The organism is Mesorhizobium sp. LNJC394B00 (assembly GCF_000502555.1).
GTDB lineage: Bacteria > Pseudomonadota > Alphaproteobacteria > Rhizobiales > Rhizobiaceae > Mesorhizobium.
Window position 1 is genome coordinate 346,745 of the sequence record NZ_AYWH01000002.1, and the last position, 112,718, is coordinate 459,462.

A 112,718-nucleotide genomic window follows, 5' to 3' on the forward strand; every position below is an offset into this window, starting at 1 on the left:
CGCCTGCGGGCTGTCCAGCACCGGCTTGCCGTCCTTGACCAGGTCGCCGCCATTGGACACCAGCAGCGAGGCGAAGGGGTGGACGACGCCGGCGGCCCATGAATTGATCATGCCGAAGCCTTGCTGTCCCGCATCCTTATTGGTCAGCTTCTTGGCCGCATCCTTGAATTCGTCCCAGGTCTTGGGTGGCGCCGCGATGCCGGCCTGCTTGAACAGCGCCTTGTTATAGTTCAGCGCATAGACATCGATCTCGTTGGGGATGCCGTAGAGCGTGCCGCCGACCGAGGCGGCGCTGGTGACGCCCGCCGGCCAGGCGGCCATGACCTCGCTGGCCACCGCATCGGGAGCGGGCGCGACCAGCTTGTCGCGCGCCAGTTCCGGCAACCAGAGATCGTAGATGCCGCCGATCGTCGGGCCGTCCGCGCCGCCGCCTTGCGAGCGCAGCGTGGTCAGGAGGTCGCCAAAGGGGACGGCACGCACGGTGACGCTGACATCCGGATTGGTCTTGGCATAATCCTTGGCCGCCGCTTCCAGCAGCGCCACCGTCTCCGGCGACCAGTGGGTGAGATAGGAGATGTCGACCGATTGCGCCCAGGCCGTGGCGGGCAGGATGGCGAGGCCTGCGGCCAGTGCCAGTTTCGACGTCCAGGCAAACGACATTCCTCATCCTCCCTATCGGTTCACATGAGGTTATGACAAGTCAGCGCGGCGACGCAAGGGCTTGCTGGCGAAAAAGTCTCACATGGTACGGTCACAGATTTCTTTGCGGCGCTGGAATGTGGATATTTATCGTTAGGTAACAAACGGATGCAGGTACTGCAATGTCGTGAGGGGGCCAACGCCGCCATTCCTGAGGCGCAGCAGACCTCTTGCGAATACCGCTATGTCGTTATAATGACTTTTGCTGAACCAATGACTTCTCACGGCACGGGAACGCCGCGGGACGCCAAGGACAGAGAACAATGGGAGACTGGCAATGAGCATGCTTTCACTTCACCGGCGCGCAGCACTTGGGCTGATCGGCGGCCTTGCCGCCGCCTGCGCCGGCGTCTTCGCCTCATTGCCGGCGCGAGCCGCCGACAGCACGGTGACGCTGTGGAGCTGGCGCACCGAGGACGAGGCCGCGATGCGCCGCATCTTCGATGCCTTCGAGGCGAAGAGCCCCGGCATCAAGGTCGCCATCCAGTTCACGCCCGATGCCGACTACCAGAACCGGCTGAGTACGGCGCTGCGCGGCGGGCGCGGGCCCGACATCGCCCAGCTCAAGGCCTATGGCGAATTGCAGCCCTTCGTCGAGGCGGGCTATCTCGACGCGCTGGACGACAGCGTGCCGGAGCTGAAGAACATGGAGGACGCAGCGCTTGGCGGCGCGCGTGGCCGCGCTGACGGCAAGCTCTACGGCGTGCCCTACTCGGTGCCGATGATGGGCGTCTTCTACAACCAGGATATCTTCGCCGCCCAGGGCATCGAGATCCCCAAGACCTACAAGGATTTCACCGCCGTCTGCGAGAAGCTGAAGGCGGCCGGCATCACCCCGATCGCCACCGGTGGCGCCAACGGCTCGGCCTGGGAACTGGAGATCGCCGTCGGCGTCGTCGGCCCGACCGTCTATGGTCCCGGCTTCTACGACGAGATGATGAGCGGCAAGGCGACCTTCGAGGATCAGCGCTATGTGGCGGCGCTGAAGCGCTTCGCCGAGCTGAAGCCGTATTTCCCCGACGGCTTCGCCGGCATCGACTACACCACCGCCACGCAGCAGTTCATCGGCGGCAAGGCGGCGATGTTCCTCGGCGGTTCGTTCGAGAACGGCAGCTTCAAGGCGCAGAACCCGAAGCTGAAATTCTCGATCTTCCCGTTCCCCGCCGACGATGCCGGTGCAAAACTCTACACCTCGGCCTTCTCCGACGGCTCCTATGGCCTGGTCTCCGAGAGCCAGAACAAGGAGGCCGCGACCAAGGTGCTGGGCTTCATCGCTTCGGCAGAGTTCGCGCAGATGTTCGCCGACGAGCTCGGCTGGCCGCCGGCCCGCACGGATGTGACGGTGAAGGATCCAGTGCTGGCCTCGATGATGGAGATGGCGAAGAATTCGACGCCCTATCTGACGCTGGTCGGCTTCCGCTGGCAGTCGCCGACGGCGTCTTCGGTGCTGCAGTCGGAGATCATCGACATGGTCGAAGGCAACATCGCGCCGGAGAAGCTGGCGGCCGACATGCAGGCCGCGGTCGCCACCTGGTTCAAGCCGAAGCAGTAGGCGCGGCCGGTCGCAAAAGCGGCCGGCCTCTCACGGACCAGAAAAGCGCATGAGCACCCTTCGCCGCACCAGCAGCCTTCGCCGCACGCAGCAGCGCATGGCCGTGCTGTTCATCCTGCCGGCGCTGGCAGTCTATGCGCTGTTCGTCCTCTATCCCCTGGGGATGTCGCTGTGGGGCAGCTTCTTCGTCTGGAAGGGGCTGCGCATGGTCGAGTTCGCCGGCCTGTCGAATTTCGCAAGGCTGTTCGCTTTCCCGAGCGGCGCGCGGATCTACGGCGCGCTGTGGCACAACACCGCCTGGTTCTTCGGCATCATGGTCTTCCAAAATGGCCTCGGCCTGTTGTTTGCCTGGCTGCTGTTCCTGCGCGACAAGGGTGCGGCCTTCTTCCAGTCGGTGTTCTTCTTTCCGGCGGTGCTGAGCCCGGTGATCGTCGGCGCGCTGTGGCGGTTGCTTTTGGCACCGGGCGGCGTCGTCGAATGGGCGCTGAACGGGCTTGGCCTGCACCAGGGCAGCCTGACCGTGCTCGGCAACAGCCACACCGCGCTCGCCATGCTGATCGCCGTCGATGCCTGGAACTGGATGGGCCTGCCGGTGCTGATCTACACGGCAGGTCTGCGGCAGATTTCCGGCCAGATTTTCGAGGCGGCAAAACTTGACGGCGCCGGCAATGCGCGCATGCTGTTCTCGATCGCGCTGCCGCTGCTGATGCCGGCGCTGGGCACGCTGACGACGCTGTCGTTCATCAACACCTTCAACCAGTTCGACATCGTCTATGTCACGCAGGGCGTGCAGGGCAATCCGAGCTATTCGACCGACACGCTGGTGACCTACTTCTACCGGCTGGCCTTCGGCGCGGAAGGCGCTGTCGGCATCACCGATATCGGTCTGGCGCTGGCGCTCGGCACCGTGCTGTTTTTGATCCTCAGCATCGGCACGCTCATGATGCTGCGCTTCTTCGACCGCCGCACGGTGCAGCTATGAGCGCGCTGGCGATTGCGCAGAGGCCAGACATCTCTCGGCAGCTGGCGCGGCTGCCCGGCTGGACGGTGCTGGTCGTTTGGACGGCGGCTGTGCTGTTGCCGCTCTACATCCTTGTCGTCTCCTGTTTCAAGACCACGGCCGAGATCTACGACAACAGGCTCGGCCTGCCGCAAAGCTTTGCCTTCGACAATTTCATCAACGCCTGGACGCGCGCCGATCTCGGCCAGAATTTCATCAACAGCCTGATCGTCACGGGCGGCGCCGTCATCCTCACCATCGTCGTCTCGGCGATGGCCGCCTATCCGCTCAGCCGCTACAAGCTTGGCTGGAATGCCATCATGCTCGGCCTGTTCCTGTCCGGCATCATGCTGCCCATCCGGTTGGCCTCGGTCGAACTGTTCACGCTGATGCGCAATCTCGGCCTGCTGGATTCGCTGACCGGGCTGATCCTGGTCTATTCGGCGATCCGCATTCCCTTCGCCGTCTTCATCTTCGCCAATTTCATGCGCGTCTTGCCCTCCGAGTTGGACGAGGCCGCGCGCATGGACGGCGCCGGCGAGGTCCGCATCCTGTTCCAGATCATCCTGCCGATGGTCAAGCCGGCGGTGTCGATCGTGGCCATCTTCACCGCGATCGCGGTGTGGAACGATTTCTTCTTCCCGCTGATCTTCATCTTCGACGACCGCTACAAGACGGTGCCGCTGGCGATCAGCATCTTCGTCGGCCAGTTCCGCACCGACTGGGGCCTGGTGTTCGCCTCGCTGGCGATATCCATGGCGCCCATCCTGATCATGTATTGTCTGCTGGCGCGCCAGATTCGCGAAGGCGTGGGCACCGGAGGAGGCATGAAATGATCGAAGACAGAATTTATGCGGCGAAATCCATCCTGGTGGTCGGCGCGCACGCCTTCGATGCCGAGGTGATGGCCGGGCCGCTGGCGGCCGCTGCCGTCAAGCGCGGCGCCACGGTGACCTTCCTGCATCTGACCATGGGTGAGCAGGGCCATCCGTACCTGGTTCCCGCGCATTATTGCGTGCAGAAGGAAGAGGAAGCGGGCAGCGCGGCGGAGCGGCTCGGCGTCACCATGCGTGGCTTTGGCCTGCGCGACGGCTTCCTGCCCACAGACGATCAGACGGCGCTCGAAGTGGGCGACATCATTCGCGAGCTGAAACCCGAGATCGTCATCACCCATTGGCATGGCAGTTGGCACAAGGACCATCGCGCCGCCGCCCATTTGACGAAGACCGGTATCTTCTTCGCCGGACTGCCGACCGTTGCCAGCGACCATCCGGCGCACACGCCGCAACTGCTGCTGTTCGGCGAGAACTGGGAGGACGATGACGGCTTCCGGCCCGAGCATCTCGTCGATGTCAGCGACGGGTTCGAGGCCTGGCGCGACGCGGTCATGGAGTATGAGCTGGCGCGCGGCCTGAGCAGCTTCCCCTATGTCGACTATTACAGTTCGCTCTACCGGCTGCGCGGCTGCCTGCGCGGCACGCGCCATGCGCAGGCCTTCGCGGCGGCGTCGCATTCGTGGAATGCCGGCAGCGGTCTGTTCTCGCTCCCCTTCGGCAAAGGGTCGGGTCGATGACGCGGGTACTCGCCATCGATCTCGGCGCCACCAATCTGCGCGCTGCCGTATCTACGGGCGATGTCGGTGCGTTGGAGGCGCTGGGCAGCGAGCCGGCGCCGGCAACCCTTGATGCCTTCATTGCGCGCATCGACGCGCTGTGCACTGAGGCCGGGTCGGTCTCAGCGCTTGGCATCGCGGTGCCGGGTCTGGTCGAGGGCTCAATCTGCCGCTGGATCCCCAACTTGCCGTTCCTCGACGGCGTCGATATCCAGCCGCTGTTTCCCAAAGTGCGCGTAGCGCTCGGCAATGACGCACAGATCGCGCTGCTGGGAGAGGCTGTCGAAGGCAGTGCGAAAAACATGCCGGATGCGATCCTGCTCGCCATCGGCACCGGTATCGGTTCGGCGGTGCTGGCCAATGGCCGCATCGTTGCCGGCGCGCATGGCGGCGCCTGCTCGTTCGGCTGGGCCTGCGCCGACGTGAGGGATCATGGTGAAGAGCGCAGCGGCTGGCTGGAGCGCGTTGCGTCGGGCCGGGCGCTCGATGCCCTTGCCGGCCAGATCGGCCTTGCCGACGGCCGCCAACTGATCGCCGCTGCCCAGGCCGGCGAGCTGGCTGCACTCACCTTGCTTGAACTGCCGGCGCGACAGCTCGGCACCGCGCTGGCAGGCGCTGTCGCGCTGCTCGATCCGCAAGCGGTGCTGATTTCGGGTGGTTTGGCGGAGGCGCTGGATGTGATCCGGCCGCCGCTGCTTGCGGCGCTGCGACGTCAACTGCCGCCACATCTGCGCGGCATCGACGTCAAGGCTGGAAAGTTCGGTCCCCGCGCCGGTCTGGTCGGCGCGGCGCTGGCCGGCGCCGTTGGGCAAGGGTGGAGGCAGGTGCGATGAGCGAAGCAAGCTTTCAGCAACCGGACCGCAGACGGCCGGAGCCGCTCTGGTACCAGGTCGAAGAGGCGATCCGAGCCATCGTCAAGAGCGGCGAATGGGCAACGGGCGACCAGATCCCGGCGGAGGACAGGCTGTGCGCCCTGTTCGGCGTCAGCCGCATCACGCTGCGCCACGCCTTGCGCAATCTCGAGGAGGCAGGACTGCTCAGGCGCGAACATGGCCGCGGCACGTTCGTGCGCTCGACCACGCTGGTCGCCGGCACGCGCGAGCTGACCAGCTTTACCCAGGAGATGGGCAATATGGGCGTGGTCGCGGGCTCGCGCCTGCTCGACTGCAGCCTGACCACCGCCAATGCGGCGGCTGCCGGCGCGCTGGAGATCGAGGAGGGCGATCCGGTGGTGCGCATTCGCAGGCTGCGGCTCGGCAACAACGAGCCGATCGGCATCCAGACGGCGCAGCTGTCGGCGGTGCGCGTGCCGGGCTTCCTCGATGCCGGCCTGCTGCAGGGCTCGCTCTACGAGGCGCTGGAGCGCCATTACGGCATCGTGCCGGTGGCCGCGCGGGAGAACTACCGGGTCGGCGCGGTCGGCGCGGCGGACGCCGAACTGCTCGACCTCGCTGTCGGCAGCCCGGCCTTCGTCGTCGAACGCATCACCACCGACGAGCGCGGCCCGTTCGAATTCACCGTCTCGATCATGCGCGGCGACCGCTACGAAATCCGCTCGACGCTGCGCGCCGGACGCGTGCCGCTGAACCCGAGAAGCTGATCCATTCCAGACCGACACAGCAAACAGGAGTACCCACGTGTCCGATCTCTACATCCACCGTCTCGCCGCCCTCATCGACCAGGCTGCGAAAGCCAATGAAGAGGCCTTTGGCCAGGCCGCCAGCCGCTTTGCCGACTCCCTCGAGGGCGGCGGGCTGGTGCATCTCTATGGCTCCGGCCATTCGGTGCTGCCGGTACAGGAAGTGTTTCCGCGCTATGGCAGCTATGTCGGTTTCAACCCGCTGACCGACCCGCGCGTGATGTGGCACAATGTGCTCGGCGCCGGCGGCGTGCGCGAGCTTTTGTGGCTGGAGCGAACTGAAAAATACGCCGAAAAATTCCTCGACCACCAGCCGCTCAACAAGGGCGATTCGATCATCATCTTCGGCCATAGCGGCCGCAACTCGTCGGGCATCGACACCGCGCTCTACGCCAGGAAGCGCGGCATCTTCGTCGTCGCTGTCACCAGCAAGAACAATCTGGACAAACCGGCGACGCACTCGTCCGGCAAGCGGCTGGCGGATGCCGCCGACCTCGTCATCGACACCTGCTCGCCGATCGAGGACGCCATCGTGCCGGTCGAGGGCTGGAGCCGGCCGGTGTCGGGCTCATCGACGGTGCTTGCCATGATCCTGGCGCATGAGCTGATCGCGCGCACGGCCGAGCAGCTCGCCAAGCGCGGCATCGAACTGCCGGTCTTCGCCTCGCCGACCATTGCCGGCGTGACGCTGCACGACACCGACGTCATCTACGGCGTCTACCGCGAGCGCATGCTGGAGGCGCAGCAGAAGCACCTGCCGACCTTCCAGGCGACGATGCGGGGAGAGTGAAAGCACGGAGGCCCGGCACATGGCCAGGCCTCCAATTTCTCTCGCTGGAATTTTCCGGATGTTCAACGCCGCTTCGGGCGCCCGGCAGGCGATTTGTTGCCGCGCGGGCCGCTCTGAACCGGCGTGTTGCCCTGGTTTTCCTCCGACAGCTTGCGCCAGCGGGCAAGGCGCTCAGGGTCGAGCGTACCCGCCTTCAACGCAGCCTGCACCGCGCAGCCCGGTTCGTGGACATGGGTGCAGTCGCGGAACTTGCACAGCGGTGCGAGCTCGGTGATTTCGGCAAACAGCGTGTCGATGCCGGATGCGACGTCGCTGACATGCAGCGTGCGCATGCCCGGCGTGTCGATTACCCAGCCGCCACCGGCGATGGGGTGCAGCGACCGCGCCGTGGTGGTGTGGCGACCCTTGGCATCGTGTTCGCGGATGCCCGCAGTCTGTTGCGGCGATTGCTGCGCCGCTCCGGCCAGCGTGTTGACCAGCGTCGATTTGCCGACGCCGGAGGAGCCGACCAGCGCCACCGTCTGCCCTGCGCCACACCAGCGAGCAAGCGCCGCTGCGGCATCGGCGACGCGCGGGTTCAGCGTCACTACGGGCAAACCACGCTGAAGGGCGGCAGCCTGGCTTTGGTATCTCTCGGCATCGTCAGCGGTGTCGGCCTTGGTCAGCAGGATCACCGGCGTCGTTCCGGCCTCGTTGGCCAGCGCGAGATAGCGCTCGAGCCGGGCGATGTTGAAATCGGCATTGCAGGACGTCACGATGAACAGCGTGTCGACATTGGCCGCGGCCAGCTGCGGCACCCTGCCGCCCTGTGTGCGGCGCTCCAGCACCGTCTTGCGGGTCAGGCGGCGGCGCAGCAGATGCGTGTGAGGCTCGACCAGCACCCAGTCGCCGACGGCATAGTCGCCGGTGTTGGCATTGGCCGGCAGCGTCAGATCCACTGGCCCTGACAGAGACAGACCGGCCAGACGGTCGCGGTGCACCGAAGCGATGCGTGCCGGTACGAGGTCTGCTTCATCGGCTTCAAGCTGGTCGCCGAAGAAATCCGTCCAGCCCAGGCTTGCGAGGGAAGCCGTCACGGCTTTGACCAGGGGGACGGCGTCACAGACATCGGAGAGTATCCTTTGGCAAAATGGGCGCGGACCCTCGGGGCGGTTGTTCAAGCCGTGTATGGGCGGCGTGGCGGAATTTGGCAAGCCGAACCGCGCCGATGGCCGAGCCGTTTCGCGCACCACGTTGGAACGCATCGCGGCGGTGGTTCGCTGATGCGCTTACGCGTCGTTACTCTCAATGTCTGCAACACGGAAGGCGAACCGGAGCGCCTGGCGGCCATCAACCGGGAGCTGAGGCGGCTCGACCCCCATCTGTCGCTCTCCAGGACGTCGTCCAGACAGCCGATGTGAAATCCCTCGATACGCTGCCCGATGGTTTGGATTTGCATGCAACGCATCAGGCCTCGTCGTCGACCTCGAAGTTGGCAAGGACGGCTGAGGATGGCAGGTCGGGAAGCCTGGTAGAAGGGAGGGGGATGGCCGGCGCCACAGGGGGCGGGGGGTTGGGATGGGGTTGCCTGAAGCACCGGCCAAAGCGGGACAAGTCCCACGTCCACAAGCTAGCAGAGGTTGGATCGGTTCATATGGTGTGATCGCGGAACTGGCGCCAAAGCGCTTTCACATCCCCGCGCAGGCGTCGGCAACGGGCCCGCAACCGGGGGTTTCCGGTCGGTTGGTGGGTTGCGCAAGCGCCGGTTGAAGGCGCTGCGGGAGGCTGTCGTTTTTAGTGGGGTTCGAGTGCTATGCGCTCAGCGACAGGTGCTCAAGGCAAGGCAATCGCATGGCGCCACCACATGCCATTGTCCTGCTTACGCCACCGGCAGCATCCGCCCCGCAATCAGATCCGCCGCCTTCTCCGCAATCATGACCACGGCGGCGTTGGTGTTCGACGACACGATGCTCGGCATGACCGAGCTGTCGCAGACGCGCAGGCCTTGCAGCCCGCGCACGCGAAGCTCGGGGTCGACGACGCTGTCGGCATCGCCGCCCATCCGGCAGGTGCCGACTGGGTGATAGGCGCTGCGGCCATGTTCTCGGGCGAAGGCTTCGAGTGCTGAGCGCCCCTGCATCGCCTTGCCGGGCAGATGCTCGCGGCTGATGTATCTGGCGAAGGCTGGCTGCGACAGGATTTCGCGGCTGATCTCGATGCCGTCGATGGCGCGTTCGAGATCATAGCGCTCGGCGAACGGGTTGGGGTCGATGATGGGCGCATCGCGCAGGTCCGCGGACTTGAGCGTGACGCTGCCGCGCGAACGCGGGCGCACATGGTAGGAGTTCAGCGTGCAGCCATTGCCGCCGGGAACCGAGCCGATGCCTTCCTCGACGCCGGCGCCGGGCAGGAAATGGAACTGGATGTCCGGCGTCTTCTCCGCGCGGTCGCCCCACCAGAAGCCGCCGGCCTCGACGATGTTGGAGGCCACCGGCCCCTTGCCGAACAGCGCATATTCAAGACCGGCGACCGCTTGCCAGCGCTTCTTCTTGTAACGGTCGATGCCGTGCGGTCCGTTGAGCTCGGCGACGACATCGACGTCCATGTGATCGTGCAGATTCTGGCCGACGTTTTTGGAATCGTGGACCACCTTGATGCCGTGCTCGCCGAGATGCACGGCCGGGCCGATGCCGGACAGCATCAGCAATTTCGGCGAGCCGATGGCGCCGGCGGCGACGATGACTTCGCGCTCGGCGCGGAGCAGTTCGGTGCGGCCATTGACGATGATCTCGACACCGATGGCGCGGCCGTTCTCGACCACGATGCGGCTGACGGAGGCGTCGGTGCGTAGCGTCAGATTCTTGCGGCCGAGCGCCGGCTTCAGATAGGCGACCGCCGTGCTCGAGCGTTTCCCCCGGCGCGTCGTCGTCTGGTAGAAGCCGGCGCCCGCCTGCTTACCGGCGTTGAAGTCGGCGCGGAAAGGAAGGCCCGCCTGCTGCGCCGCCTTGACGAAGATGCGGGTCAGCGGATGCGGCGCGCCGCTGGAGACGCCGAGCGGGCCGTCAGTGCCGTGCTGCGCATCGGCAAAAGTGTCGTTGCCCTCGGAGCGGACGAAGTAGGGCAGCACGTCGGCATAGCTCCAGCCGGCACAGCCATTCTCAGTCGCCCAGCCGTCATAATCCTCAGGGCAACCGCGGGTGAACACCTGGGCGTTGATCGAGGAGCCGCCGCCCAGCACGCGGGCCTGCGGATAGACCATGGTGCGGCCGTCGATCTCCTTGCCGGGCGCGGTGTCATAACCCCAGATCAGCGGCCCCGACGTCATCTTGAAGAAGCCGACCGGCAAATGGATGTAGCGGTCGGTGTCGGGCGGACCGGCCTCGAGCAGCACGACGGACACGTCCGGGTCCTCGCTCAGCCGGGCGGCCAGAATGCAGCCAGCCGAACCGCCGCCGACAATGATGTAATCCGTCATTTCCACTCCCGGGTTCTCTTTGTTGGAGCATGATCTCCGGACAAAACGGTTTCCCGATTTGTCCGAGAAAACCGGTTCCCACTTCTAGGGATCATGCTCCGGCGGGCGATGAAAATCACCGCCCCTTCCTCTTGCGCGCGACGATCTCAAGTCGCTTGTGCCACGTCAAGAGAAAGGGTATGGTTATCGTGTTGAAGGGTTGTCGTACAAGTGGAGGAGCTTGACGATCCTCACCACGAGGTCCCGGCCGCGCTCCCTGCGCAAGATGCCGGGCGGAACAGAATTCAATCGGGAGGTTTCGAGGTATGAACGACACGAAGAATTTTGCGGTCAACCGGCGCACGCTGATGATGGGCGCCACCGCCGGCGTGGCGGCACTCGCCATGCCGAGCGTGCTGCGCGCGCAGGAAAAGCCGACGCTGGTGACGTCGATCCGCTCGCTGTCCAACCCCTATCACGCGGTGTGGAAGACCGGCGCGGAAGCGTATGCCAAATGGGCCGGGCTGGAACACGTCACGCTGGTTTCGGAAGGCAACAGCGAGAAGGGCATTGCCGACATCAAGGCGATGCTGGCCAAGACCGGCGGCAACATGGTGCTGAATTCCGATCCCAACGACACGCCCGATGCGCGCCCGATCGTCGAGGCCTGCGCCAAGGCCGGCGCCTATGTGGTGACCCAGTGGAACAAGCCTGGGGATCTGCACCCGAAGGATTTCAACCCGAACTATGTCTCGCATATCGAGTTCGACGGCATCGACAGCGGCAAGACCATCGCCGAGATCCTGTTCAAGACCATTGGCGGCAAGGGCGGCATCGTCGCACTCGGCGGCCTGATCTCGACCACGGCGGCGATCGAACGCAAGAAGGGCCTCGATGCGGCGCTCGCCGCCAACCCGGACATCAAGCTGCTCGACTTCCAGGTCGCCAACTGGAAGTCGACCGAAGCCTTCGACCTGATGGGCAATCTGCTCACCCGCTTCGGCGACGACATCAAGGGCATCTGGGCGGCCAATGACGATATGGGCTCCGGCGCACTGGAAGCGCTGCGTGCCGAAAATCTCGCCGGCAAGGTGCCGATCGTCGGCGTCGACGGCATCAAGACGGCGGTCGATGCGGTGCGCACCGGCGAGTTCGCCTGCACCGTCACTTCGGATCCGTTCTGGCAGGGTGGCATGGGTCTAGCCATCGGCTACAACGCCAAGATCGGCAAGTTCGACCCTACCAAGGAGCCCCCGGAGCACCGTGAGTTCTACGGCAAGGCGGTGCTGATCTCGCACGACAATGTCGAGGAATATTACAAGACCAATGTCGATGCGAAGCCCGAGATCGACTGGAACGATCTGTGGGGCCGGGTCACCGGAGCAATCCGCACCTGATCCATCGGAGTGGGCTGCAACTCCCTGGCGGCCCGCTTCCTCCCGCAGCCGTCGCGATCCCCTTGTCGCGACGGCTGTCACCAGCAGACGGGAAGCGGTTTCTTGACAATCCATACAGAACCCCTGAAGTCCGTTTCGGACATCGAGCGGACGACGCCCATGACATCGTTCCCCGGCCGCATCGCGACATTCCTGGGCGGCAGGCGCTGGCGCAGCCTGGCGCCGCTGGCGGTGCTGATTGTACTCTGCGTACTCATCGCCATTGCCAACCCCAATTTCATCGAGCTGCGCAATCTGGTGCGGCTTGCGAATTCCGCCGCCGTGCCGCTGACGCTGGCGATGGGGCTGACCTTCATCATCCTGATGGGCAGCATCGACCTCGCAGTCGAAGGCACGCTTTCGGTGGCGGCGATGGTGCTTGTGCTGCTCGCCGCCAATGACGGCAACGGCAACGACTATGGCTGGTGGGCGGTGCTCGCTGCCATCGCCGCCGGCACCGCCATGGGCTTCGTCAGCGGTCTCATCCAGACCATGCTGCGCATCCCGTCCTTCATGGGCACGCTCGGCATGTGGTTCATCGGCCTCGGCCTGTCGGTCTATATGCTGGGCGGCACGGCCATCAAGCTGAACGACGCCTCGATCCGCGACCTGGCCTTGCACCGTTTCCTCGGCCTGCCGGTGGCGGTCTGGGTCGCGTTCGGCGCCTTCCTGCTCGCCACTGTCATCCAGTATCACACCAAGCTCGGCCGCCACATATTGGCGATCGGCGGTGATGAGGATGTCGCCAAGCTCTCCGGCGTCAATGTCGTGCGCGTGCGCATCACCGCTTTTGCGCTGGCCGGGTTCTTCTTCGGCATTGCCGGCGTGCTGGCCGCGGCACAGCTCGGCCAGTCGCACGCCGTCATCGGCGACGGCAGGCTGTTTGCAGCGGTCACCGCAGTGGTCGTCGGCGGCACCGCTTTGACCGGCGGCGAGGGCGGCGTCGTCAACACGCTGATCGGTGTGCTGATCGTCACCGTGCTTGCCAATGGCATGATCCTGCTCGGCATCTCGCCCTACATCCAGCAGACGGTGCAGGGTCTGATGATCATCGCCGCGGTGGCGCTGTCGCTCGACCGTGTCCGCCTGAAAATCGTCAAGTGAACGCCATGCTGCAGGCGTCCAGCATCATCAAGAATTTCCCCGGCGTCCAGGCGCTGCGCGACGTCTCAATCGAGGTGCGGCCCAATGAAGTTGTCGGGCTGATCGGCGAGAACGGCGCCGGCAAGTCGACGCTGATGCGGGTGCTGGCCGGCGGCTACCGGCCGGATAGCGGCTCGCTGACGCTGGATGGCGAACAGCTGCGCATGCGCAACGCCCGTGATGCGGCCAGGCATGGCATCGGCATGTTGTTCCAGGAGCAGTCGCTGGTGCTGAACCTGACGGTTGCCGAAAACATCTATCTCGGCGAAGAGGACCGCTTCACCCGCTTCGGCCTCGTCAATTGGCGCGCCATGAACGCGGCGGCGCGGCGGCAACTGGCCAAGATCGGCATCGACATCGACGTCACCGCGCGCACCTCCGAACTCACCTTCGCCGCACGCCAGATGGTCGAGCTCGCCAAGGCGCTGACCTTGGAGGAAGTGGTCGAGCGGCAGTTGCTCATCCTGCTCGACGAGCCGACCTCGGTGCTCAACGCCGCTGATATCGAGGTGCTGTTCGCGCGGGTGCGCTCGCTTAAATCCCGCGCCAGTTTTGTGTTCGTCTCGCACCGCCTCGACGAGGTGCTCAACATCTCCGACCGTGTCTACACGATGAAGGACGGCGCGGTCGTCGCCGAGCACCGCGCAGCTGAAGTCACCGCGCCGGAGCTGCACGAGATCATGGTCGGGCGCGGCCTGCAGGCCGAATATTACCGCGAGGCCCGCCAGCTCGCGCCGCGCGATACAGTGATGGTCGAGGCCAAGGGCCTTGGCGCCAACGGTTACTATCACGGCGTCGATCTCTCGATCCGGGCGGGCGAGATCGTCGGCATTGCCGGCGTCGTCGGCTCCGGCCGCGAGGAGGTGACGCGCACCGTTGGCGGCTTCGTCCAGCATGATGCGGGCGAGATGAAAATCGCCGGCGATGCCGTGCGCTTCTCCTCGCCGGAACCGGCGGTGCGCAAGGGCATTGGCTATGTCCCGCGCGAGCGCCGGCTCGAAGGGCTGGTGATGTTCCTGTCGATCGCGGAGAACATTTCGCTGGCCGATCTCTCCAGCGTCATGCGCCATGGCGCCATCGATTATGGCAAGGAGCGCCGGCTTGCCGCCGACTGGATCAAGCGGCTGCGCATCAAGGCGCCCGGTCCCGATGCCGCCTGCCGCAAGCTCAGCGGCGGCAACCAGCAGAAGGTGGTGCTGGCGCGCTGGATGACGGCGGGCTCGCGCATCCTGGTGCTCGACCATCCCACACGCGGCCTCGATGTCGGCGCCAAGGAGGAGGTCTACGAATTGGTACGCGATCTCTCGGCGCAAGGCGTGGCGATCCTTTTGATTTCCGACACGCTGGAGGAAACGATCGGTCTGTCGCACCAGGTGCTGGTGATGCGCGACGGTGCAATCACCGCGCGCTTCGATGCCAGTCCGGGCAACAAGCCGAACCAGGTCGATCTTCTCAGGGCAATGGTGTGAACCGATGAATGAGGCGTTCTCCATCAGGCAGGTTTTCGAGGGCAAGTGGACGCAAGGCGCCATTCCGCTGATCCTGCTGGTCGGCCTGCTGCTGATCATCGAGATCGCCGCGCCCGGCTTCCTCACCGGCGAAACCGTGGCGCTTTTGTTTGCCAACACCGCCGTGCTGTTCATCCTGGCGACCGGCGTCACCTTCGCCATTCTGCTCGGCGGCATCGATTTGTCGATCCAGGCGGTGGCGTCACTAGCCAGCGTCATCCTGGCGCAATTGCTGCCGTCGCTCGGCCTCGCCGCCTTTCCGGTGGCGATCCTGTCGGGGCTCGCCTTCGGCGTGTTGAGCGGTGTCGTCCACGTCAAGCTGCGCGTGCCGTCCTTCGTCGCGACACTCGCCACCGGCGGCGTGGTCACCGGCCTGGCGCTCTGGGTCTCCAATGGCCGCGCCATCACCATCGAGGAGGCTGGTCGCGAAAACACCGCCTGGATCAACGCCACTGTCGCCGGCATTCCCGTGGTGGTGCTGATTTCGGCGGTCATCGGCATCGCCGCCTTTCTGGCGCTGCGCTACACGCGCTTCGGCCGGCAAGCGATCGCGGTCGGCGCCGGCGAACCGGCGGCGTGGGCGGCGGGCATCAATGTCGACCGCACCAAGATCATCGCCTTTGCCGCGTCGGGTATGCTCGCGGCCATCGCCGGCGTCGTGCTGGCGGCCAGGCTGTCGAGCGGCTCGCCAGTGCTGGCCAACCAGCTGCTGCTGCCGGCCATCGCCGCCGTCATCGTCGGCGGCACGGCGATCACCGGCGGGCTCGGCGGCGTTGCCCGCACGGCGGTCGGCGCGCTGATCATCTCGATCGTGCGCATCGGCATGACCTTTGTCGGCGTCAACATTTTCCTGGAAAATATGGTGTTCGGCGCGGTGCTGATCGCTGCCGTCGCCATTACCATCGACCGCAGCAAGATCGCGGTCATCAAGTGATCCCGCCTCCCAGGCAAGCGCGGACAGGACGGGACCGCATCGGCGCGAGGCCGATGCGGTCCGGCCCGATCGGATCACATTGTGTCGAGGCCGATCAGCTCGATCTTGTAGCCGTCGGGGTCTTCGACGAAAGCGATGTGGGTGGTGCCGTGCTGCATCGGGCCGGGCTTGCGCGGGATCTTGGCGCCGCGCTTTTCCAGTTCGGCGCAGACGGCGTAGATGTCGTTGACGCCGAGCGCCAGATGGCCGAAGCCGGTGCCGATCTCGTAGGGCTCCTCGCGGCCCCAGTTCAGCGTCAGCTCGACGACGGAATCCTTGTCCTCGGGGCCGTAGCCGACAAAGGCGTTGGTGAACTTGCCGCCGGGGTAGTCGTCGCGGCGCAGCAGGGTCATGCCGAGCACCTCGGTGTAGAAGGCGATCGACTTGTCGAGGTCGAGCACCCTGATCATGGTGTGCATATAGCGAAATCCCGGGGCGTCGCTCATTGGGGAAGTCCTCCGAATTCTGTGATTTGCGGGTCTGATCATCCACATCGCACGCTTGGCGGCAAGCCTCGCTTGATGTTCTCAATCAGGGTTGTATGATAACACGACAACGTCGGTATTTGTCCAGTCGTTTTGCCGAGGGGCACAGAGCCAATCCATGAATGCCGTGCTGCCAACCTCCGCATCGCAGATCGCAGCCCTGGTCGGCGTGCTGCCGAATGGCGGGCTGCTGACCGACGAAGAGGATCTGGCGCGCTACAGCCGCGATTGGTCGGGCGATCATTTCGGCCGGCCGCTGGCCGTGGCGCGGCCCTCTTCGGTGGAGGAAATGTCGGCGCTGATGCGGTTCTGCCATGCCGAGCGCATTCCGGTCGTGCCGCAAGGCGGCCTGACCGGGCTCGTCGGCGCCGCAGTGGCGGCGGATGGCGGCGAGGTCGTCATCTCGCTGGAGCGGATGACCAGGATTCGCTCGATCAGCCCGATCGACTTTGCCATGGTGGTCGAGGCCGGCTGCATTCTCGAGGACGCCAAGCGCGCCGCCGAAGCGAGCGACTGCCTGCTGCCGATCACTTTCGGCGCGCAGGGCAGCTGCCGCATCGGCGGCAATGTCGCCACCAATGCCGGCGGCTTCAACGTGCTGCGCTACGGCATGACGCGCGACCTGGTGCTTGGCCTCGAAGTGGTGCTGGCCGACGGCCGCATCTGGAACGGGCTGAAAGTGCTGCGCAAGGACAATCGCGGCTATGATCTGAAGCAGATCTTCATCGGCTCGGAGGGCACGCTGGGCATCGTCACCGCGGCGGCGCTGAAACTATTCCCCAAGCCGACGCAGATCGAAACCGCGCTGGTTGGCCTGCGCTCCGTCGAGGACGCGATGGCACTCTATGCAAGGGCGCGGCGCGATTGCAGCGATTTGCTCACCGCCTTCGAACTGATCCTGCGCGGCGGCATCGAGATCACCATGCGCGAAGGCCAGGATTTTCCCGATCCGCTCAGCCAGCCCTATCCCGTCTATGTGCTGATCGAGGTGTCGTCGGGCGGGCTGATCGACCTCTCCAATTTGCTTCTGGGGTTTCTCGGCAGCGTCGAGGACATCGTCGAGGACGGCGTCATCGCTTCGACGCGGGCGCAAGCCGAGCGGCTGTGGCTTTATCGCGAGATCATGGTCGAGCGGCAAGGCAGGGGCGGCCGCTACCTGCGCACCGATGTGTCGGTGCCGATCTCCAGGCTTGCCGATTTCGTCACCGATGCGCTGGCCGCCTTGGAGAAAGCCCGGCCCGACGCCCTGGCCGTCACCTATGGCCATGTCGGCGACGGCAACATCCACCTCAACGTCGTGCCGCCGGAAGGCATGGGCACCGAGGCGATGGAACATCTGTTCGAGCAGGCGGAAGCCGAGATCTTCACCGTCGTCGATCGTTATGGCGGCTCTATCAGCGCCGAGCACGGCATCGGCCGGGTCAAGCAGAAGGCGTTCCTCGAACGCATCGATCCGGTGACGCTCGACCTCGCCGCCGGCATCAAGGACGCATTCGACCCGCGCCACATTCTCAGCAACGGCCGCATTCTGGCGTCCGCACCCGCCGTCGACTATAGGTGAGCGATGACGCTGAAACTCGACAAGGTCAATCGCGGCCCACACCTCTCCACTCTGGTGGCCAGTTCCATCTCGCGCGAGATCGCGCAAGGCCGGCTGAAGCCGGGTGACCAGCTGCCGACCGAGGCGGCGCTGGCAACCACTTTCGGGGTCAGCCGCAACGTGGTGCGCGAGGCGATCGCGCGGCTGCGCTCGGAAGGCCGAATCTGGTCGCAGCAGGGGCGCGGCGCCTTCGTGGTCGAGAGCAACAACCCGACGGTGCTGACCATCGACCATGAGACGCTGCAGCGCGCCGACTCGTTTCGCAATCTGTTCGAACTGCGTGGCATCCTCGAAGTGCAGGCGGCGGCCCTTGCCGCAAAACGGCGCAGCGACGCCGATCTCAAAGCCATGGGCGATGCGCTGTCCGGCATGCGCGCCGCGCCCTATGGCAGCGTCGCCTGGCTGCGCAGCGACCTCGAATTCCACCGCACCGTCGCCGAGGCGACGCGCAATTCCTACATCGGCCAATTCCTGGTCTTCGTGTCCGAGCGGGTGCGCGAAAGCATTCTCGCCGCCGGCAACCAGCAAAAGTCGGACGACATGGCCCGCATCACGCTCGGCGAACATGAGCGCATCCTGAGAGCGATCCGTGCCGGCGACGCCGAAGGAGCGCACGCGGCGATGCGCGACCATCTGGCGGGCGCGGCGCTGCGGGTGGGGTTGCATGAGGGGGAAGCTGCGGAGATAGCGCCGGGGCCCGAGGCAGCGTCTCCGGTACGGCATTCGCGGTTGCGGAAGGCTGTGCGCGGGCAGGCTTAGGGATAGCCTTGCCTTATCCGCGCGCTGGGCCAATCGCCTATGGCGGCGCTGACCCCCACTCCGTCTCGGCTTCGCCGAGCCACCTTGCCGGGGCGAGCCACGGGTCTCGCCCGTCCTTCGGACCCCCCATTTCATGGGGGATGAGGAAATGTCAATCTCCGACATCGCAGCCCTTCAAAAGCTTGGGTTTCCTCTCCCCCACGAATGTGGGGGTAGAGGTGGCTCGGCGAAGCCGAGACGGAGTGGGGGAGCGCCATATCAGATTTCACTCGGTCGTCGGCTCACCAGCTCAGGGCCGGAGATAGGCCGCCACCCACCGCGCTATTTCAGCGGCAAAAACAGCTCAAGCACCACCTCGCGCACCGGTCCGTTCGACGAAAAGTGTCGCTGGCAATAGATCGGAAAGTCGCGCGCCTCCTCGCCGCTGGCCGGAAGCCATTCGCGGTAGAGGTAGAGCGCTGCCGGCTCGAGATTGTTGGTGTTGCCGGGATAGCGCAGCACCGCGCAGCGTCCGCCGGGGATCACGCCGGCCTTCATCTGCGCGTCCTCGATCGGCCCGCCTTCTATCGGCAGGTCGGTTCCGGCACAGATATCCATGCTGTAATCGGCCGGGTTCGCCGGCTCCCTTTCGGAACGGAACATGTTGAAGGTCGGGCTTGTCTCGGGCGAGAGGCCGGCCGCCTTGCGCCAGGCGATGAAGCGCTGGATGGTGTCCTGGAGCGTCGCCCGGTCGCCGCGATGCTCCATGATCGCCACCGGCGTCGGCGGCACTTCGCGGATCATCACGTCGTCGGGTTCGAAGATTATCTGCATGAGCGTGGTCCTTGCTTTGTCGAGCGGCCCGAAGGCCATGAGCCACGCCCCCCAGTCGGGAGACTTCCGGAACGACGAAGGCGATTGTCCGAACCGTTGCCGAAAGGCGCGGGCGAAGGCATCCGGCGCGTCGTAGCCGGCATCCATCGCTATGTCGGTCACGCTTTGGGCGTCGCTCTCGGCAAGCCGGTACGAAGCGCGTTTCAGGCGGGCGAGCTGGACATAGCGATGCACGGACAAGCCGAAGGTTGACGTGAACTGCCGGTGGAAATGGTATTTCGAGAACGCCGCGACGCCGCTCAACGCTTCCAGGCCCAGATCTCCGTCCAGATGCTGGTCTATGTGGTCCAGCACCCGCTGCATCCGGGCTTGGTAGTTTTCAAGTGGCGTCATCAACGTCTCGTCCTGTGTGGCGACACCAGATAGGCGCGTCAGGGCATTTCGCGCTCGACCGATATTGCGGTTTGACACGGATGGATGGCTGTTCGCTAGGCGGGTGCTTGGAGGTGCGCCAGGTCTGCTCGAGAGCGATGCGGCTGCGGAGTCGGCATCACGGGCGCGAGGGGCAGCGTCTCCGCTGCGGCATTCGAGATTGCGGAAGGCTGTGCTCGGGCGGGCTGACGGTCGAATTTCCGCCTTTGAATGTCCGGCGTTGAATGCCATATTCGTCGGATGGAAATGGATGCCTGCGAAATGAAGGTAGTCGATGGTTGGTCGTACCTCACGATCGACCAAGCGCTTGGTCTAAATCCCAAAATTCCGAAGCGTTGCCCAGAGTGCCATGGCGCTGTCCGTGCACACCGCGAAAGCAACAATGGGATGCGCGCTCATTTCGAACACATCGACGGCCATGATGGATGCTCACTGAAACCGCGAACCTTCTCAGGCAAACGGTCCATGCATCCTCACGCATTATCATGACCGATAAGCACCCGCACTGGCGACAGGTGAGACTGAGGATAAGAAGCTACTCGCCATACGCAACGCGCCGAAGCAGCTATCATAGACGCGACTGGCCAATGCCCGACCTATCAACAAACTAACCAAAACAAAGCAGTATGCTATACTTCGTACCCAAGACTCGATTCCGTTCGGGATGCGATGTATGCAATCCGAATTGGGATGGGTGGAGCATCATGGCTCTTGCATGTGGGGCGGTATGTCAGCCGGCGGAGGTGCGTCGGGAAATAGAGTCGTTTGGTTCAAGCACCAGCCCGATCCGGGTGGACACAGATTCAGGCGAGGGATTTCTCAAATCGATGGGAAATCCGATGGGTTCTGCGATACTTGTGTCGGAATTGGTGTCTGGAGAATTGGCTTCTTGGCTTGGCCTCAAGGTGCCGCCGTTTGCCATAGTCCACGACTGTCAAATAGACCTGACTATGGAAAGGAATGGGGCGCGCATGGTGCCGCCCATGTTCTTTTCACGCGCCGTTGATGGAACCCCACACGACGGAGGAGACACTTTTTTGTCTCGTCTCCGAGAGCCTGGTGACGTGGCGTTGCTGGTTGTTTTCGATACGTGGGTCCGCAATTGGGACCGGTTTTTTGATGGACAAGACAACGCCGACAACCTACTTTATGTGAAGGCTGAGGGGCGTCGTAAATACGATCTTGTCCCCATCGATCATTCAAGCTGTTTTATTGGGAATGACGTTGATTTTCCTATGGGGCCTGCCCCTGAGGCATGGGTCCTAGACCCAAATGTATATGGTAAGTTTCCGGCCTTCGATCCATATATCGACGCGAAGTCAGTCAAGCGCGCCGTCGAGAAGCTGTCTCAATTAAAGCGCGATTTCGTGGTTGAAGTCGTTAATTCTATTCCTGCACAATGGGGCTTTGGCCCCAACGCCGCGCTCTCGCTGGTCGATTTGATTTGTGAGCGCGGCCAATATGTGGTGAACACGATCTCAGGGCGATTGGTGGATGAACCGGAAATCCCGGGGTTGGTAAAATGATCCGAGAGTCACAAGGCTATTTTTCGCTCGTTCAATACTCAGAGTTCCCGGAGCGGGCTGAGTTTGTGAACATTGGCGTCATTGTGTTCGCTCATGCTTCGGTTTTTGTGAAGTTTAGCCATAGCCCGCGCCGCGCCGAGCAGGCGTTCAAAATCCATCTCGGTAACCATTTTCAGCACCTGAAAGAATCGATGGAAGGTCGATTGCGGTATGAATTTGGTAACGGCTGGGACAGGGAAAAGATCGAGAAATTTATAGGGCTTAGGTCTGGGAAGGTTCGCCTGTCCCCGGTTCGATCTGTGTTGGTTAAAGACCCCGAGAAGCTTGTCAGCGAACTGTTCGAAAAGCTGGTTGGTGAGGTACCCAGCTCGCCGCGCGGCCAAAGGCTGTCGACAAAACTGGCGCAAGCTTTTCGTTCTAATGGCGTCGAAGACTTCCTCGTGAAGCCTGACCCCGTCCATCTTTCCGGAGGCGTAAAGATCGAGGTTCCCTTTGCCTATCAGAATGGAGCCTTCAATCTGATTGACGCCGTGTCGCTTGCGGGTGACCCGGATAAGGCGCTCAACCGCGTCAGCCCGCATATGATAGAAGGCGAACTTCTTTACCAAGAAACCGCCCTTGATCGACCTGCTCGCTTAGTGGTGGTCGGGGACGATGCGCAGGCACAGGATGCGGAATTCGTAAACATGATTGCGGAGCAAATGGACCGCCACCATGTCCGATTCTATACCCTAAATGAGATCGAGCCGTTGGTTAGGGACATTCGCCAGAATTACGTCCTCCATCGCTAGTTCCGCGTTCGACGCCTTGCAATTTGTCAATCGCGGTTTCAAACCCCTTTCGCCTTCATATGCTTTAAGCTTCCGGGCGGCTCCGTTGAGCCGCTCGGATTTCACGCCAAGGGCTACAGGATGTAGGGACCGTTGGCTTGCGCCCGAATCCACCCGTTTTCTATTGGCCCGGTGATGTCGCCTCCACCAGCGACACCCCGTTCAACCCCGCAACAATATCCGACAGCGCCGGCACGAATTTCTCGCCGTGGCCGGTGGTGACCGCCGTGGCAAAGCCATTGCGCACCGCAGCGCCGATCGGGTTGGCCACGCCGGCTGATTGCGCGAAGGAGGCGAGCTAGGTCATGTCTTTCAGCGCGTTGACGATTGCGAAGCGTTGGGCGTTTTCGTTGCGGTTGAGGATGAAATCGAAGAAGGCCTGGTAGAAGCCGCAATCCATGCGGCTGCCGGAGATGACGCTGTTGAAGACCTGCGGCGTCAGGCCGGCTTTGGCGCCCAGCGTCAGCGCTTCGGAATAGATGGCGGAATAGCCCATCGAGACGAAATTGTTGAGCAGCTTCATGGTGTGGCCGCTGCCGGTCGGGCCGGTGGGAACGACGCGCGCGGCAAAGGCTTCGAGCACCGGGCGTGCGCGGGCGACCACTTCGGCCGCACCGCCGACCATGACGTCGAGTTTGCCTTCGGCGGCTTCCTTGGGCGTGCGCGCCAGCGGCGCGTCGATCAGCGTTATGTCTTGCTCCGCGAGGTCGGCGGCAAGCGCTGTCGTCGATGACGGGTTGGAGGTCGAGCAGTCGATGATCAGCAGCGGCGTCTTGGCCGCAGCAAGCCCGTCCGCGCCCTTGACCAGCGCTTCGACCTCGCGCGAACCGGTGACGCACAGGATCACGATGTCGCAGGCGGCGGCGAGTTCGCGCGGGCTTGGCGCTTCGGTGGCGCCGGCGGCGATCAGCCGGTCTGCGGCCGTGCGGCTGCGGTGGACATGGACCGTCAGCGGCCAGCCCTTGCGCAACAGATTGTCGGCCATGCCGGCGCCCATGCTGCCCAGGCCGATGAAGCCGATGCGTTCTTTCATGCAATCCTCCCATGGCTCGTGCCAGCGGGCCGAACTTTCGTCACCTTGCGGCGGGCACCCGTCGATGCAATTCTTTGAATAAGATTCGGCCTTCGAACAAGAAACGAACCGGAGTCGCGCTGATGGCGGAGCCCATGACTTTCGACGCCATACCGCAGGCGCCCAACCTGCGGACGGGTCTGGTCAACACGCTGATTGCGCAGATCGAATCCGGTGACCTTGCGCCGGGGCAGCGGCTGCCGACCGAGCAGGAGATTGTTGCTGCCACAGGCGTCAGCCGCACCGTGGTGCGCGAGGCGCTGGCGGCGCTGCGCGCGCGCGGGCTGATTACCACGCGCCAGGGGCTCGGCGCCTTCGTCGCCAAGGATCCGCCGCCGAAGACGTTTTCCGTGCTGCCCGACGATCTCGAATCGATCGACGAGGTGCTGCGCGTGCTCGAACTGCGCATGGGCATCGAGGTCGAAGCGACAGGCCTCGCTGCCCAACGGCGCAGCGAGGCGGCGCTTCAACAGATGAGCGCTCGGCTCGACGCGCTGGAGGCGGCGGTGCGTGCCGGCGGCTCCGGCTCGGAAGAGGATTTCGGCTTCCACCGCGCCATTCTCGCTGCGACGCAGAACCCGAATTTCACCCGGTTGTTCGACACGTTCGGCAGCGCCATGGTCCCGCGCCATTGGACGCGGCTCGACCGCATGACCGAGGATGAGCGGGAAAAATATCTCGACCGCATGCAGCGCGAGCATCGCGCCATTCTCGGGGCCATCGAGGCCAGGGACGTCAACGCCGCGCGCCGCGCCATGCGCAGCCATCTGACCAAAAGCTATGCCCGCTTCGAGGATCTGCGCGACAAGGCTGTTCACGATTAGGGAGCCAACCACGGTTGACCGACTGCTCATCCGGCGACCCCGCCGAGATAAAGTTGGCGCATCAGCGACATGTTCCTCCCGGCTCCAAATTGTTGCAATCTTGCCGGGTTGTCATACAACCCTGTAGTCTGGTAAATCCCAGGAAGAGGGATGTCAATCGCGTTGCCATGCGGTATGAGGCTCCCGAAATCAGAACCGTCATCAAAGCCGCAAGTCAGGAAGCAAAATGCAGTCACGGAAATTTGGCCGTACCGGCAGATCAGTCAGCGAGATCGGCTTCGGCGCCTGGGCGATCGGCGCCGCCTGGGGCGAGGTCAATGACGACGATGCGGTCGCCGCCCTGCATGCCGCGCTCGATGCCGGCGTCAGCTTCCTCGACACCGCCGACGTCTATGGCGACGGCCGTTCGGAAAAGCTGATCGCACGGGTGATGAAGGAACGCGGTGGCGCGCGCCCGTTCATCGCCACCAAGGCCGGACGGCGGCTGCCGAAGCAGACGGTCGAGGGCTACAGCGTCGAGAACCTCACCGGCTGGATCGACCGCAGCCTGAAATACCTCGAGACCGACACGCTCGACCTGGTGCAGCTGCATTGCCCGCCGACCGATCTCTACTATCATCCGGAGGTGTTCGAGCGTCTCGACAAGCTCACCGAGCAGGGCAAGATCCGCAATTACGGCGTCAGCGTCGAGCGTGTCGAAGAGGCGCTGAAGGCGATGCAATATCCCGGCGTCGTCAGCGTGCAGATCATCTTCAACGCCTTCCGCCAGCGCCCGGCCGAGCTGTTCTTCGACCAGGCGAAAAAGAACGATGTCGCCGTCATCGCCCGCGTGCCGCTGGCCAGCGGCCTGTTGTCCGGCAAGTTCAGGGCGGACACCAAGTTCGAGACCACCGACCATCGCCTGTTCAACAGGAAAGGCGAAGCCTTCGATGCCGGCGAGACGTTTTCGGGCGTGCCCTATGAGGTCGGCCTAGCGGCGGTCGAGAAGGTGCGGCCGCTGGTGTCAGGCGACACCGCGATGGCGAAATTCGCTCTGCGCTGGATCCTGATGTTCGACGCTGTGACGGTTGTCATTCCCGGCGCCCGCAATCCGGCGCAGGCGGTTTCCAATGCGGAAGCGGCGGAGCTTGCGCCGTTGTCCTCCGAGTCGATGGCCAAGGTGAAGGCGGTCTACGACGAGAACATCAAGCCCTACGTGCATCAGCGCTGGTAACCCGGCGCCTGCCGGCCTCGATCGGCTGACTGACCAGAGGTCAGCCGGGCCAAATTGCGTTCGTCCGTCACAGCCGTGCAGCGGATTCTATGATCCATCGGTCATTTAATCGGCCGCGCCGCTTGTTATTGTGCAGTGCAGCAACGATATTGCTGCGTGTGCGTTGTGTGCACGAGTCTGCCCATTCCGGCGCGCAAGGATACCGATTTGCGAGACATATCCGATACGATCGCTCGGCTGAGCGCGATGCGCGGCCGGCCAGCCGGTGCAGGACAGAGCAAGGACGATCACCTGTCCGAGATGACAGGGTTCGGGTCCAATCCCGGCGCCTTGCGCGCGCGGTTTTATCTCCCTGAAAACCTGCCGAAGCAGGCAGCGCTGGTCGTGGTGCTGCATGGCTGTACCCAGAATGCAGCCGCTTACGATCATGGTTCCGGCTGGACCGAACTTGCTGCCGAGCAGGGTTTTGCCGTGCTTCTCCCCGAGCAGCAGCGCGCCAACAACGCCAATCTTTGCTTCAACTGGTTCGTGCCGGGCGATGTAAGCCGCGACAGCGGCGAGGCACTGTCCATCCGCCAGATGATCGAGGCGGCGGTGGTCACCCACGGTCTCGACCGCAAGCGGATATTCGTCACCGGTCTTTCCGCCGGCGGCGCCATGGCGGCGGTGATGCTGGCGACCTACCCGGACGTGTTTGCCGGTGGCGCGATCATTGCCGGGCTTGCCTATGGCAGCGCCTCGACCATCCCCGAAGCCTTCGACCGCATGCGTGGCCATGGCGGACCGTCCAGAAGCGACCTGCAGCGTCTGTTGCGGGAAGCTTCGCCGCACAAGGGGCCGTGGCCGAGGATTTCGGTCTGGCAGGGCTCGGCCGATACGACCGTGGTGCCTTCCAATGCCGGCGCGGTGCTGGCGCAATGGCAGGGCGTGCACGGCCTCGCTCAAGCGCCGACACGCACGGAAAAGGTCGACGGTCAGAGCCGAAAAGTCTGGTGCGATGGCAAAGGCCGCGACGTGGTCGAGGCATACAGCATTGCCGGCATGGGCCATGGCACGCCATTGCAGGCGAGCGGCGACAATGCTCTCGGCAAAGCAGGGCCGTTCATGCTGGATGTCGGGATTTCCTCGACGCGCCACATCGCCCGTTTCTGGGGGCTGACGAAGCCAGACGTACGACGCGCGGCGAAAGCCGAGGCCGCTTCAGGCACTGCATTGCAGCCTTTCTCGCCGAAGGAAAAACCGCGAGCTGTCCGTGTCGATCCGGCCCCGGAGCCTGTCAATCCGCCAGGCGGTCCGGCGGGCGGGATTACCAAGGTCATCGAGGACGCGCTCCGGGCAGCGGGATTGATGCGCTGAGGCTGAGGCTCGCCCCGCACAAAGGACAAGGGCAAGCGCCAGCATCATTATCGCAGCAGGCCTTCGTCCTCGAACGCATCCCAGCCCTTCAGTCCGGGCGGCGGGCCATCCGTGTCCCGGGCGTTCCTCGCAGTGCGAGCCTGGCCGGTGCCCTTTCCCGCGCGCGTCAGCGCGGCCTTGCCCGCGCCGCGCCGCCTGTTCTCGGCGACCTCCTGGACATCCTGCTCTCTCCAGACGGTTGCCAGATCGCGATCCAGGACGTCCTCGATGTGGCGCGGGTCGAAAACGTGGAAGGTGACAGACTTTGATCGCCCACGCATCTTGACGGTGCGTGTGCCGGTGCTTTGCAGCCGACCGTCCTTGAGCCATTTGTGGCGCTCGCGCGAAGAGATCGTAAGGATATCCTCGACCTCGCGTGGAAGCACAGGCAGCGCTTCCACTCCCTCCAGTGTTTTGGAGATATTGGCAGAGGCGGCCTTGAACGCTTCCGCTTCGGATCTCGACATTCGCAATGCGATGCGGCCCGTCTCGGCCTTGACGTGCTTCCTGACTGCCCATGGCAGTCGGGCTCTGACTTCACGTTCGATCCCCTTGGAGCGCACGGCGGACCCGAGTGTCGCTGACGGCGACAACGGCCATTCGGCAATCAGTTGCGGGGACGGGCACATGCTTTCCTGGGCCTGGGTTCGTTGGTTCGACGTTAACACGGCGAGAGCCGGTAAAGCCAAGGCAACAGCGAAAAGGGGCAGGTCCGATGAGAACCCGCCCCTTATGGCCGAATCTGAACGTCGCTTGCAGTGCGCCGACAGCACCCTTGGCCCCGCCGCCGTACGGCGACGGGGCTCGATGATCAGAGTGGGCTGGCGTTGCGCGTTCTGTCGCGCTCGGCCTCGATGTCGGTGTAGGGGTCGGCATTGGCATCGAAGCCGGTCCAGCCACCGGCTTCATAGGCGCGTCGGCGGTCTTGCAGATCGACCGAGTTGGACTCGCCAAGAATACGCTCGGCCTCGTCGGCGAGTTCGTCACTGACCCTGGCGGTCACCATCGTGCCACCGCGGCGAACGCCCTCCGCATAGACATGCGCATCCCTTTCGGGGACGCCTGACTCGGTCAGCGCCCCGACGATGCCGCCGGCAGCGCCCCCGACGACCGCGCCGCCAACGGCGCCGACCGCGGTGGCGGCCAGCCATCCTGCGGCCACGACCGGACCGACGCCCGGAATGGCCATGATGCCGAGCCCTGTCAGAAGCCCGCCGGCGCCGCCAATGACGGCTCCGAGACCGGCGCCGCCGGCTGCATCCTCGGCGGCGTTGGAGGTGTCGCCATCGTCGTACCAGTCGTCCGAATTGTTGGCGACGATGCTGATGTCGGCCTGCGGCACGCCGATTGCCTCCAGTTCGCCGACGGCATCGGAGGCATCATCGTAGTTGTCGAAAAGTCCGGTTACGGTTTTCATGGTCTTGATCTCCTCGATCTGGTTCAGAGGTTCAGTTGGCGCCGGCAACGACGTTGCCCTGATAATCGAGCGCCACGGTCGTGGTCTTGCCATCCTTGGTGGCCTGACCGCGCCAGATGCCCTGGTCGTCTTTGGTCAGCTTGGACACGCCGGAGAAGCCGGCATCCTGAATGCGGCTCTTCGCCTGATCCTCGGTGAAGCTGTTGGCACCCGGGACCGGGGCGGCCGGATTGGTGGTGTCGGTCGTGCTCACGGCCGGGGTGGTGGAGCTGGTGGTCGACGATGCATTGTCGGCGGAAGCGATCTTCTCGACCATTTCCTGATGCATTTTGAGCGTCGGCAAGGTCTCGGAGGCGAAGGTCTTCAGCTGCGCGTTGTCGCCGTCCTTGGCGTAGCTCTCGAACAGCGTGACCGCCTCCGAATGCGCATCGCGCTGCATCTGGACATAGGGCTTGTCGACGGCATCGTTGGCATTCTGCAGAGCCTCCAGATCGGCCTTGTGCTTGGCGTCCAGCTCCGTCGGCACTTTCAGCTTCTGTTCGCCGGCGATGGTCGCAAGCTTGGCGTTGGCGGCGCCGTGATCGTCGATCATCTTCTTGGCGAAATCCTTGACGCCTTGATCCTGGGCCTTGCCTTCTGCGATCTTGCTGGAGTCCACTTCGAACAGGCCGCCGATGGCAGCCTTGTCGACAAAGTCCTGAGCACTGTCGGCGGCGAAGGCGGGCAGGGCGAAGACCATGGCTGTGGCGGTGGCCAGCGAAGCTAGAAGAACACGTGTTTTCATGGACAGAAATCCTCGTTGGGGCACACATCGTGCTGTGAGCCTAACCAGTGCGGCCAAGCTTTGTTCCGCCGCCCAAGCGTTATAACAGGGAGGGTCGATGCCGCGATGATGGTCCCTCATCCTCGGCTTCTGCGCCTTTGCAATGTCGACGCTGAGGACGGCGACCCGCTCGATGGGCGCCTTGCAAGTCGATCAAAAAGGGAAACGAGGCCCTTCGCCGCCGGCAAGTGAACACCGCCCGCGGTGAACTATCGAGGTTCAGCGATCGTTGCGTTCGAGGCGGCGCGCAACCTCTGTCTGGGCGACCTGCAGCAGCGTGTCTATTTCGAACATCGCCGCCGCATGGCCGCCGTCGCGAATGACACGGCGGGCGCGGTGTAGCAGATCGGAGACCGTCCGCAGCGTTTCAGCATGGCTCGATCGATTCGACAAATGCGTGCCCTCCATCAGCCACAACCGTTGGATCGGGAGAGTGTTCCCAAAGTTGGCGGCCGGCCGGGTGAATGACTGTGAGCGCAGGCAGCGGAACCATCCTTGTCCGTTGGCCGTTCCCCCTGCCTCAACGAAAGGAACAGCCATGGCCGAGAACGACACCCCGAAGGACACCGCGAAGGACACCCCCAAGGACACCCCGAAGATTTCCGCCCGAGAGGCCCAGGAGGCCCTGGAGAAGCAGGTCGCATCGCTGAGGCGCGAGATCAGCAAGATCAACCGGACGCTTGCCGAGCGCGCAGAAGATGCCGTCGGCGAAGCCGGCGGCTGGTACGGCAGCGCGACCGAGCGCGCGGCACGGGCAACGCAGCAGCTGAGATCGCAGGCGCAGACGGTGTCCGAAGCCGTCCAGCAAAATCCCGGCACCATCAGCAGCGCTTTCGTGCTTGGCGGCATTGCCGGGCTGTTGATCGGCATGCTGCTCGGGCAAAGCCAGGAACGCGACCGAGGCTGGTTCTAGCGAGGTATCTTACGAATATTGCGCCCGCCGGCTTTGCTGGCGGGCTTTGTATGGACGCCAGATCACTGTGGCTTTGAGTGAAAAACTCCCCGCTCGGGTAAACGGGATTTGTGGTCGCCGCCGCCTGCGTGGCGCCCTCGACAGGTGAGTTGAGTTTCCCTGCCGCGGTCGTATGTTGTTGACCGCAGTGGAGGATCACAAATGCCCATTCGACGCAAAGCCACCGAGGCCGGCGTTTTGCAGCCATCCGAACTCGAGCTGTTGGGCCGTGTATTCGAGCAGCTTAAGCGCGACGGTCAATCGCCGGAAGCACGCGACGCCATCGCATCCCGGATTATCGCGAACTATATGGCCGGCGTGGTCGACGAAGCCGAGCTCGTCAGTCTTTCGAGGCAACCGCTGGGCCGGTAGTGCGCTTTCCATTCCGGGTTCAGAAGAGTTTCAGGTCGTCAAATCAGAGGGATAAGGCAATGCCGGCTGACCCACCGATAGAGCGACGGTCACATATCCGTGATCTTGTTCTGAAGGAAGCGACAATCCGCGTTGGCGACGCCAGTATCAATTGTCTGGTTTGCAACCAGCACGCTCACGGTGCGGAGCTGCGGGTGAAGGCCGATATCGCAATCCCCGACCGTTTCGTCCTTCACGTGCCTGTCGATCATACCAGCTATCGCGCCGTGGTGCGGTGGAGACGGAACGAGCGACTTGGGGTGCAGCTTGATTCGGGAAGGCAGGCGTAGAGGGCGATAGCCGGGACGGATGCAGGGTTGATGGGACAAGGCAGAGCTCGTTTGCGGCACGAACGCTTCCTTCCATGCTGCTTGCGATTTGCAATCAGTTGCTATAGTGTCTGACTGCTTGCAAATTACAAGCGGTTAATCCGTGAACCGACCATGTGAAGGCGCTGCTTTTGGGCAAACTTATCTTGGGAATGAACGTTTCCATCGATGGCTATGTCGATGACCTTGCCGGAAATCTGGTCATGGGCGCACCAAGCCAGAAGCACTTCGAGTACTGGATCGAGACGATTCGCAACCATGCCGGCGCTGTGTATGGCCGCCGGATGTACGAGGTCATGCGCTATTGGGACGATGATCACGCGGAATGGGATGCTTCGCTTCGCCAGTTCGCGACACTCTGGCGCAAGCTGCCCAAATGGGTCGTTTCGCGCACACTTTCACGGGTCGGCCCGAACGCCACCCTCATCTCCGGCGATATTGAAGCGCAGATTCGCGAGATCGCGGCCCGCACGGAGGGTATCCTGAGCGTTTCCGGTCCGGAACTGGCCGGTCTTATGACCGGGCTGGGCCTGATCGAGGAATATCACCTGCACGTGAGGCCGTTCGTGCTCGGCAAGGGCAAGCCTTTCTTCCACGAGGCAAGGCCTCCGCTGCAACTGGTGTCGAGCACATTGATCGATGACGATACGGTTCATATGATCTATGTGCCGCGAGGCTGAACGATAAGGCGCTTCAGCGCCAACATGCGAACCAACACGTACGTTCGCAGTGGGTCTGGTCCCTGCCTTCGCACCGAGGTCTCACATGTCAGCTTGCGTGCTGGGTACCCAAGCAGCAGAGGGTCTGCTGTCGGCCGAAAATCTGCCGGTCAGCAATGCGCCCCATGCCGGTCAAAGAGGCCTTGCCGCCGTTCCTCGCCCGAAGCGCCGCTTCGGTTGGTCCTTCAGTGACCTGGCGGCCCAAGGGCGTCGTCCTCCACCGCCCGACCTCGTCCGCAACTCATCGTTGCCGCCAGCGGCTCTGCTCCTGGCCTTCCCGCGATGACCGAGCGGGTAGTGAAACATCATGGTCAAGCCTGAAAAGCAAGGTCCAACCTAGCCGCCTTTCCAGGCCTGCGTCATCATCGTCCAGCAGTTCAGGATCCTGCGTGCGCCAGCCGGGTCCGTCGGGTCGGCCGGCCGCACAGTTTTTTTCATCCCGCTGGAACATTGGCGAAGGAATGCAGTTGGGGTCGCTGCAGATGCCGCCGCGTGGTGCCTGTGGGCGATTGGTGGCAACACCTGATCGGCCGCCGCTCCTTTACGAGGCGGCTTAGCGTGTGAGCCAATCCTGCAGCAAAGGCCTTGGGATTGGAACGACCAACAGGAGGCAGTCATGAAGCACCAGACACTCGATCAACTCCAGTCAGTCGCGGACATCAGTCCACTATCGCCGGCTCTGCTGGCTACAAGGACGCAACGGATAGAGCGGTGGGCGGAACTGCTCTATCGAAATCCGACGCGCTCCCTTGTGGCTCTCACCGGGACTGAGCATCTGCATCCCTCTGTCCGCGGAGAAGCGCGCGCGGTCGGATCGGCGATCAGTGTCGCCTTTGACGATCCACTGCTGCGTGCATCGGGCATGCAATCGGATACCTACGGGGAAGCCAGACGCTTCTTCGAACTCTCCGATTGGCAGTTGCATGAGATCGTCTGCAGTTGCCACACCGGCGCCACCATGCAGGCTGGCTGGGCCGCCGGACGTGTCCGCAGGGTCCTCAATGGGAGCAAGATATTGGCTTGGCTGAGAAAAGGATTCATGCCGCACTGAGACACAGCGCTTGCGCCTGAAGAAGCATGCAGGCTCCAGCAGAGATTGCGTCGGCTCCGCGAAGGCATGGCTGACCTCAATGGAGTAGGGTGGCCGAGTTGCTTGCGACTTCAGAAATGACGTTCACCATTGCTTAGTGGACCTCGTCAGGGTGATCGGCAATTTCGTGAATAGCGAGTACCAGCGCCAGTTTCGACCAACCGGTCGGCAGCGCCCTCGTGACCAAGCGGGGTTACTTATCCTCGGTGCGTCACATGTGCGCTTCGTCAGCGGTATAGCCTGCCAATCCCTCCACAGCCGTTTTGACGCTGCGAAAAGCTCGAGGCGTGAGGGGGCAATTTAACCCAGGAATCCCGAAAACGGCACTTCCGCTTTCGGCCCCGAAATTGAAATTCGAGGCCCGCCCCATCACCCCGGAAAAATCGTAAACCCGCCATCCACCCGCAGCACCTGCCCGTTGATAAACCGCGCCCGCGGGCCAGCCAGAAACGCCACCGCCTCGGCGATCTCCTCCGGCTCGGCATAGCGGTTCAGCGACTTCTTGCTGGAATCCATGCGCTCCGGATCGACCACGCGGGTCGCCTGGAAGCGTGCCGTCTTGGTGGCGCCGGGGCTGACCGCGTTGATGCGCACGCCGTCGTCGATCAGTTCCTTGGCGAGACAGCGCGTGTAATGCACGACCGCGGCCTTCAAGGTGGAGTAAACGACCTCGGGCGAGCAGCCGAGATGTGCCGCCGCGGAGGCGATGTTGATGACGGAGCCGCCGCCGCGCTGCTTCATCGGCGGCACGAAGGCCTGGCAGACCAGCATCGTGCCGATCAGATTGTTCTCGGTGAGCACGCGGATGTCGTCGAGTTCGATGTCGAGGGCGTTGTTCGGGTTCGGCTTGCCGCCCCTGGCGCCGATGTCGCCGCCGGCACAATTGACCAGCACATGGACGTCGCCGAGATCGGCCTCGATCTTGCGCTTCATCGCGGCCACCGCCTTCTGGTCGCCAATGTTGCCGGTCACCGACGTCACCTTCGTGCCGTGCCGCTTCAGGCGCTCGACCACTTCGCTCAGATTGGCGAACTCGCCATATTTGGCCGGCGCTTCCTCGTCCATGTCGTGAATCGCGACATTGGCGCCGAGTTCGGCCAGGCGCTCGGCCATCACGCGGCCGAGGCCGCGGCCGGAGCCGGTTACGAAGGCGGTCAATCCATCGAGTTCACGTGCCGTCATCGGATATTCTCCATCAAACCAAATTTGCGCATGTTGGCGGCGCTGCGCCGGATCATGTCGAGCTCATAGGAAACCAGTGAGACGTCGGCTTCGCGCTCCCAAGGCGTGCGGTAGTCGGCATCGTCGGGCAGCCGGTTGCGCTGCGCGGCCGCCAGGCAGGCGGCAAATTCGCGTGCCGTCTTCGGGGGATAGCCGCGCCACCAGTCGTCGCTGAGATAGCGGACATGCCGCGCCTCCAATGCGCCCGGTTCGAGGACGGCGGTCAGGCGATCATGGTGCTGGGCAAGAATTGCAAACAGCTCGGCGAACGGCACAGCACCGTCACCGATGGCGCAGCGGATCAGCCGGTAACCTTCGGTCGTGAACTGCACGCGGTAATCCTTGAGGTGGACATGGCGGACATGGGGGGCGATCGCGCGCGTGAAATCGAGCGGCGCTTCGCCGACCGGGAACGTGTTGCCGGTGTCGAAGGTGACGCCCACACTGTCACCACCGAGGGCGCAGAAATCGACGAGTTCCCGGCTGGTAAAGTCCTGGTGGTTTTCGATCGCAAGGACATACCCGTCGGCATTCGCGCGGGGACCCCACTCCACCAATCGCCCCCGAATGATGCCGGCGTACTCGCTCCATTTTTCGCCGGCGGCGTTGCGGTCGCCGCAGAGAATGGGCGTCAGCGCCGTGCGGATGATTTTGGCCTTGAGCAGGCGCGCGGCCCGAAAGGCATCGTCGAGCGGTTCGCCCACCAGCAGGCCGCCGCTGACGACCGGCGTGATGCCAAGGCCGGCGAGCCGTTCGCGTAGCGCGATCACCGCGTCGTCGGAAAGCTCGCTCAGCCATGGCACCCAGATCTCCAGCACGCGCGCGCCGAGTTCGGTCGCCAGCGCGATGAAACCTTCGAGCCCCGCAGGCCTAGGATTGGCGCGTGGCGTGCCGCGACCCTGCAGGCCGAGATGATAGGTCAGGCCGTAGGGGTTCAGGCCGACCTCGAGCATGAAACGATCCTTTGAGTCAGGTGGGGTCATCGCAGGCCGGCGTCCACGGTGATCGACTGCTTGGTGATCATGCGGCTGTCGTCGGCGGCGAGGAACAGTACCGTGCGCGCGATCTCCTCGCCGAGCAGAATCTTGCGGATCACCTGGCGCTGCACGACCTGATCGACCGAACCTTGGGTCTTGTACCAAAGCTCCCGCTGCCGGTCGGTGATGACGGCGCCCGGCTCGATGGCGTTGACGCGGATGTTGTCGGGGCCAAACGCCCGCGCCAGCGCGAAGGTCAGCCCGACCACCGCAGCCTTGGCCGCCGCATAGGGGGCCATCTCTGATGCGCCGAAACGCCAGGCGATCGAGGAAAAATTGACGATCGAACCAAAGCCCAATTCCTGCATGTGCGGATGCACGGCCTGGGCGGCAAAGAAATGGTGCCTGAGGTTCACATCCTGGGCGTGGTCCCAGTATTCCTGCGTCACGTCGGCGACCGAGAGGCGATTGTCGTCGGCGGCGTTGTTGACCAGCACTGCGACAGGCCCGAGGCGGTCGCGCACCGTGCCGATCGCGGCCTGGAGGGCGGGGATATCGGTCACATCGCAGCGCAGGAACAGGGGCGCGTGCGCTGCCGCGGCGGCGAGTTCCCGCGCGAGCGCCTCGCCGGCCTCCTGCTGCAGATCAAGAAACGCCACTCGTGCGCCATTGGCGGCGAAGGCGCGGACCGTGTCGGCGCCGATGCCCGACGCACCGCCGGTGATCAGCACGACGCGCTCGGACAGGCTCGGATAGGTGGCGAAGGACAAGGCGGAACTCTTTTCAAATCAAGCTTTGGTCAGATCGGGTCAGATCAGGCGTTGGGTCGTCGGGTCGAACAGGCACGCACGCGCCATGTCGATGCCGAGCGTCACCGTCTCACCCATAAGCGGCGTGCCGTCGGGGTCGAAACGACCGGTGATCTCCTTGCCGCCCAGGCGCAGGACGGCCATGGTCTCCGCGCCTGTCGGCTCGACCAACTCGACCACGGCATCGATCTGCGCGATGCCCGGCTTGCGGCGCGCAAGATCGGGATCGAAGCGGTAGATGTGCTCGGGACGGATGCCGAGCACGAGCTGTTGCGGCGTGTCGGATGGGAGCGCCTGGACGATCGGCAGGCTGGCCGTCTTGCCGTCGGCGGTCTGCAGGACAACAGTGCGGCGACCGCCTTCCTGGCTCAGTTCGGCGGCCAAAAAATTCATCGCCGGCGACCCCATGAAGCCGGCGACGAACATGTTGGCCGGACGGTTGTAGATCGTGGCGGGATCGTCGAATTGCTGGACCTCGCCCTGATGCATCACGGCGATGCGCGACGCCAGCGTCATCGCCTCGACCTGGTCGTGGGTGACGTAGACGGTGGTCTTGCCGACGCGGTGATGCAGCTTCTTGATTTCGGTGCGCATGTCGACGCGCAGCTTGGCATCGAGATTGGAGAGCGGCTCGTCGAACAGGAACAGTTTGGGATCGCGCACCAGCGCCCGGCCCATGGCGACGCGCTGGCGCTGGCCGCCCGAAAGCTGTCCGGGCTTGCGCCCTAGCAGCGGTTCGATCTGCAGGAAGGCGGCAACCCGCTTGACGGCCTCGTCCTGCTGCGGCTTCGGGACGCGGCGGCTTTCCATGCCGAAGGTGATGTTCTCGCGCACCGTCATCGTCGGGTACAGGGCATAGGACTGGAACACCATGGCGATGTCGCGGTCCTTCGGCGCCACCGAATTGACCAGCCGCCCGTCGATGCGGATCTCGCCGGAGGTAACGGATTCGAGCCCGGCGATCATCGCCAGCAGAGTGGACTTGCCGCAGCCGGACGGTCCGACCAGCGCGATGAACTCGCCGTTCCGCGCTTCGAGATCGATGCCCTTCAGCACCTCGACCGCGCCGAAGTTCTTGCGCAGCGATCGGATGATCAATGTCGACATGCAATGCCCTTCACTTGATCGCGCCTCATTTGATGGCACCTTGCGTCAGGCCGCGCACAAAATACTTGCCGCCGAAGAGATAGATCAGCAGCGGCGGCAGCGCGCCGATCAGCACGGCGGCGCTCATGACATCGTAGGCGCGCACATTGGTGCCGCTTGCCGTCAGCGCGACGAGCGCTGCCGTGATCGGCTGTTGCTGCCCGGAGGTGAAGACGACGCCGAACAGATATTCGTTCCAGATGCCGGTGAACTGCCAGATCACCGTGACGATCAGGATCGGTGAGGAGAGCGGCAGAATGATCTTGCGGAAGATGCGCCAGAAGCCGGCGCCGTCGATGCGCGCCGCCTTGATCAGGTCGTCGGGGATGCTGACGTAGTAGTTGCGGCAAAACAAAGTGGTGAACGAAATGCCCTGGATGACGTGGATGAGGACGAGCCCGTAGACCGAATTGCTAAGGCCGAGATTGCCGAGGATGAACGCCCACGGCATCAATGAAATCTGGCCCGGAATGAAGACGCCGAGCAGCATGCAGGTGAACAAAGCTTCCGAACCTCTGAAGCGCCATTTCGACAGGATGTAACCGTTCATCGCGCCGACCGCCGTCGAGATGATCGTGGCCGGGATCGTCATCTTCAGGGAGTTGTAGAAGTTGCGCTGCATGCCCTCGCAGGTGCCGCCGATGCAATAGGTGCTCCAGGCCTGGCCCCAGGCATCGAGGCGGAAGCTGCGCGGCAGCGAGATCAACCCGTTGCGTGCGATCTCCTGCTGGTCGCGGAATGAATTCAGCACCACGACCAGCAACGGGACCAGGTAGATCGCCGCGAAGACGACCAGCAGCCCATAGATGGCGAAGCGGGTGAGAAAATGCCGGCGCGACGCGACTGCGGCAGCGCGACGGTCGAGCGACTGGTCCAGGGAGACGTCAGCCACGGCCGGCTTCCTTGCGCCGGCGCCAGACCACCCAGAATGAATAGGGCACCAGCACCACGGCAACAGCGGCAAGCATCATGATGGCGGCGGCCGCACCTTCGCCGATCTGGCCGCGTTGGAACATCAGGTCATAGACGTAGATGGCGGGGAAGGTGGTCGAGATCCCCGGGCCGCCTTTGGTCAGGGCCGCCACGAGGTCGAAGGTCTTGATGGCGAACTGGATCTGGATGACGGCGACCGCCAGGAAGATCGGCGCAATGGTTGGCAGAAGCACCTTGCGATAGATGCGGAACGTCGATGCGCCGTCGATCTGCGCGGCCTTGACGAGGTCCTGATCCACCGAGCGCAGGCCGGCCAGGAACAGCGCCATGGCAAAGCCCGAGGCCTGCCAGACACCGGTGATGATCACCGCGTAGATCGCATAGTGCCGGTCGCTGGCGAGTGCGAAACTGAAGCTCGCCCAGCCGAAACCGCGCACCATGGCCTGGATGCCGTCGGTCGGATTGTAGAGCCAGCTCCAGACCGTGCCGGTGACGATGAAGGAGACGGCCAGCGGATAGAGAAAGATCGTGCGCCAGGCCGCTTCGCCGCGCACGCGCTGGTCGATCAGGATCGCCAGCAGCAGTCCCACCGCCACCGAGCCGACGATGTAGAAAGCGCTGAAGAAAAACAGGTTGTTGTAGGCGATGTTCCAGCGCCGGTTCGCCCACAGCGACGCGTAGTTCTCCAGGCCGACGAAGCCGTAGGTCGGCAGCAGCGAGGAGTTGGACAGGGAGATATAGAGCGTCCAGCCGGTGAACACGAAGACGTAGACGAAGCTCGCCACAAGCGAGGGGCCGAGCACCAGCAAGGGCATCGCGGAGCCCAGCCGCTCGCGCCAGGGGCGGGCGGGCGCCGGTACCGACAGGATCGGGTCGTGATTTGACATTCAGAGCACGGAGATTGGCAGAGCACAGGACTGGCGGAGCGCGGGACCGGGATGGCGGATGGCCGGGTGCGGATGGCGCCCGGCCATTGCCATCTATTTCTGTGCTTCCGCCGCGTCGGCCATCGCATTGGCGCCATCCTCGGGCGACATGTCCGGCGTCGCCACGAACTCGGTAATGGAGTCCATGATCGCGCCGCGCATCTTCTGCGGGATGGTCATGTTGTGCGCCATCGAGCGGACCAGCGTGCCGTCCTTGATCGAAGCCTGCAGATCCTTCTGCGAGAGCTGCTGGCACGGATTGAAGCCCTTCGACAGATCGATATCCAGGCGTGCAGGGATCGAGCCCTTGGCCTGGTTGAAGACCGTCTGGAAGTCGGGCGACAGGATCAGGCTGGCCAGCAGCTTCTGGCCGTCGATGTAATCCTGGTCCTTCTGCTTGAAGAACACGACCGAGTCCGAGTTGAGGATGAAGCCGGGTTTGCCCCAATCGGTCGGCGCCTGGGCGCAGACATAGTCGGTGCCTTCCTTGAAGCCGGCGGCGGTCAAAAGGCCGATCGTCCAGTCGCCCATGATGTGGAACGCCGCGTCGCCCTTGCCGACGAGCGCCGACATCGAATCCCAGTCGCGGCCGACCATGCCCGGATCCATGTACCTGCTCGTCATCAGGCGCATCTGCGTGAAGGCCTTGACCATCCCCGGGCTGCGCATGGACTCGACATCGCCTTCGACGAAGGCCTTGCGGTAGAGATCGATGTCCTGGCCGTAGAGCACGACCTCGAACACCGTCGAATCCGTCCAGTCGGCGGTCGAATGCGAGATGCAGATCTTGCCTGTGGCGACGATCTTGTCGCAGGCCGCATTGAACTCGGCCCAGGTCTTCGGCATTTCCGCCACGCCGGCCGTCTGCATGACCTTGGGCGAGGCCCAGAGCCAGTTGATGCGGTGGATGTTCATGGGCGCGGCGACCCATTTGCCGGTCGGCTTCATCACCGGAAGCAATTCCGGCGCCACCACTTTCTCCCACCCTTCCGAGGCCGCCAACTCGTCGAGATCGGCGGTCATGCCGGTCTCGTTCCATTCGGCGATCTCAGGGCCTTTGAGCTGCACGGCAGGCGGGGCATTGCCGGCGATCACGTCGGCGCGCAGCTTCGCCAGCGTATTGGCGGTGTGGCCGGCAATCGAGGTCTGTTCCCATTTGCCGCCCTTGGCGGTGAACATCTCGCCGAGCTTGGCGATCGCCTGGGCGTCCGATCCGGTCGCCCATTGGTGCAAAAGGTTGGTCTTGGGCTCGGCGAAGGCTGTTCCGGCGAAAAATGTGCACGCAGCAGCGGCCGCAAGCGCGGTCATGACGGACTTCATCGTTTCACTCCCATATCGTGTTGCACGGTTCGTCTCGACCGCTTATGGCCGCGGTTTGAAGCCGCCGCCGGCGAGATGCGTCAATCTCGAGTTCTTTCCAAGATGACATATTGGAGCTATCAGTCAACGATGTTTATGTTGAGCCATGACAAAACCTTCGCTTAGAACCTGGCTGATCGACAGACCCTCCGCGTCGCCGGAGAGCATGATCGTGCGCTGCCTGAGCGAGCGCGGCGCACTCTCCGCGTTGCAGATCGCACGCGCCACCGGTCTGGCGCGCTCGACGGTGTCAACCGCGCTTAACGGCTTGAAAAGGTCTGGAATGGTGATCGAAGCCCCGGCCAGCCGCGGCATCAGAGGCATCGGCAGGCCAGCCGCGGCGGTGACGCTCAATCCGACAGCGGGCACCTGCGTCGGCATTCACCTAGCTCTTCAGCAGATACGGCTCATCGTCGCCGATGTCTCGCATTCCGTCATTGCCGAACAAAATATTCCAATGGCGCTGGACTACCAGCCGCAACAGGCGGCCCAGGCGGTCAAATCGGCGATTGCCCAATCCTACAGGGAAAATGGTCTGCCGATGGCGGGGCTCCTGGGGGTTGGTGTCTCCGTCTCCGGCCCTGTCAGCCGCGATGGAGTGGTGCTGCGCGCAAGCATGGTTCCAACATGGGCCGGCGTCAACATACGAGATGTGTTCGGACCCGTTCTGGAACAGCCGATCTTCGCCGACAACGAGAGCAACTGCGCGGCCATTGCCGAGCTGATGTGGGGTGCGGCCGTCGGCCAGGACGATTTCGTGCTGTTCAAGATCGATCTGGGTGTCGGCGGGGCCATTGTCCAGCATGGCCGGCTGGTGACGGGCGTCGCCGGCGGCGCCGGCGAATTCGGGCACATCAGCATCGATCCCGGCGGCGACCTTTGCCGCTGCGGCAATCGCGGATGCCTGGAGCTCTACGCGAGTTTTACCCGGCCGCTGGAACAGATTTCGCGTGTCGTTGGGCGGCAAGTCACCATGGACGATGTCATCGCCATGGCCGAGCAGGGCGACGTCAGGGCGTTGCGGATGATCGAGGATACCGCCGAGATCGCCGGCCGGGGTCTCGGCCTGATCGGCTCGGTGCTCAATCCGCCGCTTATCATCATCGGCGGCCACATGGCTTTGGCAGGGGACATTCTGTTGACGCCGCTGATCGCGTCCTATGAACGCCACACGCTGATCAAGTCCCGGGATGTCGCTCCCGCGCTGCGCACGCGCATCATCGTTGGCAGGCACACCGAGAACGATGCCTTGCTGGGCGCGGTCGGCCTCGTTTTGAGACACCAAACGAAGGAACTGTCGCCGGGGTGATCGTCAGGACCAGCCTGTGCTTGTTCAAGTCAATTGCATGTGCCCGCAGCCTTGAGCGCTTCGGCGCGGGACGATTTGGGCAAATCCGCGATCCGCCGGACAGAAGCGTAAAACCTTGGATAGTCGCCCGAACACAGGTCGAACAAGCGAAGAAAGGCCGGAACCTGTTCACCGTAGACGGCAGTCGCGGCGAGCTTTGCGTTGTTGATCGGGGCATCGAACCAGGCGTCGTATCCCCGGTATCCCGCCCAGTGCCTGTCGCGCATCCGCCGATAGCGCGCCCGCGTCCTCTCGATCGCGGCTGCCTTGGCAGTCGCCATCTGCTCCGGGGTACGGGGACTACCATAGACCTGCCTTAACTCGTCGCGCGTCCTCGCCACCAGTCCGAGAAAATCGGCGCCGCGTTTGCGGTCGGCTTCGTAGCGGCGCAATCCGGCCCGGTCGCCGGCGGCGCGGAGCCATTTCCTGACGCCGCTGGTTTCGACGGCAACGGCGAACGCCTCGTTGAATGCGGAATCGCCATCCACATAAAGCCGCTGATGCGCCAGTTCATGAAAAACAAGGCTTGCGAGATAGGTGTCGTCCTGACGCAGCATGGTGCTCAGCAGCGGGTCACTCGACCAGCCAAGCGTGGAATAGGCGGTGACGCCCGAGACATAGACGTCCAGCCCCTGTCTTTGAAGCTCGACAGCGCTTTCAGCCGCGGATTTCCGGGAGAAATAACCCCGGTATGGAACGCAGCCGAAAACCGGAAAGCACCATGTTCGTGGCGCCAGCGAGAATTGCGGCGCGGCAAAAACGGCCCAGGTCACGGCGTTGCGATGGATGTCGACATAGCTGCGGTAGCTGCTGTTCTCGGGCAATGCCAGTTCATCCGTCGCAAACCGTCTTATGGCGCTGGCCGACGTCAATTTGGCGCGCAATGCCTCAGGCGTCGAAGGATCACGGATGAGTTTTGTAATATTTTTGCGGGCGGCCATGATCTGCGCGTGACCCTGCAACGACTGCGCGTAGTAGGAAATGCTCGTGCAGCCGGTCGCCCCGGACGCGATGATCGCCGCGGCAAGCATCCGAAGAACGCGCTTCACTGTTTGCCCACCCTTGCCCATCTCCCCATGCAGCAAACGTCCTGGTCCACCTCAAATAGGAGGCACCGGTTTCCGTCAAGAGCTGCAGGGGCAGGGGGCGACACCGACCTGGGCAGGGCAATGCGGGCATTCGATCTAGGATTGACGAAAGTCCACCGCAGGGCGGAGCGGGCGAGATACGGACCGTCCGTCGAGACGCGGTTTCTCCGAAGCTGCCGCGCGCTACTGGTCCGAAAACTTCACGCTCACGCCGCGCTGGCGAAAATAAGCCTGCATCAACTTACGGCCCGAGCGGTTGTTCTGGGCCAATTTTGCCGGATCGAACACCGCCTGTTTTGCGCCCTCTCGTGTCAGCGCAGCCTTGAGCGTCGCGATATGGGCGTCGATGTCGGCATTGTCCGCCCGCAGCGAGGCATAGATACTTTCGGTCGCTTCGGCCACAGTCGGTTCGCTCACAGATGTCGTCCTTTGGTTGGTTGGGCGGCGGCTTTACCACAGATTTGCGGCTCCGACGATATCGACTGAACCGTCAGAGCACAGCGCCCAGGGCGCAAAACCGCAAAACGTATGTATTCGGCCCTGCTAAACATTGCCCGGCAGGCGAATGGGTCTAACTATCGGTAGGAAACGGGGGGAATCACGTGGCTGCCAATCGTCGAAACGACATCTCATCGTCCGAGCGGGGGCTAGGACGGATTCTTGCGGCAGGCAATGCCCATCCGCGCACAGCTCTGCCTACCGTGGCAACCATCGTCACGACAGTAGCTGCGCTGTATTTCGGTCGTGAGGTGTTCCTTCCCATTGCCATCGCGCTGCTTTTGACCTTTGCGCTGGTGCCGATGGTCTCCGCACTGAAGCGTGTCGGCTTGCCTCGGCTGCCCGCAGTGCTTCTGAGCGTGATTGGCGCATTCGCGGCCCTGGGCCTGTTCAGCTTCATTGTTGCGACCCAGGTAAGCGAGCTTGCTCAGAACATTTCCGTCTACCAGACAAACATTCTGACCAAGGTACGTTCCCTCAAGGAGACGGGCGTTGGTGGCGGCATAATTGCCAGGCTGAGCGGGGTGATCGAGCGTGTCGGTCAGGAGATCGACAAGCAGGATGTGGCGCCGCCTGCGGCCGACAAGCCCCGGCGCGAGCCTGTTCCCGTCGAGATCGTCGCCCGCGAGAGACCTCTGGAGGTATTGCAGAACATCATCGGACCGTTGATCAGCCCGCTGGCATCAGCTGGCCTGATCATCATCGTCGTCATCTTCATGTTGCTTGAGCGCGAGGATCTGCGCGACCGGTTTATCCGCCTCGTCGGCTATGGCGACCTCCATCGCACAACGCAGGCATTGCAGGATGCCGGCAAACGGGTTGGCCGCTATCTGATCATGCAATTGGTGGTCAATATCGTCTACGCGATACCAATCGCAATTGGCCTTTGGGTGCTCGGCATTCCCAACGCGCTGCTGTGGGGGTTGCTGGCACTGGCGCTGCGCTTCGTTCCCTATATCGGCCCTGTTATCGGCATGCTGCTGCCCTTGTTTCTGGCCTTGGCGGTTGCGCCCGGCTGGTCGCTGGTGCTGTGGACCGCCGCACTGTTTGTCGTCATGGAATTGGTAACCGGCAACGTCATCGAACCGTGGCTCTATGGCTCGCGCACGGGACTTTCTCCTTTGGCAATCATCGTTGCGGCAATTTTCTGGACATGGTTGTGGGGGCCGCTCGGCCTGGTCCTTTCGACGCCGCTGACAGTTTGCCTCGTCGTCCTCGGGCGACATGTTCCGCAGTTCGAATTTCTCGACGTCCTGTTTGGCAACGAGCCCGTCCTTGAATCTCACGCCCGGCTCTATCAACGGCTCCTGGCCGGCGATCCCGACGAGGCCACTGACCATGCCGAGGAGATCCTCGAGGAGAAGTACCTGATCGATTTCTACGACACTGTCGCCATTCCTGCTCTCCTGTTGGGCGAGCAGGACCGCATGCGTGGCGTGATGGGCGATCAACAGCGAAGGCAGGTGGCGGCGAGCGCCCAAATTCTTGTGGCAAATCTTGCCGACGATGCACAGGAAGAGGCAAGCGAGGAAGATACGCCGGCAACCACCGCGGAAGGGAGCGCGAGCAGGGAAACAGATGGCGTCGAAGAGGAAGAGATCGAGTTGCCCGACGGCAAGGACATGTCGGTGCTTTGTGCCGGCGGTCGCGGCGAACTCGACGATGCCGCTGCCGCCATGCTCGCTCAGGTGCTGGAGGTGCAAGGTGCTACGGTGGCGAAGGCCAGTTTTGTCGATATGGAGCCGGCAGGTATTCGTCGTCTCGAACTAGAGGCGATCGACACTGTCGTGGTCGGTTTCCTGAACCGGGATTCGCTCAAGCATGCCCGCTTTCTGGTCCGCAGACTGAAGCGCGCCAAGGCAGGTTTGAGAATTGGGATTGTGTTCTGGTCAGACGCGGAGCAGGGCGATGTCGGGCAAGAAAGGCAAGCTTTGGCCGCCGACATCAGCGCCGATTTCGTAGCCCACGGCATGGTCAACGCTGTGCTTGGCGCACTTTCTCCAGCGCCGGCCGTTCCCCTCAAAGTCGTTTCGAAACGCCGCGATCGACGCCGTCCGGCCCCTCGAAAACGGATCCCGGCCCAGGCAACGGCCGCAACAGCCTAGCAGCACCGCCATGTCTCAGATTGCCGCGCCGGCGCTGGAATCTCTGGTGCGACGGCAAGATCGTCCCCACTCGCAACCATGGAACAATCTCGCGGCCTTGCGGTTCCTAACATCGAAGGAGAACCCCCATGCTTAGATTCCTTATCCGCCTCGGCGCGATCTACGCGGCGTTCCAGATCGGCCGAGAGTTCGGCCGCAAGGAGACCGAAATCATGCTCCTGCCGCCGCCCGTTGACTACGAGCGGCACCCCACGTCAAGAAACGAAACCGATTTCGGAGAGGCATAGGACCGCTCAATCTGTCTGGTCGATCTGGCCCATGCTGGCGCCGTCCCTGCGCGGGGCGCTTTATCGTACGAACGGACCCGGCCACTTGGCTGTTGCCAGGATCGTTTCTGGCAACGCAATAATTGAGCCGCTATCTCTGTCGCTCAAACGCGGCACAGCGAGGTTGACCGTGCGTCGAAGAATGAGTCTCAGATCCTGGCGTTGAGCCGATGGAGAAGGCATGATCAGCACGGGCAAGGACGAGCACAACCCTAAGAAAGTGGAAGGGAATGAAGCACTGGTGCTGTCAACTGCCAAAGAGACCGGCATCACCGAGGATCAAGCGCGCGACCTTGTTCGCCTGATCGGCACCGGCCGCAATTCGCTGCTCCGTGAGGCACGGCAGCTGCTCCGGCAGCGCCTGGCTAGTTTAGACCGAAGGTGCTCAGAGCACGGCTATCCCGTCGCCTTCTGCTGCCCGGCGGTCATCGCTTTGAGAGCCCGGACCACCTCTGCAGGTCCGGCGGGTTTCATCACTCTTACGCCAGACGAGAACGCTTCGTGGGTTTCCTCGAGCCCCAGGCCGGAATAGACGATGAAAGGAACCGCCCGCCCTGCCAAGGTTTTTGCCGCGTCAACAGCCTCGCCGTCCGACAGCCTGACGTCCAGGATCGCTGCGGCGGGGGTATGGTCCGCAAGAAAACGTTTCGCCTGGGAACATGTCGCCGCCAATGCCACGGCAAAGCCCGCCTCCGAAAGAGTGGACTCCATATCCAGTGCTATCAAGGCTTCGTCGTCGACGACAAGGACCAAGGGTTTGCCCATGCGCGGATGATCGCACGTTTGTAGATGGAAGACGAGTCGAGGCTACGACCCTTTTAGGGTCCGGTTCCCGTACGCAGCGGGTCGAGACCGCGAGCAATGGGAACCAACTGATCCAAGCCGCATTATATTTGGTTGGACTGGACAAGGTGTTTGGGATGCATGAAGCAACACAGGCGAATGTTGTCGCCTTCGAAAACCCGGGGGTGTCCAGCAATGACGGTCTGGATTTCGATTACAAGGATTTCTTCGAAAACGGCGCCGTTGCCCTCCATCTGGTGAACGCAGACGGCGTAATCGTGCATGCCAACCAGGCTGAGCTCGACCTTCTCGGCTATCCCGCAGAGGACTACCTCGGTTGCCACATCGCCGAGTTCTATCCCGACCGGGACGTCATAGAGGACATTTTGGGTCGCCTTGCCAATGGCGAGAAGATCGTAAGATATCCGGCGCGATTGAGGGCCAGCGATGGATCGATCAAGCACGTCGAAGTCACCTCAAGCGGACATTTCCGGGACGGCAAGCTGATCAACACCCGGTGCTTCACGGTCGATGTAACCGACTTGGTGCACACCCGCTCGGAGCTCAGGCAGCATGACAGTACCTATCACCAGATACTCGACGGCCTACCCGTCGCCATCTACACGACCGATCAGGATGGGACGATCACCTACTACAACCGCGCCGCGGCCGATCTGGCAGGCAGGGAGCCTGAAATCGGCAAGGATAAATGGTGCGTGACGTTCAAGCTGTTCACTGCCGACGGCAAGGAATTGCCGCACGATGAATGCCCGATGGCCATTGCGCTCAAGGAGAACAGGCCGGTCCGCAATCAGCAAGCTGTTGCGCAACGTCCCGACGGATCGTTTTTTCCGTTCCTGCCCTACCCGACACCGCTGCGGGACGAGCACGGCGCTCTGATCGGCGCCGTCAACATGCTGCTGGACCTGACGGACCGCCAACGTGCCGAAGAAACCAGGCAGCACCTCTCAGCGATCGTGGAATCCTCATTTGACGCGATCGTCAGCAAGGATCTCAACACCATCATAAAAAGCTGGAACCAGGGCGCCGAACGGCTTTTCGGCTACACCGCCGACGAAGCGATTGGCCGGTCGGTGACCATGCTGATCCCCGAAGACCATCAGGACGAGGAACCCCGCATTCTCCAACGCATTCGCCGCGGCGAGCGCGTCGAACCATTCGAAACGACCCGCCAGCGCAAGGATGGCAGCCTGGTTCCGGTTTCACTGACGATATCGCCCGTGCGTAACGCAACCGGGCAGATCACCGGCGCATCGAAGATAGCGCGAGACATCACGTCGACGAAGGAGAATGAATACCGCATCCGCATGCTGATGCGCGAGGTCAACCACCGGGTGAAAAACCAGTATTCGGTCATCCTGTCGATGATCCGGGAGACCAACAAGCGATCGGAGACGCCAAAACAATTTGAAACCCAGGTGCGCGAGCGCATCATGGCGTTGTCACGATCTCACGACCTGCTTGTATCGGCGGATTGGAAGGGTGCCACGATCAGCGACCTTTTGGCGGCCCAGGTCGAGCCTTTCCCGCGGGGGGATTTGATCGAAATGTCGGGCCCATCATTGGTGCTCAGTCCCAACGCAGTTCAGTATCTCGGGATTGCCTTCCACGAACTGGCGACCAACTCGGCCAAATATGGCGTGCTCTCAGGGGACAAGGGCCGGATTTCGGTCACATGGGGCATCACCGGTTCCGGTGGTTCGAGGCTCTTTCACCTCACCTGGGTCGAAAGCGATGGTCCGCAGGTTCAGACTGTCGGACAAGGTGGCTTTGGAACCGTTGTGCTGAAGCGGGTTGCGCCCGCAGCGGTCAGTGGGCAGGGAAATCTCGAACACGGTCCGCATGGCATAACATGGGGCTTGGAAGCGCCTTTGGCTTCCGTAGCAGCTTCTGCCGTCCATGAAGCTTAGAAGCAGGAAGCAGCCCTGCAACGAGCATTCGTCAATTGGAAGCCCTTGATGCGGCCTTTGCCGAGCGAAAACCCCGTTTCCGCTAAAGATCGCCAGAGCCATTGCTAAAGTCGGCAGAGCAAATCACCGGCAGAGGGCGCATTTCGTTGCACGGAACGGGACAGGACCGGCGTAGCCAGAGGCGAGGTAACTATGGACATCGACGAGTTCCGTGCGACCCTTCAGGGAGTAGAGCCCCCGGCGAATCTTGGGATGGCGCTCCACGCTCTATGGTGGGATAGACAGGGCGATTGGGAGCGGGCGCATGAGTGTGTGCAGGCCAACGAATCTGATCCGGCCTCTGTATGGGTTCATGCCTATCTGCACCGCAAAGAAGGCGACCTTTCTAATGCAGCCTACTGGTACCGCCGCGCCGGGCAGCCTGTGGCAACTGGCAAGCTAGACGCAGAGTGGGAGTCGATTACAGAATCACTTCTTGCAGGATAGTGAGGGGTCGCTCAAGGGGCAGCCTAGCGCCTCATCGCCCCCGTAGAGGCGAAACTCACCTCCGCCCGATGGGATCGGCTGGAGCCCAGGAGGTCCGAACGTTTCCGCATAAATTGATGCAGCGAGATTGTTCTCGCGATTCCGTAAGGTCTCTGTTTAATAAGCTATATCTAATATTGACTATTTTCTGTCGCTCAAAAGTCGCAGACTTCATTTTACTGATCACCGTTAGCTTCTTGGTAGCTCTCATGACTATAAACTTCTTGCGGGCGAATAGCTTTCATGCTGCCTTCGCGCACTCAGGAATCAGGGAGCTTAGGCATGGCGGAGCGGATTGCGCGTGATGGGTTTTGGGTTTTGCATCTCGCGCGCTTGCCGCAAGTCGTGTCGCTTCGCTCCAGCACTTCCGCCTTGACGATCCTAACTGTTGCCCTTGCGCTGAGCGCCGCGCCGGCTCGGGCAGATGGCGGCAATGGTAGCAGCGCAGGCGCTGGACAAGGTGGCGTTGACGGCGCGCTCGCGAGTGCCACGGGTCAGAATGCCGCCAATGGCGCGACCGCTGGTGGCGGTGGTGGCGGCATTGACCTCACGACGGGTGACGGGGCGCCAGGAGGATCGGGAGCGGTAAGTGGGACAGCCAACAACCCAAATGGCGTTGCCGGTGCCACTGGTGCTACGGGTCTGGTCATCTCGACAGACGGGACCATTGCAACCAGCATCAGCGGCGGGGCCGGCGCTTTGGGCTCCCCTGGCACGAATGGCGTCGTCAGGAGCGGCGGCGGTGGCGGTGGCGGTGTGGGCGTCAGTGCCACGGCCGACGTTACAGTCACTGGCACAGGATCGGTGAGTGGTGGCACTGGCGGCCGAGGTGGGACCAATGGCAACAGCGGCAGCGGTGGTGGCGGCGTCGGCATATTCTCGTCCGCAAACGTGTTTGTAGAGGCGGGCGGCAGCGTTACCGGCGGCACGAGTCTTTCCACAATTGGGGTCCAAGCAGGTGGTGGCGGCGGCGCAGCTGCCATCGTCCTGATGGGCGGCGGGACAATCCAGAACAGCGGGAATCTGCTCGGGGGTGCCGGTGGAAGAACAGTTCTCGGCGGCGGTGGGGACGGTGGCGCCGCTGTTCTGCTGCTTTCAGGTGGAACCGTCATCAACAAGCTAGGTGCGACGATCGTTGGCGGCAGTGGCGGTCAGGGCTCCTTGGCAGGCGGCGATGGCGCCGCAGGGATCAAGGGCGCCAACATCGCGGTCATCAATGCGGGTACGATCAGCGGCGGTGCCGTCGGCACCGGTGGCGGAACGCCGGCAGCCGGCAAAGCCATCCAGTTCACCGGCGGCGTCAATTCGCTGGAGATTCAGGCCGGCTCCACCATCACAGGCAATGTGGTCGCTTTCAGCGCCGCGGATACATTCAAGCTGGGTGGCGATATCAGCGCCAGTTTCGGTGTGTCGCAGATCGGCGCTGGCGCCAAATATGACGGGTTTGGGTTCTACGAGAAAACCGGAAACAGCACCTGGACCCTAACGGGGACGACAACTGCCGTCACGCCTTGGACCTTGTCCGGCGGGACCCTGCAAATTTCGAGTGACAACAATCTGGGCGCCCTCTCGGGCGGCTTGACCTTCGACGGCGGCACGTTGCGCACGACCACCAGCTTCGCCACCAATCGCAATGTCCTGATCAATTCGACCGGCGGGTTCGACACGGTGGCAGGCACGCAGTTGGACGTGTCAGGCCAGGTGACCGGCACCGGCACACTGGTCAAGAGCGGCGCCGGCACGCTCAACGTCACCAATTTGTCCAACAGCTATACGGGTGGCAACATCGTCAATGCAGGAACGCTTGCCGGCAACACCGTGGCGATCCGTGGCGACATCCTGGACAACGGCGCTGTCTCGTTTCTCGACCTCGGCCCCCACACCTTCGGCGGAAATATCTCCGGCTCGGGTAGCGTCGACATCGAAGGCTTCGGCACGCTGACGCTGACCGGTGCCAACACCCACAGCGGCGGCACCAAGGTCGGGACCGGCAAAAGCATCTCGGTCGCGTCGGACCAGAATCTGGGTGCCGCTACGGGCCTGCTGACACTCGACGGCGGCGAACTCGGCACGACAGCAAGCTTCGCCATGAGCCGCGATGTCAAGCTCACTTCCGCCTATGGCTACTTCCGCGCGGCGGCGGGTACGACGCTGACCGCGAATGGCGAGCTGACCGGCGTGGGCGGCGTCTACAAGGAGGGCGCCGGCACCCTGGTGCTCAAGGGCGACAGTACCTATTCCGGCCGCACCACCGTCGACAGCGGCAAGCTTATCGTCGAGGGCTCGCTCGGCAGCACCGAAACGACGGTCAACAGCGGCGGCACGCTGGGCGGCTCCGGCTCGATCGGCGGCGCGGTGATCGTCGCCGATGGCGGTGTGCTGGCGCCGGGGTCCAGCCCTGGCACGCTTACGGTCGGATCGCTCAGCCTGAGCTCCGGTTCTATGCTCGACTACGAGCTCGGCCAGGCGGGCATTGTCGGCGGCGGTGTCAACGACCTGATCGAGGTGACCGGCGCGCTGACGCTGGACGGCAGCCTCAACATCACCGATGTCGGCGGCTTCGGGCCTGGCGTCTACCGGCTAATCAATTATGGCGGCGCACTCACCGACAATGGTCTCGAGCTCGGCAATCTGCCGGCCGGTGTCACGGCCGCCGACCTGACGGTGCAGACCTCCGTCGCCAACCAGGTCAATCTCGTCAGCAGCGTCGGCACCGACTTGCTCTTCTGGGATGGTGACGCGGCCGGCAATGCCAACAATGATCTGGTCGACGGCGGCAACGGCACGTGGACGGCGACAAGCCTGAACTGGACGACGAGCACCGGCCTGGTAACTGGCGCGATGAAGCCGCAGCCCGGCTTCGCCATCTTCCAGACGCTCGGCGGCACCGTCATCGCCGACGGCAGCGCCGGCGCGCTTGCGATTACGGGCATGCAATTCGCCGCCGATGGCTACCGCATCGAAGGCGACGCCATCACGCTTGATGGCGCTGGCGGCGAGAGCATCATTCGGGTCGGCGACGGCACGGTGGCCGGAGCAGGTTACACCGCCACCATCGCCTCCGTGCTAACCGGGACCAGCAGCCTGACCAAGACCGATGCGGGCACGCTGGTGCTGTCCGGCGCCAACACCTACACGGGCGGCACCACCGTCCTGGGCGGCGTGCTATCTGTTTCAGCCGACAACAATCTCGGCGTTGCCGCTGGCGGCCTGACGCTCTCCGGCGGGACGCTGCGCAACACAGCGGCGTTCAGCTCGGCGCGCGACGTCACGCTTTCGTCGGCCGGCGGCACCTTCGACACTGTGGCCGACCTGACCTTGTCCGGTGCGATCTCTGGCGCTGGCAGCCTTGCCAAGACCGGCGCCGGCACGCTGACGCTTACGGGAACGAACAGCTATGGCGGCAACTCGTTGGTCAGCGCTGGCACGCTGGTCGGCGATGCAACCTCGATTCGTGGCGACATCGGCAATTCCGGCACTGTCGTGTTCGACCAGGCGGCGGACGCCAGCTTCGCCGGCGATATCTCCGGCACCGGCGCAATGATGAAGGATGGCGCCGGCGTGCTGACGCTGTCAGGCACGTCGCTGCTGGACTGGACCGTCAATCAAGGCGGCCTCGTCTCGGCGGCCGAGCGCTTCGGTGGCGATGTCGCGATCGGCGCCGGCGCCTCCTTCACATTCGACCAAGTCGCCTCCGCCAGCTATGCCGGCGTGCTCTCGGGCGCCGGTACGTTCATCAAGGACGGCCAAGGCACGCTGCTGCTTGCGTTGGACAACTCAGGCTTTACCGGCGCCACTGCGGTCAGCGGCGGCACGCTTGCCGCGGGCGCTGCGAACGCGTTCAGTTCCTCCTCGCAGTTTTCCGTCGCCTCGGGCGCCACGCTCGATCTTGCCGGCACGTCCCAGACGATTGCGGGGCTGAGCAACGCCGGAACGGTGCGCATCGCGGGTGGCGTCCCAGGCGACACACTTACCGTAAGCGGCGACTATGTCGGCAATAGCGGCGCCGTCGTTCTCAACGCTGCGCTCGGTGGTGACGGTTCGCCGACAGACATGCTGGTGATCGCCGGCAACACGTCAGGGACGGGTACCCTTCAGGTCGTCAATTTCGGCGGGTCGGGCGCCCAAACGGTCGGAGGCATCAAGATCGTCGACGTCGGCGGCGTCTCGAACGGCAGCTTCTCGCTCGACGGCAATTATACCTTCGAAGGCGATGCAGCGGTCGTCGCGGGCGCCTATGCCTACAGGCTTTACCAAGGCGGCGTCAGCACACCGGCCGATGGCGATTGGTATCTGCGCTCGGCCCTGGTCAACGGCGATCCCGATCCGCAGCCGCTCTATTCGCCCGGCGTGCCGCTGTACGAGGCCTATGAAGGGGTGCTGCAGGCGTTCAATGAACTGGGCACCATGCAGCAACGCATTGGCAATCGGTCGTGGGGCGAGGGTGCTACGCCGCAAGGTGCGGACCTGCCAGGCCAGGGCTCGGTCGACGGCAAGGCGATATGGGCGCGCATCGAAGCTGCCCATGCCGAGATCAAGCCTGAGACGTCGACCTCCGGCACGAACTATGACGTGACCACCTGGAAGCTGCAGGCCGGCGTCGATGGCCTGCTGCACGAAAGCGACGCCGGTACCCTGATCGGAGGGATTACGGCCCACTACGGAACCGCGTCGTCGGACGTCTCCTCGATCTTCGGGGCAGGGTCGATCGCTGCCACCGGCTACGGCGTCGGCAGCACGCTCACCTGGTTCGGCAGCGGTGGCTTCTACGTCGACGCGCAGGCTGAGGCGACATGGTATGACAGTGACATCCGGTCGGCCACGCTGGGCACCACGCTTGCGGACGGCAACAACGGTTTCGGCCACGGGCTGAGCATCGAGACCGGACAGAAGATCGCCCTCAACGGCAACTGGTCGCTGACGCCGCAGGCCCAGCTTGCCTATTCCTCGGTCGACTTCGACGCGTTCACCGACCCGTTTGGCGCCGTCGTGTCGCCCGGCAGCAGCAACAGCCTCGTTGGCCGCCTCGGCCTCTCCGCGGACTATGAAGACCAGTGGGTGGACGATGCGGGGCAAGTCAGCCGCACCCACATCTACGGGCTCGGCAACCTTTACTACGACTTCCTCGACGGAAATGATGTCGATGTGTCTGGCACGAAACTGGTCAGCGAAAATCAGGCGCTGTGGGGCGGTGTCGGCCTTGGTGGTTCGCTGAGCTGGGCGGACGGCCGCTACGCCGTCTTCGGAGAAGGGACAGCGCGGACAAGCCTCAAGGATTTTGGCGATAGTCACGCCCTGGGCGCCAAGCTCGGGTTCGCTGTGAAATGGTAGCGGCGATCGAGATGGACATGTCGACCCTGGCTTGAGCGTCGTGTCCGGCAAGGCTGCCGAGGTCTATGGAATCCGGACTTGCGGTCATCCGGCTCGTCGGCCCTGGACGTTTCCTTACCGGCTGCCGGCATCAAGTACCAGGCTCGCATCCGAAGCACCCTGGCGCTCGATCACAGGGATGCCAGCGCGCTGGACATGCGTTCCAGTCCTTGGCGCAACAGAGGACGCGGGCAGCCGACATTCAGGCGGATGAAGCCTTCGCCGCCAGGCCCATAGACGCGGCCATCGTAGAGATTAACCCCGGCCCGATCGACAAAGAACTTCTGAATTCCACCCACTCGGCGATCGAGCGCGCACGCATCCAACCACACCAGAAACGATGCGTCGGGCCGCATGGGCGTGATGCCTGGAAGGTGTTCACCGGCGAACTCGCAAACCAGATCGATGTTGCCGGCGATGTAGCGCGTGAGTTGGTCGAGCCACGGCGCGCCGCTGCTGTAAGCAACCTCCAAAGCCAGGCGGCCGAAAAAGTTCGCATTCACCATGAATGACGCCTGCATTGCGGCAAGAAGCGCCCCGCGGCGCTTTTTGCTGGCTACCGAAATGGTTGCCGAAGGAACCCCGGCAAGATTGAAAGTCTTCGTTGGAGCGGTGCAGATGAACGATTTCTCCGCAGCATCTTCCGAGATGGAGGAGAAGACGATGTGGGGGCGATCCGACAACCTTATGTCGCAGTGAATGTCGTCGGATATGACCAGGATGCCATGACGCTCGCAGATGTCGTTGAGCGCCGTCAATTCTTCGCGTGTCCAGGCCATTCCGGCAGGGTTGTGAGGATTGCACAGCAGGAATGCCTTGGCGCCGCCGGCCGCCAGTTTCTCGAAATCATCCAGATCGAGTTCATATCTGTTGTTCTGCAGCCTCAGCCGGTTCGTAAGCAGAACCCGCCCGTTTCCCTGAACAACTTCGAAATAGGGCGAGTACACGGGCGACTGCACAATGACGCCGTCACCGGGCTTGGTGAAGGTTCGCAGTATCGCAGCCACAGACGGCATGATCGCCGGCGCGGGAAGCAAGGTCTCCAGTTTCGGCGACCAGTTGTGCCGGTGCGCGAACCACGATTGCACGATCTCATAGTGGCGCGGATCGCGGCGTGTGTAGCCGTAAATGCCATGCTCCGCGGCCTCGCGCAGTCGCGCGATGACGGTTTCCGGAGCGCGGAAATCCATATCCGCCGTCCACAGCGACAGCAGGTCCTGGCCCTCGACCTGAGGCGAGAACTCGTCCCACTGGTTGGCCCATTTGACGGATCCGAACTGCTGACGGTCGTGGATCTGGTCGAAATCTATTCCCGCGATATGTCGCTGCCCAAGCGCCGATGCGGGCGTGTCTGCACAAGCCATTTGATAGTCACCTTGCCGCGGGCATTGCTTGTGGCATCATCATCGCCTCCTAGGATTTGTGGCCACGCGCCAATTGGCGCTCCATAGATTGCGAGTAACGCGACATGCCGAAGCAAAAGCTCCAGTAGACCAGCCCCGCAAAGAGGTAGCCGGTTGATGAGATCGTCGGGCCTGCCCAATTCGGATCGACGCGTGCCGTTTCGACGGCCTTCAGGAAATCCGCGATTCCGACGATGGCGACCAGAGTCGTGTCTTTGAACAGACCGATGAAGGTCGAGACGATGCTCGGTATGACGATCGTCAACGCCTGAGGGAGGACGATCAGGCGCATCATGTCGAAGTAGCCGATCCCGAGCGCCTTGGCCGCTTCGTGTTGGCCCTTCGGGATCGCCTGAAGGCCGGCTCTCACGACCTCGGCCATATAGGCGGACGAGAACAACGCTATCGCGATGAGCGGGCGCAACAGTCGATCAGGCGTCAGATAATCCGGGACGAAGAGCGGCATCATGAAGTTCGCCATGAACAACACTGTGATAAACGGCACGCCGCGGACGACTTCGATGAACGTGACGCAAACCGTCTTGACGAAAGGGAGTTCCGACCTGCGTCCAAGCGCCAGGATAACCCCGATCGGAAGCGAGAAGACGATACCCACGATCGACATCAGCAACGTGATCAAGAGACCGCCCCAGAGCGTCGTATCGATGACAGGCAAATGAAGCCAGGCAACGCCGCGCACGAGAACGAACGCGGCCACGGGGTAGACGAGGAAGAACAGCAACGCCGCCACTTTGCGCCGCGGAGCCTTCGTCCACAGGAGCCAAACGATGAGGATGGCGCCGATCGCCTGCGCAAGGTCCACCCGCCACCGCTCGGAAACCGGATACGCGCCGTATCGCAGGTAGTCGAACTTCTCGGCGATGAAAGGCCAGCAAGCCCCCTGGCTGTTCGTACGGCAAGCTTCGTGGCCGCCGCTCCAGACCGCGTTGAAGATCGCAAAGCTCAGGAAGTGATGCAGCAGCCACGCGGCGAGGAGGACAAAGCATATTGTCAGCGCGCCTGAAGACGGCGTCGAAAACAGGTTCTTTTTCATCCAGCTCACTGGACCCGGTCGAACGTCCGCGGGAGGCGCCATGGCTGGTATGAGTGCGCTGATCACAACTGGCGAACGCATGGACTGATCGCTCACCCGTCACCTCTCAACGATTGCAAAATGTTGGTTGCACGCGTTCATGGCCAATGACGTGGCAAGGGAGATAACGAGATAGACCGACAGGGTAATCGCCATGACCTGGACGGCGGCTCCGGTCTGGTTGAGCACCGTGCCTGCAAAGATCTGAACGAGGTCGGGATAGCCGATGAACACGGCAAGCGACGAGTTCTTGATGAGATTGAGATACTGGCTTGTCAAAGGGGGAATGATGATGCGCAGCGCCTGGGGAACGACGACCAGACGAAGCGTCTTGCCCGGCGCCAGCCCCAGCGCATGCGCAGCCTCGGTCTGGCCCTTTGGCACTGCCTGGATTCCACCTCGCACGATCTCGGCGATGTATGAACCGGTGTAGACCGACAGACCGATCAGGAGAGCGGCAAACTCCGGATAGAGCTGATGCCCGCCTTGAAAATTGAAACCCCGCAGCTGCGGAGCGACGAACGAGACCGGCTCGCCAGCCGCCAGGAAAAGGACCAATGGAAATCCTGTCAAGGTCGCCAGACTGACCAGAAGCACCGGCAGCTGCCTGCCCGTCCGTCTCTGGACGCTCCTGGCGCGAAACCAGAATGCAACGCAGCAGGAAATGGCCGCAACGAATGCCAGGCCCACCAGACCCGCTCCCGGATGCAAATGAATCTCCGGAACGATGAGGCCGCGATTGTTGAGGTAGATGCCGCCGGGAATGGCGATGGACGCCTTCGGCGAGGGCAACGGCTTGAGGACGGCGTTGTACCAGAACAGCAGCTGCAGCAATAACGGAACATTGCGCACAAGCTCGACATAGGCGGTCGCCACCTTCGAAACGATCCAGTTCGGCGACAGGCGGGCAACGCCGATGACGAAGCCAAGCAAGGTCGCAAACAGGATTGCGAGGACACTGACGTAGAGGGTGTTGACCACTCCCACCCAGAACGCCTGACCGTAGCTGGACAATGCATCGTACGGTATCAGGGTTTGATTGATGTCGAAGCCGGCAGACTCATTCCAAAAGTCGAATGAGAGCGGAATCCCCCGGACCCGCATATTCGATGCAGTCTGCATGCCGATGCCCAGGGCCAAGGCCAGCAGGCAGCCGGCGAGCAAGAGCTGGTAGAAGATGCCCCGCACCTTCGTATCGTGCAGCGACAACCTCCTGCGCGACGGCGCGGGAAGCGACAAATGGGACATGGGCTGTTCCTATCGGGTCCGTGCAAGGCGCTGACGGTAACACGCCAGCGCCTTGCAACCATGCCTTTGCCTAAAGCGCGTCGCCATTGAACGGACTCAGGCGACGCGCTTTAGGGTCTTCGTTATGCATGTCGTGTCTCAAAACCGGGGCCATTTTTGAGCGACATGCGTTAGCGGATCGGCGGAGCGTATTGAACGCCGCCTTGGTTCCAGAGCGCGTTCATGCCGCGCTCCATTTTCAGCGGCGAATCCTTGCCGACATTGCGATCAAACACTTCGCCGTAATTGCCGACCTGCTTGATCACCTCGACCGGCCAGTTATCGCCGAGCCCGATGTCCTTGCCTATGCTGCCGTCCACGCCAAGCAAGCGGCGGATGCTGGGGTTGTCCGACGATTTCATGGCATCGACGTTCTTGGAGGTGACCCCGTATTCCTCCGCGGCCACCATGACGTAGAGCGTCCACTTCGCCACATTGAGCCACTGGTCGTCACCCTGCCGCACGGCCGGGCCAAGCGGCTCCTTGGAGATCAGCTCGGGAAGAACAATGCTGTCGTCCGGCTTGGCCATGCGAAGCCGCGACGCGTTCAAGGTGGAGGTGTCTGCGGACAAGACGTCGCAACGTCCCTCCTCATAAGCCTTCACTACAGCTTCCTCGTCTGCGAAACCAACCGTCGTGTACTTGATCGACTGCGAGCGAAAATAGTCGGCAAGGTTCAACTCGGTCGTGGTGCCCTGGGTGACGCATATCGATGCGCCGTCAAGTCCCTTGGCTGACGTGATATTGTCCGCCTTGCGCACCATGAACCCCTGGCCGTCATAGAAATACGTGCCGGCAAACAGTATGCCTAGCGACGTATCGCGGGACGATGTCCAGGTTGCGTTGTGGGCGAGAATGTCGATCTCTCCCGACTGCAAGGCGGTGAAGCGATCCTTTGGCGTCAATGGGATGAACTTGACCTTTTGCGCGTCCCCGAGCACGGCAGCGGCCACGGCGCGACAATAATCGACGACAAATCCGGTCCATTTGCCTTCATTGTCGGGAAGGCTGAAGCCAGCCGTGGCCGAATTCGTGCCACAGGTCAGCACGCCATTTTTCTTGACATTGTCGAGGGTTGCGGACCACGCCGAGGAGGCGGTGCACGCGATGGCGAGGGCAAGTAGGCCCTTGAACGTTGATCTCATTTCGGCATTCCCCTGTTATTGTTGAAGGGAATGTGCTCTCCAGGCCAAGTATTCGTCAAATCGATTGTTCTCATGGTGAAAATGAGCGTCGCTCATAGTTGCGAAGCACTCGCAGCTGAAAAGCGGTTGAGTGGTGAAGCAGCGCGCGCGACCTATTTTACGGCCGACCCCGGTGCTCCGACGGTGCCTTGGTGTCTCTTGCTCCGCGATTCGTTGTAGATTCCCACGATGATTTCCCGGAGCCACCTGGTTCCCGGGTCATTCGCCATCTGGCGGTGAACAATAAGCCAGGCATTCACATTCGCTATCGGAAGGGGTGGCGGGACCAACGTCACCTCACTCCTCTCATCCAGCATTTGCAGGATGGCATCACCGCAATGGGTAATCAGTTCAGTGCCGCGAAGCGCCCAGGGCAGCACCGGATAGTTCGAGATGGTCGCAACGACATTGCGGCGAAGACCCATCTGTTTGAGGGCGGCATCCGCGAGGCCTTCCGCCAGGCCATCTGCGGAAATCTGGAGGTGGGAACTGGCCAGATAGGTTTCCAGCGTCATTGCGCTTCTGGCGATCTTGCTTCCGCTCCACACTGCGCAAAACAATCGGTCCTGGCCAAGCTCCACCTTCAAGAGACCTGGGTCGTCGCGTATCGCTGCTCCCGTCAGCGCGCAGTCAACTTGTCTCAGATAGACCGATGAACCGATTTCGGGTCCGTTTGCGGGAATGACGTTCAGCGTCGCGCCAGGAGCTTGCCTGGAAAATTCTCGAATGAGGCCCGGGATGAAAACCATGGCATGATAATCTGTAAGTCCAACGCGAAAGTTGCGCCGCGTCGTTGCTGGATTGAAGATCTGATGCCGGTCGATCGATGCGCGGATCGTTGCGAGTGCGGCGGAAATATTCGACAGCAGCTCAACTGCCCGGGGAGTTGGCCGCATCTCGCCGCCATCTCTGGTGAACAATTCATCCTGCAATAGATACCGAAGCTTCGACAGGGAGTGGCTTACAGCTGATTGTGTTCTGCCCAATTCGGTAGCCGCCCGCGTCACGCTCCTTTCCCGCATCATCACGTCAAAGACCCGCAATAGATTGAGGTCGATATCGTTATAATTCATGGAATTACCTCATCTGCGACCTGAGACCGCACCAGGCGGCACTAACGCGTTGGTTGCGACGGTGACAGATGGGGCACGAAGAGTGAAGACAGAGGTCCGGCTACGCCTTTGAAACTCTGGCGGTTGAACAGGTGACGGCGACCGCCGGATCGCTCCGCGGCATTTCTGAGCCTGGCTTGGCGAGCAAGCCGGCAATCCGCCATGAACCCAGGGCGAGCATGTGAAGTAAAGTCAGCCGCACCCGCTGGGTGGGAAATCGCAGGCGGTTTCATTGGCTTGATAATGGCGGAGAGAGCGGGATTCGAACCCGCGTTACGGTCTCCCGTAAACACACTTTCCAGGCGTGCGCCTTCAACCACTCGGCCACCTCTCCGTCCTTGCATTCGCGCCGGCCGGTTTTGCCACGCGGGTTGGGGAGATGCATCCCTTTGGGATTTGCGGGAAGACCCGCTTGATGGACACCGCCAACCAGCGGATGCCCTTCCCGGCGCCCGTCAATCAAACAGGCGCGGGGCTCATCTAGTCGATCCGGCGCCGAATGCCAAGCCATAACGGCAGTCTATTCGCTTTGCCGGCCATGCATCGTTTCGCGGGGCGTTGAACGGCTCCGCTTCTAAGGCGCTTCGGTTCTGAATGGTGTGCACGGGCAAGGCGGCAGGGCCGGCCGCGCTTGACTTCGCCCCTCGCCACCTGTCGAGTGCGGCGGAGGCTTTGCGGGGGGCATCGTCCGACATGACATCGAGCAATGAACAGCCGGCCAGCGGAACGCCGGCCGGAGGCATGCCAGGCGGGCTGACGCCCGCAGGGCGTCCGGACAGCGGGCTGTCCTTCGTGCCCGTGGTCTGGCTCCTCTTCGTGATGGCATGGTCGGTCTACTGGCTGGTCTCGGCTCGGTGGCTGTTCGAGAGTTCCGGCCTACCGGACAGGGTCTTCTATTTCGTGCTTGGCGGACTGGCCTTCGACATCGTCACCATCGTGTGGGGGCTTTATCTGCTCGGCCTCGCCTTAAGCCGTTCCGCGCGCTTTCCGCGTCATTTCACCATCTGGCAGATCACCACCATCGCCTGGCGGCTGGCCGAGCAGGTCTATGCGCTGACCGTGCCCGATTTCACCGTCTCCGCCAGGGAGCTTGCGATCGCCGCCACCGAAATCGTCATCGGCCTGTTTTGCATTTACCTGCTGCGCCGCCGCGACGAGGCCAAGGCCTTTTATGCAAGGCCGGAAGCGCAGGCACCGTCAGCCTTTAGTTCGATCGTCGCCGCGCTGGCCGGCATCACCCTCGGCGCCGTCGTCGGCGCCGTCGCCGGCTTCGCGCTCGGCGCGGGGATCGCCGAAGCCACCGACATCAGCTGTTTCGAAGGCGGCTGCGGCTACTTCGCGGTGTTCATCGGCCTTGCCGGGCTGGTGGTCGGGGCCATTGGCGGCGGCGTCCTCGGCGTCTGGCTCGTCCATCGGCGGAGCCGAAAGGTTTCCATATAGGCGGGCGATAGGCTTCAAATTCGCGTATGGCGATTGCACGCCGGGCGTGCGCATTCTATTCCTCGCCTTGACCGGAAGGTCCTCGGGAGGAACTTGAGGATCGGGGAAGATTTTTCGATGTTGCGTTTTTTGTTTCGCCTCGCGGCCATGATCGCACTCTCGGTCGCCGTCATCATGGCCGTGCTCGACGCGACGCGCTCGGTGGCGGCTTCCGCATTGGTCATGACGCCGCTGAATTCGAGCTGGCTGGCGGTTTCGCCCGACACCCGCGCGGCCTTCGAGACCTTCGTGCGCGCCAAGGTCAATCCGGTGATATGGGATGGCGGCATCGCCTGGGTGCTTGCCCAGCCGGGGTTTGCCGTGTTCGCGGTGCTTGCCTTCATCCTCTATGCGATCGGCTACCGGCGCCGGCGGCGCGGCGGAGAATTCGCGCCGGGCTGATGGGTTGTGCCGGCGGACTTGCGACGACAACGCGGCCATCGTCCACAGCTGTCACCGCATTGGGCATGTTTTTCCAACGGGGGGCATGCTTTTCCAAAAGGTCAAAATTCCGCGTGAATTTTGTTTCGGGCCGTGCCAGATTGCCTTGAGCGGGAGGGGAGTACACTCCTGGCTGATGCCGCATGCCTGCCGGAGAACCGGGCAGGCGGACGGCGCGTAACGGAAAAAAATAACCGACAGGGTGTGGATCACATGAAACGTATCGTTCTCGGCCTCCTGGCCGCAACCGCAATGGTTCTTCCGGCTTTCGCCGCGGATGTCCAGCCGGCCATCCTCTACGATCTCGGCGGCAAGTTCGACAAGTCCTTCAACGAGGCTGCTTATCACGGGGCCGAAAAGTTCAAGACCGAGACCGGCACCGCCTATGTCGAGTTCGAAGTGTCGAACGCCTCGCAACGCGAGCAGGCGCTGCGCCGCTTCGCCGAGGACGGCCGCAACCCGATCGTCATGGCCGGGTTTGCCTGGGAGGATGCGCTGAAGGTGGTCGCGAAGGAATATCCCGATCTCAACTTCGCCATCATCGACGATGCCGTCGACATGCCCAATGTCCGCTCGCTGGTCTTCAAGGAAAACGAAGGCTCCTATCTCGTCGGTATCCTGGCGGCGATGGCCTCGAAGTCCAAGAAGGTCTCCTTCATCGGCGGCATGGACATTCCGCTGATCCGCAAGTTCGAATGCGGCTATGTCGGCGGCGCCAAGGCGGCCGGTGCGACCGATGTCATCCAGAACATGACCGGTGACACGCCCGCGGCGTGGAACGATCCGGCCAAGGGCGGCGAGATCGCCAAGACGCAGATCGACCAGGGCTCCGACGTCGTCTATGCCGCGGCCGGCGGCACCGGCGTCGGCGTGCTGCAGGCGGCGGCGGATGCCGGCAAGCTCGGCATCGGCGTCGATTCCAACCAGAACGGCCTGCAGCCCGGCAAGGTGCTGACCTCGATGCTGAAGCGCGTCGACGTTGCGGTCTACACCGCCTTCATGGACGGCAAGAACGGCACCTTCAAGGGCGGCCTGCAAAATCTCGGCCTCAAGGAAGGCGGCGTCGACTACGCCATGGACGACAACAACAAGGCGCTGGTCACCGACGAGATGAAGGCTGCCGTCGAAAAGGCCAAGGCCGACATCATCGCCGGCACGATCCAGGTGCACGACTACACCGCCGACAACGCCTGCCCGTATTGATCTGTATCCATTAGAGTTGAAACCGCCGGGCGAGAGTCCGGCGGTTTTGTTTTTGGGTTTGACGGGGGCCGCAACTTGAGAGGCGAGAGTGAAGCCGACCATCGGACCGATGACCGAACGCGATGTTGATGCAGTGGCGCGACTGCGCATCGCCGCCTTTTTCGAGGGCAGCGCAAGAACGCTGAATGAGGACGTCGCCGGGCTTCGCGAGTTGCTCAACGGAGATGGCTTCGAGGCGGCGCTTCTGGCGCGGATAAGGGACGTCCCGGTCGGGACCTGCCTGCTGGTTCGCCACGAACTTGAACCCGCGCATGAGCTGACGCCTTGGCTGGCGGGATTGGTCGTCGATAGCGACCACCGCGGCAAAGGGATCGGCCGCGCGCTGGTTGCAGCCATCGAAGCGCATGCAACCGCGATCGGTGTGGAGAGGACCTACCTCTATACGTGGGTGGCGCGAGACTTCTATGCCGGGCTCGGTTGGGCAGTGGTCGAGTCGTTTGAGCAGGACGGCTACCCGATGCTGCTGATGTCGCGCGAACTCGGCCTATAGCTGTCCGACGAGATAACCCAGCGCGAATACCATGATCAGCGCGATGGCGATGACGGCGCCGCGTCGGCCACCGAGCGAATGCACGCCGACGACGCCATAGGGCTTCCGCTCCAGTCTGCCGATCACCGGCTTCGCTTCGTCCTGGCCAACCACACGCATCTGCGGCAGTTCGGCGATGCGTTGCGAGATCAGCCGCCAGCGATCGCTGCCGCCCGATGGCGCACCACGGTCGAGGACATGCATGCGCTCGGCCAGCCGCATCACCGTGTCGCGGAAGGCGGGATCGATCTCCAGGTCGCGCTCGGCACGTTCGCGGTCGCGATCGTTCATCAGGCCAAGCACATAATCGCCCGCCGGCGCAACGCGGTCGCTTTCACCGGCCATAGGCTTCTCCTTGCTACCAGTGCGGCGGTTTGGTTATCGGCACGTCGGGTGCCGATTGTTCCTCCAGAGCCATGAAGCGCCCGGTCAGGGCATCGAGCTTGCGCTGCATGCGTTCGATCGCCGTCCACTGTTCGGCGATCTGGCCCGACAGTTCCTCGATGGTCTTTTCCTGCTCGGCGGCGCGGATTTCCAGCGTCGTCAGCCGGTCGACAGGCATGATCATTCGAAACTCCCCAGGTCCTGGTGCACGCAGTTGCAGCATGATGCGACTGTTGAGCCTTGCATATTAGTGAATGTGAAGGTCTGCGGCCACGTTCGAAATTGACAAGCGCACCGGGATTTGTCGAGAGTGGCCACTGCGCCGCCAATTGGCACGGGTGGGGCATCATGCTAGGCGTTTTGACCAAGCGATAAAAAAATAAGAGTGGGACAGGCTGCATGGCGCAAGCCGCAATCGAACTGATCGGCATCAACAAGAGTTTTGGCGCCGTTCGCGCCAATCGCGACATCAATCTGGAGATCGCACGCGGCACCATCCATGGCATCGTCGGCGAGAACGGCGCCGGCAAGTCGACGCTGATGTCGATCCTCTATGGCTTCTATCAGGCCGACAGCGGCGAGATCCGCGTCGGCGGCAAGCCGGCGTCGATCAAGACCTCCAACGACGCCATCGCGCTCGGCATCGGCATGGTGCATCAGCACTTCATGCTGGTCGACAATTTCACCGTGCTGGAAAACATCATCCTCGGCGCCGAAAGCGATGCGCTGTTGAAAAAGAGCATCGCCAAGGCGCGCTCCGAACTGGAGCGGCTCGAGCGCGAATACGGGCTGGAAGTCGATCCCGACGCCATCATCGAGGAATTGCCGGTCGGCCTGCAGCAGCGTGTGGAAATCCTCAAGGCGCTTTATCGCGGTGCCGAAATCCTGATTCTCGACGAGCCGACGGGCGTGTTGACGCCGGCCGAGGCCGACCATCTGTTCCGCATCCTCAGGCAATTGAAGGACCAGGGGAAAACGGTGGTGCTGATCACCCACAAGCTGCGCGAGATCATGGCCATCACCGACAATGTCTCGGTCATGCGCCAGGGCACGATGGTGGCGACGCGCGAGACCAGCAAGACGACAGTCGGCGAACTGGCCGAACTGATGGTCGGACGGCGCGTGCTGCTGCGGGTCGAAAAGGGCGAGACGGAGGCCGGCGCGGTCAAGCTCGCGGTCAAGAACCTGACGGTGAAAGACCAGCGCGGCGTCACCATGGTCGACGACATCTCCTTCGATATCCACGCCGGCGAGATCGTCGGCATTGCCGGTGTCGCCGGCAACGGCCAGTCCGAACTGCTCGAGGCGATTTCCGGCATCAGGCGCGCGGTTTCCGGCTCGGTGATGCTCGATGGCAAGCCGATCGACCTGACCGGGGCCGCCGATCCCGGCGAGTTGCGCGACCGTGGGCTCGCCCATGTGCCGGAGGACCGCCATCATGTCGGCCTGGTGCTGGCCTTCGAGGAGAACGAGAATTCGATCCTCGGCTACCATGACGACCCGCGCTACCTCAAAGGGCCGTTCCTCAACATCGACGCCATCATGACCGATGCCAAGGACAAGATCGAGAAATACGACATCCGTCCCGGCAATCCGCGTCTGAAGACGGCGAATTTCTCCGGCGGCAACCAGCAGAAGATCGTGCTGGCGCGAGAAATGGAGCAGGACCCCGGTGTTCTGATCGTCGGCCAGCCGACACGCGGCGTCGATGTCGGCGCCATAGAATTCATCCACAAGCGGCTGATTGCCATGCGCGACCAGGGCAAGGCGGTGCTGGTGGTGTCGGTCGAGCTCGACGAGATCCGTTCGCTGTCCGACCGCATCCTGGTGATGTTTGCCGGGCGCATCGTCGGCGAACGCGGCCCGGAGGCGACCGAAGGCGAGCTTGGTCTGCTGATGGCAGGCGTCGATCGCCAGGAGGCGGCAGAGTGAGCACGCCTTACGCCAAGCTGCCGGCCTGGGCCGATTATGGGCTGATCCCGCTGATCAATCTGTCAGTGGCCTTCATCGTTGCCGGTTTCGTCGTCATGCTGGTCGGCGAAAACCCGTTTCGTGCCGCCGTCATCCTGGTCGAGGGCGCTTTCGGCAAGGGAACCGGCATTGCCTTCACGCTGTTCTATGCCACCACCTTCATCTTCACCGGCCTGTCTGTGGCGGTGGCCGCGCATTGCGGCCTGTTCAACATCGGGACCGAGGGCCAGGCCTATATTGCCGGCCTTGGCGTGGGCGTGGTCTGCCTCGCCTTCGACACTGTGCTGCCGTGGTGGCTGACCTTTCCGCTGGCGATCGTCGCCGGAGCCGCCGTCGGTGCGCTGTGGGCGCTGATCCCGGCCTATCTGCAGGCCAAGCGCGGGTCGCACATCGTCATCACCACCATCATGTTCAACTTCATCGCGGCCTCGATCATGGTCTACCTCCTGGTCGGGCCGTTGAAGCCGGCAGCGTCGCAGGCGCCGCAGACGCGCAACTTCCTCGCCGGCGCCGAACTGCCCAAGCTCAACTGGATCATCGAACTGTTCGGCGCCAAGATCCGCTCGGCGCCGTTCAACATCTGCTTCCTGCTGGCGCTGGTCATGGCCTTCCTGGTCTGGCTGCTGATCTGGCGCACCAAGCTCGGCTACGAGATGCGCACCTACGGGCACAGCCCGAAAGCGGCGCGCTATGCCGGCATTTCGGAGACCCGCATCATCATCATCGCGATGATGATTTCGGGCGCGCTGGCCGGCATGATGACGCTGAACCCGGTGATGGGCGACCAGCACAATGTGGCGATCGATTTCGTCTCCGGCGCCGGCTTCGTCGGCATCGCCGTGGCGCTGATGGGCCGACTGCATCCGGTCGGCATCGTGCTGGCGGCGATCCTGTTCGGCATGCTCTACCAGGGCGGCGCCGAACTTGCCTTCGAAATGCCGGCGATTTCCCGCGACATGATCGTCATCATCCAGGGTTTGGTCATCATGTTTGCCGGTGCGCTGGAGCACATGTTCCGGCCCTACGTCCAGGCGCTGTTCGCCTCGTTCAGTCCAAGGTCGGTCGGCATCGAAGCGGTCAAAGGGAAGGGCGCCTGAGATGGACGTCTTCATCGCCATCGTGCAGATCCTGGACTCGACCATACGCCTGTCGGTGCCGCTGCTGCTCGCTTGCCTCGCCGGCCTCTATTCGGAACGCGCAGGCGTTTTCGACATCGGGCTGGAAGGCAAGATGCTGGTCGGCGCCTTTGCAGGTGCGGCCGCCGCTTCGGTCTTCCATTCGGTCTTCCTCGGTCTCGGCATGGCGATCGTGATGTCGGTCGCCTTTGCCCTGGTGCACGGCTTCGCCTCGATCACCCATCGCGGCAACCAGATCGTCTCCGGTGTGGCCATCAACTTCGTCGCCGCCGGCTCGACCATCATTCTGGGCCAAGCCTGGTTCCAGCAGGGCGGGCGAACGCCGGCGCTGCAGCCGGGCGAGCGTTTCGAGGCCATCACTCTGCCTGGTGCTGCCGCGATCCACGACGTGCCGATCATCGGGCCAATCTATTCCGAGCTGCTCTCTGGCCATTCGATCCTGGTCTATCTCGCTTTCGCCATGGTGCCGTTCACCTGGTGGGTGTTGTTTCGCACCCGCTTCGGCCTGCGCCTGCGCGCCGTCGGCGAGAACCCGGCCGCCGTCGACACCGCCGGCATCTCGGTCGCCTGGCTGCGCTACCGGGCGCTGATCTGCACCGGCGTGCTGACCGGCATTGCCGGCGCCTACCTCTCGATGGTGCAGAATGGCGGCTTCGTGAAGGACATGACCGCCGGCAAGGGCTACATCGCGCTGGCGGCGCTGATCTTTGCCAAATGGCGACCGGTGAACGCCATGTTCGCCTGTCTTCTGTTCGGCTTCCTCGACGCGGCGGCGATCCGCCTGCAGGGTTCGCCGCTGCCGTTGATCGGCAAGGTGCCGGTGCAGTTCATGCAGGCGCTGCCCTATGTGCTGACCGTGATCCTGCTTGCCGGCTTCATCGGCAAGGCGATCCCGCCACGCGCCGGCGGCGTGCCTTATGTCAAGGAACGGTGATCCGGGCGCCCAGGAGCACTGTGTCGAACATGCGGCTGGTGCTCGAAAGGCGCCAGGAAAACGCAAATGGCCGGGTTTTGACCACGATCGTCGGAGAGAACACCTGAATGTCGCATGATCTGTTCGAAGCCGCGCAGGAGGCCATGGCCAAGGCCTACGCGCCCTATTCGAAGTTTCCGGTGGGTGCGGCGTTGCGCACCGAAGACGGCCGTGTCTTCACCGGCGCCAACATCGAGGTCGCGTCCTATCCGGAAGGCTGGTGCGCCGAGACCACGGCGCTCGGCCATTACATCATGGGCGGTGGCGGGAAGATTGTGGAAATCGCCGTCATTGCCTCGCGCATGGCGAAATGCTCGCCCTGCGGCGGCTGCCGGCAAAGGCTGGCGGAATTCTGCCGGCCGGACACGAAGCTCTATCTTTGCGACAACACCGGCGTGGTCGAGACCGTGACGATGGGCGACATGCTGCCCTACGGGTTTCGTGGCGACATTTTGAAGTGAGAGTTGGCTGATATGAAGGAAGCTCTGGACCACCTCGTCGAAAGGCTGGACGGGTTGGCGCCGACCACCGCCATGGTGCTGGGGTCGGGCCTTGGCGGGCTTGTCGACCAGGTCGAGAATGCCGTGCGCATCTCTTATGCCGACCTGCCGGGTTTCCCCCGCAGCGGGGTGACTGGCCATGCCGGCGAGGTGGTCGCGGGGCTTTTCGCCGGCACGCCGGTGCTGATGCTGTCCGGCCGCGCCCATTATTACGAGCACGGCGTTGCTGCGGCGATGCGGCCGGCGCTGGAGGTGCTTGCCGGCATCGGCATCACCAAGCTGATCCTTACCAATGCCGCCGGCTCGGTCGATCCCGACATGCTGCCTGGATCGGTGATGCTGATCACCGATCACATCAATTTCTCCGGCTCCAACCCGCTGATCGGCGAGCCGAGCGACCGCCGCTTCGTCGGCCTGACCGAAGCCTATGATGCCGGCTTGCGCGCGGCGATCGAACGGGCGGCGAAGGCGACAGGGACGGCGCTGCACAAGGGCGTCTATATGTGGTTTTCCGGTCCGTGTTTCGAAACCCCTGCTGAAATCCGCGTGGCCCGCGTCATGGGCGCCAATGCGGTAGGGATGTCGACCGTGCCGGAGGTCATTCTCGCCCGCTTCCTTGGGCTTCGCGTAGCCGCCTGTTCGGTGATCACCAATCTCGCCGCCGGGATGACCGGGGCGGAACTGTCGCACCAGGAGACCAAGGACATGGCGCCGATCGGCGGCGCACGGCTGGCGACGATCCTTGCGCATGTGTTCCAGGATGGGTTGCCGGAGCTGAAGGGCGACGCCTGATGCTTCCCCAGGAAATCATCCGCCGCAAGCGCGATGGCCAGAAACTGTCGGCGCAGGAGATTTCGGCCTTTGTCGCCGGCGTAACTTCGGGCAGCGTCTCGGACGGTCAGGTCGGCGCCTTTGCCATGGCGGTGTTCTTCAACGGCATGAACCGCGACGAGGCGGTGGCGCTGACGCTCGCCATGCGCGATTCCGGCGATGTGCTCGACTGGTCGGACCTGCCGGGTCCGGTCACCGACAAACATTCGACCGGCGGCGTCGGCGACAATGTCTCGCTGATGCTGGCGCCGATCGTCGCCGCTTGCGGCGCCTATGTGCCGATGATCTCCGGCAGGGGCCTTGGGCATACCGGCGGCACGCTGGACAAGATGGACGCCATCCCGGGCTATATCAGCCAGCCGGATATCGCGCGCTTCCGCAAGACGGTGCTCGAGACCGGCTGTGCCATCATCGGACAGACCGCCGATCTCGCGCCCGCCGACCGTCGCCTCTATGCGATCCGCGATGTGACCGGAACGGTGGAATCGGTGCCGCTGATCACTGCCTCTATCCTGTCGAAGAAACTCGCGGCCGGCCTGCGGTCGCTGGTGCTCGACGTCAAGGTCGGCAATGGCGCCTTCATGGAGAAGTCGCGCGACGCGACAGCACTGGCCAACAGCCTGGTCGAGATCGCCAACGGCGCCGGCCTGAAGGCCTCGGCGCTGGTCACCGGTATGAACGAGCCGCTGGCGTCGGCGGCCGGCAACGCGGTCGAGGTGCGCAACGCCGTCGATTTCCTCACCGGAAGGTTCCGCGACAAGCGACTGGAGGATGTGACGCTGGCGCTGGCCGCCGAGATGCTGCAATCGGCAGGGCTGGCGTCGTCCAATCAGGACGGTCTCAGGCGCGCGGCCGAGACGCTGGCCGGCGGCCGCGCGGCGGCCGCCTTCGCGCGTATGGTCGCAGCCCTTGGCGGTCCCGCCGATTTCGTCGACAAGCCGGAAAAATACCTGCCGAAAGCGGCGGTGGAGTTTGCGGTCAAGGCGACAGGCAACGGTTTTGCCACCGCTATTGCCACCCGCGATATCGGCCTTGCTGTGGTCGGGCTCGGTGGCGGGCGCACGCGGCCGGACGACAGGATCGACCATGCGGTCGGCATCACCAGGCTGCTGCCGCTCGGCGCCGAGGTGCGGGCCGGCGAGCCGCTGGCGCTGGTCCACGCCCGCACGCAAGTGGAGGCCGAAGCGGCCGCAGCCGCCGTGCTTTCGGCCTATACGATCGGGGCGTCGAAACCAGCCGCCGACAAGACTGTCATCCGGCGCGTGCTGCCGCGCGGGTAGCGGAACGCGCTACTGCACCAGTAACAGTGTGCCGTTTTCGACCTGGTATTTTGCCAGCCGCTGCAAAAAGCTCATGCCAATGAGGTTGGTGCGCAGAGCCTTGTCGTCGAGCACTACCGCCTGGACGTTGTCGACGCTGATCTTGCCGATCTGCAGGCGATCGATGTTGACCACGGCGGCCCTGATCGCGCCATTGGCGGTGTTGACCTGCTGGTTGAAGTCCGACGGGTTGAGCGAGATGCCGATGCGGCGCGCCGTCGAGGTGTTAATGGCGACCAAAGTGGCGCCGGTGTCGATCATGCCGTCGACCTGGCGGCCGTTGAGCTTGAAGGCGGAGGTGAAATGGCCGCGCTCGTCAGCCGCCACCAATACTTTGCGCCCAGTGGGCAGCGGTGCGGCCGGCTTGCCGGGAACCGAGGCCATGTTCAGTTCGGGCTGAGGCTGCGCGGACGGCTTGCCGGCGACGGTCGACTTCAACAGGTTGTCGAGAATCTGCGGATTCGACTGATAGACGATCGGGATCGATGCCGACGTTCCGGCGAACACGCCCAGAATGACAAGCTTGCGCAGCATGAATGGACCTTCGTGAAGGCCCATTCTTGCCCACGTATGGTGTGTGCCGCTTTAACGCCAACCCGAAACCGCGGCTTTGCGTAAACGGGCGGTAAACGACTGGATGTCAGCTGGCCTTGCCAGCCGCCGTCATTTGGTTCCGTACATGCGGTCGCCGGCATCGCCGAGGCCGGGCATGATGTAGCCCTTCTCGTTGAGCTGGCGGTCGATGGAAGCGGTGAACACGGGAACATCCGGATGCGCCTTGGTGAAGCGCTCGATGCCTTCTGGCGCCGCCAGCAGGCAAAGGAAACGGATGTTGGTGGCGCCGCGCTCCTTCAGCTTGTCGATGGCCGCGATGGCCGAGTTCGCGGTCGCCAGCATCGGATCGACGACGATCACCAGCCGGTCGGCGAGATCGCTCGGCGCCTTGAAGAAATATTCCACCGCCTCCAGCGTTTCGTGATCGCGGTAGAGGCCGACATGCGCGACGCGGGCCGCCGGGACCAGGTCGAGCAGGCCTTCGAGCAGGCCATTGCCGGCGCGCAGCACCGAGGCGAAGACCAGCTTCTTGCCCTCCAGCGTCGGCGCTTCCATGGTTTCCATCGGCGTTTCGATGGTCGTCGTCGTCAGTTCGAGGTTGCGGGTGACCTCGTAGCCGAGCAGGAGCGAGATCTCGCGCAGCAGCCGCCGGAAACCGGCGGTCGACGTCTCCTTCTTGCGCATGATGGTGAGCTTGTGCTGGACAAGCGGGTGGTCGACGACGGTGACGCCCTGCATGGGTTGCTCCAGTGAATGGTGAATGGTGAATGGTGAATAGTGAATAGTGAGCAGGTTTGCGAGTCCCGATGGATCGATCATTGCGGTTGACAGGCCGAAGAGCCGGCAAACCATTCACCATTCACCATTCACCATTCACCATTCACCATTCACCATTCACCATTCACCATTCACCTCTTCGCATCGAGCCGGGCAAGCAGCGCGCTTTTCGTCTTCCTGTCGACGAAAGCCGCCTCGATCGCGGTTCGCGTGATGGCGGCCAGCGCCTTTTCGTTCATGGCGAAATGCTCGGCGGCGATGTCGTATTCGCGCTTCAGCGAAGTCCAGAAATAGGGCGGGTCGTCAGAATTCAGCGTCACCTTGCAGCCGGCTGCCTGCAGCGCAGGGAAAGGGTGATCGGCGAAACTGTCGTAGACCTTGAGCGCGATGTTGGAGCCGGGGCAGCATTCCAGCACGATGCCCTCATCGGCGATGCGCCGCACCAGATCGGGGTTTTCGATGGCGCGCACGCCATGGCCGATGCGCGACGGGCGGATATGGTCGAGTGCGGCCTGCACCGTCTCCCATCCGGTCAGCTCGCCGGCATGGATGGTGATGCCGAGGCCGGCTTCGCGGGCGATCTCGAAGGCCCTGACATAATCCTCCATCTCGCCCATGCGCTCGTCGCCGGCGACGCCGAAGCCGGTGACCAGCGGATTTCCGCAGCGCGCCGCAAAGCGCGCCGCCTGCTCGATCGACTCGACGCCGACATGGCGTACGCCGGTGACGATCATGCGGCCCTCGATGCCGGTCTTGGCTTTGGCGCGCAGCATGCCTTCGCCGAGCGCATCGGTATAGGCCTTGGGCGACAGGCCGGCCCTGACGGCATGGTCGGGCGAGGTGAAGACCTCGGAATAGATGGCGCCGTCGCGGGCAAGGCTGGTCAGATAATGGTCGGCGAGGCGGGCATAATCCTCCTCGGTGCGGAACAGGTCGGCGGAAAAATCATAAGCCGCCAGGAACGAGGTGAAATCATGCCAGACGAAGGAGCCGTTCTGGATATAAAGCGAGGTGTCCTTGCCGTATTTCTGCGCCTGACGGATGACGAGTTCGGGCGCCGCTGCCCCCTCGATGTGGCAGTGCAGTTCTGCTTTCAAAGGCATGCAGTTATCCCGTCTCATCAGTCCAGGCCGTAAAGCCCACCACCTGGAAGCGCGGCCGAACACCGCGCCTTAAACAATAGCGCCCGCACCATCGATCGGCTATGGTCCCGCCGGTTTTATGACGGATCAAAATAATGTCAGTTGAGAGAACCACGGCCGCGGGCGGCATGGAAACCTCCTATGGTTTCAAGAAGGTAGGGCCAGGCGACAAGCAGCCTCTGGTCAATGAGGTTTTCCACAAGGTGGCGAACCGCTACGACCTGATGAACGACCTGATGTCGGCCGGGCTGCACCGGCTGTGGAAGGATGCCATGGTGACATGGCTCAATCCGCCGAAACGTCCGGGCTGGAAAGTGCTTGACGTGGCGGGCGGCACCGGCGACATCGCCTTCCGCATTGTAGACGCCAGCCATGGCAACGCGCATGCCACGGTGCTCGACATCAACGGCTCGATGCTCAGCGTCGGCCGTGACCGCGCGGAGAAAAAGCGCCTGTCCGGCAACACCGATTTCGTCGAGGCCAATGCCGAGGAACTGCCTTTCACCGATAGCACCTTTGACGCCTACACCATCGCATTCGGCATCCGCAACGTGCCGCGCATCGATGTCGCGCTGACGGAAGCCTTTCGCGTGCTGAAGCCCGGCGGACGGTTCCTGTGCCTGGAGTTTTCCGAGGTCGAGATGCCGCTGCTGGACAAGGTCTACGAAGCCTGGTCGTTCAACGCCATTCCGCAGATCGGCAAGATGGTGACGGGCGAGGGCGAACCCTATTCCTACCTGGTCGAATCGATCCGCAAATTTCCCAATCAGCAGAACTTTGCTGCCATGATCACCCGCGCGGGCTTCGGGCGCGTGTCGTTCCGCAACTATTCCGGCGGCATTGCCGCCCTGCATTCGGGCTGGAAGCTTTGAGGCACCACAGTTTGCAGCAGCAGGGTAGGCGATGAGCAGCGTCGGCGCCGCCTTTCGGCTCGCACGGGCCGGCTGGGTGCTGGTTCGCGAAGGCGTGATCGCAGCATTGCCGGGCGACGAACTCGGCGGCCTGCCGAAATTCGGCTGGCGCATGGCCCGGCTCTTCACCCGCCGCCGCGCACTCGCTTATGAGCGCAGCGACCGGCTGGCCAAGGCGGTGGTCCGGCTCGGACCCTCCTACGTCAAGCTCGGCCAGTTCCTGGCGACGCGGCCCGATGTCGTCGGCAACGACATGGCGCTCGACCTCGCCATGCTGCAGGACAAGATGCACACTTTTTCGCAGGCGGAAGCGGTGGCGGCGATCGAGGGCTCGCTCGGGCGCAAGATCGGCGAACTCTATACGCAGTTCGGCGGGCCGGTCGCGGCGGCCTCCATCGCCCAGGTCCATCCCGCGCAGGCCATGCATGACGGTGTCGATACCAAGGTGGCGGTGAAGGTGATCCGGCCTGGCGTGCGCCGCCGCTTCTTTCAGGATCTCGAAAGCTATTTCCTCGCCGCCCGGCTGCAGGAGAAATACATCCCGTCGTCGCGCCGACTGCGGCCGGTCGAGGTGACCGAGACGCTGGCGCAAACCACCAAGATCGAGATGGATCTGAGGCTCGAGGCGGCAGCGCTTTCGGAACTTGGCGAAAACACCAAGGACGATCCGGGCTTTCGCGTGCCGTCGGTCGACTGGGAGCGCACCGGGCGCGATGTGCTGACCATGGAATGGGTCGACGGCGTCAAGATGAACGACATCGCCGGCCTCGCGGCGGCGGGGCACGATCTGAAGGCGATCGCCACCAACCTGATCCAGTCGTTCCTGCGTCACACGCTGCGGGACGGCTTCTTCCATGCCGACATGCATCCAGGCAATCTGTTCGTCGAGGCCAATGGCAATATTGTCGCCGTCGATCTCGGCATTGCCGGACGGCTCGGCAAGAAGGAGCGCCGGTTCCTCGCCGAAATCCTCTACGGCTTCATCACGCGCGACTATCTGCGCGTCGCCGAGGTGCATTTCGAGGCCGGCTACGTGCCGCGCCAGCACAATGTCGCGGCTTTCGCGCAGGCGATCCGCGCCATCGGCGAGCCGATCCACGGCCAGCCGGCCGAGACCATTTCGATGGCCAAGCTTTTGACGCTGCTGTTCGAGGTCACCGAATTGTTCGATATGGCCACGCGGTCGGAACTGATCCTGTTGCAGAAGACCATGGTGGTGGTGGAGGGCGTCGCGCGTACGCTCGACCCGGCCTTCAACATGTGGAAGACGGCCGAGCCGGTGGTCGGCCAGTGGATCACCGGCAATCTCGGGCCGAGCGGCCTGCTGATGGACGCGCGCGACGGCGCCAAGGCGCTGCTGGCGCTGGCCCGCCAGGCGCCCGATCTTGCCGCCCGCACCGAGCGGCTGTCGCGCGAGATCGATTTTATGGCGGAGCACGGCCTCCGCTTCGACGAGGCGACATCGCGCGCCATCGGCAAGGCCGAAGCCCGTTACACCCGCTCGGGCCGGCTGGCGCTGTGGGTGATCGCGCTGACGCTGGTTTACATCGCGTGGAAGCTGCTTTGATCGCTTGCAACGCTAGCAACGGTGGTGCTAGCGTTGCAGTCGCGCTATTGATGTTGCGGAGCAAGTCATGGGCACCATTACTGTCCGCAATCTAGCTGACGACGTGAAGCAGAAATTGCGTGAGCGCGCTGCGGCGCGCGGGGTGTCGATGGAGGAAGAGGCGCGTGATGCGCTTGCCAAAAGCGTGCTGTCGGCGGAAGCCGGCATGCCCGAGAGCGAAACCCTCTATGCAACAATCCGCCGCTTGGTTGAGCCTCATGGAGGTTTTGACATCGATCTGCCCGAGCGAGGTCAATCCACAAAAACGCACAAAACCCTCGACGGCAAGCGCATCCTGCTGATCATCGGCGGCGGCATCGCCGCCTACAAGGCGCTGGACCTGATCCGCCGGCTGCGCGAGCGCGGTGCGGCGGTGCGCGTCGTGATGACATCGGCGGCGCAGGAGTTCGTCACCACGCTTTCGGTCGGCGCGCTTTCGGCCGACCATGTCTTCAGCGAATTGTTCGACCGCAATGACGAGCACGATGTCGGCCATATCCGCCTGTCGCGCGAGGCCGACCTTCTGGTAGTGGCGCCGGCCACTGCCGATCTGATGGCCAAGCTCGCCAACGGCCATGCCAACGATCTGGCCTCGACGGTGCTGCTCGCCACCGACAAGAAGGTGCTGATGGCGCCGGCGATGAACCCGAAAATGTGGTCGCATGCCGCGACGAGCCGCAACCGGGCGACGCTCGCCAAGGATGGCATCGCCTTCGTCGGCCCGGCCAAGGGCGAGATGGCGGAAAGCAACGAGGCGGGCGAGGGCCGCATGGCCGAGCCGCTGGAGATCGTGGCAGTGATCGAGGCACTGCTCGACAGCAGGCCGAAGCCGCTGGCCGGCCGCAGGATCATCGTCACCTCGGGGCCGACGCATGAGCCGATCGACCCGGTGCGCTACATCGCCAACCGCTCTTCGGGCAAGCAGGGCCATGCGATTGCGGCAGCGCTGGCAAGACTGGGCGCGGATGTACGCCTGGTCTCCGGTCCGGTTGGCATTGCCGATCCGGCCGGCGTTGTGACGACGCATGTGGAGACCGCGGCCGAGATGAAAGCGGCCGTCGAACAGTTGTTGCCGGCGGACGCCGCGGTCTTCGTAGCTGCCGTCGCCGACTGGCGCACCGCTGGCACGGCCGGCGAGAAGATCAAGAAGGTGGCGGGCCAAGGCCCACCGGCGCTGCAAATGGTCGAAAACCCCGACATTCTCGCCAGCGTCGGTCATCACGGGCAACGCCCGGGGCTGGTTGTCGGCTTCGCCGCCGAGACGCAGGACCTGATTGCCAATGCCGAGGCCAAGCTGAAGAAGAAGGGCGCCGATTTCATTGTCGCCAACGATGTCTCGCATGAAAGCGGCGTCGGCCCCACCGGCGTCATGGGCGGCGACCGCAACAAGGTGCGCATCGTCTCGAAGGACGGCGTCGAGGAATGGCCTGAGATGGGCAAGGACGAGGTGGCGGCGCGGCTCGCCGCGCTCATCGCCGAGCGTTTGCAAGCCTGAGCGGCCGCCGGTTCCGCAATCGGGCAGGCCATGGTCTTGCAGGCAGCCTTGTGGCCGAGGGCATTTGATGCCGACAGCGCCGGCGGAATGCTGTCGCCAAATTCTCGATCCGCCGTGCCCTCAGCCTGGCGCCAGTTGCGGCCGGCGTGCCTCCAAAGCCATCTTCAACGCCGCTAGGCAACCGACAATGCCGAGTGGCACGAAGGCCAGGTACAGCCAGCCGGCGACGTGCGCTGCTGCCTCGCGGTTCAGTCCGTCCGAAAAGCCGCTGGCATTGGCGATGATGCCGGCCATGGCGGCGCCCACGGCGTAGCCGATGCGCTGCATGGTCGGCACGGCGGCCGAGGCGATCGTCTGCTCGCCATCGCGGGCCGAGGCGACGATGATGCGGGTCAGGAAGGGCCATGACACGCCGAAGCCACCGCCTTGCAACAAAGCGCAGAGCAGGATCAGCGGGATCGAGCCGGCGGGGATGGCATAGGCGAAACCCGCGAGGCCGGCTGCAATCATCAGCGCGCCGATGACGAGGATCTGCCGTTCGCGCTGCAGCGGCGCATTGGCGACGGCGATCGACAGGATCGACCAGGCGATCGATTCGGCGGCGATGATGTAGCCTGTGGTCAGGATCGGGATGCCGTGCAGCGTGGTAAGCAGAAGCGGCCCGTAGATGGAAAAAGAGACTGTCGCCACCGAGAAGGCGGCAACCATGGTCATGCCGCTGCCGACCGGCGAGCGCCATGAGAACAGGCCCGACGGGAACAGTCGCGATTGCGGCTTCATGGCGTCGACGAAAACGAACAGCGCCAGGCCGGCGAGGCCGAGGGCCAGCAGCAGCGACGAGCGCAGCAAGGCGACGTCGACGCCTGCGGTGGCGATCAGCACGACGGCGATGGCGAGGCAGCCAAGTGCTGCATAGGGGAAGGGCGGCGATGTGCCGGCGGCGGACTGCGGCTTCGCCGCTTCCGGCGTGTTCAGGACGATGAAGCTTGCCGATGCCATGGCAATGCCACCCAGCACGAAGACGCCGAAGGCCCAGCGCCAGGACAGGAGCTCGACCATGATCGCGCCGAGCATCGGGCCGCTGAACGCGGCGACGCCCCAGATCGCCGACATTATGCCGAACAGCTGTGGCCAGATGTTGCGGTTAAACAGCCGCTCGACCGAGACGAAGGCCAGCGACACCAGCGCACCGCCGCCGAGCCCCTCGACCAGACGGCCGGCAAGAAACACCGGCATGGACGGCGCGGTGGCGCAGATCAGGGCGCCCACGGCATAGAGCAGGGCGGCAACCGTGACGTTGGAGCGTAGAGCGACATAGCTGACCAGCCGCCCCGCCGCAGCGCCGGCGACAATGGCGCCGAGCTCGTAGACGGCCAGCGACCAGCCGACGAACTGCACACCGGCGAGGTCCCCGACCATGGCCGGCATGACCGTCGCCACCATCGTCTCGTTGGTGGCGTGCAGCAGGATGCCGAGGCTGATGAAGCAGAAGCGCGCGAGGTCGCCGCTTGCCCACAATGCCCGCCAGTCGACCTTGTTGCTGGTGATTTCAGTCATTCTTTTACCCTGCCTTTGCATATCTCGATGCCGGCGCATGGCGCCAGAAGCCAGTCGGGCTTTCCGGCGGGGCCATGCGCGCTGTTTCAGTCAGGCGAGTTGTAAAACCTCAAGCGCAGTTGAGCTCAAGTGGCTTTTTATCGAAGTGCAAACGGTCGAGATTGGCCGGAAGCCTCTCCGCTTGATGCGCCGGTCAGTTCTCAATGCTGCGCAGCTGAAACTGGCTGACGCCGATGGCAATGTTGATACCGGTCTGCGTCTGCAGGCTGAGCGGCTGCAGGGTGAAGGCCTGCGAGGAGCCGCCGACCAGGAGATTGGCGCCGGCGCCGACCGCCGCCGTCACTTCGGCGCTGGCCCCGATATAGTCGCCGGCCAGCGCGCCGGGCGCATAGATGTTCCTCAGCGGCGTCAGCACCAGCCATTGCATGACGGTCTGCTTGGTGGTGCCGATGTCGAGCCCGTATTTGTTGACGGCGCCGAAATAGGCTTCCGGCGAAAAGCTCTTGTCGGCCGGCGTGAAGGTGCAGCTCAGATCCTTGCTGGAGCCGAAGATGAAGCCGGTGCCGCCGCCGATGGCGCAATCGAGCACACCGAGTTCGATGCCCTGGTCTTGCGCTTGGGCCTGGGCGGTACAGATGATGGTGATAGCGGCGGCGATGGCTGGTTTCAGCACGGCGGATCCCCCAAAAAGCATGCGGCGCGAAACAGTAACCTGTTCCGCGCCGCGCGTAGAGGGATCAGTCGATACTTATTTGCCGATGCTTATTTGAACGAGTGGATCAGCTCCAGGGAGGTCACGGCGACCGCTACATTGACGCCGGTCTGCGCCTGGACGCTGAGCGGCTCCAGCACAAAGGCGCCGTCGAGCCCGCCGACCAGCAGATTGGCGCCGCCGCCGGTCACCACGCTCGCCTCGGCGTTGACGCCGTAATAGTGGCCGGCAAGGTCGCCCTCGTCATGGCCGCGGGTGGCGGCCAGAACCGCCCACACCAGCTGGCCCTGATGCGTCTGGCCGAGATCGACCCCGAGCTTGGAGATCATCCCCGTGTATTTCTCGGACGGCCCATGGTGATAAGGGCGGAACGTGCAGTCGACGCCCTTGTTCGACGTGATGACGTAACCGACGCCGCCGTCGATGGTGCAATCGAGCGTGCCGAGCTGAAGCTTGCCGGCGCTGGCGGGAACGGCAAGCAGCGTCGTGGCAAGTGCCGCGGCACAGATGATTTTCTTGATCATGGGTCAGTCCTTTCGAAAATGCCTTCAACAACGGTTGAATGGCCCGGAGCGTTCCGCTGAAAACTTGGCGCGATCAAGGCAGGGGTTAACGCTTTGCCCCGGTGGTTAAGATTGGGTGATAGTGGGGTTTTCTGGATACGCAATCCGTAGCGGAAGGGCTCTGCGCTTTCCCGGGGAGAAACCGCTCACGCGGCGCACCGTATCAGGAATGGAGCGTTGTTGAAGAAGCCGCCGCCGATGGCGGCGCGCCGGCCGCATCTCAGCCGGCGGTGGCGCCCGATGTGCGCGACAGGCCGTCCTTGGCCGGCTGGTAGGTCGGGTCGAGATGGACGGCTTCGCGGTAGGCCTTCGAGGCCTTGACCTTGTCGCCGCGGCGCTCGTAGATCAGCGCCTGGTTGGACCAGGCTTCGGCGTTCTTGCCGTCGAGCTTGATGGCCATGTTGAAGTCGGAGAAGGCGTTGTCCTCGTCATTCATGGCGAGATAGGAGAGGCCGCGGCCGTTATAGGGTTCGGCCGCGTCCGGCGCTAGGGAGATGGCGGTCGAGAAATCCTCGATGGCAAACTTGTGCTGGCCCTGGCTTTGATAGATCAGGCCGCGATTGTGGTAGGCGCGGGCATCCGTGGTGTCGAGCTGGATCGCCTTCTGGAAATCGTTGAAGGCCTGCTGGGTCTGGCCTGCCTTGCGATAAAGGTTGCCGCGGCCGATATAGGCGGCGTCATAATTTGCATTGATCTGGATCGAGCGGTTGTAGTCGGCAAGGGCGGCCGCCTGGTTGCCGAGGAAGCGCTGGATCAGCGCCCGGTTCGAATAGGCTTGGTAGAAATTCGGGTTGAGCTGGATGGCGGTGTCGAAATCCTTCAGCGCCGCCTGATACTGGCCGCCACGGCCATAGGCCGAGCCGCGCACATTGTAGCCTTCCGGATCCTGCGGATTGCGCTGGATCACCGCCGACAGCGAGGAGATGTTCTCGCTCGAGCCTTGCGCCTTGTCGATGTTGTTGAATTCGCCGGTCGGAACGCTCTGGCAACCGGCCAGCACCAGGCCGGACATCAGGGCTGCCGCCAGGGCCAAACCGCGCATTGTGGTTCTGCGCTCTACGCCGATTGCGTTCATGTCTGCCCTGTCCTCACTTCAGCCGCGCCGTCCAGGTCCCCCTCCGGGCCGGGTCACAGATTGTCGTAACAAAATCTAGAACGCGGTTTGCGCATTCAAGGGAACGCCCTCCAACAGAATGGCGGCGCTCCAAACAAAAAGGTGGCGGCGATTCCGCATCGCGCCACCTCAGAGTATCCTTCGAAAAGGACGAAAAATTGGCGTCAGAACCGCGGCGGACGCGGAGCACCACCAGGACCACCGGCGGCGCCGGCAGCAACCGGGCGCGGCGTCATCGGCAGCAGGCCTTCGCGCTGGGCGCGCTTGCGGGCCAGCTTGCGGGCGCGGCGAACGGCTTCGGCCTTTTCACGGGCGCGCTTCTCGGAAGGCTTCTCGTAATGGCCGCGCATCTTCATTTCGCGGAAAATGCCTTCGCGCTGCATCTTCTTCTTGAGAGCGCGAAGCGCCTGATCAACGTTATTGTCGCGGACGAGTACCTGCACGGGCAATCCTGTCTTTCGGGTTTGATATCAACAGGCAAGTGACCATAGCCACATGCCTCCGCGGCGCTTTACACCACGAATTGTGGCGGCTGATAGCAGAATCAGGCCGCGCTGTCCACACTGGAAATGAAGGACAACCGCCAATTTGCCACGGCAGCCCCGAGATAGGGCGCCAACTAGGCGCTGGCCAGATGGAGCCGTGCGTAATCCTCGAAGAATTCGCCGTAATCGCAGGTAATTTCCTCGCCGGCTGATATATCTCGAGTGACGGTGGCGCCGCCATATTGCGAAAAATCCGTGTTCGGCCGCTCGGCGTGGTTCATGAAGCGGCCATTATCGACTTCATAGACCATGAAGCCGGGACGGTCGGGGCTCGGATAGGCATAGCGGTCGAGCAATTCCTTGAGGTGCGGCGGCGCCGCCTCGTATTTGTCCATCGGGATCAGCCGGTCGAAATCCGGATCGAGCCGCCATATCGAGGCGCCCTTCCTGATCGGCTCGGCGGCGAACACGCCGACGCCTTCGATTGCGCTCTGGGCGACATAGGTCCTGATCAGCAGCATGTCCGTCCTCCTCACCCGAAACCGAATCGCCAAATCGCGTGGAAAAAGCAAGTCCGGTTTCGGGGTCTATGGCTGATCGGCGCGGGCGATGGCCCGCGAAATGCTTCACGTCCGGGTGATCGAGACGCCGCCATCGGCAAACAGCGCCGATCCTGTGGTGAAGCTCGACGCATCCGATGCCAGGAAGAGCGCAGCGCGGGCGATCTCTTCAGGCACAGCGACACGTTTCAAGGCATGCAGGTTTTCCACGAAAGCGCGTGATTCCGGCGTCTTGAATGTTGCCGACGGGGTGTCGGTGCCACCCGGCATCAGCGCGTTGACCCGCACGCCCCTGGGGCCGTATTCGGCGGCCAGTACCTGCGTCAGGCCGATCAGTCCGGCCTTGCTCGCGGCATAGCTGGTCATGCCCGGCATGCCGACTGTGTGACCGACGAAGGTCGAGGTGAAGATCAGCGATCCGCCGCTGCGTTCGACCATCGCCGGCACCTGGTATTTCGCGCCGAGAAAGGCGCTGGTCAGATTGGCGTCGAGCGTCTCGCGCCATCCGTCCAGCGACAGTTCCGAAATCGGACCCATCGTTCCGACGGAGCCGACATTGTTGAAGGCGATATCGAGCCCGCCGAATTTTTCGACGGCGAGATCGACGAGGGCTTTTGCATAGGCTTCGTCGCGGACATCGCCGGCAAGCGCGACTGCCGTGCCGTCGGCGTCCTCGATTTCGACGACCAGCGCATCGAGTTCGGCCTGGCGGCGGGCGGCGATGACGACCCTGGCGCCTTCTTCGGCGAAGAGTTTTGCGGTGGCGCGGCCGATGCCGGAACTGGCGCCGGTGACGATCGCTATTTTATTGGTGAGTACGAACATTTTCTTACATCCTTTCATCGCGCCGGCTGTGCCGGCAACCGGGATGTTGATCGCAGTTCGGGACGGTGCTAGCCACCCGATACGTGCTCGACTTGCTGAATGGCTTCGCAGCGGCACAAGCGCGGCGCGCCGGACTATTGCTTCAGCAGCCAGCCGAGGCGGTCGAGCGAAAATGCGTAGCTGATGGCGATGAGCAGCGTGATGACAACGCCCGTGGTTGTGTGACCGGCGGCATAGAATCCGGCTGCACCGCCAAACAGGATGGCCAGTTCAAGCACCAGCCTGACTGCGCCTGGTACAGGAACCGGCGCGCGTCCGGACCGGCTCGGATCGCCGCGCACCGCGAAGGTTCCCCACAGCGCAGCTGCAATGAACGGCAAGGCCAAGGCGAAGAGCCAGCGCCACCATCCGCCGGAGAGGCTCCAGCCGGCAAAGCCGAGGCCAAGCAAGGCGGCAAGTTCCAGCAGGAAACGCAAGGTCAGATTCCACCAGACGTTGCCCATATTCGTCCTCCAGAGTCTCGCGATCGCCAGTGTGTCCGAACGCAGCCATGCCTGCCAGCCCGGGCAGGTCTTTTCCACCGCGGCGCAAAACGGCAAGCGCCGTCGCAAACAGCGCAAGGGTGGAAGCGCCGTTTCGCTAGTGATACACCTCGCGCGCCGGGGCTGCGTAAAATACCCCATCGCCATTTGCGAGGCTGGAACGTTGAAAAAATATTCGGTATTCGCCATCGCCCGCGAGGCCATGCGCGGCCACAAGGGCTGGGAGGAACAATGGTCCTCGCCGGAGCCGAAGAAGGAATATGACGTCATCATCGTCGGCGCCGGCGGTCATGGCCTGGCCACCGCCTACTATCTCGCCACCGTGCACGGCATCACCAATGTCGCGGTGCTGGAAAAGGGCTGGCTAGGCGGCGGCAACACCGGGCGCAACACCACCATCATCCGCTCCAACTACCTTTACGACGAGAGCGCCGGCATTTACGACCATGCGCTGAAGCTGTGGGATGGGCTCTCCCAGGAACTCAACTACAACGTCATGTATTCGGCGCGCGGCGTCATGATGCTGGCGCACAATGTGCACGACATCCAGGTGCTGAAGCGCCATGTCCATGCCAACCGTCTCAACGGCATCGACAATGAATGGCTGACGCCCGAGCAGGCGAAGGAATTCTGCCCGCCGCTCAACATTTCCAGGCAGGCGCGCTATCCCGTCGTCGGCGCCGCCTTGCAGCGGCGAGGCGGCACGGCGCGTCACGATGCGGTGGCCTGGGGCTATGCGCGCGGCGCTTCGGCGCGCGGCGTGCACATCATCCAGAATTGCGAGGTCACCGGCGTCAAGCGGGCGGCCAATGGCGCGGTCATGGGTGTCGACACGACGCGCGGCTTCATCGGCGCCAAGAAGGTCGGCGTGGTGGCTGCAGGCCACTCCTCGGTGATCATGAACATGGCGGGCGTGCGCATGCCGCTGGAAAGCTATCCCCTGCAGGCGCTGGTGTCGGAGCCGGTCAAGCCGGTGGTGCCTTGCGTGGTGATGTCGAACACGGTGCACGCCTACATCTCGCAGTCCGACAAGGGCGAGCTGGTGATCGGCGCCGGCACCGACCAGTATGTCTCCTATTCGCAGACCGGCGGCCTGCATATCCTGCAGCACACGCTCGACGCCATCTGCGAGATGTTCCCGATCTTCACCCGCATGAAGATGCTGCGCTCGTGGGGCGGCATCGTCGACGTGACGCCCGACCGTTCGCCGATCCTGGCCAAGACGCCGGTATCAGGCCTCTACGTCAATTGCGGCTGGGGCACGGGCGGCTTCAAGGCAACGCCCGGCTCAGGCCATGTCTTTGCCCACACGATTGCCAAGGACGATCCGCATCCTATCAACGCGCCCTTCACCATCGAGCGCTTCCGTACCGGCCGCCTCATCGACGAGGCAGCGGCGGCGGCGGTGGCGCACTGATGATGGTGGAGTTGGCTGTAGCGGTGCCGCTGGTGCTGGCGGGGGAGCAGGACCTGTTCCATTTTCCGTCACCGGACGAGGTGCGGACGCAGCCGATCAGCCGCGCCGGCAACGAAGCCAATTGGCCGTTTTCGATCGACGCCGGCATTCTGGCATGCGTGTGGAGCGGTGGCCAGAAGGTGGTCATCTTCATGGAGAACAGGCCCTCCGATCTCGGCGAGGACGACACATTCGATGCGCGCAGCGTCATCGTGACGACCGATCCGTTTCAGCTCACGATCGGCAACATGGCGTATCGCGAGCTGTTTCGCCCCGCCGCAAGTGTAGAGGAGCGCATTCGGCTCGTCGCGCCTTTTGCTGCGATGGGCCAGAGGCTTTGCAACCAACCGGCCGGCGCGCATGTCGGCCACGGCGAATTGTAGGAACGAACGATAATGCTTCTCATCCGCTGCCCCTATTGCGAGGAAGAGCGCCCGGAGCTCGAGTTCCGTAACGCCGGCGAGGCGCATATTGCGCGTTCGGCCAACATGGCGGGCGAGAGCGACGACGATTTTGAAAAGTTCTTCTTCATCCGCTCGAACCCCAAGGGCATCATCTATGAGCGCTGGCGCCACATCCATGGCTGCGCACGCTTCTTCAATGCGGTGCGCGACACCGTCACCGACAAGTTCGTCATGACTTACAAAGCCGGCGAGCCGAAACCGTCCAAGCTGCCCAAAAACTCCAACGAAATGGCTTCCAAATGAGCGGCGCGTTCCGCATTCCGAGCGCCGGCCGTCTCAGCCAGGCGAAGACCGCGCGGTTCTCTTTCGACGGCCAGTCTTACACCGGCATCGAAGGCGACACGCTGGCCTCGGCGCTGCTTGCCAATGGCGTGCATTTGGTGGGACGTTCGTTCAAGTATCACCGTCCGCGCGGCTTCCTGTCGGCCGGAGCGGAAGAGCCCAACGCGCTGGTCGAGGTCAAGCGCGACGCGGCACGCAAGGCGCCCAACATCCGCGCCACGGTGCAGGAGCTCTATGACGGGCTCGTCGCCAACTCGCAAAACCGCTGGCCGTCGCTCGCCTTCGACGTCGGCGCGGTCAACGACATTGCATCGCCGCTGTTTTCGGCCGGTTTCTACTACAAGACCTTCATGTGGCCGAAGGCGGCCTGGAAGAGCCTCTACGAGCCGAAGATCCGCGCCGCGGCCGGCCTCGGCGTTTCGCCTGACAAGCCAGATCCCGACCATTATTCGTCGCGCTATGCGCATTGCGACGTACTGGTGCTAGGCGGCGGTGCGGCCGGCATTGCGGCAGCGCTCGCCGCTGCCGAAACCGGCGCGCGTGTCATCCTCGCCGATGAACAGGCCAGCTTCGGCGGCAGCCTGCGCTTCGAGAGCGGGGCGAAGATCGACGGCCAGGACGGTTATGCCTGGGCGCAAGGCGCGGTGGCCAAGCTCACCGCCCTGGACAATGTCCGCGTTTTGTCGCGGACGACGGCGTTCGGCTACTACGCGCAGAACTTCGTCGGCCTGGTCGAGCGGGTCAGCGACCATCTGCAAAACCCCGGCCACGATTTGCCGCGCGAGCGCCTATGGCAGGTACGCGCCAAGCGCGTGGTGCTGGCGACCGGCGCCATCGAACGCCATATGGTGTTTGCCGACAATGACCGGCCCGGCATCATGCTGGCCTCGGCGGCGCGGACTTATCTCAACCAGTACGGTGTCGCGGTCGGCAAAAATGTCGGCGTCTACACCGCAAATGACTCGGCCTACTCCGCCGCGATCGACCTGAAGAAGGCCGGCGTCAACGTGGCGGCGATCGTCGACCTGCGCGACCATCCGACCGGACCTGTGATCGACGAGGCGAGGGCGCTCGGGATCGAGGTCAATTTCGGCCGCGCGGTGATCCGCGCCGGCGGCAAGTTGCGCGTGACCTCGATGACGGTGCAGCCGAAGAATGGGGGCGGCGAGCGCACCATTCCGGTCGACGCCATCCTGATGTCGGCCGGCTGGACGCCGTCGGTGCATCTGTTCTCACAGTCGCGCGGCAAGGTCGCCTTCAATGACGAGACCAAGCGCTTCGTGCCGGGCATCTATGCGCAGGACTGCGTTTCGGTCGGCGCCTGCAACGGTACGGATGGGCTCTCGGCGTCGATCGATGAGGCCTATGCGGCCGGCGCAAAGGCGGCGAAGGATGCGGGCGGCAAAGTGGCCAAGGGCGTAAAGCCGAAGGTCGACGCGTCGGAAAGCTGGTCGCGCGGCATGCTGGGCGCGGCGCCCGGCGCCGGGCCGGACAAGACGGTCAAGGCCTTCGTCGATTTTCAGAACGACGTCACCGCCAAGGACATCCGCCAGGCGGTGCATGAAGGCATGCGCTCGATCGAGCACGTCAAGCGCTTCACCACCAACGGCATGGCGACCGACCAGGGCAAGACGTCCAACATGCACGGCCTTGCGATTGCCGCCGAGACGCTTGGCAAGCCGATCCCCGAGGTCGGGCTGACCACATTCCGCGCGCCCTATACGCCTGTCACTTTCGGCGCGATAGTCAGCCATTCGCGCGGTCCGCTGTTCGACCCGACACGGAAGACCGCGATCCATCCCTGGGCGGAAGCGCATGGTGCGGTGTTCGAGGATGTCGGGCAGTGGAAGCGCGCCTGGTATTTCCCCCAGGCGGGCGAAGACATGCACAAGGCGGTCGACCGCGAATGCGTCGCGGTCCGCAGCAATGCCGGCCTGTTCGATGCCTCGACGCTGGGCAAGATCGAAGTGGTCGGGCCGGATGCGGCCAGGTTCATGGAACTGCTCTACACCAATCCGTGGGAGAAGCTGGAACGCGGCCGCTGCCGCTATGGCATCATGCTGCGCGAGGATGGTTTCATCTATGATGACGGCGTCGTCGGCAGGCTGGCGCCGGATCGTTTCCATGTGACGACGACAACGGGTGGCGCGCCCCGCGTCATGAACCATATGGAGGATTATCTCCAGACCGAGTTCCCGCATCTGAACGTCTGGCTGACCTCGATCACCGAACAGTGGGCGGTCATCGCCGTGCAGGGGCCGAAGTCGCGCGACATCATCGCGCCTTTGGTCGAAGGCATCGACATGTCCGACGAGGCGCTGCCGCATATGTCGGTGCGCGAAGGCAAGATCAGCGGCGTGCCGACCAGGCTGTTTCGCATGTCGTTCACCGGCGAGCGCGGTTTTGAAGTCAACGTGCCGGCCGATCACGGCCAGGCCGTCTGGGAAGCGCTGTGGGCCGAGGGCCAAAAGCATGGCGCGACTGCCTACGGCACCGAGGCGATGCACGTGCTGCGCGCCGAAAAGGGCTACATCATCGTCGGGCAGGACACGGACGGTACGGTGACGCCGAACGATGCCGGGCTCGACTGGGCGGTCGGCAAGAAGAAGACCGATTTCGTCGGCATTCGCGGCCTGACGCGGCCCGATCTGGTCGCCAAGGGCCGCAAGCAGCTGGTCGGCTTGAAGACCAAGGACCCGAAAGTGGTGCTTGAGGAAGGCGCGCAGATCGTCGCTGACCCGAAGCAGGCGATCCCGATGAAGATGATCGGTCACGTCACATCCAGCTACTGGTCGGAAAATTGCGGTCGCTCGATCGCGCTGGCGCTGGTTGCCGGCGGCCGCGACCGGATGGGCGACACGCTCTATGTGCCGATGCCGAACGGGGTGATCGAAGTGGAGGTTACCGGCATGGTGTTCTTCGACGAGACGGGAGGGCGCCTCAATGGCTAAGGCTGCTGCAAAGAAGACGGCCCCAGCTGCAGCGGCGTCGGTCGAGCGCCGCCCGGCCCTGGCTGGACGCGTCGTTTCCGCAACGGATGTCAAGGTCGAGGTGCTGCCGCCGGCGGAGCGCATGTCGCTGCGCGCGCCGGAGGCTTCCGTCGCGGCGCTGTCGAAGGCGCTCGGCCTGACCTTGCCGAAGCAGCCGAAAACTTCGGCGGCCAAGGCTGGCCGCACGGCGCTGTGGCTCGGCCCTGACGAGTGGCTGGTCATCGATGAGGCTGGCAAGGATCCGCTGGCCGATCGTGCTGGGGTTGCCGCATTGCATTCGGCGGTCGGCATCTCGCACCGCAACGTCGCCTTCGCCGTCACCGGCCCAGCGGCGGCCGCCGCGATCAATGCAGGCTGCCCGCAGGATTTGTCGCTCGAGGCTTTTCCGGTGCGCGCGGCGTCGCGCACCATTCTCGGCAAGTGCGAAATCCTGCTGTTGCGCACGGCAGCCGACGCTTTCCGGGTCGAGTGCTGGCGTTCCTTCTCGGACTATGTCTTTACTTTCCTGTCGGAAGCAGCCAGCGACGCGGCGGCGTAGGAACGTTTGACGGGTCAAGCCGTTCTGCTTCCCCCATCAGGGAGAACATACGATGCCGTCGAAAGCGCCGCCGAAGTCAGCTGGCAAGACGTCCGCCGTGCGCTCACTCGAACATGAGCAGCATCACGAGGTGACTGCCGAAGAGGAACTCGAGGAAGGCCTCGAGGACACGTTTCCGGCCAGCGATCCGGTGTCGATCACCTCGACCGCCATCCCAGGCGCGCCGGCAAGACCCGGCAAGGCCAAGACGGTGCCGGGTCGCAAACCGCGCAAGAAATAACCCGTTCGGCTACGCCAGGTTTGAACTCAGGAAAAGCCGACTTGCGCTGAGGAAATGGGGGCGCTGAGGAAAAAACGGGCGGCCGGGATTATCCTGCCGCCCTTAAATTAGTCGTTGTGCTGTGGTCGAGCCCGATCAACTTAGAACGTGCTCGGCACGATCCATGGGTTGATCTCGATGCCGAGACGCGGGCTCTTGGCCTTGACGTCGGACTTTTCGACCGAGCCGGTCACGGCGCAATCGAGCTTGGCATTGGTCGTGGTGTCGACGCAGGTGGCGGCGGGGGCCTGCTTGGTCGAGTGTGTGTTGTTGGCGGCGAAAGCCGAGCCGGAGAGAGCCAGCACGGTGGCGAGAGCGAGAAGGGTCTTGTTCATGTCTGTCTCCATCGGTTAAATTCTTTTCGTACATGTACGATACAACGTACACATACGCCCACCGAGATGGGTTTTCAAGTCGGAAACGGACGCGTACGAAAAATCTTTTTGAACGCCGAAAATTGCGGCGCACTGACACAGCCGAAGCTGTCAGGCCGGACGTTGAATTGGAGGGGCGGGGATGCTCAGCAGTCGACCGGGGTCTCGGTCAGCGGCGGCACATTCTGAGTGCTGAGCGTGGCGAGTGTGAAATCGCACATCCGCGTCACGAAAGCCTGCGGATCCCCGAAGGGGTAGAACGGGAACGTGATCAAAAGCGAGATGGTGCCGTGGCCGACTGCCCAAAGCATGGTGGCGAGGGCGCGCGGATCGCCCTGCAGCTTGCCTGCGGCAACGCAGGCCTCGACCCTGGATATCAGCGCTTTCATCGCCGGGTTGGCCTCTTCCATGTCCTCATAGCTTCTGCCTTCCGGCAGCTTGGTCTTTTCGGTCATGAACACGGTGCGGTATTCGTTGGGATTGCCGAGCCCGAAGGCAGCATATTCGGTCATCACCGCACGCAAGGCCTCGATCGGATCGTCGGAAGGGTGCTCCTCGATGCGGCGGGCAAGTGTTTCGAAGGCATCCTCGGCCAGCGCAAACAGGATGTCTTGCTTGTCGGCGAAGTAGGAATAGACCGACATCGGAGCATAGCCGACCCGCTTGGCCAACTTTCGGATGGTCAGGCCTTCATAGCCCTCTTCCTTGACGAGCTTGTGGGCTGCGTCGAGCAGTTCGGAACGCAGTTCGGCCTTTTGTTTCTCGCGGCGTTTCTGGACGCTCAGTGGCAAGATCCGGTGCCTTTGGTTGGTTGTGCATGACTAAATATATACGCTGTACGGAAACGGGCAAGGGCGCTGTCAGGGACATCAAAAAGCGACCTCAAGCTTTCTCTCGAATAGTCGTGCCCGTTCTGGTCAATTTCGCCAGCATCTATGTCACAGCATGTGTAACCTGGGCGCACGCAGGCAACATCGGACTGTTACAAACAAAGCCTATTTGGCGGCTCTGCAAGAAATTTCGGTTTTGGGGGGCCTCTATGGCTGCGATAGAGCTTTCGTCCGGGCTGCCGGGCGCACATCCACTTTCTCATGGCGCAAGGCTGGCGCTCAGGCGGGTCGTGATAGTCGCATGGCTGGCGATCGCAATCGGCTTCGCCATGGAAGCGCTTATCTTGACTGCCGGATTTGCGGCAGGTTCGCACCCGGCCCCGACCCAGGTTCTGATAGACTTGGCGCAAGGCGTGACCTGGTCATTCTTCGTCTGCGCCGGCGTCAGCCTCGGCACGGCGATCACCAAGGCGAGCCTCGCTTGGCGGCCTGATCGCCATGATCTCGGGGCCGCTGGCCATGGGCATCGCCAAAGGTACGCAAAAGGTGATGGTGAGCGCGCTTGATGTATCGGCAAAGCCCGTGATCCTGTCGCTCACTACGCTCGGTATGTTGCGGGCGATCGAGTATGGTTTGCTGGGCTGGATGCTGGCTTCGCTGGCATCCAAGGAAGAACCTCGCTCGCTGCATTTCATGCTGGCGGGTGCCTTGGCCGGCGCGGTGTTCGGCGGCGGGATCACGGCGCTGACGATCGAGACTGCCGCAGCCAAGGACATTGCGCTGGCATTGCCGCAGGCTGTCGCCACCGGCCTCATTGAGATCGTGTTTCCGATCGGATGCTCGCTGGTCGTCTACATCGCCCTGCAAGTCAGCCGGCACATGAAGTTCATTTCCAGCGATGCGCGCTAGAGCCGGATGATTTCCCGTCGAATTGACCTGAAATCAGAATCCGGCTCTAAATCAAATAGATAGAGCATGATGTCGTCCGAAAACCGCTTCACACTTTTCGGCATCATGCTCTGTCTACAGACGGTGATCGGTTTGCGTCCTGTTTCCAGGCCGGTTGCCACCACCTCCGTGTGGGCTTGCTCCCCGGTCGGGGAACGGAACTGATCCGATCTGTCATCAAATTGCGTCGACCACAATATCTCATTGTCGACTCAGGTTCGGTCGATCAGCTTGGCGGCAAGGTGCGACAGCAGCTTCACCGCTTCGCCATAGGTTTTTGCCTTCTCCGGATTGGAGGCGTTGCCGTCGAGCGCCCGCTTGTAGACACCCTGGCAGATGGCAGCCAAACGGAAGAAGGAGAAGGCGAGGAAGAAGCTCCAATTGTCGATGCCGGCCAGCCCGCGCCGACGGCAATACGCCGCGACATAGGCTTCCTCCAAGGGAAGGCCGAGGGCGGCGCGGTCGACGCCGCCAAGACCGCGAAAGCCCGAGGCGTGCGGCAAGCGCCATTGCATGCACTGGTAGGCGATGTCGGCAAAGGGGTGGCCAAGCGTCGACAGTTCCCAGTCGAGCACGGCCAGCACTTTCGGCTCATTGTGCGCGAAGATCATGTTGTCCAGCCGGTAGTCGCCATGCACGAGAGATTTTCGGCCGTCATCGGCCGGCATATGCGTCTCCAGCCACGCGATCAGCAGGTCCATGTCGGCGACCGTGCCGGTCTCCGAGGCGCGGTACTGGCTGGTCCAGCGTGCCAGCTGGCGTTCGAAGTAATTGCCGGGTTTGCCGAAATCGCCGAGCCCGACCGCCTCGACATCGACGTCGTGCAGGGCGGCCAGGGTGGCGTTCATGGCATCGTAGAGGGCGGCGCGCTCATCGTTGCCAGCGGCCTCCGGCACTGCCGGATCCCAGAAGATGCGGCCGTCGAGAAAATCCATGACGTAGAACATGCGGCCGATCGGCGTCGCCTCCGCCGACAGATGCAGCATCGCCGGCACCGGCACGGCGGTGCCGGCCAGCGCCTTCATGACCGTGAATTCGCGGTCGACCTGATGCGCCGATTTCAGCAACTGGCCCGGCGGCTTGGCGCGCAGGACATAGCGGCCGCTGGCCGCGGTCAGCAGATAGGTCGGGTTCGACTGGCCGGATTTGAATTTTTCGATTGCGGAAAGCCGTGCAAAACCAGGGATGTGCGCCTCGAGGTAAGGGGCTAGCGCTGTCTGGTCGAGCGTATTGGCGTCGCTCATGCGGTCTCCGGCTCACGCTCGATCAGCGTCAGCGTCAGCCAGCGCGCGGTCAGCGCCGGCTTCTTCGAGCCTTCGATCTCGATGGTCACGTCATGCGCCGTCTGCACCCAGCCCGACGGCCTGACCTTGACGTCGGCCAGCACGAAGCGGGTGCGGATGCGCGCGCCGGTCTTCACCGGCGCCAGGAAGCGCAGCGAATCGAAACCGTGGTTGACGCCCATCTTGCCCTTTTCCAGCGGCGGCATGGTCTCGAAGGTCATCGCCGAGAGCAGCGACAACGACAGGAAGCCATGCGCGATGGTGCCGCCGAACGGCGTCTCGTTTTTGGCCCGCTCGGGGTCGCAATGGATGAACTGGTGGTCGTCGGTGGCGTCGGCGAACTGGTCGATCATGGTCTGTGTGACCTCGCGCCATGGCGAGACGCCGACTTCCTTGCCGACGCTGGCCAGAAGCACATCGAGACTGATCGGTTCCACTGCGGTGTCCTCCCCTTGCCGCCGACCGCGGCTCATTCCTTGAACAGTGTCAGCCCATGCTGCACCGACTGCCCGCCGTCGATCGGCAGGATGGCGCCGGTGACATAGGAGCCGGCGCGGCTGCACAAATAGAGCGTTGCGCCGCCGATGTCATCCGCCACGCCGATACGTCCGATCGGCACATGGCTGCCGACATGTCTGGCCTTTTCTTCGGTGCCGGTGGCAAAGGCGGTCATCCGGCTCTGGAAGGGGCCGGGCGCGAAGGCGTTGACGGTGATGCGCCGCGCCGCGAGCTCGATCGCCAGCGTGCGCGTCAGGTGGTGAACGGCGCCTTTGGACGCGGTATAGGAATAGGCGTCGTCGGCCAGCGGCTGCGTGCCCATCACCGAGCCCAGATTGATGACGCGGGCCGGATCGGCATCGCTCGCGGCGGCTTCCAGCAGCGGCAGCAATTCGCGCGTCAGATGGAAGACGGCGGTGACGTTGACGGCGAACACCTTGGCCCAGCCGCTATAGGGAAAATCCTCCAGGGAGGCACCCCAGGATATGCCGGCATTGTTGACCAGAATGTGCAGCTTCTCGGTGCGCGCCTTGACCTCGCTGACCAGCGCGGCAACGCCGGCTTCGCTCGAGACGTCACCGGCGAAACCTTCGGCACTGCCGGAGCCGCCGAGCCCGTTCAACTCAGCGGCGACCTTGATGCAATCCTTGCCCTTGCGCGAGGCGATCATCACGGTAGCGCCGGCCTGGACCAAAGCGGTCGCAACCATGCGGCCGATGCCGGTCGCGGCTCCCGTTACCAGCGCGGTCTTACCCGCGACTGAGAACAGTTCTTCCAGATAGCTCATCGCAATTCCTCCGCGCCTTTCTGCTCACGGTCCGGGGCGAAAGGGCTCGCGTTGACAAGGCTAACCGAAGTACGGTCATCCTTGCCACGGGTAAAGTGCCTGGATGCGTGAAAGGGTTGGAGACCGATGGCGGACATCAATCTCGGCATGACCGAGCGGCTGAAGCCGATCCACGCCCGCGTCGCCGCTATGGTGCGCGACGAGATCATGCCGCTCGATCATGAGTTTTTGAGCGAGGTCGGCAAGGGCGGCGACCGCTGGGTCTATACCGCGCGGCAGACCGAAATCCTCGAAGGGTTGAAGAAAACGGCCAAGGATCGCGGCCTGTGGAATTTCTGGCTGACCGGCTCCGAGCGCGGCTATGGGCTGTCAACCGTCGAATATGCCTATCTGGCCGAGGAGATGGGCAAGGCGCATCTCGGCGCGGAGACCTTCAATTGCTCAGCGCCCGACACCGGCAATATGGAGGTGCTGGAGCGCTATGGCTCGGAGGACCACAAGCAGGCATGGCTGGCGCCGCTGCTCGAGGGGAAAATCCGCTCGGCCTATCTGATGACGGAGCCGGATGTCGCCTCCTCCGACGCCACCAACATCGCCATGCGCTGCGAAAAGCAAGGCGGCGACTATGTACTCAACGGCGAGAAATGGTGGGCGTCGGGGGCCGGGGACCCGCGCTGCGCCATCTACATTGTCATGGTTCGCACCGGCGAAGCCGAGACGCAGCACCGCCGCCATTCGATGATCCTGGTGCCGTCCGGCACCAAGGGCGTGACCAAGCTGCGGCCGATGCAGGTCTATGGCGACGACGACGCGCCGCATGGCCACATGCATCTTCGCTTCGACAATGTCAGGGTGCCGGCCGGAAACCTGATCCTCGGCGAGGGCAGGGGGTTCGAGATCGCCCAGGGGCGGCTTGGCCCCGGCCGCATCCACCATTGCATGCGCGCCATCGGCCAGGCCGAAATGGCGCTGGAGCTGCTGTGCCAGCGCTCGGTGCGCCGCGAGGCCTTCGGCCAGCCCTTGGCCAAGCTCGGCGCCAATTTCGACATCATCGCCGAATGCCGCATGGAGATCGAGATGGCGCGGCTGCTCTGCCTCAAGGCGGCGTGGATGATCGACCAAGGCGATGCGCGCGCAGCCGCGCCCTGGATCAGCCAGATCAAGGTCATCGCACCGCGCGTCGCGCTCAAGGTCACCGACGAGGCCGTGCAGATGTTCGGGGCGCAAGGCATCAGCCAGGACACGCCGCTGGCACGCTCATGGACGCATCTGCGAACCCTGCGCCTCGCCGACGGGCCGGACGCCGTGCACCGCCGGCAGGTGGCGCGTACGGAGCTCAGGAAATACACGCAGGAAAAGGTCTGAGCGGATGAAGGCCATTATCGCCCGCGATTTCGCGCCGCTCGGCCAGCTCGTCCATGCCGACAATCTGAAGGAACTGGTCGGCTGGCATCTCGCCGGCAAGGTTTGGCCGGTCATCGAAGGCACTTATCCGCTGGCCGATGCCGCCGCCGTGCTGACGCGCGTGCTTGGCCGTGGCGCATCCGGCAAGCTCATCCTCAAACGTTAAGGAGCCCCGCCATGGCGATACCTTCAGACATGAGAGCACTGCTGCTGATCGGCGACGGCTACACCAGGACGCCCTCCGGCAGCGTGCTGGAGGCGATGGAGCCGTATCTCACGCTGGGCAGCATCGGCGTGCCGACGCCCGGACCGAGCCAGGTGCTGATCAAGGTCAGCCTCGCCTCGATCAACCCGTCCGACGTCATGTTCATCAAGGGCCAGTACGGTCAGCCGCGCGCCAAGGGCCAGCCGGCCGGCTTCGAGGGTGTCGGCACGGTCGTTGCCAGCGGCGACGAGCCCTATGCGAAAAGCCTGATCGGCAAGCGCATCGCCTTCACCACCGGCGTCACCAATTGGGGCGCGTGGGCGGACTATGCAGTTGCCGAAGCTGCCGGCTGCATTCCGCTGCTCGACACGGTCCGCGACGAGGATGGCGCGGCGATGATCGTCAACCCGCTCACGGCGCTCGCCATGTTCGACATCGTCAAGCAGACGGGCGAAAAAGCCTTCATCATGACCGCCGGCGCCAGCCAGCTTTGCAAGCTGATCGCGGGTCTCGCCAAGGAGGCTGGGTTCCGGCCGATCGTCACCGTGCGCCGCGACGAGCAGATTCCGCTGTTGAAGGAGATCGGGGCTGCCCATGTGCTCAACGAGAAGGCGCCGGATTTCAAGGCAGCACTACGCGATGTGGTCAAGGCCGAGCAGCCGCGCATCTTCCTCGATGCCGTGACCGGGCCGCTGGCCTCGGCGATCTTCGACGCCATGCCGAAGCGCTCGCGCTGGATCATCTATGGACGGCTCGATCCGGACACCACTGTCATCCGTGAGCCCGGCCAGATGATCTTCCAACACAAGCACATTGAAGGCTTCTGGCTGGTCGAATGGATGCGCCAGTTCCGCGACAAGCGCGGCCCGGCGATCATGGAAGCACAGAAGCGCTTTTCGGATGGGCGCTGGTCAACCGACGTGACGGCGGTGCTACCGCTGGATGAGGCGATGGCGAAGGCCCCGGCGGAGCTGGCCAAGCCGAACGGGAAGGTGTTTATCAGGCCGTGACTTTCTACCCTCCCCCTTGTGGGGAGGGTCGACGAAGAGCAATTTTGCTCTTTCGTCGGGGTGGGGGTCTTGGCTCCTACCTCTGTTATTCGCGGGAGCGCTGGACCGACGTTAGTTGGCGCTGCACCCCCACCCCGGACCTGCGGTCCGACCCTCCCCACAAGGGGGAGGGTAAGCGGAGCTACTCCGCCGGCTCGACATTGGCGTACGCCGCTTCCTCAAGCTCCCGCTTCAGCCTCGCTTCCTCATGCGCCTTCGGCGTGACGAAGCGGCCGAGCAGGAGGTAGGCGACCGGGGTCAGGAACAGCGTCGAGACGGTGGCGAGACCCAGCCCGCCGACGATGACCCAGCCGAGCGCGATGCGCGCTTCGGCACCGGCGCCGGCGGCCAGCACCAGCGGGACCCCGCCGAGGATGGTGCAGATCATCGTCATCATCACCGGCCGCAGGCGGATGATCGAGGCCTGCTCGATCGCCTCGCGCACGCCGAGGCCGCGGTCGCGCAGCTGGTTGGCGAATTCGACGATGAGGATGCCGTTCTTGGCCATGACGCCGACCAGAAGCACGAGGCCGATCTGGCTGTAGGCATTGAGGCTGGTGCCTGACAAAAGCAGCGCAAAGATTGCGCAGGCAAGGCCAAGGGGGACCGTCGCCATGATGATGACGGCGCTGACGAAGCTTTCGAACTGGGCGGCGAGCACCAGGAGGATGATGACCAGCGCGAAGCCGAAAATGGTGATCATGGCGCTGTTGGTCTCGCCGAGCGTCGCGGCTTCGGCCAGCGGCAGGACGCGGCTGCCCGGCGGCAGCAGCGGGGCGGCGATCTGCTCGGCAACGCCGAGCGCGTCACCCAGTGCGAAATTGCCGTTCAGGTTCGAGGTGATCGCCACCGAAGGCTGCTGCTGTTCGCGGGTCAGCGACGGCGGCACGGCGCGCTCGGTCAGCGTGGCGATGGTCGACATTGGCACGAAGCGGCCGTCGGCGGTCTTCAGGAAGATGTTTTCCAGATCGGTCGGATCATTGATCGGGTTGGTGGTCGAGACCAGCTTCACGCCATAGCTGCGGTCGGCGATGTAGACATCGACGACATCGTTGCCGTCGAGCATGGCCTGCAAGGTGTTGGCGAGACCCGATATGTCGATGCCGAGATCGGAGGCGCGCTCGCGGTCGATCGCCACCGCCAGCTGCGGCTGCGTCGGGTCGATGGAAAGCCGCGGCGTCTGGAAGCGCGGATCGGCCTGCATCCGGGCGATGATCTTCACCGCCGCGTCGCCGAGCGCCTTGCGGTCGTTGCCGACCAGCGCGAATTGCAGGCCGTTGCCGGCGCCGCGAATGCCGAGGCTATTGGCCTGCACCGGGAAGATGCGCACGGATGGCACCTGCCGGGTCAGCTGGCTTATCTGCGCCATGATCTCCTGCTGGCTGCGCGTGCGCTCGTCCCACGGCGCCAGCGTCATCACCATGAAGCCGGAATTGTAGGCGCCGTTCTGGCCGGCGTTTTCGAAGGTCGAGACGATCTCGCCGGAATCGCGCAGCGGCTGGATCAGCCGCTCGATCTTCTGCATCTGCTGCGTGGTGTAATCGAGGCTGACGCCTTGCGGCGCGTTGATGCGCAACAGCACGACGGCGCGGTCCTCGCTCGGCGTCAGTTCCTGGCGGATGGTGCCGAACAGGCTGAAGGCGACGCCCGCAAACAGCACCGCAACCAGCAGCACGATCCACGGCGCGCCGAGGCAGGCATGCAAGGCGCGCTTGTAGGCCGCGTTCAGCGCGCCACCGACGCGCGCCCCAATGCCGTGACCGCCTTCATGGTGGAGCGATGCGCCGGTCAACATGCGCGAGGCCAGCATCGGGCACAGCGTCAGCGCCACCACGCAGGAGAGCAGCACCGACATGGCGAGGACGAAGCCGAATTCGCGAAACAGGCCGCCGGTCTGTCCCGGCAGGAAGGAGATCGGCACGAAAACGGCAACGAGCGTCAGCGTCGTGGCGATGACTGCGAAGAACACTTCTTGGGCGCCGAGCACGGCGGCGGCACGAGGCCCCATGCCTTCGTTGCGCCGTCGCACGATGTTTTCCAAAACGACGATGGCGTCGTCGACGACAAGGCCGGTCGCCAGCACCAGCGCCAGAAGCGTCAGAATGTTGATGGAGAAGCCTGCGAGATAGATGGCGGCGATGGTGCCGATCATGGCGACCGGCATTGACAGACCAGGGATCAGCGTCGCGCGCCAGTCGAGCAGGAAGATGTAGATGACGATCAGCACCATGGAGATCGACAGGCCGAGCGCGATCTCGACCTCGTGCACGGCGCCGTTGACGAAGACTGCGTCGTCGCTGGTGATCTTGATCGACATGCCCTTGGGCAGGTTTTCCTGCAGCTTGGCGACGGCTGCTTTCACTCCGGTGGAAATATCCAGCGTGTTCGATTCCGCCTGACGGATGATGCCAAGGCCAATGCCGGTCTTGCCGTCGGAGCGCAACGAGGTCTGGCCGATGTCGGGACCGAGCGTGACGGTGGCGACGTCGCGGATGCGCGTCGTGCCGCCGATGATGATGTTTTCGAATTCTTCCGGCGTCGTCACATCGGCCGTGGTGCGGACGATGAGATCCTGGTTGGTGGTGGTGATCGAACCGGCTGGTGAATCGAAAGCGACCGAGGCAAGCGCTGCCCTCAGATCGGCGACAGTGAAGCCGAGGCTGGCGAGCTTGTTCTGGTCGACATCGATGCGGAAGATCTTGTCGCGGTCGCCATAGACCTGAACGTCGGCGACGCCGGGCACGGCGGCCAGTTCGTCCTCGATCTGGTCCTGGACGATCACCGTCATGTCCTGCACCGACATGGTGTCGGAGGTGACGGCCAGTCGCATCACGGCATCGGAATTGGCATCGGCCTTGACGATGCGCGGCGGGTCGGCGGTCTCCGGTATCATGTTGGCGACACGGCCGACCGCGTCGCGCACGTCGGAGGCGGCGACGTTCAAATCGACGCCGTCGTTGAACTCGATGGTGACGCGGCTCTGGCCGAAGGAAGAGGTCGACGAGATCGACTTGACGCCGGAGACGCGGGCGACCGCGCCCTCGATGGTGTCGGTCAGTTCACGGTCGACGGTTTCGGCGGCGGCACCCTCGAAGGCCGTCGACACGGTGACCACGGCGCGGTCGACGTCGGGCAGTTCGCGGATTTCGACGCCATAGAAGGCGGCAAGGCCGGCCACTGCGATCAGCGTGTTCAGCACGAAGGCCATGACCGGCCTGCGGATGAAGAGAGCGGTGAAGCCGGTTTCGCTGGCGGTGCTGACAGGCGCGGTCATGAGCCTTCGGCGGCGTCCGCGGCGCGCTTGTCCTGGCCGGCGATGCGGACCGCGCCGCCTTCGCTGACGCTCTGGGTGCCTTCGGTCACCACCATGTCGCCATCCTCGATCTCGGCGTCGATCAGCACCGTCTCGGTGTTGCGCTGGATGATGCGCACGGGAACGCGCCTGGCCTTGCCGTCCTCGACCTGCCAGACATAGGCGCCGTCGGAACCCCACAGGATTGCCAGCGGGCTGACGGCCGGGTAGGTGTCGCCGGGGAAGCGCATGGTGATGCCGAACGACATGCCGGCGCGCAGCGAATCCGCTGGATTGGCGATTGCAGCCTTGACCAGCAGAGTGCGGCTCTTTTCGTCGATGTGGTTGTCGATGGCCGACACAGTGCCGGTATAGGCCTTGCTCGGATTGGCGATCGGCGTCGCCGACAGTTGCGCGCCGACCTTGACGGCGGCGGCGAAGCGCTCGGGCACCAAGAAATCGACCAGGATGGAGGAGCGGTCGTCAAGCGTGGCGATCGCCGACTGGCTGGTGACGTAATTGCCGGCCGATATCGGCAGGATGCCGACCGTGCCGGCGATAGGGGCGACGATCGAACGACGCTGCAAGGCGAGTTCGGCATCCTGCAGCGCCAGTTTGGCGCCGGCCAGCACCACTTGGGCATCGGCGACGGCGACCGGGGTCGCGGCGTTGGAGGCCCTCAATGATTTCACCCGCTCGAGCTTGTCCTGGGCATCCTGCAAGGCGAGCTTGGCACGATCCTGCGAGATCACCTCGGTCTCGGAATCGAGAACAGCGATGATCTGCCCCTTGTCGACGCGGGTACCGGACTGGACGAGGAATTCAACCAGCCGGCCGGAGCTGTACGGGTTGACCGTCACCGAGGCATTGGCGCGGCCGGTGCCGATCGCCTGCAGGCGATCGTTGATGGTGGCGGTGGCCGCAGGCAAGGCGACGACATTTGCCGGGCGGCCGGCAGCGTTGCGACCGCCTGCCTGTTTTGTCGTGTCGACCGCACCGGTTGTGGCGGGCGCCGAAGCATAGGTCCAGTCGATACCCCAGCGTGCCAGAACCTCCGGCGCGCCCGGGAAGAATCGCGCCCAGGCGAGGACAGCCGCGACCAGGATCACAAGCGCAAAAACGATCTGTTTCCAGGCGACCATCGACACTCCGGTTGGCAAAACGTCTACCGGTTTCACCAAGCAAAAAAACGCGCAGCGACGCACCCGGTATGTGCGAAGCCGCCGCAATATCATGGCTTTATGGCAATTCTGCCGCTTCCATGCACATTAAATCTGCGTAATTTTGCGCACCTGCGGCCGGGATTGAGCGTGTCAGCGCAGGCTTTCCAGGTCGCGGATGCGCTTGGCGCTGTCGGCCTCGAGCTGCCTGGTGACAGCGCCGATCAGCGTCTCGGCGACAACGAACAGAGCGGCGGAAGAGTCCCACGCCGAAGGCACGGCGGTGCGTCCTGCAATGACATGGCGGGCGAAGCGGGCGATCGGCGATAGCCACTGGTCGGTGAACAGCACGATCTGTACGCCGCGCTGATGCGCGGTCTCGGCAAAGCGTACCAGACTGTCCTGGTAGCGCCTGATGTCGAAGATCACCAGCACGTCGCGCTTGCCCATGTCGATCAGCCGGTCGCGCCAGATGCTCTCCTGACCGGCGAGGTGATAAACGTCGGGCTGGATGATGGCGAGGTGGGCGGCCATGTAGCGCGCCAACGGATCGGTGAAGCGGCCGCCGATCAGGAATGTCTTGCCGCGCCGTTCGGCGAGCCTTTCGGCGATGTCGGCAAGCTGCCTGTCGGACAGATGCCTGAAGGTCTCGCGCATATTGTCCAGCGTCGCCTCCAGCATTGGCGACACGGCACTGCTGCCCGGTGAGGCCGGATTGAGCGTGCGCGATGCCGGCGACTGCAATTGCGCCGCCAGTTCGTCCTGCAGCGCCGACTGGAATTCGGGATAGTTCTGGAACCCCAGCCTGGAGACAAAGCGCAGGATGGTCGGCGACGATACGCCGGCGGCGGTCGAGAACTCGGCGACCGTCTTCAGCCCGATCAGCGGATAGTTGGCAATCAGCGTTTGCGCGGCGCGGCGCTCGCCGGCCGGCATCGTGCCGATGCGGTCCGAAATCAGTTCGGCAATGCTGGAAATCATCGTTTTCCCCACCCCTGAGCCCGTCCAGACCGCTTCCCCGAAATCGCGTTTGACAAAGCCGGACAAACTGTATGAAATCATCCACAGGGACGCAATGACGCAAAATACGTAACATAAGATACAGCGCTCCCCAGGGGACGGCAGACTATGGAGAGAGCACGGCCCGCCAGCCTTGCATCGTCTGATACCGTAGGGGTGACGAACCCCGGCGGGTCCAGCCCTTTCGTGCTGACCTGCGACCACGCTTCCAACTTCCTGCCATCCGAATTCGGCACGCTTGGCCTGCCGGCCGAAGATCTCTCCCGCCACATCGCCTGGGACCCCGGCGCGCTGCCGGTGGCCCGCCGCATCGCGACCGCCCTCGATGCGACGCTCATCGAAACCCGCATCTCGCGCCTGATCATCGACTGCAACCGTCCGCTCGACGCACCGGACCTGGTGCCGCCGGTCAGCGAGACGACGGCCATTCCGGGCAATGCCGGCCTGTCGGACAGTGAGCGCGCCGAGCGCATCGCTTTGTCGTGGCGGCCGTTCCACGACACGATCGCATCGATCATCGACGACCGGCAGGCGCGTGGGCAGGAGACCCGGCTGGTGTCGGTGCATTCCTTCACCCCGGTCTACAAGGGCAAGAACCGGCCCTGGCATATCGGCATCATCCACGATGACGACCGCCGGCTGGCGTCGCCGCTCATAGCGGCGCTGCAGCGGCTCTCCGGCGTCAGTGTCGGCATCAACGAGCCCTATTCGCCGGCCGACCGCGTCTATTTCACTTTGGAGCGCCATGCACGCTCGCGCGGCCTTGCCTGCGCAATGATCGAAATCCGCAACGACGAGATCTCCGGCGAGACCGGGCAGCGGAAATGGGCGGATCTGCTCACAGGCATTTTTTCTGACCTGGAACCCGAGGAGGCCAAGGGTTCCCGGCGACACGCAGTGGGAAAGTCAGTTCAATCGGCCAGCTAGAAAAACAGGGGACGAAAATGGCAGGACCGGACAAATCAGACGCTGAAAGATCGGAGGATGTAAAAACCCTCCATAGCATGGGCTATGCCCAGGAGTTGGCTCGCCGCATGAGCGGCTTCTCGAACTTCGCTATTTCCTTTTCGATCATTTGCATTCTGGCGGGCGGCATCACGTCCTTCCCGCTGGCCATGGCGACCGGCAGCGGCTTCGAGGCGACTGTCGGCTGGGTCATCGGCGGCGTCTTTGCACTTGTCGTTGCCGCGTCCCTTGGCCAGATCGGCTCGGCCTATCCGACGGCCGGCGGTCTCTACCACTGGTCGTCAATTCTCGGCGGGCGCGGCTGGGGCTGGGCCACGGCCTGGATCAACTTGCTCGGCCTGGTCTTCGTCGTCGCCTCGGTCAATGTCGGCGTCTACGCGCTGTTCAAGGACCTTGTCTGGTCCGGCGTGTTCGGTAACGACGTCTCCGCGTGGGGCTATCAGGAGCAGGTGATCGGCGTTGTGATCATCACGGTCGCGCAGGCGCTGATCAACCATTTCGGTATCAGGCTCACCACCATGCTGACGGATTTCTCGGGCTACCTCATTCTGGTCGTCGCCGTCGTGTTGACCGCGATGTTCCTGATCTGGGGCGCAAGCTGGGATTTCTCGCGGCTCACCACCTTCGTCAACAACACCGGTGATCCAGGCGCAGGCTACGTTCCGACCGCACGGACGGCACTCGTCGCCTTCCTGATCGGCCTGCTCTACCCACTCTACACCATCACCGGCTTCGACGCTTCGGCCCACACGTCCGAAGAGACCCACAATGCCCGCGTGGCGGTGCCGCGCGGCATGATCCATTCGGTTCTGTGGTCGCTGGTGTTCGGCTTCGTCATGGCCGTTTCGTTCGTACTGGCCAGCCCCGATCTGGCAGCGACGGCCAAGGATGGCGCCAATGCCTGGTTCAATCTCTTCAACAATCTGCCGGCGCCATTCCTGCTGAAGAGCATCATTGCCATCGCGATCGTGCTGGCGAACTTCATCTGCGCGCTCGCCGGACTGACGTCGACCTCGCGCATGATCTTTGCCTTCGCGCGTGACGGCGGCCTGCCCGGTTCGTCGGTGTGGAAAACCGTCAGCCCGACATGGCGCACGCCCGTGGCGGCGATCTGGCTCGGAGCGGTGCTCGCAGTCGCAGCGACATTGTACTCGCCGGCTTTTGCCGCACTGGCGGCCGGCTGTGCATTGTTCCTCTACGTGTCCTACGCCATGCCCGTGGCCGCCGGCCTGCTTGCCGAGGGCAAGAGCTGGACCGAATTCGGCCCGTTCCGCCTCGGCATCTGGTCCAAGCCGTTCGCCGTCATCACGGTGCTTGGCGTTCTGGTGCTGATGTATGCCGGCATCCAGCCGCCCTTCGACATCCTGATCAACTATGCCATCGGCCTGATCGTTCTGCTGGTGGTTCTGTGGTTCGGCATCGAATCGCGCCGCTTCAAAGGCCCGCCGATCGGCGCCGACATTGCTCGCCGCGCTTCCGAGATCGCGGCCGCGGAAGCAGCCGTCGGCCAGACGGCAGGCTAACAGCAAAGACTAGATGCTCCGGCCGGCGCAAGCCGACCGGGGCAGGGCCGGCCAGCTAAGAATGCAAAGGGGACTACAATGGCAGCACCGGGTTATTCAGACACAGACAAGGCGGAAGACGTAAAGCACCTCCATTCCATGGGCTACGCCCAGGAACTTGAGCGGCGGCTAAGCCGCTTCTCCAACTTCGCCGTTTCCTTCTCCATCATCTGCATCCTGTCGGGCGGCATCAATTCGCTGGCGCAGGCAACGTCGGGCGCCGGCGGTATCGGCATCGGCATCGGCTGGCTGGTCGGCTGCTTCGTCTCGCTTACCTTCGCGGTCGCCATGTCGCAGATCAGCTCGGCCTATCCGACGGCCGGCGGCCTCTATCACTGGGGTTCGATCCTCGGCAATCGCGGCACCGGCTGGGTGACGGCCTGGCTCAACCTGCTCGGCCTGATCACCGTGCTCGGCGCCATCAATGTCGGCACCTGGACGTTCTTCATCGGCGCCTTCGGGCCGACGCTCGGCATCGAGGGTACGCTGACCAATCAGATGATCTTCCTGGTCATCATCACCGGCGCCCAAGCGCTGATCAACCATCTCGGCATCAAGCTGACTGCGAAGTTGACCGACTTTTCGGGTTACCTGATCTTCTTCGGCTCGATCCTGATTGCTGTCGTCTGCCTGTTCTCCGCCGAGACCTGGGATTTCAGCCGGCTCTTCACCTTCCACAACTACTCGGGTGAGGCCGGCGCCAGCGTCTGGCCGTCCGTCTCGAACGCCTGGGTGTTCGCTCTCGGCCTTCTGCTGCCGATCTACACCATCACCGGCTACGATGCTTCGGCACACACTTCCGAGGAAACCATCAAGGCGGCCTCATCGGTGCCGCGTGCGATGGTGATGTCGGTTATCTGGTCGGCGGTCTTCGGCTATTTGTTCCTGGCCGCCTTCGTACTGATGATCCCCAACATGGACGACGCCGCCAAGCAGGGTTGGAACGTGTTCTTCTGGGCCTTCGACCAGCGCGTCAGTCCCGGCCTCAAGGAGTTCGTCTACCTCGTCGTGTTCATCGCCCAGCTGTTGTGCGGCCTCGCAACCGTCACCTCGGCTTCGCGCATGATCTTTGCCTTCTCGCGTGACGGCGGCCTGCCGGGCTCGTCGGCACTGGCCAAGGTCAGCCCGACCTATCGCACGCCGGTGGCGGCGATCTGGACGGCGTCGGTCCTGTCGGTGCTGTTCGTCTGGGGTTCGACGCTGGTTTCGGTCGCCGGTACTTCGGCCTACACCATCGTCGTGTCCTGCACCGTCATCTTCCTGTTCCTGTCCTTCACCGTGCCGATCGTGCTCGGCATGCTGGCCTGGGGCACGCCGAAGTGGGACAAGATGGGACCGTGGAACCTGGGCCGTGGCATCTTCATGCTGTTCGGCGTTCTCTCGATCGTGTCGATGATCCTGATCTTCATCATCGGCATCCAGCCGCCGAACGACTGGGCGCTGTACATCACCGTCGGCTTCTTCATCCTGACGGCGATTATCTGGTTCGCCTTCGAGCGCAATCGCTTCCAGGGCCCGCCGCTGGGCGACATCATCGCGGCGCGTCAGGCAGCGATCAAGGCCGCCGAACAGGCGGTCGGCGAAACCGGCCACTGACGTCACCATCATGGCCATGGCCGGCGTGCAGCCGGCTATGGTTTCGTCCTCAACGACCAAGCACTGGAGTGCCAAAGGAATGGCCGGAAATTTCTCGTTCGATCAGTTGAAGAAAGCGGTCTCCAATGGCGAGATCGACACGGTGCTGGCCTGCATCGTCGACATGCAGGGGCGGCTGGCTGGAAAGCGTTTCCTGGCGCAGTACTTTGTGGATTCTGCTCATGACGAGACGCATGGCTGCAACTATCTGCTCGCCGCCGACATCGATATGGAGCCGGTGCCGGGCTACAAGGCGGCAAGCTGGTCGAAAGGCTATGGCGACTTCGTCATGAAGCCGGACCTGGCGACGCTGCGGCGCATTCCGTGGCTGGAAAAGACGGCGCTGGTGATCTGCGACGTGCTCGACCACCACACCCATGACGACCTGCCGCATTCGCCGCGCGCGATGCTGAAAAAGCAGGTCAAGCGGCTCACCGAACGCGGCTATATCGGCTACTTCGCCTCGGAGCTCGAATTCTATCTGTTCAACGAGACCTATGATTCCGCCCGCAAGAAGCACTGGCAGGGCCTCGATACCGCTTCGCCCTATATTGGCGACTACCAGATCGGCATCACCACCAAGGAAGAAGGCGTCATGCGCCGGCTTCGCAACGAGATGGAAGCGGCCGGCATTCCGATCGAGAATTCCAAGGGCGAATGGGGCCCGGGCCAGGAAGAGATCAATGTGCGCTATGCCGAAGCGCTCGACATGGCCGACCGCCACGTCATCCTGAAGAACGGCGCCAAGGAGATTGCCGAGTCCGAAGGCAAGTCGATTTCCTTCATGTCGAAATACAATTACGGGCTCGCCGGTAATTCCAGCCACATCCACAATTCGCTGTGGAGCGCCGACGGCAAGACGCCATTGTTCTTCGACAAGAAGGCGGACTGGACTTTGTCCACGCTTGGCCAGCAATGGGCGGCTGGGCAGCTCAAATACGCCAAGGAGTTTACCTGGTTCCTAGCGCCCTACATCAACTCCTACAAGCGCTTCCAGGCCGGCACCTTCGCACCGACCAAGATCATGTGGAGCGAGGACAACCGCACCGCCGGCTTCCGCCTGTGCGGCGAGGGCACCAAGGGCATCCGCATGGAATGCCGCATCGGCGGCGCCGACCTGAACCCCTATCTCGCTTTCGCAGCGCTGATCGCGGCCGGCCTTGCCGGCATCGATGAGAAGCTCGAACTGCAGAAGCCGTTCGTCGGCGATGCCTACCAGGCCTCGCGCCTGCCGGAGATCCCGAAAACGCTGCGTGACGCCACCGAGACGCTGGCCAAGTCGAAGATGCTGAAGCAGGCGCTCGGCGACGATGTGCTCGAACATTATGTCCACACCGCAAAGTGGGAGCAGTTCGAATACGACCGCCGCATTACGGATTGGGAACTGCACAGAGGGTTCGAGCGGTACTAAAACTTTATACAGCTTTAATGTTGACAATGTGGTGAAGTTAGTACCATATGGTACCTGTAAACTGCAGTGCTACATTGAGGAGTTTGCGATGTCCAAATATGCGCCGCTCAAGGATTTTCTCATTGCCCAAAATGTCGATCGCGTCCCGATGTCATTCGCCGAAATCGAGAGAGTGCTCAATCTGCCGCTGCCCGCATCGAAGCAATACCCTGCATGGTGGAGCAACAATCCGAGCAACAATCCCATGACAAGGGAGTGGCTTGAGGCTGGGTTCGAGACCGAATCCGTCAATATAGGGAGTGGGAAACTGGTATTTCGCCGCGTTCGCAAAGTGCCGATTTCGGCGCCGCCCAGTGGTAGCGTGCCTGCCGCGCCAAAGGAGGCGCGCGCGGATCGCCACCCCGGTTTTGGTTTCATGAAGGGCCTGATAACAATCGAAGCCGGATTTGATATCACCAAACCTTTCGATGACGAGCCATGGGACCGGGGCTATCTGGGCGGTGAGGCTGACGCGCGTGACGGCAAACTTGCGGTGAGTAAATGAGCGAAGGGCCAAACCTGCTTCTGGATACATGTGCGATGATCTTTGTCGCCAACGATAGTCTGATCGATCCGCACGCAAGCCGGGAGATTTCGGAAGCGGCCTATGACGGCCGTCTGTATCTTTCGCCGATGTCGGCATGGGAGATCGGAATCGGCGTAGCCAAGGGCCGGCTCAATCTGCCATTGACGCCACTCGACTTCGTGGAGCGTTTCATCGACCGAATGTCGGCAAAGCTCAGCGCTATCTCACCAGCCATTCTGATTGCGTCATCCAACCTGCCCGGTCCGCCTCATGGTGATCCCATGGATCGGATACTGATGGCAAGTGCGAGAGCGTTGGACATGGTTCTGGTGACGCGTGACGAGCCCATCCTTCGCTATGGCCGCAACGGCCATCTGCGTACGCTAGCCTGCTAAACTGGAGCATCCTTTGGAAACCGTAAAACTCAAATCGCCCATCGATGGTTCGATCTATGCCGAGCGACCGATCGCGACCGACCAGGCGATCAATGCCGCGGTCGAGCGCGCCAAAGCGGCGCAGGAGAAGTGGGCGCTGAAGCCGATCGTCGAGCGCGGCAAATTTATGCTGGCGATGCTCGAAGCGCTGGTCGCGATGACCGACGAGATCGTGCCGGAGATCGCCTGGCAGATGGGGCGACCGGTGCGCTATGGCGGCGAGTTCGGCGGCGTCAGGGAACGCACCAATTACATGGTCGAGATCGCTGAAGCCGCGCTGAAATCCGTGCCGGCATCCAACCCGAAGGACGGCTTCCGACGCTATGTGAAGAAGGATCCGCTCGGCGTCGTCATGGTGATCGCGCCGTGGAACTATCCCTATCTGACCGCCGTCAACACCATCGTGCCGGCACTGATGGCCGGCAATACTGTTATCCTCAAACATGCGGCGCAGACGCTGCTGGTCGGCGAACGGTTCCAGCAGGCGTTCGACAAGGTTGGGCTGCCCAAGGGCGTGTTCCAGAATGTCGTGCTGAACCATGCCCAGACTGAGAAGCTGCTCGGCTCGGGCAAGATCGACCATGTCAATTTCACCGGTTCGGTCGGCGGCGGCCGCGCCATCGAGAAGGCGGCGGCCGGCACCTTCATGACGCTCGGGCTCGAACTCGGCGGCAAGGATCCGGCCTATGTGCTGCCCGACGCCAAGCTCGACCATGCGGTGGCCAATCTGGTCGACGGCGCCTTCTACAATTCCGGCCAGTGCTGCTGCGGCATCGAGCGCGTCTATGTGCATGAGAAGGTCTACGACCAGTTCGTCGAAGGTTTCATCGCCGAGACGAAGAATTATGTGGTCGGCAATCCGCTGGAACAGGCGACGACAATGGGGCCGATGGCGCAGGCGCGCTTTGCCGACCTGATCCGCGAGCAGAAGGCCGAGGCGCTGCGCAAGGGTGCAATCGCACACATCAATATGAAGGTGGCTAACGACAAGGCCGGCTCGCCCTATCTGGCGCCGGAAGTGCTGACCGGCGTCGACCACCAGATGAGCGTCATGCGCGAGGAAAGTTTTGGCCCGATCGTCGGCATCATGAAAGTGCGCAACGACGAGGAGGCGATCGCGCTGATGAACGACAGCCCCTACGGGCTGACCGCTTCGATCTGGACCGGCGATATCGAGCATGCGGTGGCGATCGGCGACCGCGTCGAGACCGGCACCGTGTTCATGAACCGCTGCGACTACCTCGATCCGGCGCTGGTCTGGACCGGCGTCAAGGACACCGGCAAAGGCGTCGCCCTTTCGGCGCTCGGCTACGACAATCTGACCCGGCCGAAATCTTTCCATCTGCGCGAAGCCATCTGATTTTTTGAAAGACAAGACATGTCCAAGCTGATCTCCAAATGGAACTACCCGACCACCGTCCGCTTCGGCGCCGGGCGCATCAAGGAACTGCCTGAGGTGCTCGCTGCCACCGGCATTAAGCGGCCGCTATTCGTCACCGATCCGGGGTTGGCGAAACTGCCGGTCGTCGCTTCGACGCTGAAAATCCTCGACGACGCCAAGGTATCCTATGGCGTGTTCTCCGAGGTGAAGCCGAACCCGGTCGATTCCAACCTCACCGCCGGCATCGCCGTGTTCAAGAAGGGCAAGCATGACGGCGTCATCGCCTTCGGCGGCGGTTCAGCGCTCGATCTCGGCAAGCTGATCGCGTTCCAGGCTGGCCAGACGCGGCCGATCTGGGACTTTGAGGATGTCGGCGACTGGTGGACGCGCGCCAATTCGGATGCCATCGCGCCGATCATCGCCGTGCCGACCACTGCCGGCACAGGCTCGGAAGTCGGGCGTGCCGGCGTCATCACCAATGAGGCGACGCACACCAAGAAGGTCATCTTCCATCCGAAGCTTTTGCCGGCAATCGTTATTGCCGATCCGGAACTGTCGGTCGGCATGCCCGGCTTCATCACCGCCGGCACCGGCATGGATGCGCTGGCACATTGCCTCGAAGCCTATTGCGCGCCGGGCTATCACCCGATGGCCGACGGCATTGCCGTCGAAGGTGTGCGCCTGGTGTTCGAGAACCTGCCCAAGGCCTACGCCAACGGCAAGGACCTTGTCGCGCGCGCCCACATGATGAGTGCGGCCGCCATGGGTGCTGCCGCCTTCCAGAAGGGTCTTGGCGCCATCCACTCGCTGTCGCATCCGATCGGCGCGCTCTACGACACCCATCACGGCATGACGAATGCGGTGTTCATGCCCTATGTCTTGGCCTTCAATCGCGACTCCATCGAGGAGCGGATTGCCCGGCTCGCTGCCTATTGCGGCATCAAGGGTGGCTTCGACGGCTTTGCCAAAGCGATCATCAAGCTGCGCAAGGAATTGAAGGTGCCGCATGCGCTGCCCGATCTGATCAAGGGGCTCGACATGGACAAGAAGCGCAAGGGGCTGATCGCCGACATGGCGGTGGTCGATCCGACAGCCGGCGGCAACCCGGTCAAGCTGACCAAGAAAGCAGCGCTGACGCTGCTCGAGAACACTATCGCCGGCACTGTCTGAGGCGGTTTCTGCGCCGGACGTGATCTAAAAACGAAGGGAAAGGAAGGGCAAGGGGGCAAAAAGCAAGGCAATAAACCATTAGCCGGGAAATTAAGTCGAGGCTAATTGCTACAGCCGGTTAAAAAGAGTTAACTTTTCGTACCGCCGGGGGCCAGTTTCAAAAAGCTTTCATCTGGCTGTCATATGAAACCGATACCGCATCGCAGGCGTCCAGGACGCCAGTTCAACGGAGAGAACACATGTTCAAGTTCACAGGGAAAGTGCTTTCCCTTTCGGCCGTCGCCCTCATGGCGACCTCTGCTATCTCGTCGGCCCAGTCCATGGATGAACTGGTTGCCGCTGCGAAGAAGGAAGGCCAGCTCACGACAATCGCGCTGCCGCATGACTGGTGCGGCTACGGCGCCGTCATCGACGGCTTCAAGGCAAAGTATCCTGAGATCACCATCAACGAACTCAACCCCGATGCCGGCTCCGGCGACGAGGTCGAGGCGATCAAGGCCAACAAGGACAACAAGGGCCCGCAGGCGCCCGACGTCATCGACGTTGGCCTGTCCTTCGGCCCGACCGCCAAGGCTGACGGCCTGATCCAGCCCTACAAAGTGTCGACCTGGGACTCGATCCCCGACAGCGCCAAGGATGCCGATGGTTACTGGACCGGCGACTACTATGGCGTGCTATCCTTCCTGGTGAACAAGGACCTCGTCAAGGAAGCGCCTGCTGACTGGGCTGACCTGCTGAAGCCGGAATTCGCCAACACCGTGGCGCTTGCCGGCGACCCGCGCGCCTCGAACCAGGCCATCCAGGCCGTCTACGCGGCCGGCATTTCCGGTGGTGCGGCTGCGGGCGAAGCTGCTGGCACTGCTGGTCTCGACTTCTTCAAGAAGCTTAACGCCGCCGGCAATTTCGTGCCGGTCATCGGCAAACCGGCGACCCTGGCACAAGGCCAGACGCCGATCCTGGTGACCTGGGATTACAATGCACTTGCCGGTCGCGACACGCTGAAGGGCAATCCGCCCGTCGACGTCGTCGTGCCCAAGACCGGTGTCGTTGCCGGCGTCTATGTGCAGGCGATCAGTGCTTTCGCACCGCATCCGAACGCTGCCAAGCTCTGGCTGGAGTATCTCTA

109 protein-coding genes, 1 tRNA gene and 1 pseudogene (2 of these 111 running past the window's edge) are annotated in these 112,718 nt (G+C 63.2%); 64 read left to right on the top strand and 47 right to left on the bottom strand.

Annotated features, from left to right (window positions below; all coding sequences use genetic code 11):
- On the bottom strand, nt 1-660 hold the 5' portion of the coding sequence (locus tag X751_RS157470; RefSeq protein WP_023744117.1) for an extracellular solute-binding protein. Its footprint begins 633 nt before the window's first position; the window shows 660 of its 1,293 coding nt (coding positions 1-660); the start codon lies at nt 658-660; the stop codon falls past the left edge of the window.
- A 316-nt stretch (nt 661-976) separates the two neighbouring features.
- Between X751_RS157470 and X751_RS157465 the strand changes: the two genes are divergently transcribed.
- The 7 genes from X751_RS157465 to X751_RS157435 are packed head-to-tail and all read left to right on the top strand — an operon-like array spanning nt 977 to nt 7,292.
- Nucleotides 977-2,251: an extracellular solute-binding protein gene (locus X751_RS157465; protein WP_023704167.1), complete on the top strand. Its 1,275-nt coding sequence runs from the start codon at nt 977-979 to the stop codon at nt 2,249-2,251.
- 49 nt (nt 2,252-2,300) lie between these two features.
- Complete coding sequence (locus X751_RS157460) at nt 2,301-3,233, top strand: sugar ABC transporter permease (protein WP_031246963.1); 933 nt, start codon at nt 2,301-2,303, stop codon at nt 3,231-3,233.
- Nucleotides 3,230-4,087, top strand: coding sequence for a carbohydrate ABC transporter permease (locus X751_RS157455; protein WP_023691908.1), 858 nt, complete (start codon nt 3,230-3,232; stop codon nt 4,085-4,087). The genes X751_RS157460 and X751_RS157455 overlap by 4 nt, the downstream gene beginning before the upstream one ends.
- Nucleotides 4,084-4,824 (top strand): PIG-L family deacetylase, encoded by a 741-nt coding sequence (locus tag X751_RS157450; protein ID WP_031195993.1) that lies wholly within the window; start codon nt 4,084-4,086, stop codon nt 4,822-4,824. Before X751_RS157455 ends, X751_RS157450 begins: the two co-directional genes overlap by 4 nt.
- On the top strand, nt 4,821-5,696 hold the full coding sequence (locus X751_RS157445) for an ROK family protein (RefSeq protein ID WP_023691907.1): 876 nt from the start codon (nt 4,821-4,823) through the stop codon (nt 5,694-5,696). The genes X751_RS157450 and X751_RS157445 overlap by 4 nt, the downstream gene beginning before the upstream one ends.
- Nucleotides 5,693-6,463 carry a GntR family transcriptional regulator gene (locus X751_RS157440; protein WP_023683130.1) on the top strand — a complete coding sequence of 257 codons (771 nt, stop codon included), beginning with the start codon at nt 5,693-5,695 and terminating at the stop codon, nt 6,461-6,463. The genes X751_RS157445 and X751_RS157440 overlap by 4 nt, the downstream gene beginning before the upstream one ends.
- Before the next feature lie 37 nt (nt 6,464-6,500).
- On the top strand, nt 6,501-7,292 hold the full coding sequence (locus X751_RS157435; protein WP_023700933.1) for an SIS domain-containing protein: 792 nt from the start codon (nt 6,501-6,503) through the stop codon (nt 7,290-7,292).
- 62 nt (nt 7,293-7,354) lie between these two features.
- Here X751_RS157435 and rsgA read toward each other — a convergent pair whose 3' ends face one another.
- Nucleotides 7,355-8,368 (bottom strand): ribosome small subunit-dependent GTPase A, encoded by a 1,014-nt coding sequence (gene rsgA, locus X751_RS157430; protein ID WP_245265739.1) that lies wholly within the window; start codon nt 8,366-8,368, stop codon nt 7,355-7,357.
- Nucleotides 8,369-8,554: 186 nt separating this feature from the next.
- Here rsgA and X751_RS1000000166805 point away from each other — a divergent pair, with 186 nt between their 5' ends.
- On the top strand, nt 8,555-8,692 hold the full coding sequence (locus tag X751_RS1000000166805; protein WP_156936362.1) for a hypothetical protein: 138 nt from the start codon (nt 8,555-8,557) through the stop codon (nt 8,690-8,692).
- Between the two features lie 458 nt (nt 8,693-9,150).
- Here X751_RS1000000166805 and X751_RS157425 read toward each other — a convergent pair whose 3' ends face one another.
- A complete protein-coding gene (locus X751_RS157425) occupies nt 9,151-10,746 on the bottom strand; it encodes a GMC family oxidoreductase N-terminal domain-containing protein (RefSeq protein WP_023728493.1) in 1,596 nt (531 codons plus the stop codon).
- 305 nt (nt 10,747-11,051) lie between these two features.
- Here X751_RS157425 and X751_RS157420 point away from each other — a divergent pair, with 305 nt between their 5' ends.
- The 4 genes from X751_RS157420 (at nt 11,052) to X751_RS157405 (ending at nt 15,746) form a co-directional block, all read left to right on the top strand.
- Nucleotides 11,052-12,122, top strand: a complete 1,071-nt coding sequence (locus X751_RS157420; protein WP_023744122.1) for a sugar ABC transporter substrate-binding protein — start codon at nt 11,052-11,054, stop codon at nt 12,120-12,122.
- A 159-nt stretch (nt 12,123-12,281) separates the two neighbouring features.
- A complete protein-coding gene (locus X751_RS157415) occupies nt 12,282-13,265 on the top strand; it encodes an ABC transporter permease (RefSeq protein ID WP_023744123.1) in 984 nt (327 codons plus the stop codon).
- A 5-nt stretch (nt 13,266-13,270) separates the two neighbouring features.
- Nucleotides 13,271-14,773, top strand: coding sequence for a sugar ABC transporter ATP-binding protein (locus tag X751_RS157410; RefSeq protein WP_023744124.1), 1,503 nt, complete (start codon nt 13,271-13,273; stop codon nt 14,771-14,773).
- A 4-nt stretch (nt 14,774-14,777) separates the two neighbouring features.
- Nucleotides 14,778-15,746, top strand: a complete 969-nt coding sequence (locus tag X751_RS157405) for an ABC transporter permease (protein ID WP_023700940.1) — start codon at nt 14,778-14,780, stop codon at nt 15,744-15,746.
- 74 nt (nt 15,747-15,820) lie between these two features.
- Here X751_RS157405 and gloA read toward each other — a convergent pair whose 3' ends face one another.
- Nucleotides 15,821-16,231 carry a lactoylglutathione lyase gene (gene gloA / locus X751_RS157400; RefSeq protein ID WP_023744125.1) on the bottom strand — a complete coding sequence of 137 codons (411 nt, stop codon included), beginning with the start codon at nt 16,229-16,231 and terminating at the stop codon, nt 15,821-15,823.
- 157 nt (nt 16,232-16,388) lie between these two features.
- Here gloA and X751_RS157395 point away from each other — a divergent pair, with 157 nt between their 5' ends.
- Both X751_RS157395 and X751_RS157390 read left to right on the top strand, forming a co-directional pair.
- On the top strand, nt 16,389-17,831 hold the full coding sequence (locus tag X751_RS157395) for an FAD-binding oxidoreductase (RefSeq protein ID WP_023744126.1): 1,443 nt from the start codon (nt 16,389-16,391) through the stop codon (nt 17,829-17,831).
- A 3-nt stretch (nt 17,832-17,834) separates the two neighbouring features.
- The gene (locus tag X751_RS157390; protein WP_023744127.1) at nt 17,835-18,629 is read left to right on the top strand and encodes a FadR/GntR family transcriptional regulator; all 795 of its coding nucleotides are present in this window, start codon (nt 17,835-17,837) and stop codon (nt 18,627-18,629) included.
- A gap of 321 nt (nt 18,630-18,950) precedes the next feature.
- Here the strand turns inward: X751_RS157390 and X751_RS157385 are convergent, their stop codons facing one another.
- A complete protein-coding gene (locus tag X751_RS157385) occupies nt 18,951-19,838 on the bottom strand; it encodes an AraC family transcriptional regulator (protein WP_023744128.1) in 888 nt (295 codons plus the stop codon).
- A gap of 863 nt (nt 19,839-20,701) precedes the next feature.
- Here X751_RS157385 and X751_RS157380 point away from each other — a divergent pair.
- Both X751_RS157380 and X751_RS157375 read left to right on the top strand, forming a co-directional pair.
- Complete coding sequence (locus tag X751_RS157380) at nt 20,702-21,400, top strand: HipA family kinase (RefSeq protein WP_348524579.1); 699 nt, start codon at nt 20,702-20,704, stop codon at nt 21,398-21,400.
- Nucleotides 21,397-22,191, top strand: coding sequence for a DUF3037 domain-containing protein (locus tag X751_RS157375; RefSeq protein WP_023735078.1), 795 nt, complete (start codon nt 21,397-21,399; stop codon nt 22,189-22,191). Before X751_RS157380 ends, X751_RS157375 begins: the two co-directional genes overlap by 4 nt.
- A gap of 160 nt (nt 22,192-22,351) precedes the next feature.
- On the opposite strand, the pseudogene X751_RS01000000163590 reads toward X751_RS157375, so the two are convergent.
- Nucleotides 22,352-23,329 (bottom strand): annotated as a pseudogene (locus X751_RS01000000163590) (NAD(P)-dependent oxidoreductase).
- Between the two features lie 56 nt (nt 23,330-23,385).
- Between X751_RS01000000163590 and X751_RS157370 the strand changes: the two are divergent.
- The 3 genes from X751_RS157370 (at nt 23,386) to X751_RS157360 (ending at nt 26,695) form a co-directional block, all read left to right on the top strand.
- Nucleotides 23,386-24,126 carry a FadR/GntR family transcriptional regulator gene (locus X751_RS157370; protein WP_023744129.1) on the top strand — a complete coding sequence of 247 codons (741 nt, stop codon included), beginning with the start codon at nt 23,386-23,388 and terminating at the stop codon, nt 24,124-24,126.
- A 226-nt stretch (nt 24,127-24,352) separates the two neighbouring features.
- Nucleotides 24,353-25,339, top strand: a complete 987-nt coding sequence (locus tag X751_RS157365) for an aldo/keto reductase (RefSeq protein ID WP_023744130.1) — start codon at nt 24,353-24,355, stop codon at nt 25,337-25,339.
- A 207-nt stretch (nt 25,340-25,546) separates the two neighbouring features.
- On the top strand, nt 25,547-26,695 hold the full coding sequence (locus tag X751_RS157360) for a PHB depolymerase family esterase (protein ID WP_023744131.1): 1,149 nt from the start codon (nt 25,547-25,549) through the stop codon (nt 26,693-26,695).
- Nucleotides 26,696-26,742: 47 nt separating this feature from the next.
- Here X751_RS157360 and X751_RS157355 read toward each other — a convergent pair whose 3' ends face one another.
- The 4 genes from X751_RS157355 to X751_RS157340 all read right to left on the bottom strand — a co-directional run bounded on the left by X751_RS157355 (nt 26,743) and on the right by X751_RS157340 (nt 29,367).
- Nucleotides 26,743-27,363 (bottom strand): hypothetical protein, encoded by a 621-nt coding sequence (locus X751_RS157355; RefSeq protein ID WP_031246969.1) that lies wholly within the window; start codon nt 27,361-27,363, stop codon nt 26,743-26,745.
- Nucleotides 27,364-27,545: 182 nt separating this feature from the next.
- A complete protein-coding gene (locus X751_RS157350) occupies nt 27,546-28,151 on the bottom strand; it encodes a hypothetical protein (RefSeq protein ID WP_023704148.1) in 606 nt (201 codons plus the stop codon).
- Between the two features lie 31 nt (nt 28,152-28,182).
- Nucleotides 28,183-28,935, bottom strand: a complete 753-nt coding sequence (locus tag X751_RS157345) for a DUF4142 domain-containing protein (RefSeq protein WP_023671088.1) — start codon at nt 28,933-28,935, stop codon at nt 28,183-28,185.
- Between the two features lie 258 nt (nt 28,936-29,193).
- Nucleotides 29,194-29,367 (bottom strand): hypothetical protein, encoded by a 174-nt coding sequence (locus X751_RS157340; RefSeq protein WP_155923304.1) that lies wholly within the window; start codon nt 29,365-29,367, stop codon nt 29,194-29,196.
- Between the two features lie 145 nt (nt 29,368-29,512).
- Here X751_RS157340 and X751_RS157335 point away from each other — a divergent pair, with 145 nt between their 5' ends.
- The 5 genes from X751_RS157335 (at nt 29,513) to X751_RS157320 (ending at nt 32,436) form a co-directional block, all read left to right on the top strand.
- Complete coding sequence (locus X751_RS157335) at nt 29,513-29,887, top strand: hypothetical protein (protein WP_023733542.1); 375 nt, start codon at nt 29,513-29,515, stop codon at nt 29,885-29,887.
- 201 nt (nt 29,888-30,088) lie between these two features.
- The gene (locus tag X751_RS157330) at nt 30,089-30,298 is read left to right on the top strand and encodes a hypothetical protein (protein WP_023671091.1); all 210 of its coding nucleotides are present in this window, start codon (nt 30,089-30,091) and stop codon (nt 30,296-30,298) included.
- A gap of 59 nt (nt 30,299-30,357) precedes the next feature.
- Nucleotides 30,358-30,627 (top strand): PilZ domain-containing protein, encoded by a 270-nt coding sequence (locus tag X751_RS1000000167825; protein ID WP_023726509.1) that lies wholly within the window; start codon nt 30,358-30,360, stop codon nt 30,625-30,627.
- Between the two features lie 170 nt (nt 30,628-30,797).
- Nucleotides 30,798-31,346 (top strand): dihydrofolate reductase family protein, encoded by a 549-nt coding sequence (locus X751_RS157325; protein ID WP_023744134.1) that lies wholly within the window; start codon nt 30,798-30,800, stop codon nt 31,344-31,346.
- 655 nt (nt 31,347-32,001) lie between these two features.
- Nucleotides 32,002-32,436 (top strand): hypothetical protein, encoded by a 435-nt coding sequence (locus X751_RS157320; RefSeq protein WP_023671095.1) that lies wholly within the window; start codon nt 32,002-32,004, stop codon nt 32,434-32,436.
- Between the two features lie 408 nt (nt 32,437-32,844).
- Here X751_RS157320 and X751_RS157315 read toward each other — a convergent pair whose 3' ends face one another.
- The 7 genes from X751_RS157315 to X751_RS157285 form a co-directional block, all read right to left on the bottom strand.
- Nucleotides 32,845-33,657: an SDR family oxidoreductase gene (locus X751_RS157315; protein WP_023744135.1), complete on the bottom strand. Its 813-nt coding sequence runs from the start codon at nt 33,655-33,657 to the stop codon at nt 32,845-32,847.
- Nucleotides 33,654-34,649 carry a sugar phosphate isomerase/epimerase gene (locus X751_RS157310; protein ID WP_023744136.1) on the bottom strand — a complete coding sequence of 332 codons (996 nt, stop codon included), beginning with the start codon at nt 34,647-34,649 and terminating at the stop codon, nt 33,654-33,656. The genes X751_RS157315 and X751_RS157310 overlap by 4 nt, the downstream gene beginning before the upstream one ends.
- Before the next feature lie 26 nt (nt 34,650-34,675).
- Nucleotides 34,676-35,443: an SDR family oxidoreductase gene (locus tag X751_RS157305; protein WP_023744137.1), complete on the bottom strand. Its 768-nt coding sequence runs from the start codon at nt 35,441-35,443 to the stop codon at nt 34,676-34,678.
- A 39-nt stretch (nt 35,444-35,482) separates the two neighbouring features.
- Nucleotides 35,483-36,589 carry a sn-glycerol-3-phosphate ABC transporter ATP-binding protein UgpC gene (gene ugpC, locus X751_RS157300; protein WP_023744138.1) on the bottom strand — a complete coding sequence of 369 codons (1,107 nt, stop codon included), beginning with the start codon at nt 36,587-36,589 and terminating at the stop codon, nt 35,483-35,485.
- A 25-nt stretch (nt 36,590-36,614) separates the two neighbouring features.
- Nucleotides 36,615-37,520 carry a carbohydrate ABC transporter permease gene (locus tag X751_RS157295; protein WP_023671100.1) on the bottom strand — a complete coding sequence of 302 codons (906 nt, stop codon included), beginning with the start codon at nt 37,518-37,520 and terminating at the stop codon, nt 36,615-36,617.
- Entirely contained in the window at nt 37,513-38,448 is a 936-nt protein-coding gene (locus tag X751_RS157290) for a sugar ABC transporter permease (RefSeq protein ID WP_023744139.1), read from the bottom strand. The genes X751_RS157295 and X751_RS157290 overlap by 8 nt, the downstream gene beginning before the upstream one ends.
- Nucleotides 38,449-38,541: 93 nt before the next feature.
- A complete protein-coding gene (locus X751_RS157285; protein ID WP_023744140.1) occupies nt 38,542-39,807 on the bottom strand; it encodes an ABC transporter substrate-binding protein in 1,266 nt (421 codons plus the stop codon).
- 145 nt (nt 39,808-39,952) lie between these two features.
- Here X751_RS157285 and X751_RS157280 point away from each other — a divergent pair, with 145 nt between their 5' ends.
- Nucleotides 39,953-41,155 carry an ROK family transcriptional regulator gene (locus tag X751_RS157280; RefSeq protein ID WP_023744141.1) on the top strand — a complete coding sequence of 401 codons (1,203 nt, stop codon included), beginning with the start codon at nt 39,953-39,955 and terminating at the stop codon, nt 41,153-41,155.
- Nucleotides 41,156-41,184: 29 nt separating this feature from the next.
- Here X751_RS157280 and X751_RS157275 read toward each other — a convergent pair whose 3' ends face one another.
- The gene (locus X751_RS157275; RefSeq protein WP_031246972.1) at nt 41,185-42,264 is read right to left on the bottom strand and encodes an aminopeptidase; all 1,080 of its coding nucleotides are present in this window, start codon (nt 42,262-42,264) and stop codon (nt 41,185-41,187) included.
- 201 nt (nt 42,265-42,465) lie between these two features.
- A complete protein-coding gene (locus X751_RS157270; protein ID WP_023686482.1) occupies nt 42,466-42,699 on the bottom strand; it encodes a hypothetical protein in 234 nt (77 codons plus the stop codon).
- Nucleotides 42,700-42,884: 185 nt separating this feature from the next.
- Here X751_RS157270 and X751_RS157265 point away from each other — a divergent pair, with 185 nt between their 5' ends.
- Nucleotides 42,885-44,885 (top strand): AI-2E family transporter, encoded by a 2,001-nt coding sequence (locus tag X751_RS157265; RefSeq protein ID WP_023744143.1) that lies wholly within the window; start codon nt 42,885-42,887, stop codon nt 44,883-44,885.
- A gap of 128 nt (nt 44,886-45,013) precedes the next feature.
- On the top strand, nt 45,014-45,172 hold the full coding sequence (locus X751_RS1000000166815; protein WP_023744144.1) for a hypothetical protein: 159 nt from the start codon (nt 45,014-45,016) through the stop codon (nt 45,170-45,172).
- A 435-nt stretch (nt 45,173-45,607) separates the two neighbouring features.
- Here the strand turns inward: X751_RS1000000166815 and X751_RS157260 are convergent, their stop codons facing one another.
- Nucleotides 45,608-45,976, bottom strand: a complete 369-nt coding sequence (locus tag X751_RS157260) for a response regulator (RefSeq protein WP_023744145.1) — start codon at nt 45,974-45,976, stop codon at nt 45,608-45,610.
- Nucleotides 45,977-46,131: 155 nt separating this feature from the next.
- Between X751_RS157260 and X751_RS157255 the strand changes: the two genes are divergently transcribed.
- The 4 genes from X751_RS157255 to X751_RS1000000164715 all read left to right on the top strand — a co-directional run bounded on the left by X751_RS157255 (nt 46,132) and on the right by X751_RS1000000164715 (nt 53,781).
- Nucleotides 46,132-47,925, top strand: coding sequence for a PAS domain S-box protein (locus X751_RS157255; RefSeq protein ID WP_023744146.1), 1,794 nt, complete (start codon nt 46,132-46,134; stop codon nt 47,923-47,925).
- A gap of 192 nt (nt 47,926-48,117) precedes the next feature.
- Complete coding sequence (locus X751_RS1000000165370; protein ID WP_023704064.1) at nt 48,118-48,411, top strand: hypothetical protein; 294 nt, start codon at nt 48,118-48,120, stop codon at nt 48,409-48,411.
- A gap of 472 nt (nt 48,412-48,883) precedes the next feature.
- Complete coding sequence (locus X751_RS1000000166820) at nt 48,884-49,039, top strand: hypothetical protein (protein WP_156033724.1); 156 nt, start codon at nt 48,884-48,886, stop codon at nt 49,037-49,039.
- A gap of 215 nt (nt 49,040-49,254) precedes the next feature.
- On the top strand, nt 49,255-53,781 hold the full coding sequence (locus X751_RS1000000164715) for an autotransporter outer membrane beta-barrel domain-containing protein (RefSeq protein ID WP_156936363.1): 4,527 nt from the start codon (nt 49,255-49,257) through the stop codon (nt 53,779-53,781).
- Nucleotides 53,782-53,951: 170 nt separating this feature from the next.
- Here the strand turns inward: X751_RS1000000164715 and X751_RS157250 are convergent, their stop codons facing one another.
- From X751_RS157250 to X751_RS157225, 6 genes are all read right to left on the bottom strand, one after another.
- Nucleotides 53,952-55,184 carry a MalY/PatB family protein gene (locus X751_RS157250; protein WP_050592348.1) on the bottom strand — a complete coding sequence of 411 codons (1,233 nt, stop codon included), beginning with the start codon at nt 55,182-55,184 and terminating at the stop codon, nt 53,952-53,954.
- A gap of 49 nt (nt 55,185-55,233) precedes the next feature.
- Nucleotides 55,234-56,358 (bottom strand): amino acid ABC transporter permease, encoded by a 1,125-nt coding sequence (locus tag X751_RS157245; RefSeq protein ID WP_031246975.1) that lies wholly within the window; start codon nt 56,356-56,358, stop codon nt 55,234-55,236.
- 18 nt (nt 56,359-56,376) lie between these two features.
- Entirely contained in the window at nt 56,377-57,564 is a 1,188-nt protein-coding gene (locus tag X751_RS157240; RefSeq protein ID WP_023744150.1) for an amino acid ABC transporter permease, read from the bottom strand.
- A gap of 170 nt (nt 57,565-57,734) precedes the next feature.
- A complete protein-coding gene (locus tag X751_RS157235) occupies nt 57,735-58,748 on the bottom strand; it encodes an amino acid ABC transporter substrate-binding protein (RefSeq protein ID WP_023686475.1) in 1,014 nt (337 codons plus the stop codon).
- Nucleotides 58,749-58,900: 152 nt separating this feature from the next.
- Nucleotides 58,901-59,860: a LysR family transcriptional regulator gene (locus X751_RS157230; RefSeq protein WP_023686474.1), complete on the bottom strand. Its 960-nt coding sequence runs from the start codon at nt 59,858-59,860 to the stop codon at nt 58,901-58,903.
- Nucleotides 59,861-60,143: 283 nt separating this feature from the next.
- Nucleotides 60,144-60,233 (bottom strand) — tRNA-Ser (locus X751_RS157225).
- 359 nt (nt 60,234-60,592) lie between these two features.
- Here X751_RS157225 and X751_RS157220 point away from each other — a divergent pair.
- The 4 genes from X751_RS157220 (at nt 60,593) to X751_RS157205 (ending at nt 63,572) form a co-directional block, all read left to right on the top strand.
- The gene (locus X751_RS157220; protein WP_023744151.1) at nt 60,593-61,339 is read left to right on the top strand and encodes a hypothetical protein; all 747 of its coding nucleotides are present in this window, start codon (nt 60,593-60,595) and stop codon (nt 61,337-61,339) included.
- Nucleotides 61,340-61,456: 117 nt separating this feature from the next.
- Complete coding sequence (locus X751_RS157215; RefSeq protein ID WP_023744152.1) at nt 61,457-61,780, top strand: hypothetical protein; 324 nt, start codon at nt 61,457-61,459, stop codon at nt 61,778-61,780.
- Between the two features lie 252 nt (nt 61,781-62,032).
- Nucleotides 62,033-63,022 carry a BMP family ABC transporter substrate-binding protein gene (locus X751_RS157210; RefSeq protein ID WP_023683177.1) on the top strand — a complete coding sequence of 330 codons (990 nt, stop codon included), beginning with the start codon at nt 62,033-62,035 and terminating at the stop codon, nt 63,020-63,022.
- Between the two features lie 88 nt (nt 63,023-63,110).
- Nucleotides 63,111-63,572 carry a GNAT family N-acetyltransferase gene (locus X751_RS157205; RefSeq protein ID WP_023744153.1) on the top strand — a complete coding sequence of 154 codons (462 nt, stop codon included), beginning with the start codon at nt 63,111-63,113 and terminating at the stop codon, nt 63,570-63,572.
- Here the strand turns inward: X751_RS157205 and X751_RS157200 are convergent.
- Nucleotides 63,567-63,956, bottom strand: a complete 390-nt coding sequence (locus X751_RS157200; protein ID WP_023744154.1) for a hypothetical protein — start codon at nt 63,954-63,956, stop codon at nt 63,567-63,569. The genes X751_RS157205 and X751_RS157200 overlap by 6 nt on opposite strands.
- Before the next feature lie 13 nt (nt 63,957-63,969).
- Nucleotides 63,970-64,176, bottom strand: a complete 207-nt coding sequence (locus tag X751_RS157195; protein WP_196813821.1) for a SlyX family protein — start codon at nt 64,174-64,176, stop codon at nt 63,970-63,972.
- A gap of 218 nt (nt 64,177-64,394) precedes the next feature.
- Between X751_RS157195 and X751_RS157190 the strand changes: the two genes are divergently transcribed.
- The 6 genes from X751_RS157190 to deoA all read left to right on the top strand — a co-directional run bounded on the left by X751_RS157190 (nt 64,395) and on the right by deoA (nt 70,686).
- The gene (locus X751_RS157190) at nt 64,395-65,927 is read left to right on the top strand and encodes an ABC transporter ATP-binding protein (RefSeq protein WP_023698756.1); all 1,533 of its coding nucleotides are present in this window, start codon (nt 64,395-64,397) and stop codon (nt 65,925-65,927) included.
- Nucleotides 65,924-67,063, top strand: coding sequence for an ABC transporter permease (locus tag X751_RS157185; RefSeq protein ID WP_023744155.1), 1,140 nt, complete (start codon nt 65,924-65,926; stop codon nt 67,061-67,063). Before X751_RS157190 ends, X751_RS157185 begins: the two co-directional genes overlap by 4 nt.
- Before the next feature lies 1 nt (nt 67,064).
- A complete protein-coding gene (locus X751_RS157180) occupies nt 67,065-68,036 on the top strand; it encodes an ABC transporter permease (protein ID WP_023744156.1) in 972 nt (323 codons plus the stop codon).
- Between the two features lie 107 nt (nt 68,037-68,143).
- A complete protein-coding gene (cdd, locus tag X751_RS157175) occupies nt 68,144-68,536 on the top strand; it encodes a cytidine deaminase (RefSeq protein WP_023683183.1) in 393 nt (130 codons plus the stop codon).
- A gap of 12 nt (nt 68,537-68,548) precedes the next feature.
- A complete protein-coding gene (locus X751_RS157170; protein ID WP_023744157.1) occupies nt 68,549-69,367 on the top strand; it encodes a purine-nucleoside phosphorylase in 819 nt (272 codons plus the stop codon).
- On the top strand, nt 69,367-70,686 hold the full coding sequence (deoA, locus tag X751_RS157165) for a thymidine phosphorylase (protein WP_023744158.1): 1,320 nt from the start codon (nt 69,367-69,369) through the stop codon (nt 70,684-70,686). Before X751_RS157170 ends, deoA begins: the two co-directional genes overlap by 1 nt.
- A gap of 9 nt (nt 70,687-70,695) precedes the next feature.
- Here the strand turns inward: deoA and X751_RS157160 are convergent, their stop codons facing one another.
- From X751_RS157160 to X751_RS157150, 3 genes are all read right to left on the bottom strand, one after another.
- The gene (locus X751_RS157160) at nt 70,696-71,259 is read right to left on the bottom strand and encodes a TIGR02281 family clan AA aspartic protease (RefSeq protein WP_023695614.1); all 564 of its coding nucleotides are present in this window, start codon (nt 71,257-71,259) and stop codon (nt 70,696-70,698) included.
- A 129-nt stretch (nt 71,260-71,388) separates the two neighbouring features.
- Nucleotides 71,389-72,018: a uracil phosphoribosyltransferase gene (gene upp / locus X751_RS157155; protein WP_023671129.1), complete on the bottom strand. Its 630-nt coding sequence runs from the start codon at nt 72,016-72,018 to the stop codon at nt 71,389-71,391.
- 170 nt (nt 72,019-72,188) lie between these two features.
- Complete coding sequence (locus X751_RS157150; RefSeq protein ID WP_023695615.1) at nt 72,189-73,160, bottom strand: adenosine deaminase; 972 nt, start codon at nt 73,158-73,160, stop codon at nt 72,189-72,191.
- Between the two features lie 134 nt (nt 73,161-73,294).
- Between X751_RS157150 and ubiE the strand changes: the two genes are divergently transcribed.
- The 3 genes from ubiE to coaBC all read left to right on the top strand — a co-directional run bounded on the left by ubiE (nt 73,295) and on the right by coaBC (nt 77,211).
- Nucleotides 73,295-74,071, top strand: coding sequence for a bifunctional demethylmenaquinone methyltransferase/2-methoxy-6-polyprenyl-1,4-benzoquinol methylase UbiE (gene ubiE / locus X751_RS157145; RefSeq protein ID WP_023700991.1), 777 nt, complete (start codon nt 73,295-73,297; stop codon nt 74,069-74,071).
- Nucleotides 74,072-74,102: 31 nt separating this feature from the next.
- On the top strand, nt 74,103-75,677 hold the full coding sequence (gene ubiB / locus X751_RS157140; RefSeq protein WP_023744159.1) for a 2-polyprenylphenol 6-hydroxylase: 1,575 nt from the start codon (nt 74,103-74,105) through the stop codon (nt 75,675-75,677).
- A 67-nt stretch (nt 75,678-75,744) separates the two neighbouring features.
- Nucleotides 75,745-77,211, top strand: coding sequence for a bifunctional phosphopantothenoylcysteine decarboxylase/phosphopantothenate--cysteine ligase CoaBC (gene coaBC, locus X751_RS157135; protein WP_023744160.1), 1,467 nt, complete (start codon nt 75,745-75,747; stop codon nt 77,209-77,211).
- Nucleotides 77,212-77,331: 120 nt separating this feature from the next.
- Here the strand turns inward: coaBC and X751_RS157130 are convergent, their stop codons facing one another.
- From X751_RS157130 to X751_RS157095, 8 genes are all read right to left on the bottom strand, one after another.
- Nucleotides 77,332-78,768: an MFS transporter gene (locus X751_RS157130; protein WP_023744161.1), complete on the bottom strand. Its 1,437-nt coding sequence runs from the start codon at nt 78,766-78,768 to the stop codon at nt 77,332-77,334.
- 193 nt (nt 78,769-78,961) lie between these two features.
- The gene (locus X751_RS157125) at nt 78,962-79,441 is read right to left on the bottom strand and encodes a DUF992 domain-containing protein (RefSeq protein ID WP_023683192.1); all 480 of its coding nucleotides are present in this window, start codon (nt 79,439-79,441) and stop codon (nt 78,962-78,964) included.
- An 89-nt stretch (nt 79,442-79,530) separates the two neighbouring features.
- Nucleotides 79,531-80,004, bottom strand: a complete 474-nt coding sequence (locus X751_RS157120) for a DUF992 domain-containing protein (protein WP_023671136.1) — start codon at nt 80,002-80,004, stop codon at nt 79,531-79,533.
- Nucleotides 80,005-80,263: 259 nt separating this feature from the next.
- Nucleotides 80,264-81,118: a tetratricopeptide repeat protein gene (locus tag X751_RS157115; protein ID WP_023714058.1), complete on the bottom strand. Its 855-nt coding sequence runs from the start codon at nt 81,116-81,118 to the stop codon at nt 80,264-80,266.
- Nucleotides 81,119-81,321: 203 nt separating this feature from the next.
- Nucleotides 81,322-81,600 (bottom strand): 30S ribosomal protein S21, encoded by a 279-nt coding sequence (rpsU, locus tag X751_RS157110; protein ID WP_023671138.1) that lies wholly within the window; start codon nt 81,598-81,600, stop codon nt 81,322-81,324.
- A 176-nt stretch (nt 81,601-81,776) separates the two neighbouring features.
- Nucleotides 81,777-82,163 (bottom strand): SET domain-containing protein-lysine N-methyltransferase, encoded by a 387-nt coding sequence (locus X751_RS157105; RefSeq protein WP_023744162.1) that lies wholly within the window; start codon nt 82,161-82,163, stop codon nt 81,777-81,779.
- A gap of 105 nt (nt 82,164-82,268) precedes the next feature.
- The gene (locus tag X751_RS157100; protein ID WP_023744163.1) at nt 82,269-83,027 is read right to left on the bottom strand and encodes an SDR family oxidoreductase; all 759 of its coding nucleotides are present in this window, start codon (nt 83,025-83,027) and stop codon (nt 82,269-82,271) included.
- Between the two features lie 134 nt (nt 83,028-83,161).
- A complete protein-coding gene (locus X751_RS157095) occupies nt 83,162-83,530 on the bottom strand; it encodes a YrdB family protein (RefSeq protein ID WP_023744164.1) in 369 nt (122 codons plus the stop codon).
- Between the two features lie 202 nt (nt 83,531-83,732).
- Between X751_RS157095 and X751_RS157090 the strand changes: the two genes are divergently transcribed.
- From X751_RS157090 to X751_RS157065, 6 genes are read left to right on the top strand one after another with little or no spacing between them, the layout of a single operon-like run.
- A complete protein-coding gene (locus X751_RS157090) occupies nt 83,733-84,986 on the top strand; it encodes a sarcosine oxidase subunit beta (protein WP_023686460.1) in 1,254 nt (417 codons plus the stop codon).
- A complete protein-coding gene (locus X751_RS157085) occupies nt 84,986-85,408 on the top strand; it encodes a hypothetical protein (RefSeq protein ID WP_023686459.1) in 423 nt (140 codons plus the stop codon). Before X751_RS157090 ends, X751_RS157085 begins: the two co-directional genes overlap by 1 nt.
- A gap of 12 nt (nt 85,409-85,420) precedes the next feature.
- Nucleotides 85,421-85,732 (top strand): sarcosine oxidase subunit delta, encoded by a 312-nt coding sequence (locus X751_RS157080; protein WP_023683197.1) that lies wholly within the window; start codon nt 85,421-85,423, stop codon nt 85,730-85,732.
- Nucleotides 85,729-88,722 (top strand): sarcosine oxidase subunit alpha, encoded by a 2,994-nt coding sequence (locus X751_RS157075; RefSeq protein WP_023700997.1) that lies wholly within the window; start codon nt 85,729-85,731, stop codon nt 88,720-88,722. The genes X751_RS157080 and X751_RS157075 overlap by 4 nt, the downstream gene beginning before the upstream one ends.
- Nucleotides 88,715-89,299: a sarcosine oxidase subunit gamma gene (locus X751_RS157070; RefSeq protein ID WP_023744165.1), complete on the top strand. Its 585-nt coding sequence runs from the start codon at nt 88,715-88,717 to the stop codon at nt 89,297-89,299. Before X751_RS157075 ends, X751_RS157070 begins: the two co-directional genes overlap by 8 nt.
- Nucleotides 89,300-89,351: 52 nt before the next feature.
- Nucleotides 89,352-89,579, top strand: a complete 228-nt coding sequence (locus tag X751_RS157065; protein ID WP_023671147.1) for a hypothetical protein — start codon at nt 89,352-89,354, stop codon at nt 89,577-89,579.
- A gap of 140 nt (nt 89,580-89,719) precedes the next feature.
- Here X751_RS157065 and X751_RS157060 read toward each other — a convergent pair whose 3' ends face one another.
- Both X751_RS157060 and X751_RS157055 read right to left on the bottom strand, forming a co-directional pair.
- A complete protein-coding gene (locus tag X751_RS157060) occupies nt 89,720-89,953 on the bottom strand; it encodes a DUF680 domain-containing protein (protein WP_023671148.1) in 234 nt (77 codons plus the stop codon).
- 185 nt (nt 89,954-90,138) lie between these two features.
- Nucleotides 90,139-90,783 carry a TetR/AcrR family transcriptional regulator gene (locus X751_RS157055; RefSeq protein WP_023744166.1) on the bottom strand — a complete coding sequence of 215 codons (645 nt, stop codon included), beginning with the start codon at nt 90,781-90,783 and terminating at the stop codon, nt 90,139-90,141.
- Nucleotides 90,784-90,809: 26 nt separating this feature from the next.
- Here X751_RS157055 and X751_RS1000000166825 point away from each other — a divergent pair, with 26 nt between their 5' ends.
- Together X751_RS1000000166825 and X751_RS157045 are read left to right on the top strand one after the other, a co-directional pair.
- Nucleotides 90,810-91,388: a hypothetical protein gene (locus X751_RS1000000166825; protein ID WP_156933715.1), complete on the top strand. Its 579-nt coding sequence runs from the start codon at nt 90,810-90,812 to the stop codon at nt 91,386-91,388.
- Nucleotides 91,342-91,731, top strand: a complete 390-nt coding sequence (locus X751_RS157045; RefSeq protein ID WP_156933716.1) for a hypothetical protein — start codon at nt 91,342-91,344, stop codon at nt 91,729-91,731. Before X751_RS1000000166825 ends, X751_RS157045 begins: the two co-directional genes overlap by 47 nt.
- Nucleotides 91,732-91,982: 251 nt before the next feature.
- Here X751_RS157045 and X751_RS157040 read toward each other — a convergent pair whose 3' ends face one another.
- Genes X751_RS157040 through X751_RS157030 form a run of 3 tightly spaced genes read right to left on the bottom strand, consistent with a single transcriptional unit; the run spans nt 91,983 to nt 94,338 of the window.
- On the bottom strand, nt 91,983-93,014 hold the full coding sequence (locus X751_RS157040) for a phosphotransferase family protein (protein WP_023744170.1): 1,032 nt from the start codon (nt 93,012-93,014) through the stop codon (nt 91,983-91,985).
- Nucleotides 93,011-93,526 (bottom strand): MaoC family dehydratase, encoded by a 516-nt coding sequence (locus X751_RS157035; protein WP_280790513.1) that lies wholly within the window; start codon nt 93,524-93,526, stop codon nt 93,011-93,013. The genes X751_RS157040 and X751_RS157035 overlap by 4 nt, the downstream gene beginning before the upstream one ends.
- A complete protein-coding gene (locus tag X751_RS157030; protein ID WP_023744171.1) occupies nt 93,523-94,338 on the bottom strand; it encodes an SDR family oxidoreductase in 816 nt (271 codons plus the stop codon). Before X751_RS157030 ends, X751_RS157035 begins: the two co-directional genes overlap by 4 nt.
- Before the next feature lie 126 nt (nt 94,339-94,464).
- On the opposite strand from X751_RS157030, the gene X751_RS157025 reads away from it, so the two are divergent.
- Genes X751_RS157025 through X751_RS157015 form a run of 3 tightly spaced genes read left to right on the top strand, consistent with a single transcriptional unit; the run spans nt 94,465 to nt 96,957 of the window.
- Nucleotides 94,465-95,703 carry an acyl-CoA dehydrogenase family protein gene (locus tag X751_RS157025; RefSeq protein WP_023686451.1) on the top strand — a complete coding sequence of 413 codons (1,239 nt, stop codon included), beginning with the start codon at nt 94,465-94,467 and terminating at the stop codon, nt 95,701-95,703.
- Complete coding sequence (locus X751_RS1000000167445) at nt 95,606-95,908, top strand: zinc-binding dehydrogenase (RefSeq protein ID WP_084558271.1); 303 nt, start codon at nt 95,606-95,608, stop codon at nt 95,906-95,908. Before X751_RS157025 ends, X751_RS1000000167445 begins: the two co-directional genes overlap by 98 nt.
- 11 nt (nt 95,909-95,919) lie before the next feature.
- The gene (locus tag X751_RS157015; protein ID WP_023744172.1) at nt 95,920-96,957 is read left to right on the top strand and encodes a zinc-binding dehydrogenase; all 1,038 of its coding nucleotides are present in this window, start codon (nt 95,920-95,922) and stop codon (nt 96,955-96,957) included.
- 181 nt (nt 96,958-97,138) lie between these two features.
- Here the strand turns inward: X751_RS157015 and X751_RS157010 are convergent, their stop codons facing one another.
- The 3 genes from X751_RS157010 to X751_RS157000 form a co-directional block, all read right to left on the bottom strand.
- Nucleotides 97,139-100,270, bottom strand: a complete 3,132-nt coding sequence (locus X751_RS157010) for an efflux RND transporter permease subunit (RefSeq protein ID WP_023671158.1) — start codon at nt 100,268-100,270, stop codon at nt 97,139-97,141.
- Nucleotides 100,267-101,430, bottom strand: coding sequence for an efflux RND transporter periplasmic adaptor subunit (locus X751_RS157005; protein ID WP_023744173.1), 1,164 nt, complete (start codon nt 101,428-101,430; stop codon nt 100,267-100,269). Before X751_RS157005 ends, X751_RS157010 begins: the two co-directional genes overlap by 4 nt.
- Nucleotides 101,431-101,601: 171 nt before the next feature.
- On the bottom strand, nt 101,602-102,429 hold the full coding sequence (locus X751_RS157000; protein ID WP_023686446.1) for a MurR/RpiR family transcriptional regulator: 828 nt from the start codon (nt 102,427-102,429) through the stop codon (nt 101,602-101,604).
- A 147-nt stretch (nt 102,430-102,576) separates the two neighbouring features.
- Between X751_RS157000 and X751_RS156995 the strand changes: the two genes are divergently transcribed.
- The 9 genes from X751_RS156995 to X751_RS156955 form a co-directional block, all read left to right on the top strand.
- On the top strand, nt 102,577-103,395 hold the full coding sequence (locus X751_RS156995) for an N-formylglutamate amidohydrolase (RefSeq protein ID WP_023686445.1): 819 nt from the start codon (nt 102,577-102,579) through the stop codon (nt 103,393-103,395).
- A 17-nt stretch (nt 103,396-103,412) separates the two neighbouring features.
- Entirely contained in the window at nt 103,413-104,957 is a 1,545-nt protein-coding gene (locus tag X751_RS156990) for an amino acid permease (protein ID WP_023691842.1), read from the top strand.
- 78 nt (nt 104,958-105,035) lie between these two features.
- A complete protein-coding gene (locus X751_RS156985) occupies nt 105,036-106,592 on the top strand; it encodes an amino acid permease (protein WP_023744174.1) in 1,557 nt (518 codons plus the stop codon).
- A gap of 79 nt (nt 106,593-106,671) precedes the next feature.
- A complete protein-coding gene (locus X751_RS156980; protein ID WP_023744175.1) occupies nt 106,672-108,042 on the top strand; it encodes a glutamine synthetase family protein in 1,371 nt (456 codons plus the stop codon).
- Nucleotides 108,043-108,130: 88 nt separating this feature from the next.
- Nucleotides 108,131-108,586: a hypothetical protein gene (locus X751_RS156975; RefSeq protein WP_023744176.1), complete on the top strand. Its 456-nt coding sequence runs from the start codon at nt 108,131-108,133 to the stop codon at nt 108,584-108,586.
- Nucleotides 108,583-109,002 carry a type II toxin-antitoxin system VapC family toxin gene (locus tag X751_RS156970; protein WP_031197611.1) on the top strand — a complete coding sequence of 140 codons (420 nt, stop codon included), beginning with the start codon at nt 108,583-108,585 and terminating at the stop codon, nt 109,000-109,002. Before X751_RS156975 ends, X751_RS156970 begins: the two co-directional genes overlap by 4 nt.
- 13 nt (nt 109,003-109,015) lie before the next feature.
- Nucleotides 109,016-110,401 (top strand): aldehyde dehydrogenase family protein, encoded by a 1,386-nt coding sequence (locus X751_RS156965; protein ID WP_023744177.1) that lies wholly within the window; start codon nt 109,016-109,018, stop codon nt 110,399-110,401.
- Nucleotides 110,402-110,419: 18 nt separating this feature from the next.
- Entirely contained in the window at nt 110,420-111,592 is a 1,173-nt protein-coding gene (locus X751_RS156960) for an iron-containing alcohol dehydrogenase (protein WP_023744178.1), read from the top strand.
- Nucleotides 111,593-111,831: 239 nt separating this feature from the next.
- Nucleotides 111,832-112,718 carry the 5' portion of an ABC transporter substrate-binding protein gene (locus X751_RS156955; RefSeq protein ID WP_023671169.1) on the top strand. 220 nt of this gene lie beyond the right edge of the window, so 887 of the gene's 1,107 nt are visible here — the first part of the coding sequence; the start codon lies at nt 111,832-111,834; its stop codon lies off the right edge, out of view.

What these genes read in the sequence shown, in the direction of transcription:
- X751_RS157465 (WP_023704167.1), top strand. Translation starts at nt 977, where the DNA reads ATGAGCATGCTTTCACTTCACCGGCGCGCAGCACTTGGGCTGATCGGC.
- X751_RS157460 (WP_031246963.1), top strand. Translation starts at nt 2,301, where the DNA reads ATGAGCACCCTTCGCCGCACCAGCAGCCTTCGCCGCACGCAGCAGCGC.
- X751_RS157455 (WP_023691908.1), top strand. Translation starts at nt 3,230, where the DNA reads ATGAGCGCGCTGGCGATTGCGCAGAGGCCAGACATCTCTCGGCAGCTG.
- X751_RS157450 (WP_031195993.1), top strand. Translation starts at nt 4,084, where the DNA reads ATGATCGAAGACAGAATTTATGCGGCGAAATCCATCCTGGTGGTCGGC.
- X751_RS157445 (WP_023691907.1), top strand. Translation starts at nt 4,821, where the DNA reads ATGACGCGGGTACTCGCCATCGATCTCGGCGCCACCAATCTGCGCGCT.
- X751_RS157440 (WP_023683130.1), top strand. Translation starts at nt 5,693, where the DNA reads ATGAGCGAAGCAAGCTTTCAGCAACCGGACCGCAGACGGCCGGAGCCG.
- X751_RS1000000166805 (WP_156936362.1), top strand. Translation starts at nt 8,555, where the DNA reads ATGCGCTTACGCGTCGTTACTCTCAATGTCTGCAACACGGAAGGCGAA.
- X751_RS157425 (WP_023728493.1), bottom strand. Translation starts at nt 10,746, where the DNA reads ATGACGGATTACATCATTGTCGGCGGCGGTTCGGCTGGCTGCATTCTG.
- X751_RS157420 (WP_023744122.1), top strand. Translation starts at nt 11,052, where the DNA reads ATGAACGACACGAAGAATTTTGCGGTCAACCGGCGCACGCTGATGATG.
- X751_RS157415 (WP_023744123.1), top strand. Translation starts at nt 12,282, where the DNA reads ATGACATCGTTCCCCGGCCGCATCGCGACATTCCTGGGCGGCAGGCGC.
- X751_RS157410 (WP_023744124.1), top strand. Translation starts at nt 13,271, where the DNA reads ATGCTGCAGGCGTCCAGCATCATCAAGAATTTCCCCGGCGTCCAGGCG.
- X751_RS157405 (WP_023700940.1), top strand. Translation starts at nt 14,778, where the DNA reads ATGAATGAGGCGTTCTCCATCAGGCAGGTTTTCGAGGGCAAGTGGACG.
- gloA (WP_023744125.1), bottom strand. Translation starts at nt 16,231, where the DNA reads ATGAGCGACGCCCCGGGATTTCGCTATATGCACACCATGATCAGGGTG.
- X751_RS157395 (WP_023744126.1), top strand. Translation starts at nt 16,389, where the DNA reads ATGAATGCCGTGCTGCCAACCTCCGCATCGCAGATCGCAGCCCTGGTC.
- X751_RS157390 (WP_023744127.1), top strand. Translation starts at nt 17,835, where the DNA reads ATGACGCTGAAACTCGACAAGGTCAATCGCGGCCCACACCTCTCCACT.
- X751_RS157380 (WP_348524579.1), top strand. Translation starts at nt 20,702, where the DNA reads ATGGGAAATCCGATGGGTTCTGCGATACTTGTGTCGGAATTGGTGTCT.
- X751_RS157375 (WP_023735078.1), top strand. Translation starts at nt 21,397, where the DNA reads ATGATCCGAGAGTCACAAGGCTATTTTTCGCTCGTTCAATACTCAGAG.
- X751_RS157370 (WP_023744129.1), top strand. Translation starts at nt 23,386, where the DNA reads ATGGCGGAGCCCATGACTTTCGACGCCATACCGCAGGCGCCCAACCTG.
- X751_RS157365 (WP_023744130.1), top strand. Translation starts at nt 24,353, where the DNA reads ATGCAGTCACGGAAATTTGGCCGTACCGGCAGATCAGTCAGCGAGATC.
- X751_RS157355 (WP_031246969.1), bottom strand. Translation starts at nt 27,363, where the DNA reads ATGTGCCCGTCCCCGCAACTGATTGCCGAATGGCCGTTGTCGCCGTCA.
- X751_RS157350 (WP_023704148.1), bottom strand. Translation starts at nt 28,151, where the DNA reads ATGAAAACCGTAACCGGACTTTTCGACAACTACGATGATGCCTCCGAT.
- X751_RS157345 (WP_023671088.1), bottom strand. Translation starts at nt 28,935, where the DNA reads ATGAAAACACGTGTTCTTCTAGCTTCGCTGGCCACCGCCACAGCCATG.
- X751_RS157335 (WP_023733542.1), top strand. Translation starts at nt 29,513, where the DNA reads ATGGCCGAGAACGACACCCCGAAGGACACCGCGAAGGACACCCCCAAG.
- X751_RS157330 (WP_023671091.1), top strand. Translation starts at nt 30,089, where the DNA reads ATGCCCATTCGACGCAAAGCCACCGAGGCCGGCGTTTTGCAGCCATCC.
- X751_RS1000000167825 (WP_023726509.1), top strand. Translation starts at nt 30,358, where the DNA reads ATGCCGGCTGACCCACCGATAGAGCGACGGTCACATATCCGTGATCTT.
- X751_RS157320 (WP_023671095.1), top strand. Translation starts at nt 32,002, where the DNA reads ATGAAGCACCAGACACTCGATCAACTCCAGTCAGTCGCGGACATCAGT.
- X751_RS157315 (WP_023744135.1), bottom strand. Translation starts at nt 33,657, where the DNA reads ATGACGGCACGTGAACTCGATGGATTGACCGCCTTCGTAACCGGCTCC.
- X751_RS157310 (WP_023744136.1), bottom strand. Translation starts at nt 34,649, where the DNA reads ATGCTCGAGGTCGGCCTGAACCCCTACGGCCTGACCTATCATCTCGGC.
- ugpC (WP_023744138.1), bottom strand. Translation starts at nt 36,589, where the DNA reads ATGTCGACATTGATCATCCGATCGCTGCGCAAGAACTTCGGCGCGGTC.
- X751_RS157290 (WP_023744139.1), bottom strand. Translation starts at nt 38,448, where the DNA reads ATGTCAAATCACGACCCGATCCTGTCGGTACCGGCGCCCGCCCGCCCC.
- X751_RS157285 (WP_023744140.1), bottom strand. Translation starts at nt 39,807, where the DNA reads ATGAAGTCCGTCATGACCGCGCTTGCGGCCGCTGCTGCGTGCACATTT.
- X751_RS157280 (WP_023744141.1), top strand. Translation starts at nt 39,953, where the DNA reads ATGACAAAACCTTCGCTTAGAACCTGGCTGATCGACAGACCCTCCGCG.
- X751_RS157275 (WP_031246972.1), bottom strand. Translation starts at nt 42,264, where the DNA reads ATGGGCAAGGGTGGGCAAACAGTGAAGCGCGTTCTTCGGATGCTTGCC.
- X751_RS1000000166815 (WP_023744144.1), top strand. Translation starts at nt 45,014, where the DNA reads ATGCTTAGATTCCTTATCCGCCTCGGCGCGATCTACGCGGCGTTCCAG.
- X751_RS157260 (WP_023744145.1), bottom strand. Translation starts at nt 45,976, where the DNA reads ATGGGCAAACCCTTGGTCCTTGTCGTCGACGACGAAGCCTTGATAGCA.
- X751_RS157255 (WP_023744146.1), top strand. Translation starts at nt 46,132, where the DNA reads ATGCATGAAGCAACACAGGCGAATGTTGTCGCCTTCGAAAACCCGGGG.
- X751_RS1000000165370 (WP_023704064.1), top strand. Translation starts at nt 48,118, where the DNA reads ATGGACATCGACGAGTTCCGTGCGACCCTTCAGGGAGTAGAGCCCCCG.
- X751_RS1000000166820 (WP_156033724.1), top strand. Translation starts at nt 48,884, where the DNA reads ATGGTAGCAGCGCAGGCGCTGGACAAGGTGGCGTTGACGGCGCGCTCG.
- X751_RS157250 (WP_050592348.1), bottom strand. Translation starts at nt 55,184, where the DNA reads ATGGCTTGTGCAGACACGCCCGCATCGGCGCTTGGGCAGCGACATATC.
- X751_RS157245 (WP_031246975.1), bottom strand. Translation starts at nt 56,358, where the DNA reads ATGCGTTCGCCAGTTGTGATCAGCGCACTCATACCAGCCATGGCGCCT.
- X751_RS157240 (WP_023744150.1), bottom strand. Translation starts at nt 57,564, where the DNA reads ATGTCCCATTTGTCGCTTCCCGCGCCGTCGCGCAGGAGGTTGTCGCTG.
- X751_RS157235 (WP_023686475.1), bottom strand. Translation starts at nt 58,748, where the DNA reads ATGAGATCAACGTTCAAGGGCCTACTTGCCCTCGCCATCGCGTGCACC.
- X751_RS157230 (WP_023686474.1), bottom strand. Translation starts at nt 59,860, where the DNA reads ATGAATTATAACGATATCGACCTCAATCTATTGCGGGTCTTTGACGTG.
- X751_RS157220 (WP_023744151.1), top strand. Translation starts at nt 60,593, where the DNA reads ATGACATCGAGCAATGAACAGCCGGCCAGCGGAACGCCGGCCGGAGGC.
- X751_RS157215 (WP_023744152.1), top strand. Translation starts at nt 61,457, where the DNA reads ATGTTGCGTTTTTTGTTTCGCCTCGCGGCCATGATCGCACTCTCGGTC.
- X751_RS157210 (WP_023683177.1), top strand. Translation starts at nt 62,033, where the DNA reads ATGAAACGTATCGTTCTCGGCCTCCTGGCCGCAACCGCAATGGTTCTT.
- X751_RS157200 (WP_023744154.1), bottom strand. Translation starts at nt 63,956, where the DNA reads ATGGCCGGTGAAAGCGACCGCGTTGCGCCGGCGGGCGATTATGTGCTT.
- X751_RS157190 (WP_023698756.1), top strand. Translation starts at nt 64,395, where the DNA reads ATGGCGCAAGCCGCAATCGAACTGATCGGCATCAACAAGAGTTTTGGC.
- X751_RS157180 (WP_023744156.1), top strand. Translation starts at nt 67,065, where the DNA reads ATGGACGTCTTCATCGCCATCGTGCAGATCCTGGACTCGACCATACGC.
- cdd (WP_023683183.1), top strand. Translation starts at nt 68,144, where the DNA reads ATGTCGCATGATCTGTTCGAAGCCGCGCAGGAGGCCATGGCCAAGGCC.
- X751_RS157170 (WP_023744157.1), top strand. Translation starts at nt 68,549, where the DNA reads ATGAAGGAAGCTCTGGACCACCTCGTCGAAAGGCTGGACGGGTTGGCG.
- deoA (WP_023744158.1), top strand. Translation starts at nt 69,367, where the DNA reads ATGCTTCCCCAGGAAATCATCCGCCGCAAGCGCGATGGCCAGAAACTG.
- X751_RS157160 (WP_023695614.1), bottom strand. Translation starts at nt 71,259, where the DNA reads ATGCTGCGCAAGCTTGTCATTCTGGGCGTGTTCGCCGGAACGTCGGCA.
- upp (WP_023671129.1), bottom strand. Translation starts at nt 72,018, where the DNA reads ATGCAGGGCGTCACCGTCGTCGACCACCCGCTTGTCCAGCACAAGCTC.
- X751_RS157150 (WP_023695615.1), bottom strand. Translation starts at nt 73,160, where the DNA reads ATGCCTTTGAAAGCAGAACTGCACTGCCACATCGAGGGGGCAGCGGCG.
- ubiE (WP_023700991.1), top strand. Translation starts at nt 73,295, where the DNA reads ATGTCAGTTGAGAGAACCACGGCCGCGGGCGGCATGGAAACCTCCTAT.
- ubiB (WP_023744159.1), top strand. Translation starts at nt 74,103, where the DNA reads ATGAGCAGCGTCGGCGCCGCCTTTCGGCTCGCACGGGCCGGCTGGGTG.
- coaBC (WP_023744160.1), top strand. Translation starts at nt 75,745, where the DNA reads ATGGGCACCATTACTGTCCGCAATCTAGCTGACGACGTGAAGCAGAAA.
- X751_RS157130 (WP_023744161.1), bottom strand. Translation starts at nt 78,768, where the DNA reads ATGACTGAAATCACCAGCAACAAGGTCGACTGGCGGGCATTGTGGGCA.
- X751_RS157120 (WP_023671136.1), bottom strand. Translation starts at nt 80,004, where the DNA reads ATGATCAAGAAAATCATCTGTGCCGCGGCACTTGCCACGACGCTGCTT.
- X751_RS157115 (WP_023714058.1), bottom strand. Translation starts at nt 81,118, where the DNA reads ATGAACGCAATCGGCGTAGAGCGCAGAACCACAATGCGCGGTTTGGCC.
- X751_RS157105 (WP_023744162.1), bottom strand. Translation starts at nt 82,163, where the DNA reads ATGCTGCTGATCAGGACCTATGTCGCCCAGAGCGCAATCGAAGGCGTC.
- X751_RS157100 (WP_023744163.1), bottom strand. Translation starts at nt 83,027, where the DNA reads ATGTTCGTACTCACCAATAAAATAGCGATCGTCACCGGCGCCAGTTCC.
- X751_RS157095 (WP_023744164.1), bottom strand. Translation starts at nt 83,530, where the DNA reads ATGGGCAACGTCTGGTGGAATCTGACCTTGCGTTTCCTGCTGGAACTT.
- X751_RS157085 (WP_023686459.1), top strand. Translation starts at nt 84,986, where the DNA reads ATGATGGTGGAGTTGGCTGTAGCGGTGCCGCTGGTGCTGGCGGGGGAG.
- X751_RS157080 (WP_023683197.1), top strand. Translation starts at nt 85,421, where the DNA reads ATGCTTCTCATCCGCTGCCCCTATTGCGAGGAAGAGCGCCCGGAGCTC.
- X751_RS157075 (WP_023700997.1), top strand. Translation starts at nt 85,729, where the DNA reads ATGAGCGGCGCGTTCCGCATTCCGAGCGCCGGCCGTCTCAGCCAGGCG.
- X751_RS157070 (WP_023744165.1), top strand. Translation starts at nt 88,715, where the DNA reads ATGGCTAAGGCTGCTGCAAAGAAGACGGCCCCAGCTGCAGCGGCGTCG.
- X751_RS157065 (WP_023671147.1), top strand. Translation starts at nt 89,352, where the DNA reads ATGCCGTCGAAAGCGCCGCCGAAGTCAGCTGGCAAGACGTCCGCCGTG.
- X751_RS157060 (WP_023671148.1), bottom strand. Translation starts at nt 89,953, where the DNA reads ATGAACAAGACCCTTCTCGCTCTCGCCACCGTGCTGGCTCTCTCCGGC.
- X751_RS1000000166825 (WP_156933715.1), top strand. Translation starts at nt 90,810, where the DNA reads ATGACTAAATATATACGCTGTACGGAAACGGGCAAGGGCGCTGTCAGG.
- X751_RS157045 (WP_156933716.1), top strand. Translation starts at nt 91,342, where the DNA reads ATGGGCATCGCCAAAGGTACGCAAAAGGTGATGGTGAGCGCGCTTGAT.
- X751_RS157040 (WP_023744170.1), bottom strand. Translation starts at nt 93,014, where the DNA reads ATGAGCGACGCCAATACGCTCGACCAGACAGCGCTAGCCCCTTACCTC.
- X751_RS157035 (WP_280790513.1), bottom strand. Translation starts at nt 93,526, where the DNA reads ATGAGCCGCGGTCGGCGGCAAGGGGAGGACACCGCAGTGGAACCGATC.
- X751_RS157030 (WP_023744171.1), bottom strand. Translation starts at nt 94,338, where the DNA reads ATGAGCTATCTGGAAGAACTGTTCTCAGTCGCGGGTAAGACCGCGCTG.
- X751_RS157025 (WP_023686451.1), top strand. Translation starts at nt 94,465, where the DNA reads ATGGCGGACATCAATCTCGGCATGACCGAGCGGCTGAAGCCGATCCAC.
- X751_RS157015 (WP_023744172.1), top strand. Translation starts at nt 95,920, where the DNA reads ATGGCGATACCTTCAGACATGAGAGCACTGCTGCTGATCGGCGACGGC.
- X751_RS157010 (WP_023671158.1), bottom strand. Translation starts at nt 100,270, where the DNA reads ATGACCGCGCCTGTCAGCACCGCCAGCGAAACCGGCTTCACCGCTCTC.
- X751_RS157005 (WP_023744173.1), bottom strand. Translation starts at nt 101,430, where the DNA reads ATGGTCGCCTGGAAACAGATCGTTTTTGCGCTTGTGATCCTGGTCGCG.
- X751_RS157000 (WP_023686446.1), bottom strand. Translation starts at nt 102,429, where the DNA reads ATGATTTCCAGCATTGCCGAACTGATTTCGGACCGCATCGGCACGATG.
- X751_RS156995 (WP_023686445.1), top strand. Translation starts at nt 102,577, where the DNA reads ATGGAGAGAGCACGGCCCGCCAGCCTTGCATCGTCTGATACCGTAGGG.
- X751_RS156990 (WP_023691842.1), top strand. Translation starts at nt 103,413, where the DNA reads ATGGCAGGACCGGACAAATCAGACGCTGAAAGATCGGAGGATGTAAAA.
- X751_RS156985 (WP_023744174.1), top strand. Translation starts at nt 105,036, where the DNA reads ATGGCAGCACCGGGTTATTCAGACACAGACAAGGCGGAAGACGTAAAG.
- X751_RS156980 (WP_023744175.1), top strand. Translation starts at nt 106,672, where the DNA reads ATGGCCGGAAATTTCTCGTTCGATCAGTTGAAGAAAGCGGTCTCCAAT.
- X751_RS156975 (WP_023744176.1), top strand. Translation starts at nt 108,131, where the DNA reads ATGTCCAAATATGCGCCGCTCAAGGATTTTCTCATTGCCCAAAATGTC.
- X751_RS156970 (WP_031197611.1), top strand. Translation starts at nt 108,583, where the DNA reads ATGAGCGAAGGGCCAAACCTGCTTCTGGATACATGTGCGATGATCTTT.
- X751_RS156960 (WP_023744178.1), top strand. Translation starts at nt 110,420, where the DNA reads ATGTCCAAGCTGATCTCCAAATGGAACTACCCGACCACCGTCCGCTTC.